Origin of the sequence: Actinomadura sp. K4S16 (genome assembly GCF_008327685.1) — a bacterium.
Classification (GTDB): domain Bacteria; phylum Actinomycetota; class Actinomycetes; order Streptosporangiales; family Streptosporangiaceae; genus Spirillospora.
This window is the reverse complement of record NZ_BDDE01000020.1, coordinates 168,758-252,979: the sequence shown is the minus strand read 5'-3', so window position 1 is coordinate 252,979 and position 84,222 is coordinate 168,758. Positions and strand designations below refer to the sequence as shown.

The 84,222-nt window shown below is 71.8% G+C and carries 92 protein-coding genes, 2 tRNA genes, 1 other RNA gene and 2 pseudogenes (1 of these 97 running past the window's edge); 50 read left to right on the top strand and 47 right to left on the bottom strand.

The genetic code is table 11. From position 1 onward, the window contains the following. On the top strand, positions 1-456 hold a 456-nt coding region (locus K4S16_RS32660; RefSeq protein WP_149262911.1), incomplete at its 5' end, for a transposase. Between the two features lie 132 nt (positions 457-588). Here the strand turns inward: K4S16_RS32660 and K4S16_RS32650 are convergent. Both K4S16_RS32650 and K4S16_RS32645 read right to left on the bottom strand, forming a co-directional pair. Then, complete coding sequence (locus K4S16_RS32650) at positions 589-846, bottom strand: tyrosine-type recombinase/integrase (RefSeq protein ID WP_235037212.1); 258 nt, start codon at positions 844-846, stop codon at positions 589-591. 252 nt (positions 847-1,098) lie between these two features. Further along, positions 1,099-1,932: a leucine-rich repeat domain-containing protein gene (locus K4S16_RS32645; protein ID WP_160161105.1), complete on the bottom strand. Its 834-nt coding sequence runs from the start codon at positions 1,930-1,932 to the stop codon at positions 1,099-1,101. Between the two features lie 135 nt (positions 1,933-2,067). Between K4S16_RS32645 and K4S16_RS32640 the strand changes: the two genes are divergently transcribed. Both K4S16_RS32640 and K4S16_RS47000 read left to right on the top strand, forming a co-directional pair. Beyond that, positions 2,068-2,940 carry a phosphorothioated DNA-binding restriction endonuclease gene (locus tag K4S16_RS32640; protein ID WP_149262909.1) on the top strand — a complete coding sequence of 291 codons (873 nt, stop codon included), beginning with the start codon at positions 2,068-2,070 and terminating at the stop codon, positions 2,938-2,940. 113 nt (positions 2,941-3,053) lie between these two features. Next, a complete protein-coding gene (locus K4S16_RS47000; protein ID WP_149262908.1) occupies positions 3,054-3,296 on the top strand; it encodes a DUF6411 family protein in 243 nt (80 codons plus the stop codon). An 82-nt stretch (positions 3,297-3,378) separates the two neighbouring features. Here K4S16_RS47000 and K4S16_RS32630 read toward each other — a convergent pair whose 3' ends face one another. Continuing rightward, entirely contained in the window at positions 3,379-4,134 is a 756-nt protein-coding gene (locus tag K4S16_RS32630) for an SDR family oxidoreductase (protein WP_149262907.1), read from the bottom strand. A 252-nt stretch (positions 4,135-4,386) separates the two neighbouring features. Here K4S16_RS32630 and K4S16_RS32625 point away from each other — a divergent pair, with 252 nt between their 5' ends. From K4S16_RS32625 to K4S16_RS46595, 5 genes are all read left to right on the top strand, one after another. Next, entirely contained in the window at positions 4,387-7,137 is a 2,751-nt protein-coding gene (locus K4S16_RS32625; protein ID WP_235037211.1) for an AAA family ATPase, read from the top strand. A 119-nt stretch (positions 7,138-7,256) separates the two neighbouring features. After that, positions 7,257-9,401, top strand: a complete 2,145-nt coding sequence (locus K4S16_RS32620; protein WP_200842251.1) for an MMPL family transporter — start codon at positions 7,257-7,259, stop codon at positions 9,399-9,401. Positions 9,402-9,518: 117 nt separating this feature from the next. After that, positions 9,519-10,190 carry a triacylglycerol lipase gene (locus tag K4S16_RS32615; protein ID WP_149262905.1) on the top strand — a complete coding sequence of 224 codons (672 nt, stop codon included), beginning with the start codon at positions 9,519-9,521 and terminating at the stop codon, positions 10,188-10,190. 114 nt (positions 10,191-10,304) lie between these two features. Next, positions 10,305-11,075 (top strand): N-acetylmuramoyl-L-alanine amidase, encoded by a 771-nt coding sequence (locus K4S16_RS32610; RefSeq protein WP_149262904.1) that lies wholly within the window; start codon positions 10,305-10,307, stop codon positions 11,073-11,075. An 82-nt stretch (positions 11,076-11,157) separates the two neighbouring features. Beyond that, positions 11,158-11,289, top strand: a complete 132-nt coding sequence (locus tag K4S16_RS46595) for a hypothetical protein (protein WP_268843290.1) — start codon at positions 11,158-11,160, stop codon at positions 11,287-11,289. A 75-nt stretch (positions 11,290-11,364) separates the two neighbouring features. Here the strand turns inward: K4S16_RS46595 and K4S16_RS32605 are convergent, their stop codons facing one another. Further along, the gene (locus K4S16_RS32605; protein ID WP_149262903.1) at positions 11,365-12,228 is read right to left on the bottom strand and encodes an alpha/beta fold hydrolase; all 864 of its coding nucleotides are present in this window, start codon (positions 12,226-12,228) and stop codon (positions 11,365-11,367) included. Positions 12,229-12,285: 57 nt separating this feature from the next. Between K4S16_RS32605 and K4S16_RS32600 the strand changes: the two genes are divergently transcribed. Together K4S16_RS32600 and K4S16_RS32595 are read left to right on the top strand one after the other, a co-directional pair. Next, complete coding sequence (locus K4S16_RS32600; RefSeq protein ID WP_149262902.1) at positions 12,286-14,235, top strand: AfsR/SARP family transcriptional regulator; 1,950 nt, start codon at positions 12,286-12,288, stop codon at positions 14,233-14,235. A 100-nt stretch (positions 14,236-14,335) separates the two neighbouring features. Continuing rightward, positions 14,336-16,159, top strand: coding sequence for a catalase (locus tag K4S16_RS32595; protein ID WP_308800912.1), 1,824 nt, complete (start codon positions 14,336-14,338; stop codon positions 16,157-16,159). On the opposite strand, the pseudogene K4S16_RS32590 reads toward K4S16_RS32595, so the two are convergent. Both K4S16_RS32590 and K4S16_RS32585 read right to left on the bottom strand, forming a co-directional pair. Then, positions 16,062-16,868, bottom strand: a pseudogene (locus K4S16_RS32590) (quinone oxidoreductase); the annotation flags it as partial. The gene K4S16_RS32595 and the pseudogene K4S16_RS32590 overlap by 98 nt on opposite strands. Before the next feature lie 83 nt (positions 16,869-16,951). Then, positions 16,952-17,878 carry a Gfo/Idh/MocA family protein gene (locus K4S16_RS32585; protein WP_149262900.1) on the bottom strand — a complete coding sequence of 309 codons (927 nt, stop codon included), beginning with the start codon at positions 17,876-17,878 and terminating at the stop codon, positions 16,952-16,954. A gap of 83 nt (positions 17,879-17,961) precedes the next feature. Here K4S16_RS32585 and K4S16_RS32580 point away from each other — a divergent pair, with 83 nt between their 5' ends. Continuing rightward, a complete protein-coding gene (locus tag K4S16_RS32580) occupies positions 17,962-18,912 on the top strand; it encodes a LysR family transcriptional regulator (RefSeq protein ID WP_149262899.1) in 951 nt (316 codons plus the stop codon). Positions 18,913-18,985: 73 nt separating this feature from the next. Here the strand turns inward: K4S16_RS32580 and K4S16_RS32575 are convergent, their stop codons facing one another. Both K4S16_RS32575 and K4S16_RS32570 read right to left on the bottom strand, forming a co-directional pair. After that, positions 18,986-19,438: a hypothetical protein gene (locus tag K4S16_RS32575; RefSeq protein WP_149262898.1), complete on the bottom strand. Its 453-nt coding sequence runs from the start codon at positions 19,436-19,438 to the stop codon at positions 18,986-18,988. 136 nt (positions 19,439-19,574) lie between these two features. Continuing rightward, positions 19,575-20,693 (bottom strand): diaminopropionate ammonia-lyase, encoded by a 1,119-nt coding sequence (locus tag K4S16_RS32570; protein ID WP_200842250.1) that lies wholly within the window; start codon positions 20,691-20,693, stop codon positions 19,575-19,577. A gap of 87 nt (positions 20,694-20,780) precedes the next feature. On the opposite strand from K4S16_RS32570, the gene K4S16_RS32565 reads away from it, so the two are divergent. The 3 genes from K4S16_RS32565 (at position 20,781) to K4S16_RS44605 (ending at position 22,261) form a co-directional block, all read left to right on the top strand. Then, complete coding sequence (locus K4S16_RS32565) at positions 20,781-21,671, top strand: LysR family transcriptional regulator (protein ID WP_149262896.1); 891 nt, start codon at positions 20,781-20,783, stop codon at positions 21,669-21,671. Between the two features lie 159 nt (positions 21,672-21,830). Then, positions 21,831-22,103: a hypothetical protein gene (locus K4S16_RS32560; protein WP_149262895.1), complete on the top strand. Its 273-nt coding sequence runs from the start codon at positions 21,831-21,833 to the stop codon at positions 22,101-22,103. Between the two features lie 14 nt (positions 22,104-22,117). Beyond that, the gene (locus tag K4S16_RS44605; RefSeq protein WP_160161104.1) at positions 22,118-22,261 is read left to right on the top strand and encodes a hypothetical protein; all 144 of its coding nucleotides are present in this window, start codon (positions 22,118-22,120) and stop codon (positions 22,259-22,261) included. A 15-nt stretch (positions 22,262-22,276) separates the two neighbouring features. Here the strand turns inward: K4S16_RS44605 and K4S16_RS32555 are convergent, their stop codons facing one another. Further along, positions 22,277-22,519: a hypothetical protein gene (locus K4S16_RS32555; RefSeq protein WP_149262894.1), complete on the bottom strand. Its 243-nt coding sequence runs from the start codon at positions 22,517-22,519 to the stop codon at positions 22,277-22,279. A 125-nt stretch (positions 22,520-22,644) separates the two neighbouring features. On the opposite strand from K4S16_RS32555, the gene K4S16_RS32550 reads away from it, so the two are divergent. Together K4S16_RS32550 and K4S16_RS32545 are read left to right on the top strand one after the other, a co-directional pair. Then, positions 22,645-23,418: a MerR family transcriptional regulator gene (locus K4S16_RS32550; protein ID WP_235037210.1), complete on the top strand. Its 774-nt coding sequence runs from the start codon at positions 22,645-22,647 to the stop codon at positions 23,416-23,418. 68 nt (positions 23,419-23,486) lie between these two features. After that, positions 23,487-24,368, top strand: a complete 882-nt coding sequence (locus tag K4S16_RS32545; RefSeq protein ID WP_235037209.1) for a serine hydrolase — start codon at positions 23,487-23,489, stop codon at positions 24,366-24,368. A 7-nt stretch (positions 24,369-24,375) separates the two neighbouring features. On the opposite strand, the gene K4S16_RS32540 is transcribed toward K4S16_RS32545, so the two are convergent. Further along, positions 24,376-24,852, bottom strand: coding sequence for a MarR family winged helix-turn-helix transcriptional regulator (locus K4S16_RS32540; RefSeq protein WP_149262892.1), 477 nt, complete (start codon positions 24,850-24,852; stop codon positions 24,376-24,378). Between the two features lie 63 nt (positions 24,853-24,915). Between K4S16_RS32540 and K4S16_RS32535 the strand changes: the two genes are divergently transcribed. The 3 genes from K4S16_RS32535 (at position 24,916) to K4S16_RS45270 (ending at position 27,999) form a co-directional block, all read left to right on the top strand. Beyond that, complete coding sequence (locus K4S16_RS32535; RefSeq protein WP_149262891.1) at positions 24,916-25,296, top strand: hypothetical protein; 381 nt, start codon at positions 24,916-24,918, stop codon at positions 25,294-25,296. Positions 25,297-25,368: 72 nt separating this feature from the next. After that, a complete protein-coding gene (locus K4S16_RS32530) occupies positions 25,369-27,132 on the top strand; it encodes a prolyl oligopeptidase family serine peptidase (RefSeq protein WP_149262890.1) in 1,764 nt (587 codons plus the stop codon). Positions 27,133-27,288: 156 nt separating this feature from the next. Further along, entirely contained in the window at positions 27,289-27,999 is a 711-nt protein-coding gene (locus K4S16_RS45270; protein ID WP_200842249.1) for a hypothetical protein, read from the top strand. Here the strand turns inward: K4S16_RS45270 and K4S16_RS32520 are convergent. Beyond that, a complete protein-coding gene (locus K4S16_RS32520; protein WP_149262889.1) occupies positions 27,977-28,645 on the bottom strand; it encodes a TetR/AcrR family transcriptional regulator in 669 nt (222 codons plus the stop codon). The two genes, K4S16_RS45270 and K4S16_RS32520, sit on opposite strands and share 23 nt — an antisense overlap. Positions 28,646-28,750: 105 nt before the next feature. Between K4S16_RS32520 and K4S16_RS32515 the strand changes: the two genes are divergently transcribed. Beyond that, positions 28,751-29,158 (top strand): nuclear transport factor 2 family protein, encoded by a 408-nt coding sequence (locus tag K4S16_RS32515; RefSeq protein ID WP_235037208.1) that lies wholly within the window; start codon positions 28,751-28,753, stop codon positions 29,156-29,158. Here the strand turns inward: K4S16_RS32515 and K4S16_RS32510 are convergent. Both K4S16_RS32510 and K4S16_RS32505 read right to left on the bottom strand, forming a co-directional pair. After that, positions 29,148-30,236: an aspartate-semialdehyde dehydrogenase gene (locus tag K4S16_RS32510; RefSeq protein WP_235037207.1), complete on the bottom strand. Its 1,089-nt coding sequence runs from the start codon at positions 30,234-30,236 to the stop codon at positions 29,148-29,150. The two genes, K4S16_RS32515 and K4S16_RS32510, sit on opposite strands and share 11 nt — an antisense overlap. A 176-nt stretch (positions 30,237-30,412) precedes the next feature. Then, positions 30,413-31,687 (bottom strand): aspartate kinase, encoded by a 1,275-nt coding sequence (locus tag K4S16_RS32505; protein ID WP_149262887.1) that lies wholly within the window; start codon positions 31,685-31,687, stop codon positions 30,413-30,415. A gap of 212 nt (positions 31,688-31,899) precedes the next feature. Between K4S16_RS32505 and K4S16_RS32500 the strand changes: the two genes are divergently transcribed. From K4S16_RS32500 to K4S16_RS32485, 4 genes are all read left to right on the top strand, one after another. Beyond that, a complete protein-coding gene (locus tag K4S16_RS32500) occupies positions 31,900-32,919 on the top strand; it encodes a hypothetical protein (protein ID WP_149262886.1) in 1,020 nt (339 codons plus the stop codon). Between the two features lie 241 nt (positions 32,920-33,160). Further along, a complete protein-coding gene (locus tag K4S16_RS32495; RefSeq protein ID WP_149262885.1) occupies positions 33,161-34,408 on the top strand; it encodes a hypothetical protein in 1,248 nt (415 codons plus the stop codon). 5 nt (positions 34,409-34,413) lie between these two features. Further along, positions 34,414-34,674: a peptidoglycan-binding protein gene (locus tag K4S16_RS32490; protein ID WP_200842248.1), complete on the top strand. Its 261-nt coding sequence runs from the start codon at positions 34,414-34,416 to the stop codon at positions 34,672-34,674. 207 nt (positions 34,675-34,881) lie between these two features. Then, positions 34,882-35,376 (top strand): helix-turn-helix domain-containing protein, encoded by a 495-nt coding sequence (locus tag K4S16_RS32485; protein ID WP_149262884.1) that lies wholly within the window; start codon positions 34,882-34,884, stop codon positions 35,374-35,376. A 26-nt stretch (positions 35,377-35,402) separates the two neighbouring features. Here the strand turns inward: K4S16_RS32485 and K4S16_RS32480 are convergent, their stop codons facing one another. Together K4S16_RS32480 and K4S16_RS32475 are read right to left on the bottom strand one after the other, a co-directional pair. Further along, complete coding sequence (locus tag K4S16_RS32480) at positions 35,403-36,251, bottom strand: LLM class flavin-dependent oxidoreductase (RefSeq protein WP_149262883.1); 849 nt, start codon at positions 36,249-36,251, stop codon at positions 35,403-35,405. A 103-nt stretch (positions 36,252-36,354) separates the two neighbouring features. Beyond that, the gene (locus K4S16_RS32475; RefSeq protein ID WP_149262882.1) at positions 36,355-37,524 is read right to left on the bottom strand and encodes an FAD-dependent oxidoreductase; all 1,170 of its coding nucleotides are present in this window, start codon (positions 37,522-37,524) and stop codon (positions 36,355-36,357) included. A 111-nt stretch (positions 37,525-37,635) separates the two neighbouring features. Here K4S16_RS32475 and K4S16_RS32470 point away from each other — a divergent pair, with 111 nt between their 5' ends. The 4 genes from K4S16_RS32470 to K4S16_RS32455 all read left to right on the top strand — a co-directional run bounded on the left by K4S16_RS32470 (position 37,636) and on the right by K4S16_RS32455 (position 40,466). Beyond that, positions 37,636-38,202, top strand: coding sequence for a TetR family transcriptional regulator (locus K4S16_RS32470; protein WP_200842247.1), 567 nt, complete (start codon positions 37,636-37,638; stop codon positions 38,200-38,202). Positions 38,203-38,375: 173 nt separating this feature from the next. Continuing rightward, positions 38,376-38,927 carry an RNA polymerase sigma factor gene (locus K4S16_RS32465; protein ID WP_149262880.1) on the top strand — a complete coding sequence of 184 codons (552 nt, stop codon included), beginning with the start codon at positions 38,376-38,378 and terminating at the stop codon, positions 38,925-38,927. After that, a complete protein-coding gene (locus tag K4S16_RS32460; protein ID WP_149262879.1) occupies positions 38,924-39,883 on the top strand; it encodes a CU044_5270 family protein in 960 nt (319 codons plus the stop codon). The genes K4S16_RS32465 and K4S16_RS32460 overlap by 4 nt, the downstream gene beginning before the upstream one ends. Positions 39,884-40,154: 271 nt before the next feature. Then, the gene (locus K4S16_RS32455; RefSeq protein ID WP_149262878.1) at positions 40,155-40,466 is read left to right on the top strand and encodes a hypothetical protein; all 312 of its coding nucleotides are present in this window, start codon (positions 40,155-40,157) and stop codon (positions 40,464-40,466) included. A gap of 61 nt (positions 40,467-40,527) precedes the next feature. Here the strand turns inward: K4S16_RS32455 and K4S16_RS32450 are convergent, their stop codons facing one another. From K4S16_RS32450 to ffs, 5 genes are all read right to left on the bottom strand, one after another. Then, positions 40,528-41,085 (bottom strand): DUF5063 domain-containing protein, encoded by a 558-nt coding sequence (locus tag K4S16_RS32450; RefSeq protein ID WP_149262877.1) that lies wholly within the window; start codon positions 41,083-41,085, stop codon positions 40,528-40,530. Next, positions 41,078-41,677 carry a recombination mediator RecR gene (gene recR / locus K4S16_RS32445; protein WP_141579784.1) on the bottom strand — a complete coding sequence of 200 codons (600 nt, stop codon included), beginning with the start codon at positions 41,675-41,677 and terminating at the stop codon, positions 41,078-41,080. Before recR ends, K4S16_RS32450 begins: the two co-directional genes overlap by 8 nt. Positions 41,678-41,719: 42 nt before the next feature. Further along, positions 41,720-42,088 carry a YbaB/EbfC family nucleoid-associated protein gene (locus tag K4S16_RS32440; RefSeq protein WP_149262876.1) on the bottom strand — a complete coding sequence of 123 codons (369 nt, stop codon included), beginning with the start codon at positions 42,086-42,088 and terminating at the stop codon, positions 41,720-41,722. 162 nt (positions 42,089-42,250) lie between these two features. Then, entirely contained in the window at positions 42,251-44,554 is a 2,304-nt protein-coding gene (locus K4S16_RS32435; RefSeq protein ID WP_149262875.1) for a DNA polymerase III subunit gamma and tau, read from the bottom strand. A gap of 86 nt (positions 44,555-44,640) precedes the next feature. Further along, an RNA gene (gene ffs / locus K4S16_RS32430) (signal recognition particle sRNA small type) lies at positions 44,641-44,736 on the bottom strand. 60 nt (positions 44,737-44,796) lie between these two features. Here ffs and K4S16_RS32425 point away from each other — a divergent pair. Continuing rightward, entirely contained in the window at positions 44,797-45,141 is a 345-nt protein-coding gene (locus K4S16_RS32425; RefSeq protein WP_149262874.1) for a DUF952 domain-containing protein, read from the top strand. A 10-nt stretch (positions 45,142-45,151) separates the two neighbouring features. Further along, positions 45,152-45,239 (top strand) — tRNA-Ser (locus K4S16_RS32420). Between the two features lie 53 nt (positions 45,240-45,292). Here K4S16_RS32420 and K4S16_RS32415 read toward each other — a convergent pair. Beyond that, on the bottom strand, positions 45,293-45,745 hold the full coding sequence (locus K4S16_RS32415) for an Lrp/AsnC family transcriptional regulator (protein ID WP_235037206.1): 453 nt from the start codon (positions 45,743-45,745) through the stop codon (positions 45,293-45,295). Between the two features lie 76 nt (positions 45,746-45,821). Here K4S16_RS32415 and K4S16_RS32410 point away from each other — a divergent pair, with 76 nt between their 5' ends. The 4 genes from K4S16_RS32410 (at position 45,822) to K4S16_RS32395 (ending at position 49,096) form a co-directional block, all read left to right on the top strand. Continuing rightward, positions 45,822-46,760, top strand: a complete 939-nt coding sequence (locus K4S16_RS32410) for an SMP-30/gluconolactonase/LRE family protein (RefSeq protein ID WP_149262873.1) — start codon at positions 45,822-45,824, stop codon at positions 46,758-46,760. Positions 46,761-46,838: 78 nt separating this feature from the next. Beyond that, on the top strand, positions 46,839-48,260 hold the full coding sequence (locus K4S16_RS32405; RefSeq protein ID WP_149262872.1) for an ATP-binding protein: 1,422 nt from the start codon (positions 46,839-46,841) through the stop codon (positions 48,258-48,260). Continuing rightward, positions 48,257-48,646: a cytidine deaminase gene (locus tag K4S16_RS32400; RefSeq protein ID WP_149262871.1), complete on the top strand. Its 390-nt coding sequence runs from the start codon at positions 48,257-48,259 to the stop codon at positions 48,644-48,646. The genes K4S16_RS32405 and K4S16_RS32400 overlap by 4 nt, the downstream gene beginning before the upstream one ends. A 141-nt stretch (positions 48,647-48,787) precedes the next feature. Further along, complete coding sequence (locus tag K4S16_RS32395) at positions 48,788-49,096, top strand: type II toxin-antitoxin system VapB family antitoxin (RefSeq protein WP_149262870.1); 309 nt, start codon at positions 48,788-48,790, stop codon at positions 49,094-49,096. On the opposite strand, the gene K4S16_RS32390 is transcribed toward K4S16_RS32395, so the two are convergent. From K4S16_RS32390 to upp, 7 genes and pseudogenes are all read right to left on the bottom strand, one after another. Continuing rightward, positions 49,097-50,350 (bottom strand): MFS transporter, encoded by a 1,254-nt coding sequence (locus tag K4S16_RS32390; protein WP_149262869.1) that lies wholly within the window; start codon positions 50,348-50,350, stop codon positions 49,097-49,099. A 151-nt stretch (positions 50,351-50,501) separates the two neighbouring features. Further along, positions 50,502-51,200 carry a FadR/GntR family transcriptional regulator gene (locus K4S16_RS32385; protein WP_149262868.1) on the bottom strand — a complete coding sequence of 233 codons (699 nt, stop codon included), beginning with the start codon at positions 51,198-51,200 and terminating at the stop codon, positions 50,502-50,504. 128 nt (positions 51,201-51,328) lie between these two features. Further along, entirely contained in the window at positions 51,329-52,771 is a 1,443-nt protein-coding gene (locus K4S16_RS32380; protein ID WP_149262867.1) for a helix-turn-helix transcriptional regulator, read from the bottom strand. A gap of 607 nt (positions 52,772-53,378) precedes the next feature. Next, positions 53,379-53,888: pseudogene (locus tag K4S16_RS32375) on the bottom strand (PH domain-containing protein); the annotation flags it as partial. Between the two features lie 7 nt (positions 53,889-53,895). After that, positions 53,896-54,054, bottom strand: a complete 159-nt coding sequence (locus tag K4S16_RS45265) for a hypothetical protein (protein WP_200842246.1) — start codon at positions 54,052-54,054, stop codon at positions 53,896-53,898. Between the two features lie 101 nt (positions 54,055-54,155). Then, entirely contained in the window at positions 54,156-54,416 is a 261-nt protein-coding gene (locus tag K4S16_RS32370; RefSeq protein ID WP_149262865.1) for a hypothetical protein, read from the bottom strand. A gap of 176 nt (positions 54,417-54,592) precedes the next feature. Next, complete coding sequence (gene upp / locus K4S16_RS32365; RefSeq protein ID WP_149262864.1) at positions 54,593-55,231, bottom strand: uracil phosphoribosyltransferase; 639 nt, start codon at positions 55,229-55,231, stop codon at positions 54,593-54,595. 194 nt (positions 55,232-55,425) lie between these two features. Here upp and K4S16_RS32360 point away from each other — a divergent pair, with 194 nt between their 5' ends. Continuing rightward, complete coding sequence (locus K4S16_RS32360) at positions 55,426-55,638, top strand: hypothetical protein (protein ID WP_149262863.1); 213 nt, start codon at positions 55,426-55,428, stop codon at positions 55,636-55,638. Between the two features lie 155 nt (positions 55,639-55,793). Further along, a complete protein-coding gene (locus K4S16_RS32355; RefSeq protein WP_149262862.1) occupies positions 55,794-56,279 on the top strand; it encodes a tRNA adenosine deaminase-associated protein in 486 nt (161 codons plus the stop codon). 133 nt (positions 56,280-56,412) lie between these two features. On the opposite strand, the gene K4S16_RS32350 is transcribed toward K4S16_RS32355, so the two are convergent. Beyond that, the gene (locus tag K4S16_RS32350; RefSeq protein ID WP_149262861.1) at positions 56,413-57,732 is read right to left on the bottom strand and encodes an alkaline phosphatase family protein; all 1,320 of its coding nucleotides are present in this window, start codon (positions 57,730-57,732) and stop codon (positions 56,413-56,415) included. Between the two features lie 186 nt (positions 57,733-57,918). Between K4S16_RS32350 and K4S16_RS32345 the strand changes: the two genes are divergently transcribed. The 3 genes from K4S16_RS32345 to K4S16_RS32335 all read left to right on the top strand — a co-directional run bounded on the left by K4S16_RS32345 (position 57,919) and on the right by K4S16_RS32335 (position 58,929). Continuing rightward, positions 57,919-58,356, top strand: a complete 438-nt coding sequence (locus K4S16_RS32345; protein ID WP_149262860.1) for a hypothetical protein — start codon at positions 57,919-57,921, stop codon at positions 58,354-58,356. A 37-nt stretch (positions 58,357-58,393) separates the two neighbouring features. Further along, positions 58,394-58,831: a tRNA adenosine(34) deaminase TadA gene (tadA, locus tag K4S16_RS32340; protein ID WP_200842255.1), complete on the top strand. Its 438-nt coding sequence runs from the start codon at positions 58,394-58,396 to the stop codon at positions 58,829-58,831. Positions 58,832-58,841: 10 nt separating this feature from the next. Next, positions 58,842-58,929 (top strand) — tRNA-Ser (locus K4S16_RS32335). A 138-nt stretch (positions 58,930-59,067) separates the two neighbouring features. Here the strand turns inward: K4S16_RS32335 and K4S16_RS32330 are convergent. The 4 genes from K4S16_RS32330 to K4S16_RS32315 form a co-directional block, all read right to left on the bottom strand. Next, positions 59,068-59,577 (bottom strand): hypothetical protein, encoded by a 510-nt coding sequence (locus tag K4S16_RS32330; protein WP_149262858.1) that lies wholly within the window; start codon positions 59,575-59,577, stop codon positions 59,068-59,070. A 325-nt stretch (positions 59,578-59,902) separates the two neighbouring features. Continuing rightward, positions 59,903-60,781: an EamA family transporter gene (locus K4S16_RS32325; RefSeq protein WP_149262857.1), complete on the bottom strand. Its 879-nt coding sequence runs from the start codon at positions 60,779-60,781 to the stop codon at positions 59,903-59,905. After that, on the bottom strand, positions 60,781-61,446 hold the full coding sequence (locus K4S16_RS32320) for a B3/4 domain-containing protein (protein ID WP_149262856.1): 666 nt from the start codon (positions 61,444-61,446) through the stop codon (positions 60,781-60,783). The genes K4S16_RS32325 and K4S16_RS32320 overlap by 1 nt, the downstream gene beginning before the upstream one ends. Positions 61,447-61,565: 119 nt before the next feature. Next, entirely contained in the window at positions 61,566-62,003 is a 438-nt protein-coding gene (locus K4S16_RS32315; RefSeq protein ID WP_149262855.1) for a MarR family winged helix-turn-helix transcriptional regulator, read from the bottom strand. 86 nt (positions 62,004-62,089) lie between these two features. Between K4S16_RS32315 and K4S16_RS32310 the strand changes: the two genes are divergently transcribed. Both K4S16_RS32310 and K4S16_RS32305 read left to right on the top strand, forming a co-directional pair. Next, positions 62,090-63,292: an alpha/beta hydrolase gene (locus K4S16_RS32310; protein ID WP_149262854.1), complete on the top strand. Its 1,203-nt coding sequence runs from the start codon at positions 62,090-62,092 to the stop codon at positions 63,290-63,292. 145 nt (positions 63,293-63,437) lie between these two features. Then, a complete protein-coding gene (locus K4S16_RS32305; protein WP_149262853.1) occupies positions 63,438-64,022 on the top strand; it encodes a helix-turn-helix domain-containing protein in 585 nt (194 codons plus the stop codon). Between the two features lie 102 nt (positions 64,023-64,124). Here K4S16_RS32305 and K4S16_RS32300 read toward each other — a convergent pair whose 3' ends face one another. Next, positions 64,125-64,583: a helix-turn-helix domain-containing protein gene (locus K4S16_RS32300; protein ID WP_149262852.1), complete on the bottom strand. Its 459-nt coding sequence runs from the start codon at positions 64,581-64,583 to the stop codon at positions 64,125-64,127. 82 nt (positions 64,584-64,665) lie between these two features. Between K4S16_RS32300 and K4S16_RS32295 the strand changes: the two genes are divergently transcribed. Next, complete coding sequence (locus K4S16_RS32295; protein ID WP_149262851.1) at positions 64,666-65,991, top strand: MFS transporter; 1,326 nt, start codon at positions 64,666-64,668, stop codon at positions 65,989-65,991. Positions 65,992-66,260: 269 nt separating this feature from the next. Here K4S16_RS32295 and dnaN read toward each other — a convergent pair whose 3' ends face one another. The 3 genes from dnaN to K4S16_RS32280 all read right to left on the bottom strand — a co-directional run bounded on the left by dnaN (position 66,261) and on the right by K4S16_RS32280 (position 69,482). Further along, positions 66,261-67,415 (bottom strand): DNA polymerase III subunit beta, encoded by a 1,155-nt coding sequence (gene dnaN / locus K4S16_RS32290; RefSeq protein ID WP_149262850.1) that lies wholly within the window; start codon positions 67,413-67,415, stop codon positions 66,261-66,263. A gap of 74 nt (positions 67,416-67,489) precedes the next feature. Then, positions 67,490-67,978 carry a methylated-DNA--[protein]-cysteine S-methyltransferase gene (locus tag K4S16_RS32285; protein ID WP_149262926.1) on the bottom strand — a complete coding sequence of 163 codons (489 nt, stop codon included), beginning with the start codon at positions 67,976-67,978 and terminating at the stop codon, positions 67,490-67,492. Positions 67,979-68,009: 31 nt separating this feature from the next. Then, a complete protein-coding gene (locus K4S16_RS32280) occupies positions 68,010-69,482 on the bottom strand; it encodes an AlkA N-terminal domain-containing protein (protein WP_149262849.1) in 1,473 nt (490 codons plus the stop codon). 178 nt (positions 69,483-69,660) lie between these two features. On the opposite strand from K4S16_RS32280, the gene K4S16_RS32275 reads away from it, so the two are divergent. After that, entirely contained in the window at positions 69,661-70,023 is a 363-nt protein-coding gene (locus tag K4S16_RS32275; protein ID WP_149262848.1) for a nuclear transport factor 2 family protein, read from the top strand. 59 nt (positions 70,024-70,082) lie between these two features. Here the strand turns inward: K4S16_RS32275 and K4S16_RS32270 are convergent, their stop codons facing one another. Together K4S16_RS32270 and K4S16_RS32265 are read right to left on the bottom strand one after the other, a co-directional pair. Next, a complete protein-coding gene (locus K4S16_RS32270) occupies positions 70,083-70,838 on the bottom strand; it encodes an SDR family NAD(P)-dependent oxidoreductase (protein WP_149262847.1) in 756 nt (251 codons plus the stop codon). 9 nt (positions 70,839-70,847) lie between these two features. After that, entirely contained in the window at positions 70,848-72,236 is a 1,389-nt protein-coding gene (locus tag K4S16_RS32265; protein ID WP_149262846.1) for an MFS transporter, read from the bottom strand. Between the two features lie 245 nt (positions 72,237-72,481). On the opposite strand from K4S16_RS32265, the gene K4S16_RS32260 reads away from it, so the two are divergent. After that, positions 72,482-73,132 carry a DUF4097 family beta strand repeat-containing protein gene (locus K4S16_RS32260; protein ID WP_200842245.1) on the top strand — a complete coding sequence of 217 codons (651 nt, stop codon included), beginning with the start codon at positions 72,482-72,484 and terminating at the stop codon, positions 73,130-73,132. A gap of 11 nt (positions 73,133-73,143) precedes the next feature. Here K4S16_RS32260 and K4S16_RS32255 read toward each other — a convergent pair whose 3' ends face one another. Continuing rightward, positions 73,144-74,790: a serine/threonine-protein kinase gene (locus tag K4S16_RS32255; RefSeq protein ID WP_149262844.1), complete on the bottom strand. Its 1,647-nt coding sequence runs from the start codon at positions 74,788-74,790 to the stop codon at positions 73,144-73,146. Between the two features lie 75 nt (positions 74,791-74,865). Between K4S16_RS32255 and K4S16_RS32250 the strand changes: the two genes are divergently transcribed. Continuing rightward, positions 74,866-75,723 (top strand): helix-turn-helix transcriptional regulator, encoded by an 858-nt coding sequence (locus K4S16_RS32250; protein ID WP_200842244.1) that lies wholly within the window; start codon positions 74,866-74,868, stop codon positions 75,721-75,723. A gap of 16 nt (positions 75,724-75,739) precedes the next feature. On the opposite strand, the gene K4S16_RS32245 is transcribed toward K4S16_RS32250, so the two are convergent. After that, positions 75,740-76,111 (bottom strand): YrdB family protein, encoded by a 372-nt coding sequence (locus tag K4S16_RS32245; protein WP_235037205.1) that lies wholly within the window; start codon positions 76,109-76,111, stop codon positions 75,740-75,742. A gap of 17 nt (positions 76,112-76,128) precedes the next feature. Here K4S16_RS32245 and K4S16_RS32240 point away from each other — a divergent pair, with 17 nt between their 5' ends. Continuing rightward, positions 76,129-77,250: a class I SAM-dependent methyltransferase gene (locus K4S16_RS32240; protein ID WP_235037204.1), complete on the top strand. Its 1,122-nt coding sequence runs from the start codon at positions 76,129-76,131 to the stop codon at positions 77,248-77,250. A gap of 7 nt (positions 77,251-77,257) precedes the next feature. Here the strand turns inward: K4S16_RS32240 and K4S16_RS32235 are convergent, their stop codons facing one another. After that, a complete protein-coding gene (locus tag K4S16_RS32235) occupies positions 77,258-78,112 on the bottom strand; it encodes a helix-turn-helix transcriptional regulator (RefSeq protein WP_149262841.1) in 855 nt (284 codons plus the stop codon). Positions 78,113-78,260: 148 nt separating this feature from the next. On the opposite strand from K4S16_RS32235, the gene K4S16_RS32230 reads away from it, so the two are divergent. Continuing rightward, a complete protein-coding gene (locus K4S16_RS32230) occupies positions 78,261-79,037 on the top strand; it encodes an alpha/beta fold hydrolase (protein ID WP_149262840.1) in 777 nt (258 codons plus the stop codon). Positions 79,038-79,131: 94 nt separating this feature from the next. Next, positions 79,132-79,920, top strand: a complete 789-nt coding sequence (locus tag K4S16_RS32225) for an SDR family NAD(P)-dependent oxidoreductase (RefSeq protein ID WP_149262839.1) — start codon at positions 79,132-79,134, stop codon at positions 79,918-79,920. On the opposite strand, the gene K4S16_RS32220 is transcribed toward K4S16_RS32225, so the two are convergent. After that, entirely contained in the window at positions 79,907-81,031 is a 1,125-nt protein-coding gene (locus tag K4S16_RS32220) for an epoxide hydrolase family protein (RefSeq protein WP_149262838.1), read from the bottom strand. The genes K4S16_RS32225 and K4S16_RS32220 overlap by 14 nt on opposite strands. Then, entirely contained in the window at positions 81,024-81,407 is a 384-nt protein-coding gene (locus tag K4S16_RS32215; protein ID WP_149262837.1) for a nuclear transport factor 2 family protein, read from the bottom strand. The genes K4S16_RS32220 and K4S16_RS32215 overlap by 8 nt, the downstream gene beginning before the upstream one ends. Positions 81,408-81,494: 87 nt before the next feature. On the opposite strand from K4S16_RS32215, the gene K4S16_RS32210 reads away from it, so the two are divergent. Continuing rightward, positions 81,495-81,959 carry a MarR family winged helix-turn-helix transcriptional regulator gene (locus K4S16_RS32210; protein WP_149262836.1) on the top strand — a complete coding sequence of 155 codons (465 nt, stop codon included), beginning with the start codon at positions 81,495-81,497 and terminating at the stop codon, positions 81,957-81,959. Positions 81,960-82,021: 62 nt separating this feature from the next. Beyond that, complete coding sequence (locus K4S16_RS32205) at positions 82,022-82,534, top strand: GNAT family N-acetyltransferase (protein ID WP_200842243.1); 513 nt, start codon at positions 82,022-82,024, stop codon at positions 82,532-82,534. Positions 82,535-82,609: 75 nt separating this feature from the next. Here K4S16_RS32205 and K4S16_RS32200 read toward each other — a convergent pair whose 3' ends face one another. The 3 genes from K4S16_RS32200 to K4S16_RS32190 form a co-directional block, all read right to left on the bottom strand. Then, positions 82,610-82,858 carry a hypothetical protein gene (locus tag K4S16_RS32200; protein WP_149262835.1) on the bottom strand — a complete coding sequence of 83 codons (249 nt, stop codon included), beginning with the start codon at positions 82,856-82,858 and terminating at the stop codon, positions 82,610-82,612. Positions 82,859-82,878: 20 nt separating this feature from the next. After that, positions 82,879-83,235, bottom strand: a complete 357-nt coding sequence (locus K4S16_RS32195) for a DUF6247 family protein (RefSeq protein WP_149262834.1) — start codon at positions 83,233-83,235, stop codon at positions 82,879-82,881. A 291-nt stretch (positions 83,236-83,526) separates the two neighbouring features. Further along, positions 83,527-84,222: the 3' portion of a sulfotransferase domain-containing protein gene (locus K4S16_RS32190; RefSeq protein ID WP_149262833.1), read on the bottom strand. 303 nt of this gene lie beyond the right edge of the window; 696 of the gene's 999 nt are visible here — the last part of the coding sequence; its start codon lies off the right edge, out of view; the stop codon is at positions 83,527-83,529.

Sequence of the window (84,222 nt, the reverse complement as noted above, 5' to 3'; positions counted from 1 at the left end):
ACCCTCCAGGGCGAGGTCGAGGCGCATTTTGGTCGGCACCCGGACGCTGAGATCATCCTCTCCCAGCCCGGAGTGGGCGTGATCCTCGGTGCCCGGGTGCTCGCCGAGTTCGGAGACGCCCAAGGCCGCTACGCCTCAGCGAAGGCACGCAAGAACTACGCCGGAACGTCTCCGATCACCCGCCAGTCGGGCAAGATGCGCACCGTCCACGCCCGGTTCGTCCACAACGACCGCCTCGTCGACGCCCTGCACATGCAGGCGTCCTGCGCCCTGCTGCACGACCCGCACGTCCGCGCCTACTACGACCGGCTCAGAGCCCGCGACATCGGCCACAACGCCGCCCTGCGCCAGGTCGGCAACCGCCTGGTCGGCATCCTGCACGGCTGCCTCAAAACCCACACCCTCTACGACCGGGCAACCGCCTGGTCACACCACGACCACGACCTCGCCGCTTGACATCCAACCTCCAGGGATGTCTGACCCTCGAACAGGTCCGGGACGTGGACGGTGTGTCCGGCCCGTCGCAGCTGCTCGGCGAACTCAAGGACGCCGACCGTCAGTCCTTGTCCGTGGTGGAAAACCAGCACCTCAGCCATGTCGCTCCCTCGTGCTTCGGTGCCCGGACGGCGCCGCAGCATGATTATGGCCTGCGTCGACAAGTCGATACGGGGGACGGGTCGCAGGTCGGTTGAGCGGTTGCGGGTTCTGGCGAACGCTTCCAGGGCCGCTCTGTGGGTAGTGCGCGGTTGTGGCGATGGAGGCGTGGCCTAGGCGTTCCTTCACCACTTGGAGGTCGGCGCCGCCGTTCAGGAGCCAGGAGGCGTGGGCGGGGTGTGGGTCGCGCATGGTGGGCTGAAGTTGCGGTCGGCGGCGGCCAGGGCCGAGTGCCAGATCTCTTGCCCCCATCGCTTCCTCGGGAAGTGGCTGAAGCCTCACGGTGGCGCTCTACGGCATCCTCACCCACGACTTCGGTGACAAGCGCGACCCCCGCAGCGCCAGGTTCTCGGCCGAGCCTGTGCCGCTCCACCGGTCGGGATGACACTTGAAATGGTCGGGAGGTGGTTCACCTCCTACGGCGCCCTCCCCGGTTCAGGTGACCTAGCGAGATGACTCTCCGGGCATCGGGAAGCCTGGCTCGCAATCGAAGTAGCCGTACATTCCCCGGAACTTCAGCTCGGTCAGGGCGGGCAGTTCGTCCACCCACTCGGGCAGGTCATCGAGGGGGTTGTCCAGGAGGTTCAGGTCGGTGAGGGCGGTGAGGGCGCTGAGCCGGTCCGGCAGTGCCGCCAGCCGGTTCGAACTCACCGTCAGGTGGGTGAGACCGGTGAGGTTCCCCAGCCATTCGGGCAACTCGGTGAGGTGGTTGCCTCCAAGGTCGAGGTGGGTCAGTGCACTGAGGCCGGCCACCCATTCGGGGACCGCGGTCAACCGGCAGTCGCTGAGATTCAGGTAGGTGAGGGCGGTGAGATCGCCCAGCCGGTCCGGCAGGACGGTCAGGCGGTTGCAACTCAAGCTCAGGCGTCTGAGGGCGGTGAGGTTTCCCAGTGTCTCCGGCAGTCGGGTCAGTTGGTTCTCGTGGAGGTACAGGTGGGTGAGAGCGGTGAGGTCGCCCAGGTTCTCCGGGAGGGCGGTCAACCGATTCCGACCAAGGTGCAATTGGTTGAGGCTGGTGAGGTTGTTCAACGTCTCCGGGAGGGTGCTCAAGCTGTTGCCGGTGAGGTCCAGATGGCGGAGAGCGGTGAGGTATCCGAGCCACTCCGGTAGCAAGGTCAGCCTGTTGGACGCGAGGTTCAGGCGCCTGACGGACGCCAGATCGCCCAATGGCCCCGCGACGGTCTCCAAGCCGAGTCCGGTCAGGTCCAATACGGCCGGATGGCGCTCGGCGGCTTCCTGGACGCGTTGATGCACTCCATGGAAATCCTGAAACGGCACTCCTGCCCCCTCCGTGCGCGGTCGTCGGTTGAGCGGACGTGGCCAGAGAGTCATCCACCCGTTCTATGCCGCCGACCGTAGAACGAGGTTCGCGGCCTTGTCTTCTCTGGCGGTCCGGGCCGTAGGGTGCCGGGCGTGGACTGGGTTGAACGGGTCACGCGCGTCCGGCGGTGGTCGCGGGGTGGAGAGCGGGCGCCGCACAAGCCTCTGCTCTTGCTGTACGCGCTGGGGTACTTCCAGCGGTGCGGTGATGCCCCGATCTTCTACAGCGAGGTCGAGGAGCATCTTGCCGGTCTGCTGCGGGAGTTCGGTCCGCCTCGGGCCACCAGTCCCGCTTACCCGTTCCATCATCTGACCAGCGACGGCCTGTGGGAGGTGGAGACCGCCGATGGAGGAGCCAGTCCGGGCCCTCGGGTCGGTGCCCTGCGCGCTCAGGCCGCGCGGGGCCGGTTGACCGGTGAACTGGCGGCCGATCTGCGCCGTGATCCGCGACTGCTGCCGCAGTTGTGCCGCGCCATCCTGGACGTCAATTTCGAGCCCTCCCTCCACGAGGACATCTGCGCGGCCGCCGGGATCGACCTGGAGACGATCGAGGCCGCGGTCCCGCGGCGCCGCGACCGGGCCTTCCGCGAACAGGTCATGGTCGCCTACGAGTACCAGTGCGCGTTCTGCGGTTATGACGGGTGGCTGAACGGGACCGCGGTCGGGTTGGACGCCGCGCATGTCCGGTGGTGGGCGTTCGACGGGCCCGACGACATCAGCAATGGCATCTGCCTGTGCGCGCTGCACCACAAGCTCTTCGACAAAGGCGCTCTCGGCATAGCGGACGACCGGCGGGTGACCGTGTCGGCGCACTTCGTCGGACGCGGGCCAGCCGCGCGCGACCAGGTCCACGCCCTGGTCGGACGTCCCATCACCGCGCCGCAGAACGCCTTCCCCGACGTGGACGAGCAGCACATCGCCTGGCACGCCCGCGAGGTGTTCCGTTCACCCGCCCGGGCGGCATGAGATCGGGTCCGGCACCGGGGAGCCCGCTACGGGCTTTGCATGGGCGGCTGCATGTCCGGGTCTAGTGCGGGTAAAGCGGCTCCGACCGGTAAGCAGCTGAAAGGGCGGAGTTCATGGTTATCGTCGCGATCGTAGGGGTCTGTGCGGTTCTGCTGGTTCTGGCGTTCCTGCTGCCGAGGCTCTCCCGGCATCCGCAGCGGGGCACCCAACGCGCGCTGGGCGTGGGATCACGTGCGGGCTCTTCGGCCCCTGGCGGCCTCGGGCGGCTGCTGAGCAAGCCGTTCCGCAGCTCCTCGCGTGCCGTGGGACGCAGCGGCGAGGCCGGACGGCGCGCCCGCAGCCGCTCCCCGTTCTAACCCCGAGCCCGTAGAGCCATGACGTCCTTCGCCGCCCGCCCTGCCCCCAGGCGGGCGGCGACGCTTCGCTGGGAGGGTGCGGTTACTTCGGGGACTGAAGGCGGCCGGGCCAGGTGTTGTAGTGGTGCTTGCCCAGGGTGGCTTCGCCCAGGGGGACGAGGCTGTGCTCCTCCAGGGGAGCGCCGAAGTAGTGGGCGTTCGGGTCGGTGACGACTTCGCGGGGGTCGTTCCACGCGGCCAGGGCCTCGCGGAAGAAGTCGTCCATGCGGTAGCGGTCGGGGCCGGCGATCTCGACGCGGCCGTTCACGGGGGAGCCGGTCGCGACGCGGGCGACCTGTTCGGCGACGTCGTCGCCTGCCATGGGCTGGTAGAAGACCGGGGCCATGCGGACCTTGCCGTCGGCGGTGGCCTCGTCGGCGATGGCCCTGGTGAACTCGAAGAACTGCGTCGCGTGGACGATCGAGTACGGGATCGGCGACTTCTCGATCAGGCTCTCCTGGGCGATCTTCGCGGTGAAGTAGCCGCGTGCCGGCGGGCGCTCCGCGCCCACGATCGACAGGGCGACGTGGTGGCCGACGCCCGCCTTCTCCTCGGCGGCGAGCAGGTTTCCGGTCGAGGTCTCGAAGAAGTTCAGGACGGCCTCGTCCTCGAAGGACGGGGAGTTCGACACGTCGACCACGACCGAGGCGCCGGTGAGGACGTCGGCGAGGCCCTCGCCGGTGAGGGTGTTGACGCCGGTGTTCGGCGCGGCGGGGACGGCCTCGTGGCCCTGCGCGGTCAGGTTCGCGATCAGCTTCGACCCGATCAGGCCGGTGCCGCCGATGACGACGATCTTCATGAGGGAGCCCTTCTCGTTGAGTGGCCGCACGGTCAGGCGGCCGGGGCGTGCAGTGCGTGTCCGCTTTTCGCCTTCACCTCTACTGTCACCGGACTAGCCCCGGAGGGAACCAGGGTGTGACCCTGGCCTGGTCACTGGGGGATCCCCGGGAACGGCGGAACGGGGCCCCAGGGGATCGGAACGTCCTCGCACTCCCGTAATGCGGTCCGACCAGGTATTACAGATAGGGACGAACCGATCGGGTGGGTGCCGGTGCTACGAGGTCGACGCGGGGAGTGCGCGGAGCTGGACGCGCTCCTGAACGGGGTCCGCGGTGGTGAGAGCCGGGCCCTGGTGCTCCACGGCGAACCCGGAATCGGGAAGACGGCCCTGCTGGAGTACCTGTCCGAGCGAGCGCCCGGGATGCGGACGGTGCGGGTCACGGGTGTGCCGTCCGAGACGGAGCTGGCCTTCGCGGGCCTGCACCGGCTCTGCGCCCCCCTTTCCGACGGGCTCGCAGCGCTCCCCGCTCCCCAGCAGGAGGCGTTGCACGCCGCGCTCGGGCTGAGCTCCGGACGCGTGCCCGACCGCTTTCTGGTCGGCCTGGCCATCCTGGGCCTTCTCGCCGAGGCCGCCCATAAACGTCCCCTCCTCTGCCTGGTGGACGACGTCCACTGGCTCGACCGGGCGTCGGTGCAGGCGCTGGCGTTCGCGGCCCGGAGGCTGCACACGGAGTCGGTCGGGGTGGTCTTCGCGGCGAGGCAGCCCGAGGACGATCTCGCCGGACTGCCCGAGATGACGGTCACGGGCCTGCCGCACGAGGACGCGCGGGAACTGGTCCGCACCTCCATGCCGGGCACGATGGACGAGCAGGTGCTCGACCGGTTCGTGGCCGAGACGCGGGGCAATCCGCTGGCCCTCCTTGAGCTGCCTAAGGAAGCGACCCTGAAGCATCTCGCGGGCGGATACGGGGTACCGGACATCGGGGCGCTCGCAAGCCTCCTCCAGGTCTCCTACCAGCGGCGGCTGGAGGAGCTGCCGGAGCCGACGCGGCGGCTGCTGCTGGTCGCGGCGGCGGAGCCGGGCGGGCGGCCGGTCCTGCTGTGGCGGGCCGCCGACCGGCTCGGGATCGGGCTCGAGGCGGCGTCGCCGGCCGTCGAGGCGCAGCTCGTCGAGATCGACGACCGGGTGCGGTTCCGGCATCCGCTGGTGCGCTCCGCCGTGTACTGGGCGGCGTCGCCGGAGGACCGGCGCGCCACGCATCGCGTATTGGCCGAGGTCACCGATCCGGAGCACGAGCCCGAGCGCCGCGTGTGGCATGCGGCGCAGGGCGCGGAGGCCCCGGACGAGGAGGTCGCGGCGGAGCTGGAGCGTTCCGCCGGCCGGGCGCAGGCGCGCGGTGGGCTGGCCGCGGCGGCCGCGTTCCTCGCGCGGGCGGTGGAGCTGACGCCCGACCACGTCCGGCGGCAGCAGCGCGCGCTGGCCGCCGCGCGGGTGACGCACCAGGCCGGGTCTCCGGAGACGGCGCTCAGGCTCCTGTCGGTCGCGGAGGCCGTCCCCCTCGATCAGGGGCGGCGCGGCCAGGTCGAACTGCTGCGGGCGCAGATCGCCTTCACGATGGACCGGGGCCGTGAGGCTCCGCGCATGCTGCTCGACGCGGCCCGGCGGCTGGCTCCGCAGGACCCAGCGACGGCGCGCGAGACGTACCTGGAGGCGATCAACGCGGCGCTGTTCGCCGGGCCGCCGCCGGACGGGGCCGCCGGGGAGGTCGAGGCGGCGGCCGCGCGGTCCGCTCCGCCGCCGCCCGAGCCGCCGCGGCCGGCCGATCTCCTGCTGGACGGCTTGGCGCTGCGGATCACCGAGGGCCTCGCCGCCGGGGCGCCGGCCCTGACGGCCGCGATGCGGATCTTCCGCGGCCCCGGCCTGTCGGAGGAGGACGGGCTGCGCTGGCTCTGGCCGGCGGGGATCATGGCCGCGGCGCTGTGGGATCTGGAGACGTGGGACGTGCTCGCCGCCCGGCACGTCCGGCTCGCGAGGGAGTCCGGGCAGACCACGGCGCTGCCTCTCGCGCTGACCCAGCGGATCGCCGTGGACGTGTTCGCGGGCGACCTGGCCGCCGCCGAGGGGCTGGTCGAGGAGGTCGCGGCGCTCTCCGAGGCGATCGGGAGCCCCGCGCCGCCGTACGGCGCGCTGCTGGTGTCGGCCTGGCGGGGCCGCGAGGCCGAGGGCGCGGCGCTGCGGCGGGCCGTCGCGGCGGAGGCGGTGCGCCGGGGAGAGGGGAACGGGCTCACGGTCGGCGCGTGGGCCGAGGCCCTGCTGGCCAACGGCCTCGGCCGGTACGAGGAGGCGCTGGCCGCCGTCCCGGAGGCCGGGGAGGACCGTCCGGCGGACGTGGGGAGCGCACCTTGGGCGCTGGTGGAGTACATCGAGGCGGCGGCCGGGAGCGGTGAGCCCGAACGCGCCGCAGCGGCCCTCCGGCGGCTCACCGAGGTGACGGTCCCGGCCGGGACGGACTGGGCGCTGGGCGTCCACGCGCGCTCGCGGGCCCTCCTCAGCACCGGCACGGCGGCGGAGGACCGGCACCGCGAGGCGATCGACCTGCTCGGGCGGACGGGTGTGCGCGGCGAACTGGCCCGCGCCCACCTCCTGTACGGCGAGTGGCTGCGCCGCGAAGGGCGCAAGGGGGACGCGCGCGAGCAGCTCAGGATCGCCCACGAGTCGTTCACCGTGATGGGGATGGACGCCTTCGCCAAGCGGGCGGCCCGCGAGCTGCAGGCCACGGGGGAGAACGTCCGCAAACGGGCCGGCGAGGCGGCGAGCGAGCTCACGCCGCAGGAGGCGCAGATCGTCCGGCTCGTCCGGGAGGGCCTGACGAATCCGGAGATCGGGGCCCGGCTGTTCATCAGCCCGCGCACCGTGGAATGGCACCTGCGCAAGACGTTCGGCAAGCTCGGGATCACCTCGCGCAAGCAGCTCCAGCGCGGCGGCGCCCCCGCGAGCCTTCTGGTCGATGGTGAGCGCTGACCGGCACCCCGGCGAGGTCATGGGACGTGCAGCGATCGTCCAAGAACGCGCCGGTCGCGACTAGGGCGCAAGGGGGGCGGCATGACTGCGGGTAGGTCTGTCGGCTTTCTGGGGGTCCTGTGGCTTCGGCTGCGCCGCTCGGCTCTGCGATGGCCCGCATCGGGGCGTTCTGCGCGCGCCGCCCGGTCTGGGTGCTCGTGGCCTGGCTCGTGCTGCTGGGCGCGGCGCTGGGCGGGCAGAGGGCCGTCAACGCCACCTACGACGACGAGGTCAGCCTGCCGGAGACGCCGTCGGCCGTCGGGGCGGAACTGCTCAGGACCACCGACCCCGCGGCCGCGTGGCCGACCGGCAAGGTCGTGTTCCATGTCGGCTCCGGCACGATCGCCGACCGCGGGCGGGCGGTCGGGCAGACCATCGCCGCCCTGAAGACGCTGCCCCACGTCATTACCGCGTCCGGCCTGGTGACCAGCGCGGACGGCCGCACGGCCTACACGGTCGTGTCCTTCGACGTGGACCTGATGACCCTCGGCTACCCCTACACCCGCCGGCTCGACCAGGCCACCGAGCCCGCTCGCGCGGACGGCGTCGGGGTCGCGTACGGCGGGGGCCTGGACCAGGTCGTCCGCCCGCCTCCCGTCCAGCCCTTCGGCGAGGCGGTCGCTCTCGGCGCCGCCCTGCTGGTCCTGCTCTTCGCGTTCGGCAGCGTCCTGGCCGCGCTGCTGCCGATCGGCACCGCGCTGGTCGGGGTCGGGACGGGCATCGGCGTCCTGGGCATGATCGCGGGCGTGGTGACGTTCGGCACCTCGGCGACGGGGCTGGCGATCATGATCGGGCTGGGCGTCGGGGTCGACTACGCGCTGTTCCTGATCACGCGGTTCCGGCAGGACCTGATGGACGGCGGGCGCCCCCGGGAGGCGGCCGTGCGGGCCACCGCGACCGCCGGGCACGCGGTGCTGATCGCGGCGATCACCGTGGCGGTGGCCCTGCTCAGCCTGTACGCGGGCGGGCTCGCCTTCGTCGGCAAGCTCGGCTTCGCCGGGGCCGTCGGGGTCGCCGTCGCGTCCGCCGCGGCCCTGACGCTGACGCCGGCGGCGCTGGCGCTGCTCGGGCACCGCGTCGACCGGTTCCGCGTGCGCCGTCCCGTCGCCGAGTCGTCGGGCAAGCGGGACCGCTGGCTCCGCTACGCAAGGCTGGTCTCGCGGCGGCCGTGGCCGTTCCTGATCGCGGGGGCCGGGCTGCTGGCGCTGATGTCGGTGCCGCTCTTCTGGATGCGGCTGGGGCACGTCGACGAGGGGGCCGATCCCGTCGGCAGCACGACCCGCACGGCCTACGACTGGATCGCGGGCGCGAGCGGGCCGGGGTTCGGGCCCGGGGCCAACGGCACCTTCTCCCTCGTGGTCGACGGGCGCCGCGCGACCGCGTCGGCGGACCAGATCACCGGTGGCCTCGACCGCGAACTCCGGGACACGCCGGGGATCGCCTCCTTAACCCCGCCCGCGCCGGGCCTGGAGAAGAAGATCCTGGTCACGACGGTGACGCCGGCCACCGGTCCGCAGACGGCGGCGACCGGCGAGCTGTTCGCCGCGCTGACCGAGCGCACGCTGCCGGACGCCCTCGCCGGCACGGGGGCCAAGGGGTACGTCACCGGCGCCGTCGCGGGCGGGTTCGACTTCCGCGACACCGTCGAGGCGCGGCTGCCGATCATCATCGGGATCGTGCTGGTGGCGGCGTTCCTGCTGCTGATGGTCGTGTTCCGGAGCCTGCTGGTGCCGCTCAAGGCCGTCGTCCTCAACCTGCTCACGACCGCGGCGTCCTACGGCGCGCTGGTCGCGGCCTTCCAGTGGGGCTGGGGGGACGGGCTGCTCGGCCTGCCCGGCCCGGTGCCGATCGAGTCCTACGTGCCGATGATGATGTTCGCGATCGTCTTCGGGCTGTCCATGGACTACGAGATCTTCCTGCTCTCCCGGATCGCGGAGGCGTGGCGGGTCTCCCGTGACAACACCGAGTCCGTGGGCACCGGCCTCGCCATCACCGGACGCGTCATCTCCAGCGCCGCGCTGATCATGACGCTGGTGTTCCTGGGCTTCACCGTGACGCCCACCGTGGCCATCAAGATGCTCGCCGTGGGGCTCGCGTTCAGCGTCATCCTGGACGCGACGGTCGTGCGGCTCGTGCTCGTCCCGTCGCTGATGGTGCTGGTGGGCGAGGCCAACTGGTGGCTCCCCCGCCGCCTGGCGCGGATCCTGCCGAACCTGGGCGCGTGACCCGACCCGAGAGGCCGCCCGCCGCGGCGTCCGCGAAGGCCGGTGATTTCGCCGATGCCCGCGGGGGCGGAGGCGATCAGACTCCGGGCGTTGGCTCGTCCCACCCCTGGAGGTTCCATGAGAAGGCTTCTCGGCTCCCTCGCCGCGTTGATCGCGGCGCTGGCGGCGTTCGGAGTCGGTCTCGCGCCGGCGCAGGCCGCCGGACCGCGGCCGGTCGTGTTCGTGCACGGGTACACCGGCAGCGCGTCCAACTGGATCACCGCCATGTCGGTGTTCCGCGCCGCGGGCTACAGCAGCGACCAGCTGTTCGCGTACGAGTACAACTCCTACGGGGACAACAAGCAGAACGCGGCGGGGCTCGCGTCGTACGTGAGCCAGGTGAAGTCGCGGACCGGCGCGTCCCAGGTCGACATCGTCAACCACTCCATGGGCGGCCTGGTCAGCCAGTACTACCTGAAGGTGCTGAACGGGAACCCGAACGTGGCGCACCTGGCGTCGATCGCGGGCGCCAACCACGGGACGACCTACGCGAGCGCCTGCACGATCTTCGAGACGTGCCGGCAGATGCTCCCCGGGTCGACGTTCATCCAGCAGATCAGCGCGGGGGACGAGACGCCCGGCAGCACGCAGTACGCCACCTGGTACTCGCCCTGCGACGGCATCATCATCCCCTACACCAGCACCCGTCTGGACGGCGCTAACAACCACTACGTGCCCTGCCAGACCCACCTCGGCTACCTGACCGACGCGGTGGTGCTCGGCGCCATCGCGCAGTTCACGAAGAGCTGAGTCCAGGAAACGCAACGGGCGGGAGGGGCGACCTCCCGCCCGTTCCGTTTAGCGTCGGGGAGGCAGGTGCAGAAATCCGGGGTGGAAGGCCGCAGTCGAGGGAGAGGCAGTCCTGTGGAAAAGCGTCCGTGGAAGCTCGTGGGCGCCGGACTGCTCTGCCTGGGATTGGTCGCCTGCCACGGTCCGGCCGTCGCGGGGAGCAAGCCGGCACCGTCCGCGAAGGGCGGTTCAGAACTCCGCGGAAAGGTCATCGTGCTCGATCCCGGGCACAACGGCGGGAACGCCGCCCATCCCGAAGTGATCAACAAGAAGGTCTGGGTGGGGAACGGCTACAAGGCCTGCAACACGACCGGCACCGCCACCGCGAACGGCTACGCCGAGCACGCCTTCACCTGGGACGTGTCGAACCGGCTGGCGAAGGTGCTGCGGGCCAAGGGCGCCACGGTGAGGTTGACGCGCGACAGCGACACCGGGGTCGGGCCCTGCGTCACGGAGCGGGCGGCGATCGGGAACCGCGCGCACGCCGACGCGGCGCTGTCGATCCACGGCGACGGGGTCCCGGCGGGCAAGCACGGGTTCCACGTCATCCTGCCGCTGCCCGTGGGCGGGAACAAAGGGATCGTGGCCCCGTCCGCCCGGCTGGGGAAGGCGGTCCGCGACGCCTACCGAGCCGGGACGGACGTGCCCTACGCCAACTATGTCGGGAAGAACGGACTCGACCGGCGGGACGACCTCGGCGGGCTGAACATGTCCACCGTCCCGGTCGTGTTCATCGAATGCGGGAACATGCAAGACCCGGGTGACGCGGCGAAGATGTCGAATGCCGCGTTCAGGCAGCGGATGGCCGAGTCGCTGGCGCAGGGCTTCGAGCACTATCTGCGGTGAGTTTGCCTTTTACGGGGATTCACCGGGACGCATCCGGCTAGGTCCATCTCATAGAGCACACCGGACGAACGGACGGATCGCCATGAGCCGTAGGCGTGGACGGAGCGAGTCGCCGCCCAACTGGGAACTCCTGCTGGGGCTTGTCGCGACCGGCTTCATCATCTACGTGTGGGTGTGGGCGGCGACGCAGGGCGGCCCGCCCTGGTCCTGGTAGGCGCAAGGCCTTGATCAGGCAGGGCCCTGATCAGGCAGGGGCTTCGCACAGCCGGGCCGCCCCGCACGTCCCGCCCTATCGGGCCAGGAGCGCCCTGAGGTGCTTGGCCACCTGCGCGGGCGCCTCCTCGGCCATGAAGTGGCCGCAGGTGACCGTCTCGTGCTGGAGGTCGGCCGCCCAGGCGCCCCACAGCGCGACGGCGTCGTATCCGAGGGCTGCGCCCCAGTCCTGCTGCAGGACGGTGACCGGCATCCGCAGACGGTTGCCGGCGTCGCGGTCGGCCTGGTCGTGGTCGACGTCGACGCCCGCGGAGGCGCGGTAGTCCGCGACGATCGAGGGGATCGCGGCGCGGCAGGCGTCCAGGTACGCGGCGCGGACGTCGGGCGGGATCGCGGCCGGGTCGTTCGTCCACACGTCGAGGAAGTGGCCGAAGAACGCGTCCGACGCCCCCGCGATCAGCTGCTCGGGCAGGCCGGGCGGCTGCGCCATCAGGTACAGGTGGAAGCCCACGGCGGCCGAGGCGCCGTGCATGACGTCCCACATGTCCAGGGTCGGCAGGACGTCCAGGCAGGCCAGATGGGTGATCGTGTCGGGATGGTCGAGGCCGGCGCGGAAGGCGACGAGCGCGCCGCGGTCGTGGCCGGCGAGGGCGAAGCGGTCGTGGCCGAGGGCGCGGGCGAGGGCGGCGATGTCGGCGGCCATGGTCCGCTTGGAGTAGCCGTCGGACGGTTTGTCGCTCTCGCCGTACCCGCGCAGGTCGGGGACGATGACCGTGTGGTCGGCGGCGAGGTCGCGGGCGACGTGCCGCCACATCAGGTGGGTCTGCGGGAAGCCGTGCAGCAGCACGATCGGGGAGCCCGATCCGCCGACCGCCGCGTTGAGGGACACGCCCTCGGCGACGGGGACGCGCTGGTAGTCGAAATCGCTGATCGTTGGCATGCCGTCCAGGCTGCCGGGCGCGGATGAGCATCCGATGAGCGCTATACCGTGGTGGGCGTGGAGGTCCTGTTCGGGGTGCTCGGGCCGGTGACCGCCTGGGACGGGGCCGGGAACGCGATCGCCCTCAAGGGGCCGCGGCACCGCGCCGTCCTGGCCCGGCTGCTCATCGCGCGCGGGCGCGTGGTCCCGGTGTCCCGGATCGTGGACGATCTGTGGATCGACCCGCCGTCGGACGCGGTGGGGGCCGTCCGCACCTTCGTGGCGGCCCTGCGGCGCGTCCTCGAACCCGGCCGCCCACCGCGCACGCCGCCCCGGCTGCTGGTCACCGAGGGGCCGGGATACGCGCTGCGCGCCGCCCCGGACGCCGTGGACGCCTGGCGGTTCGAGCGGGTCGTGGCCTCCGACCGTCCACCCGCGGAGCTGGCAGAGGCGCTGGACGAGGCGCTCGGCTGGTGGCGCGGCCCCGCCTACGCCGAGTTCGCCGACGAGCCGTGGGCGCGGGCGGAGCACTCCCGGCTGGCCGAACTGCGGCTGCGCGCCATCGAGCGGAGGGCAGAAGCGCGGCTCGCGCAAGGTATGGCCGCCGAGGCCGTACCGGACCTGGACGCGCACGTCGCCGAGCATCCCTGGCGCGAGGACGCCTGGCGCCTACTGGCGCTCGCCCTGTACCGCACGGGCCGCCAAGGTGATGCGCTGGCCGTGCTCCATAGGGCCCGTACGCTTCTGGTCGAGCAACTGGGGTTGGACCCCAGCCCAGCCTTGCGCCGCCTAGAGGAGGACATCCTCCGCCAGGCCGACCACCTGCAACCCTCCCGGGACGCGGCGTCGCGCGTGTGGGCGCAGGCGGCGGAGGCGTATGACCGCACGGTCGCGTCCGGGTCGCGCGCCCGGCTGGAGTCGACGGTCGGGCTCCTGCGGAACCTCGCGGTGACCGGCGCCGGGGGCCTGGAGGCGGCCCGCGAGCAGCGCCTCGCGGCGATCACGGCCGCCGAGGAACTGGGCGACGCGGAGCTGACCGCCCGGGTGATCGGCGCTTTCGACGTCCCGGCGATCTGGACGAGGTCGGACGATCCGCGCCAGGCGGCCGGGGTGGTCGCGGCGGCGGAGCGCGCCCTCGCCGGGCTGCCGCGCGGGCACGAGGCCGCGCGGGCCCGGCTCCTGGCCACGATCGCGCTGGAGTCGCGCGGCGCCCGCGGCGACCGGGGGCGCGAGGCGGCGCGGGAGGCGGAGCGGATCGCCCGCGACCTGGACGATCCGGCCCTCCTGGCGTTCGCGCTGAACGGCGCGTTCATGCAGGCGTTCGACCGGGCGGGGCTGGCGCCGCGCCGGGACGGGATCGGCGCCGAGCTGGTGGACCTGGCGGTGCGGGGCGGCCTGTCGAGCTACGAGGTGCTCGGGCATCTCGTCCGGCTCCAGGCCCGCGGCGCGCTCGGGGACTTCGGCGGGGCGGACCGGCACGCGGCCGCCGCCGACGGCCTGGCCGAGCGGCACGAGCGCCCGCTGGTCGGCGTGTTCACGACCTGGTACCGGGCTCTGCGGCTCGCCGCGTCCGGTGAGGTTTCGTTCGAGGAGGTGGAGGACGCCTACCGTGGCGCCGCCGAGAACATGCGGGGCTGCGGGATGCCTGGGCTTGAGGGCGGTCTGCTGCCGCTCGCCCTCCTGTGCCTGTGCGTCCAGCACCGGCGGCCCGCGCGGACCGAGCCGGCCGACTGGGGACCTTACCTGCCCTGGGCGCGCCCTTTGGTGCTGCTGGCGCGCGGCCGTCCCGGCGAGGCCGCCGCGGCGCTGCGGGACGTCCCCGACCCGCCCCGGGACCTGATGTTCGAGGCGCTGTGGTGCCTCACCGCGCAGGCCGCCATCGCCGTCGGCGACCATGCGGCGATGCGGCGCGCGCATGGCGAGCTCGCCCCGGCCGCGGGCGAGCTGGCGGGCGCGCAGAGCGGGCTGCTCACCCTCGGCCCGGTCTCCCGCCACCTGGACGACCTCGCCGCCGCCCTCGGCGAATGACCCGGTCCCCGGCCTCTTCGCAGGGTTTACCTGGCGCAGACCTTCGCCGTTCCCCCGCCGGGTAGGGCGCCAGCGAGAACTGCGAGAGGAGACAGGCGTCGTGACGGACGTTGCGAGCATGGGGCCACAGCCGGGGGACGACCGTCCGGTGCTGACCAACCGGCAGGGCCACCCGGTCTACGACAACCAGAACCAGCGCACGGTCGGCTCCCGGGGCCCGGCCACCCTGGAGAACTATCAGTTCCTTGAGAAGATCAGCCACTTCGACCGCGAGCGCATCCCGGAGCGGGTCGTCCACGCGCGCGGCGTGACGGCGTATGGGTTCTTCGAGTCGTACGGGAAGTGGGGCGACGAGCCGGTCACGAACTTCACCCGCGCCGCCCTTTTCCAGGGAGAGGGCAAGCGCACGCCGATCGCGCTGCGGTTCTCCACGGTCATCGGCGGGCGCGACTCGGCGGAGACGGCCCGCGACCCGCGCGGGTTCGCCATCAAGTTCTACACCGAGGACGGCAACTGGGACCTCGTGGGCAACAACCTGGCGGTCTTCTTCATCCGGGACGCCATCAAGTTCCCCGACGTCATCCACGCGCTCAAGCCCGACCCGGTGACGTTCCGCCAGGAGCCCGCGCGCATCTTCGACTTCATGTCGCAGACGCCGGAGTCGATGCACATGCTCGTCAACCTGTTCAGCCCGCGCGGCATCCCGGCCGACTACCGGCACATGCAGGGTTTCGGCGTGAACACCTACAAGTGGGTGAACCAGGCGGGCGAGACCAAGCTCGTGAAGTACCACTGGATGCCGAAGCAGGGCGTGCGCAGCATGACGGCCGAGGACGCGGCCGCGGTGCAGGCCGACGACCTCGGGCACGCGACGAGGGATCTGAAGGACGCCATCGAACGCGGGGATTTTCCGGAGTGGGAGCTGGTCGTCCAGATGATGGACGACCACGAGCATCCGGAGCTGGACTTCGATCCCCTCGACGACACGAAGGTGTGGCCGGAGAACGACTTCCCGCCGAAGCCGGTCGGGCGGATCGTCCTCGACCGCAACGTGGAGGACACCTTCGCCGAGAACGAGCAGATCTCGTTCGGCACGGGCGTCCTGGTCGACGGGCTCGACTTCTCCGACGACAAGATGCTCGTCGGACGGACGTTCTCCTACAGCGACACCCAGCGCCACCGGGTCGGCCCGAACTACCTGCAACTGCCCGTCAACCGCGCCAAGGGCGCCCATGTGCGAACGAACCAGCGCGACGGGCAGATGACGTACCACGTGGACGCCGGCGGCTCGAACCCCCACGTGAACTACGAGCCGTCCATCACCGGCGGCCTGCGCGAGGACGAGTACCCGACGCACGACGAGCAGGGCCCGGAGATCACGGGGCGGCTCACCCGCAAGCGCATCGCCCGCGCGAACGACTACAAGCAGGCGGGGCAGCGCTACCTGCTGATGGAGGAGTGGGAGCGCGACGACCTGGTGCGCAACCTCGTCGCGCAGATCTCGCAGTGCGCGCGTCCCGTCCAGGAGCGGATGGTGTGGCACTTCCTCCTCGTCGAGGACGATCTGGGATTGCGCGTCGGCGAGGGGCTCGGCATCTCCTCCGACGACGTCCGGCACCTCGGCCCGCTGCCCGGGCAGGACCTCACCGACGAGGACCAGCAGCGGTTGAAGAACCTCGGCCAGAACGGCTCGCGGGACGTCAACGGCCTGAAGATGACGCACTGCGTCCCCAACGAGAGCCGTCCGGCGGCGCTAGTCAGAGGGCGAGCAGGAGCTTGCCGATGGTGGCACGGTCCGCGAGGTCGCGGTGGGCCCGGGCGGCCTCGGCCAGCGGGTAGGAGGCGTGGAGGCGCGGGCGGAGCCGGCCGGCGGCGACCTGGCGGAGGAGGTAGGCGAACCGGTCCTCCAGTTCCGCCCGGCTGACGACGAAGTCGGCGAGCGTGGGCCGGGCCAGCAGGACCGAACCCGCCCGGGCCAGCCGCTGCGGCTCCACCGGCGGCACCTGGCCGCTGGAGGCACCGAAGAGCACCAGCGTCCCGCGCCGCCGCAGCGCCTCCAGTGAATCGTCGAAAGTGCTCGCGCCGACTCCGTCGTAGACCGCGTGGGCTCCGGCACCGTCCGTGAGCCGCCGTACTTCCGCGGCGAATCCGTCGTAGCCGAGCACGTGGTCAGCGCCCGCGTCTCGGGAGGCCGCCGCCTTGGCGGCGGAGGAGACGGTGGTCAGGACGGTGGCCCCGAGGGCCTTGGCGAGCTGGGTGAGCAGCAGCCCCACCCCGCCGGCGCCGGCGTGGACCAGCACGGTGTCCCCGGGGGCGATGCGGTAGGAGGCGGTCGCCAGGTATTGCGCGGTCATTCCCTGCAAGGGGAGGGCGGAGGCCACCTCGTCGGCGACGGTGTCCGGTATCGGGAGCGCCTTGGCCGCGGGAACGGCGACGTACTCGGCGTATGACCCGGGCACGCCCTCCCAGGCCACCCGGTCCCCGGGCCGTATTCCCGCCACGTCGGCGCCCACGGCCACCACCTGCCCCGCGCCCTCGCCTCCGGGCACGAACGGCACCGGACGGGGATACACGCCTGAGCGCTGGTAGACGTCGATGTAGTTGACCCCGGCATAGGCGACTCGGACCAGCACCTGGTCGCGGGTCGGCCCGGGTTCCTCCACTTCGCTGAACTTCAGGGCCGATGGACCGCCCGGCGAAGAGACGACGATCGCCTTCACCGGTGGAAGCCCTCGATGAGCCGCTGTACCCGCAGGCCGGCGGAGAAGTCGGCCAACGTGGTCGGCTCACCCCGGACCGCTCTGGCGAACTCGGTCAACCGGGTCCGTTCATCACCCCGCGGACCGTCCGGCGTGACCTCCCGCCAGCCGGCCCCGTCGCCTTTGAGAAGCCGCCCCCATTCGGTGATCCGGTAGGAGGCCTTGGATCCGTACAGCGTCCACTCGTAAGTCTCCGGCCCGGCGGCCACCTGCCCGGACACCCGTACCGGCACCCCGTCGGCCGCCGCCAGGAGCCCGCTCGCCGTCGTCTCGGCGGCGGGCCCGTAGTCGATCCGGGTGTGCGACCGGGTCAGCGGGCCCAGCAGGCGGTCGGTAAGGAACAGGTAGTGCGAGGCGACCTCGCGCAAGAAGCCGCCCTGCTCCCGACCGGCCACCCAGGCGGCTTCTCGCTGGAAGGCGCGCGGCCATTCCGGGAACAGCAACCGAACGTCCACGCCCAGCACCGTGCCGACTTCTCCGGCGCGCAGCGCCCGACCGACCTCGACCGAGGCGGCGCGGTCGGAGAGCACGAAGTTGAGCGCGTTCACCGCCTCGAGTTCCGCGGCGACCGAGACCATCTCGGCGCCCTCGTCGAGGTCGACGGCGAGCGGTTTCTCGCAGAAGACGGCCTTGCCCGCCTTCATCGCCTGGACGGCGTAGCCGGCATGGGTCGAGGGCGGCGAGGCGATGTAGACCGCGTCGATGTCCGGATGGTCGATCACACGTTGGGCGTCCCGTGTATGCGCGATGCCAGCGGGCGCCGGCCGGGCCGGGTCGGCGGCCAGCACCACCTTGTACTCGGGATGGTCGACCGCGATACCGAGCATCTCAGAGCCCATGGCGCCCAAGCCGATGACGCCCAGGCCGATTACCTGCCGATTCATGCGCATCAGGCTGCCGCCCAAAGAAGCATCAGCACAAGCGATGATTTGTTAACGACGATGAAGCCGCACTGTAGTGTCGGCTCATGCTCGATGTTCACCGGCTGATCGTGCTCCGCTCCGTCGTGGAGACCGGCTCTATCCAGGCCGCCGCCGCGCACCTGGGCTACTCGCCCTCGGCGATCAGCCAGCACCTGGCCGCTCTCCAGCGTGAAACCGGCACGGTGCTGATGGAGCGGATCGGCCGGGGAGTCCGGCCGACCGCGGCGGGACGGCTGCTGGCCACTCACGCCGAGCGGATCCAGAACCAGATCTCCGAGGCCGAGACCGCCCTCGCCGACCTTCGCGCAGGCAAGACCCGGCGCCTGGTGATCCGCTACTTCGCCACGGCGGGAGCGGCGCTCATACCGCCGGTCATGGTCGACTTCAGCCGCCGCTTCCCGGACGTGCGGGTGGATCTGCGGCTCGGCAAGGGCCTCGGCAACGAGGGCGCCGACGCCGAGATCCTGGTGCTGCCCGGCACCGCCGGGGTGCCGGCCGGGTTCCGCGCGATCCACCTGCTCGACGACCCCTACGGAGTGGTGCTCCCGCCCGGCCATCCGCTCGCCGGGGAGGAGAAGGTGGAGTTGGCCAGGCTCAGCCGTGAGCCGTGGATCGACAACGAGACGCCCAGCACGCTCTGCCGGGAGATCGTCCTCGACGCCTGCGGTGCGGCAGGGTTCAGCCCGCATTTCGCCGTGGAAGCCCACGACTACTCCTCGGCCGTCGCCTTCGTCGCCGCCGGGCTGGGCGTGACCGTCCTCCCCCGACTCGCCCTGAGCGCCACCGCCACCAGCGACCTGACCTGGCGCCCGGTCGTCCGTCCGATCCCGCAGCGCGAGATCTACGTCGTGGTCAAGGAGCACGCCGCGGGCCATCCGGCGCTGGCCGCCTTCGTCGCCCTACTCCAAGCCGAGGCCGCACAAAGGAGCGCCTCGATCACCGCCGCGGCGGGAAGCCGTAGGGGGCAGAACCTGACGAAGGACGATGAACGCTGAATCGGTCTTGAAAGAGAGGGCCGTCCGGCGGCGCTAGTCCACTAACGCGGGCCGTTTGCTGGGGCGTGCGGGGTCAGTTCTCGGAGACGAGGGTGTAGAGGCGGCACACGCCGTCGCGGCGGCCGGCGCGGTGGTGGCCCTCGACGGCGGCCTGGACGATCCGGCCCTCGGCGCTGAACGCCTGCTCCATGACGTCGACGTACTCGGCCGTGGGCGGGTAGAGGCGGGCGGCGGCGCCGGCCGTGCGGCGGATGAGGACGCGGGCGCCGGTGCGCAGTGCGGACTCGAAGTGGCGGACGTCGTGCCCGGCGCGGGCCTCGCTGGCGCCGAGGGCGCGGAAGGCGTCGAGCACGGCGCCGGTCTCGCGGGCGCCGGTGTAGGCGGCGAGGGCGTCCCGGACGAGGAAGAGGATCTCGCGCGGCCGCAGGTGCGTGTAGGCGGGGACGCGCTCGGCGATCTCCCCGGCGACCTCGGCGGTGATCTCGTCGAGGTGGTCGGTGAGGAACTGGTCCAGAGTGGGCTGCATGGCGCGTCCCCTCTCGTTGCTCGTCCCCGGTCGCGACCGGGAGCGTTGGCCGAGAGCACACCGATCCGGGCGGATGCGGTGAGGTTATGTTACCGACGCGTAGGTCGAATTCGCTGCCCTATTCGGCGAAATATCGCTAAGCGGGATTAGCGGCTCGTCCTTCGGTGACCAAGAGGACGATCGTCTCCCCGTGGCCGGACGCTAGGAGCGGGCGACGGTCCGGTGTCAGAGCTGCGCGGACGCCGGCGAGGGAGGCGGCACCGCAGGGTCCCGCCGGAACCCCGAGAGCGGCCAGGTCGCGCGCCGCGCGGGCTGTGGACGCGTCGGTGACCGCTACCGCGGCGTCCAGGCCGGAGCGTAGGACGGGCCAGGCGAGGGTCGACGGAGTTGCGCAGTTCAGGCCCGCCATTGTGGTCGATCCCGTCTCGACGGTCAGCGGCCTGTCCTGGTGGAGGCTCGCCAATACGCAGGGCGCCGCATCGGGTTCGACGGAGAGCAACGTAGGGGCAGACCGTCCGGAGCGGTAGTGAGTCACAGCCGCCTGGGCCAGCGACCCCACTCCGACTGGAATGGCCACAAGACCTGCTGGGGCGGCGCCGGCGTCAGCGAGTTGTTCGTCTATCTCGGTGAAAAGCGTGGAGTAGCCCTCGACGATCCACTGCGGCACGCGTTCGTAGCCGGGCCAGGCCGTGTCCTGGACGAGCAGCGCCGACGGATCGGACGCCGCGGTGTCGGCGGCCGTCCGCACGGCCTCGTCGTAGGGGACCGGTACCTCGGTGACGGCCGCGCCCTCCGCCTTGATCGCGGCCACGGCCTCGGGGTGGACGCCGTACGGGACGAAGACGTCCGCCGGAAGCCCCAGCAGCCGGGCCATCGCCGCGACCGCGCGCCCGTGGTTGCCGTCCGTCGCCGTGACGAGCCGGACGTCCGGCCGCATGGACCGCAGGGCCGCGAGGGAGGTGTCCGCAGGCGCGAGGCCCAGGCGGTCGCAGAGCGCGCGGTGGACGCCCCACGAGGCGCCGAGGATCTTGAAGGCGGGCAGCCCGAGGCGCGCCGACTCGTCCTTGACGAACAGCCGTCGCGTGCCGAGTTCTGCCGCCAGGGACGGCAGTTCCACGAGCGGCGTCGGGGCGTGGCCGGGCAGCGTCCGATGGAAGGCGGCGACGTCGCGCGGCGCGGGCGGGCATGTCCAGTCGCGCGCCGCCGGGCGGGCGTACCAGGACGAACGGGCAAGCGAGGCGGGAGCCGTGGCCATGGCGACCACGGTGCCGTACGGCATCCGATCGGTCCAGCGAATGTTTCCGAGCGATAATCGTCATTCATACCGATGAATGGAGCGTTCATGCTGGACCTGCACCGGCTCCGGCTCCTGCGCGAGCTGAAGCACCGGGGGACGCTCGCCGCCGTCGCCGAGGCCCTGTCCTACAGCCCGTCCTCGATCTCGCAGCAGCTGTCCGTGCTGGAGAGGGAGGCGGGGGTGCCGCTGCTGGAGCCGGTGGGGCGCCGCGTCCGGCTGACCGCGCAGGCCGAGATCCTCGTCGCGCACACCGAGGCGGTGCTGGAGCGCCTCGAACGGGCGGAGGCCGACCTCGCCGCGTCCCTGCACGGCATCACCGGGGTCCTGCGGGTCGCCGCGTTCCAGACGGCCGCGCTGGCGCTCGTCCCCGACGCGCTCAGCGTCCTCCGCGACGCCCATCCGCGGCTCCGGATCGAGGTCACCCAGCGGGAGCCCGAGAGCGCCCTGCCCGCCCTGCCGGCCCGCGACTTCGACCTGGTGATCACCGAGGAGTACCCGGGCGACCCGAGCCCCCGCCCCGCCGGCGTCGACCACGAGGAGTTCGGGACGGATGAGATCCGCCTCGCCCTCCCGCCGCGGACGCCGGACGCCGCCCTGCGCGACCTGGCGGAAAGCCCGTGGGTGATGGAGCCGGAGGGCACGGCGTCGCGGCGGTGGGCGACGCGGCTGTGCCGGGAGGCCGGGTTCGAGCCGGATGTACGGTTCGAGTCGACGGACCTGCTGCTGCACCTGCGGCTGGTCGAGCGCGGCCACGCCGCCGCGCTGCTGCCGGGCCTGGTGTGGCAGGGCCGCCCGCCCGCGGTGCCGGTCGTCCGGCTGCCGGAGGAGCACCGGACGCGGCGCCTGTTCACCGCGTCCCGCCGCGGAGGCGGATCGCACCCGGCCGTGCGCGCCTTCCGCGAAGCGCTCGCGGCCGGATTCTCGGCCCGACCCTGAGGTCGGCCCAGGTCAGAGACGTCCCCCTAGGACCTCCTAAGGATCGGCCGGGGGAGAGAATCGGGGTTTTCCCCTATGGCGGTGAATCCGCGCGGCATGCAGAGTCGTACTCAGAGAGAAGGGTGACGAGGAAGTCTCCTGCAGCAGGAAGGCAGTTCGATGTCGACCACGCCGAGCCCCACGCCGATGACCGCGTCCGACCTCGCCGAGATCCTGTTCACCTCCCCGCTGCAGGAGTCCGACCACCCGTCCGCCGAGCAGGTCCGCACGGCGATCGAAGACCGGTTCGGGGCCTGCGGCGGGGACAGCTCCGCGTGGGTCGCCGCCGTCGCCCAGGAGGCGGGCGACCACCCAGAGACCTTCATGGCCCGGATGCGCTGGGCGCTCACCACCGTGTGCGAGGCCTACCCCGACCTGACCACCGCCGCCTGACCCCGGGAGGGACCATGCGCTCACCGTTCGCCGACCGCCGCGAGGACATCCTCCCGCGCTCGCTCGCCGACCTGCTCGCCGCCGACGCGCCCCGCGCGGCCGACGAGACGCCCCGGCGCCGGCAGCGCCGCACCAGGACCGTGCGGCGCGTCACATAGCCGGCGCGCAGGGGGTCAGTGGCGCGACTTGGTCTTCTTGCTCGTCTTGCTCGTCTTGTGCTTCGTCGAGTGCTTCTTCTTGTGGCCGCCGCCGTCCGACTCCCACTCGTACCCGGGGGTGTTGTTCTTGCAGAAGCGGTCGCTGACCTTCGTGTCGGTCGCGTCGTGCTCGCACCAGCGGTCCTGACCGCAGGCCGTCAGCCCGAACGCGGCGACCAGGCCGACGAGCGCGAGGGCCGCGGAACGGGTTCTCAACATCTTTCGCCTCTCTGTCAGGGGTCGTCGATGACGACGGGGGATCTGACGTGCGCGAACGCGCACGCGTTCCCTCGCCGTGCGAGACGGGACGTGGCCGGGTCCGGCCGCGAACTATGCTGGCCGCCGTGACCGAAGAGCCGACGGAGGAACAGGGCGGCCATGCCGGCGCCGGCGCCCGCGAGTACCGCATCGGCGAACTCGCCAAGGCCGCGGGGGTCCCGGTCCGGACCCTGCGCTACTACCAGGAGCGCAAGCTGCTGCCCCCGCCCCGGCGCGAGGGACGCATCGGCCTGTACTCCGAGGACCACCTCGCCCGCCTCCGCATGATCGGGAACCTGCTGGACCGCGGGCACACCCTGGAGGGCATCCGCGAGCTGCTCGCGGCGTGGGAGCAGGGCCGCGACATCGGCGCCGTCCTCGGCGTCGAGAAGGCGGTCACGACCCCGTGGTCGAACGAGGTCCCGGTGACGATGACGCTGGACGAACTGGCCGCGCTGTTCCCCGGCGAGGTCGGCCCGGAGTCCGTCGCGCGCGCCGTCGAGCTCGGCCACATCGAGGTGGACGGCGACCGCGTCACCCACTGGAGCCGCCGCCAGCTCGACGCGACGGTGACGCTCGTCCGCGCGGGGGTTCCGCTGGACGCCGTGCTGTCGGCGGGCCAGGAGCTCCAGCGCAGCATGGACGACCTCGCCGCGATGTTCGTCCGGCTGATCACGACGCATGTCGTCGGGCGCCTGGACGAGGCCGTCGACGACCGGCACCTCGGGGCCCTCACCGACACCATCGCCCGGCTGCGCCCGGGGGCCCAGGTCACGGTCGAGGCCGGGTTCGCGCGGGCCATGGACCGGCAGGTCCGCGCCGCGATCGACGAGCTGCTCGGCCGGCTGACCACTCCCTGATCCGATCTTTACCGGACCCCGGCCGGCGGACGCCGCGGCCCCGCGCCCCTGATCCTTAGCGTGGCCGTGTGTCACGTTCCATCGCCGCGCTCGCACTCGCGGCCGCCCTGATGCCGGTCGCCGCGCCCGCTCGGGCCGCGGCCCCGGACGGGCCCTGCTCGTCGTCCCGGTCCCCGAAGGCCGCCGACCGGCTCGGCACCCGGATCAGGCAGGCGCTGCGCGGCCGCGCCGGCATCGAGTCGGTCGCCGTGTACGACCGGGTGCGCGGCATCCGCTGCGCGGTCGCGGCCGGACGGCACTACGACTCGGCGAGCGTCGTCAAGGTCACGATCCTGGGCGCGCTGCTGCGCCAGGCCGTCGACGAGGAACGGCCGCTGACGGCGGACGAGAAGTCGCAGGCCCGCAGGATGATCACTCGCTCGGACAACGGCGCGGCCTCCGCCCTGTGGCGCTCGGTGGGACACGCCCGGATGGCCCGCTTCCTCGACCGCGCCGAAATGACGCAGACCGAGCCGGACCCCGGCGGCCGCTGGGGCCTCACCCAGATCACCGCGCACGACGAGATCAAGCTGCTGGAGCGGCTCACCGCACCGAACGCGCTCCTGCCCGCCAAGGCCCGCGCGTACGCGCTGAGGCTGATGCACGAGGTCGTTCCGGCGCAGCGATGGGGCACCCCCGCCGGGCACCCCGCCGACGTGACCTGGCATGTGAAGAACGGCTGGCTGCCACGTCCCGGGGGACACTGGCGCGTCCACAGCATCGGCAGCTTCGACGGGGACGGTGAGGACTACATGATCGCGGTCCTCACCCAGGACACCCCGTCCATGGCCTACGGGATCAGCACGATCGAGCGCGTCGCCCGCGCCGTCCACTGGACCCTGAACTCGTCGAAGCGCCCGGCCTCCCCCAGGCACCACCCGTCCCGGCCATGGAAGAACAAGGCCCGCTGACCAGCCCCTACGACGACTCCCGATCGAGGCTCTGCTCCAAGGCGGCCTCGTAGGCGCGCAGGGCGTTGAGGACCGTGGCCCGTTCGACGGGGGCCAGACCGCGCATGACGCGCTCCCAGGCGGAGGCGCTGCCGGAGAGCCATTCACCGATCGGCACGGCGAAGTCGGGGGCGATGGCGACGATGCGGCGGCGCCGGTCGGCCGGGTCGGCGGTGCGCTCCAGGACGCCCAGCCGCGACATTTCGCTCACCATGAGGCTCACGGTCGTCGGGGCGACCTCCAACCGGGCCGCGAGCTCGTTGACGCCTGCCGGGCCGTCGTACTCCAGATGGGCGAGCAGCGCGAGATGGCGCGGCGCCAGGTCGAGGCCCTGGAGCGCCGGGGGAATGGGCAGGCGCTTGGCGCGTCCGACGATGCGCGGCATGAGCAGCAGCAGGGCGCGGACGGCCTCGTCGACGGCCGGACCGCCCGGTTCGGTGGACATCGGCACCCTCCACAAGTACCTTTGCAATCAAAGCTTTTAGGTTCAAAGAGAACGGGGACCACTGTGCCGCACCTGACCGCCCACCTGCCAGAAGACAAGCTGGCGGGCAGGGAATCCGAGCTCGTCACCGCCCTGACCGAGGCGATCGTCGGCGTCTACGGCGAGTGGGCCCGCGACCTGGCGACCGTCCACCTGTCCGGCGTCCCGGCGGGCCGCCTCGCCCAGGGCGGCAAGGCCGTGGACACGAACGCCTCCCTGGTCATGGGCGTCCGCGCAGCCGCCTTCGACCGCCCCGACGCCCCCGAGATCATGGCCTCCCTCGCCGCCGGCCTCACCGACGCGATCACCACCGTCCTCGGCGAGGACTTCCGCCCCGGCACCACGGTGGAGTTGGTGCCCTCCCCCCAGGAACGCACCTTCGTGGCCGGCATCCCCGCCCCCTGACCCCGTCAACGGCCTGGGGGCTTGGGGATTTATCCCCGTGATCCTGCCGGGGGGCTCCGGGATACTGGGGGGATGGTCGACGACGAGCGCTGGAAGGCGCGTTTCCGGGCCGCCCGGATCAGCCTGCCCCGTTGGGCGCGTGACGCCCCGAGCCGCAGCATCTACCGCTCGAACCTGAGCGGGACCTGGGAGGTCTACTCCTGGGACCGCGAGTCGGGTGAGCAGCGCCAGGTGACCGACCGGCCCAACGGGACGTGGTACGGCACCATCGACCCGACCGGCGAATGGGTGTGGTGGTTCGCCGACACGGACGGGGACGAGTTCGGCGTGTGGAAGCGCGTCCCGTTCGGGGAGACCGAGAGCGCTCCGGCCGTTCCCGAACTGGAGCCGGCGTATCCGTCCGGGCTGGCGCTGGGACGCAGCGGCCTCGCCGTGGTCGGCCGGACGACCGAGGAGGGCAACACCATCTACCTCTGCCGGTCGGGGGCGGCGCCGGAGGTCCTCTACCACCACGCCGAGGACGCCCACGTCGCCGGCCTCTCGCGGGACGAGTCGCTGGTCGCGATCGGGCACAGCGAGCACGGCGACAGCCGTCACATGGCCCTGCGCGTCATGCGGCAGGACGGCTCCCCGGTCGCCGACCTCTGGGACGGACCGGGCAAGGGCGTCTACGGCGCCGGGTTCGCCCCGGTCGACGGTGATTCGCGGCTCCTGGTGAACCACGAGCGGCGCGGCCGGGAAGAGATGCTCATCTGGGACCCGGTCGCCGGCACCGAGCAGGAGATCGTCCTCGACCTGCCCGGCGAGGTCGGCGCGACCTGGTACCCGGACGGGGCGGCGCTGCTGGTCTCCCACTCGTACGAGGCGCGCGACGAGCTCTACCGCTACGACCTGGCCGACGAGTCGCTGACCGGGATCGACACACCGCGCGGGGTGCTCGGCGGGGCGGACGTCCGGCCGGACGGGACGGTCGAGTTCTCCTGGTCGTCCGCCGCCGAGCCGCCGGTGATCCGCTCGACGTCCGGCGCGGTGGTCCTCACCCCGCCCGGGCCCACCGCGCCGCCGTCCGTCCCGGTCGAGGACGTGTGGGTCGACGGTCCGGCCGGACGCATCCACGCGCTGGTCAGCAAGCCGGAAGGCGACCGCCCCTACCCGACCGTGTTCGACGTCCACGGCGGGCCGACCGCGCAGGACGACGACTCGTTCGTCCCCACCGTGGCCGCGTGGGTCGACCACGGGTTCGCGGTCGTCCGGGTCAACTACCGCGGCTCGACCGGTTACGGCTCCGAATGGCGCGACGCGATCGAAGGGCGCGTCGGCCTCACCGAGCTGGAGGACATCAAGGCCGTCCGCGACTGGGCGGTGGAGTCGGGCCTCGCGGACCCGGAGCGGCTCGTCCTGACCGGGGGGTCGTGGGGCGGGTTCCTCACCCTTCTCGGCATTGGCACGCAGCCGGACGATTGGAGCGTCGCGGTCGCGGCCGTCCCCGTGGCCGACTACGTCGCCGCGTACGAGGACGAGATGGAGAGCCTCCAGGCGTTCGACCGGTCCCTGTTCGGCGGTTCGCCGGAGGAGGTCCCGGAGCGGTACCGCGAGTCGTCCCCCATCACCTACGCCGCGCAGGTCAGGGCGCCGGTGCTGGTGCTGGCGGGGGAGAACGACCCGCGCTGCCCCATCCGGCAGATCGACAACTACCTGGGGCTGCTCGCCGAGCTGGGGAGACCGCACGAGGTGTACCGGTACGACGCGGGCCACGGCTCGCTCGTCGTGGAGGAGCGCATCACCCAGATGGCCGCCGAGATCGGCTTCGCTCGGAAACATCTCGGCATGTCGTGATCTATCCCCGGGGCGGGCGGGCCCTTCCGCCCGTCCCGGGTTTACAAGATCGAGACCTCGGGCATCCCTCGATCGGCCGCACCTGACATCGGCACCCCCCGACATCACCTATCGGGGGGACCGCACATGCCACGGCCATGCAGCATCCAGTGCGCCATGCCGGCCGAGTGCCGGCGGGCGCCCGACATAGCCCGCCACCCGGCGTTCCGTCTGGCCGCCATGGCGACCGCGCTGGCCATCACCGCGACGATGCTCGCGCTCGCCTCACCCGGCGCGCACGCCGCGCCCCATGCCCGTTCCGGCTCGCCGCCCGCGGCGGCCGCCGGACCAGCGTCCCCGGCCGAGCGGCTGCTCGCTCCGGCGGCCGCGGCTCCGCGCAGGCGCACGGCCCGGACCGTCTTGCGGGCCTCGCGAAAACGCAGCGTCCCGCCACGGGATGCCCTGCCGGACGCGCCGAACTCGCTGCGCATGGACCAGCAGATGGCCGAGTACGCGCTGCGCGCGAGCGGCATCGGGTGGCGCTCCACCGGAGACTGCTCCGACCGGACGGTCCGGACCTGCACGTCGTTCGAGGGAATGCGGTGGGGGACGATCAGGGCGCTGATCGCGTTCGCGGAGTCGAGCGGCTGCGAGGTCACCGTCACGGGCGGCACCGAGCACGGGCACGCGGGCGGGACGTACAGCCACGCGAACGGCTACAAGGCCGACATCGCGACCGGGGACTGCGTCGACCGCGCGGTGCGGCGCTACCCGTTCACCGGCGTTCGGGGCGACGGCGCGCGGCTCTACCGGTCCGCCGAGGGCGTCGTCTTCGCCCGCGAGAAGGACCACTGGGACATCCTGGTCAGGCGCGGACCTCGCGGATGATGCCCACCAGCTCGCGGGTCACCGACTTGAAGCCGGGGATGCGCGACATCGCGACCATGCGGTTGACCAGCGGGACCGTCCGCTCGACGAGCAGGTAGGTCTTGCGGCAGCCGGGCGAGCTGTCGTGCACCCAGTACAGCACGATGCCCATGGAGTAGATCCACAGCAGCTCGGGGAGCTCCGCCCGGAACTCCTTGTCGATCTTCAGATCGGAGCCCTCGACGACCTCGCGGTAGATCGCCACCGCCGAATCGCGGGCGGGCCCGGACTCGGCGCTGAAGGGGTTGAGCGGGCTGGTCGGCTCGGCGGCGAACTTGAAGAACTTCCCGGCGAACTCGTGGTACGGGACCATCGTGTCGACCCGGGCCTTCAGGACGCCCAGCAGCCGGGGCGCGAACTCGGTCTCGGCCTCCAGGACGGCCCGGCAGGCGGCGACGTGCTCGTCCTGCAGTTCGTCGTAGTAGGCCTGGATCAGCTCTTCCTTGGAGCCGAAGTAGTAGTAGGCGTTGCCGACCGAGACACCCGCCTCCTTGGCGATCGCCCGCATCGTCGTCTGCTCGTATCCCCGCTCCCGGAACAGGCGCAGCGCCGTCTCGACGATCAGGGCGCGCGTCTGCTCGGACTTCACGGCCTTCGTCTCGGTCACGACTGCCACCCTAAAGCCCGAGTGCGGCCGACCGCTCATGCCACGATCCGGCGCGCGCCGCAACCCGGCGCCCCGTACCGGTGTTCACGAGGCATGATCAACACTTTGGAAACCCTCGAATGCTTCTACGCCGCGGAGGCGGACTACCTGGCCGCGGGCGGCCCCGGCAAGGGGGACTTCTCCGTGATGGCCGCCCATCTCGCCCCGGACGTCGCGATGTACCAGGCGCCCAGCCTCCCCTACGGCGGGACATGGCGCGGCCACGACGGCATGGAGCGGTTCATGGCCGCGATGAGCGAGGCGTGGTCGGAGCTGACGTTCCGCGAGCAGCACTGCGCGGTGGACGGCGACACGGTCGCCGTCCGCAACGACTGCGTCTTCCGGGCCCGCGCGACCGGGCGGGAGGTGGAGACCTCCGTGCTGCAGTGGATCACGGTCCGGGACGGGCTGGTCAGCGAGTTCCGCCCGTTCTACCTGGACACCGCCGCCGTCCTCGCGGCGCTCAGGGGGTGAGCTCGGCGGCGACCAGCTCGGCGACCTGGGCCGTGTTGAGCGCGGCGCCGTTGCGGAGGTTGTCGCCGCAGAGGAAGAGGTCGAGCGCCTTCGGGTCGTCCAGCGAGCGCCGCACGCGCCCCACCCAGGCGGGATCGGTGCCGACCACGTCCGCCGGGGTCGGGAACTCCTGCGTCTCCGGGTTGTCGCAGAGGACGACGCCGGGCGACCCGGCGAGGACGGCCTGCGCCTCCCGCTGGTCGACCCGCTCCTCGAACACCGCGTGGACCGACAGCGAGTGACCCGTCACCACCGGGACGCGGACGCACGTCGCCGTCACCCGCAGGTCGCGCAGGCCGAGCACCTTCCGCGACTCGTTCCGGATCTGGAGCTCCTCGGAGCTCCAGCCGCCGTCGCGCACCTCGCCCGCCCACGGGACCACGTTCATCGCGAGCGGCGCCGGGAACGGTCCGAACTCGCCGACCGCGCAGCGCAGGTCGCCCGCGCGGTTGCCGAGCGTCCGGTCGCCGCCGACCTTCTCCATCTGCTCGTACAGCGTGCCGACGCCCTCCAGCCCGGCGCCCGACGCCGCCTGGTAGGACGAGACGACGAGCTCGCGCAGCCCGTACCGGCGGTGCAGCGCCCCGACCACCGTGATCATCGACAGCGTCGTGCAGCTCGGGCTCGCGACGATCCCGCGCGGCCGCCGGCGCACCCGCTCCGGGTTCACCTCCAGGACGACGAGCGGGACGTCCGGTGCCATCCGGAACGCGCCGGAGTTGTCGACCGCCACGGCGCCGCGCTTCGTCGCGATCGGCACCCAGCGGGCGGCCACGTCGTCCGGCACGGCGAACATCGCGATGTCGACGCCGTCGAACACCTCCGGTGCCAGCGGCGCGACCTCGACGTCGGCCCCGCGCAGCGGCAGCGTCCGTCCCGCCGACCGGGGCGAGGCGACCAGCCGGATCTCCCCGTACACGTCGCGGCGGGTGGACAGCAGGTCGAGCATGACGGACCCGACGGCCCCCGTGGCGCCGACGACGGCGAGCGTCGGCCCGCCCGTTCCCCTGGTCATCGCGCCGCGGGCAGTCAGGGCCATGGTCGCACCCACCCTCTCGCCGTCGAGTCGTGTCCGCACGTCCAACTCCCTGGGAATGCGGCCGGTTCCCTAAAAGACCCTGCCACCGCCCACGCGCGGCGTCAGCGTCACGCGCCACAGGACGAACAAGACAAAGCGGGCCGCACGGAGTCCGTGCGGCCCGCTGAGGCGTGCGGTCAGCGGCCGGTGCCGCCGTAGACGACCGCCTCGACCTGCTCGGCGTCCAGGTCGAACGCGCGGTGCGCGGCGGCGACGGCCGTGTCGATGTCGTCCTGGGCGACGACGACCGAGATCCGGATCTCCGAGGTGGAGATCATCTCGATGTTCACGCCGGCCTCGGCGATCGCGCTGAACAGCGACGCGGTGACGCCCGGGTGCGAGCGCATCCCGGCGCCGATCAGCGACACCTTGCCGATGCGGTCGTCGTAGCGCAGCGACTCGAAGCCGATCTTCTCCTTCAGCTTGTTCAGCGCGGTGAGCGCGCTCTGCCCGTCCGTGGACGGCAGCGTGAAGGAGATGTCGGTCCGCCCGGTGGACGCCGCCGACACGTTCTGCACGATCATGTCGATGTTGATCTCGGCCTCGGACAGCACCGTGAAGATCGTGGCGGCCTCACCGACCTTGTCCGGCACCCCCACCACGGTGATCTTGGCCTCGCTCCGGTCGTGCGCGACGCCGGAGATGATCGCCTGCTCCATGTCCTGTCCTTCGATCTCGCTGCTGTCGACGACCCACGTGCCCACCTTCTGACTGAACGAGGACCGCACATGGATCGGGATGTTGTAGCGGCGCGCGTACTCCACGCAGCGCAGATGCAGGATCTTCGCCCCGCTGGCCGCCATCTCCAGCATCTCCTCGTAGGAGATCTTCGGGATCTTGCGGGCGGCGGCCACGATGCGCGGGTCGGCGGTGAAGACGCCGTCGACGTCGGAGTAGATCTCGCAGACGTCGGCGTCCAGCGCCGCCGCGAGCGCGACGGCCGTGGTGTCGGACCCGCCGCGGCCGAGCGTCGTGATGTCCTTGGTCCCCTGCGAAACGCCCTGGAACCCGGCCACGATGCAGATCGAGCCCTCGTCCAGCGCGGTCCGGATCCGTCCCGGCGTCACATCGATGATCTTGGCTTTGCCATGCGAGCCGTCGGTGATCACACCGGCCTGGGAGCCGGTGAACGAGCGGGCCTCGTGGCCCAGGTTCGCGATGGCCATGGCCAGCAGCGCCATCGAGATCCGCTCGCCGGCGGTGAGCAGCATGTCCAGCTCACGGGCGGGCGGCAGGGGGCTGACCTGCTTGGCCATGTCGATGAGGTCATCCGTCGTGTCGCCCATGGCGGAGACCACGACGACCACGTCGTTGCCCGCCTTCTTCGTCGCGACGATGCGCTGGGCGACCCGCTTGACGCCTTCGGCGTCGGCGACGGAGGAGCCACCGTACTTCTGCACGACAAGAGCCACGGGTGGGCGCTCCTCGGATCGGGGTCAGGCGTTCTGCTGGTCGAGTCTACAGAGCCGGACACACCGGATCACGACCAGGTAACCGTCCGCCCAACCCCCGCGCGCACCCCGCCCCCCGTCCTCCTCGTCCCGGCCCGACCGCTTATTACGAGTGTCTGACGTGCGGCTTCCTGACCTGGCGGTCGGCAGTCCGTGATCATTGGATGGGGCTCATGGCAAACCTCTCCAAGGCGGCCGTGGGCCGTCGCGTCGCCGTGCTGACCGCCGCGCCGCTCCTGTTCGGCCTCGCGACACCCCTCGCGGCGCAGGCGGCCACCACCGGCGTCGAGTCGACGAGCGTCTCACCGTCCACCATCAGCGCCGGCGAGGAGGCGCTCCAGAAGGTCACGTTGACCGAGCCCGCGCCCGCCGGAGGCACCGTCGTCGCGCTACGCGACCTGAACGAGTTCGAGGACCCCAACTACGCCAGGTCGACCGGGCGCAAGGTCACCGTGCCGGAGGGGCAGCGGTCCGTCACCTTCCCGATCCGGGTGCAGTCGGAGGACACGACGACCGTCACGTCCCTGGAGGCGTCCGCCAACGGGACCGCGGCGCGGACCGCGATCACCGTCGAGCCGCCGGACTGGCGCGAGCAGGTGGTGACGGGCTTCTGGGTGAAGCAGCAGTACGGGCAGGCGATCGCCTTGACCGGCACGACGGTGACCGGCACCGTGCAGATCAAGTCCCCCGCGCCCGTGGGCGGGCTCGCCGTCGACATCCGCAACAACCCTGTCTGGAACGACACCGCCTACTCCGCGCCGTACGTCGTCGTGCCCGCCGGCGCCACCGGCGCCACCTTCCCGATCAGCGTCTCGACCGACCAGAACCCGCGGTACGTCCAGATGACGGCGGACCTCGGCAACGACAAGGCGACCTCCAGCCTGATCGGGACCCCCAAGAAGTTCTCCGTGGGCACTGTGAGGGAGATCCGCAACAAGTCCGGCTACTGGCCGAACTACGGCGTGGTGGGGCTCGGCGACATCTGGCACCCCTTCGGCGCCGTGATCAAGCTGACTAGCGACACGCCGGGCGTCACCGTCCCGCCGGAACTGCAGCTGTCGTCCTCCGAACTCGGCCGGACCTTCCCCATCCAGGTGGACCCGTCGACCCCGATCGGAACGAAGGTCAAGATCACCGCCACCTGGGTCCTCGGCCCCGCCCCGGTGACCACCGAGATCACCATCCAGGACTGACGCCGACGACCACCGGAAACCACCCCAGAAGACGGCCGGGCCCTGCACGAAGCACGCGGAACAGAGCCCGGCCAGGCGGGGCGAGGCAGGCACGCTCGACGTGCACGCTTGCCGCTTCGGGCGATTTGAACGGCCATGGGCCAATATGTAAACGCCATGGATCGCGATGCCCGATGCCCGCGAATAGCCTGATCCTCAGGGCGGTGTGAGAGGGATTGCCGTACCGAGGAGAAGAATAAGGATGTGGCACGCCAGGCTAAAAGAGAAGTACAAATTTCGACTAATAAAGAGAATGCGCGAAAAATCCAACTGGGTGCTCTGTGAGGGAGTGAAGGCGAACATCCTGGAATTGGATGCCCAGTTGCCCTCCAAGGCTTCACCTTCGCAAACTTCCGAGAAGTGGCGACTAATCTCGAATGCAAGTTTGGCCTTGACCAATGCGCGTCGCGTAATCAACGCCGACGAGAATCCCTGCGGCCGCACGGCGGCACAGGTGGACGCGGCGCAGATGCACGTCAATTCCGCACGCACCATGTGGCTGCGGACACTTCCTCCTGAGGACATCGCATCCCACCTGCCGGACCTGCTTGCCATCATCAAGCAGCATCTCCCTGCGGACGACACCCGCCGGATCGGCGCCGAGAAGGCCGCATGGGAACTGGAGCAAGCGTGTTCGGTGAACCATGCTGCCGTCAACGGGCCAGCTCACCACCATTGGTGGACGGCGACACGCAACAACAACCATTCCATGCAAATGGTTCCGAAACTGTCGACCGTGCTGGACGCGGTAGATGCCGCTCGCGAGGCCTCCCTCAAGGAGAGGTTGCGCGCCGTGAACTTTGCTCGGATCGTTTGGATGACGGCGCTCGGCCTGTCCTGCCTGGCGATCGCTATCGCCGTGGCCGGGGCCATCTGGAAGTCGGCCGTCCCCCTTTGCTTTACGCCTTTCAACAAGGTCGCTTGCCCTAGCCAAACCGTCAGCCCGCCACCTGCGACGTTCCCCGGCTCAGCGGCCTCGCGAGGGGACTACGCCATCGTCGAGATCGCCGGGATCACGGCGGCCTGTATCGCGGCGGCCTCCGCTCTGAGGAAGGTCCGGGGATCCGCGACCTCCTACGGCATCCCCGTGGCGCTGGCCTGTCTGAAGCTCCCCACCGGGGCGCTCGTGGCCGTGCTGGGGGTCCTCCTCCTGCGCGGGGAGATCGTCCCGGGGCTGAGTGCTCTCGACACATCGGGCCAGATCATCGCGTGGGCGGTGCTGTTCGGCTACTCGCAGGAACTGTTCACCAACTTCGTGGACAAGCAGGGCCGCCAAGTGCTGGAGAGCGTGCACGGGACCGCCGATCCGGAGACACCACGGGAGGCCGCCGTCCCGCAGGCGATGGCAACGACACCCGTATCGACGCCGATGCCGACACCGAGCAGCAACGGTTCCCGGCCGCCCACCGACGCGGACAAACGGTTGTTCACACAATCCACGATGAGGTGATCAACGTGACTGATCAGAGTGTTCAGGCAGCCGTGCAGGCTCCGCCGTGGCCAGGGCGGTTCCTCGCCCTGATGAAGGGTGACGACGTCCGCACCTGGCAGGACAAGATGCGCCAGCGCGGCTGGACGAGCCTTGCGGTCGACGGCATCTACGGCACCCACTCGGAGGAGGTCTGCATAGCCTTCCAGAAGGAGAAGGGGCTGAACGCCGACGGCATCGTCGGACCCCAGACCTGGGAGGCGACCTGGAAGGCGCCGATCACATAGCATCCTTCCGCTCACACAACGGGCGTACCGACCACGGCACGCCCGTTGCCACGAGGACTGATCCCAGGCCCGGCGGGCCCTGATCGAGGTCCATGCGGGGCGCGGATGTGGGCGTGAACCGGGTCCTCTCAGCCGAGGCGCCGGTTCTCCTGGTGGGTGTCGGTTATCTCTTGTTACCGGCTGGAGCGTCCGACACCATGAGTGAGCATGGAAGACGGAACTTTCGCGTCCCCGGGTTGCTGCGGGGTCACCGCCGCCGACGAGGACGTTCTGCAGTGGGACACCCGCAACGACTGCGAGGTCCGGCAGATCCTCGACCGCATCGCCGACAAGTGGTCCCTGCTCGTCATCGCTCTGCTGGACCAGCGGTCCCTGCGCTTCACCGAGTTGCGCCGCCGGATCGACGGCATCAGCCAGCGGATGCTCGCGCGGACGCTCCGGCACCTCGAACGGGACGGGCTCGTCAGCCGCACCGTCCATCCGACCGTCCCGCCGCGCGTCGACTACGCGCTCACGCCGATGGGCGCGACCCTGCACGACACGATCCGGTCGCTCGTGGTGTGGACGGAGCAGCACCAGAGCGCGATCGCCGCAGCTCGGACCGCCTATGACGCCCGGATCGAAGCCGAACGGCAGGCGGCGGAGCAGGAGGCGGCCGAACGGGACGCCGTCGCCCATGACGTCCTCGCCTACCGGCGCTGACCTCACTTCTCCGTGGAGCGGGGACGCTAGAGCTTCGGCGGGCCCTGTTCGATGCGGCGGAGGACGGGGGCGAGGCGTTCGTTGTCCTCGGTGCCGATGAGCCGGCGCTCGTCCCACCAGGTGGCGCCGGCGTCGCGCAGGGGGCCGACCACGTCGCGGGCGTCGGCGGGGCTGGCTCCGCCGACGACGATCTCGAAGGGGCCTTCGCCCTCCCGGTGCCGCCGGACGTAGTCGACCAGGTCGCGGACGTCCTCGACGGCGGGTGCGCGGCCGTGCGAGCCGGGGCCGAACAGCGGGACGGCGCCGTCCCAGCGGGCGGCCCGCCGCATCGGCCGCCGGTTCGGCCAGAAGCCGGCGATCCAGACCGGCGGCCGCGGCCGCTGGGCCGTGGCGGGGAGCAGCGCCACGTCCTCCACTTGGTAGTGGCGCCCGTGGTGGGTGACGGGTTCGCCGGACCAGTAGCGTTCGAGAAGGCCGAGCCCCTCGTCCAGGCGCTCGGCCAACACGGCGGGGTCGGTGGGTTCGCCGAACGCGCCGTACTCGTCGGCGACCGGCCCGCCGAGCCCCGCCGCGAAGACCACCCGTCCGCCGCTGAGGACGTCCAGCGTGGCGACCTGGCGGGCCAGCTGCTGCGGACGCCGCCGCGGGACGGGCGTGACCAGCGTGCCGAGCCTGATCCGGCTGGTCGCCAGCGCCGCCGCGGTCAGCAGCATCCACGGGTCGCCGAAGGACTTGCGATCGCTCCTCACGTGGACGACGTGGTCCCACACGAAGAGCCCGTCCCACCCGGCCTGCTCCGCCGCCTCCGCGGCCCGCGCGACGGTCCGCGGGTCGGCGAAGTCGCCGAAGTTCGGAATGTTGATCGAGTACCGCATCCCCGCATGCTGCGCCGCCCCGGACGGCCGCGGCAAACGATTTAGCCGGGGGCTTCATCCTCGGCCGCGTCGAGGCGGCGCATCCGTCCCAGCTTCGCCCTGGTCAGCGGCGAGCGGGGTCCGTGGACAGCTCGGAGAGGTTCATCGCCATCGCGCGGTGGACGGCGGGGATCCAGTCGAGGGTGCGCAGCAGGGTGTTGCGCATCCCGCGCAGCACCGGGCTGCCCACGGTCGCGACGTGGGTCATCCTGTCGGTGAACGCGACGACCTGCTCGGCGACGGGACGGCGCTCCGCCTCGTACTCGTCGAGCACGGAGTCGGGGGCGCCGTCGCCCAGGACGGCGGCGAGCTTGCCGGCGAGGTTGAGGGCGTCCTGGATGCCGGTGTTCATGCCCTGCCCGCCCGCCGGGCTGTGGACGTGGGCGGAGTCGCCGGCCAGGAAGACGCGGCCCGCGCGGTAGTGCGCCGCCAGCCTGTGGTGGACGCGGAATCGGGAACTCCACACGACGTCCTTGACGCGCGCCGGGTGCTGCTTGGGGCCGCGCGCGTCCAGGAGCGTCTGGACGTCGGCGGCGGTCGGGGCCGGGGGCGCCTCGTCGACGGTCGCGACGATGCGGTGCCGTCCGCCGGGGAGCGGCGCGACGACCGTGACGCCCTCCGCCGAGAAGAACAGCATGACCTCCTCGCTGCCGCCGGCCCAGTCCAGGTGCACGTCGGCGAGGACGAACGACTGCGGGTAGGCGTCGCCCTCGAAGGCGATCCCGGCGTGCTCGCGGACGATGCTGTGCATGCCGTCCGTCCCGACCGCGTAGGCGGCGCGGATCTGCTCGCCGCCGGCCAGGGTCGCGGTGACCCCTTCCCCGTCCTGCTCCAGGCCCGTCACCTCGAACGGCCGGGTGACGAGGCCGCCCTCCTGCTGCAGCCGTGCGAGCAGGATCTCCTCGGTGACGTTCTGGGGGACGAGCAGCGTGTAGGGGAACTCGGTCGGCAGGTCGCCGAACTCGACGGTGAGCAGCACGCGGTCCCGCTCCCGGACGGTGAAGCGCGGCACGATGATCCCGCGCTCGACAAGCTCGTCGGTCACCTTGAGTTCGCGCAGCGCCTCCAGCGTGCGGGCATGGACCACGGCCGCCCGGGAGGTGTTCGCGCCCTCCGCCGCCTTGTCCAGCAGGACGGCGTCCACTCCCTTCTGCCGCAGGGAGGCGGCGAGGGACAGCCCCACGGGCCCCGCGCCGATCACGAGCACGTCGGTGGACTTCGGAACAGCGTTCATGGTCACTCCAGGTGCCAATGGCCGTTTGCCAACAGTTGATGGCCAACTGGTGTTGGACTCTAGACCCGGACCGCCGTGTTTGCCAACGCTTGATGGCATATGTTGGCGGGCATGGCTTTCACCGAGCGTTCAGCGGCGACCCGGACGGCCATCCTCGGCGCGGCCCGGCGCCGGTTCGCCGAGGACGGCTACGAGCGCACGACGATCCGGGCGATCGCGGCGGACGCGGACATCGACCCGTCCATGGTCATCCGGTACTTCGGCAGCAAGGCCGAGCTCTACGCCGCCGCCTCGGCCATCGACCTCGCCGTACCCGACCTCAGCGGCGCCGACGACGTGGCGGCCGCCTACATCCAGGCCTTCCTGGCCCGATGGGAGGCCGGCGAGAACACCGCCGAGGCCGTCCTGCTGCGCACCGCCCCCACCCACCCCGATGCCGCGGCCCGCGTCCAGGCGATCTTCGACAAGGAGATCGTCCCCGCTCTGGAGAAGGTCCTGCCGGACGACCCCGCCGTCCGCGAGCGCGCCGCCCTGCTGCTGAGCCAGACCCTCGGCATGGCCTACGGCCGCTACCTGCTGGGCATCGAACCCCTGGCGTCGATGGACGTCCGCGAGATCGCCGCGATGGCCGCGCAGGCCGCCAAGGTCCCTCTCCACGCTCCGCGCAACTCGTCCTGAGGCGCCCCCGCGCCGCTGTTCAGAACTCGCCGCCCTGATCGTGCTCGTCTTCAGCGTCTGGACGGGCGGCCCCTCGGGCGCGCGTCGTCTTCCGGTGGTCTCGATCAAGGTGTAGGCGGAGCGGCCCTGCCGGACATCTCTGGGCGACACCGACCCGAGAGAAGGGAGCCGGCGTGCCGGATCCAGACGGGGAGTTCACCCGGTTGTGGGACGCGCACTACGACGACGTGCTCAGGTACGCGGCGCGTCGGATCGACCCCGACACGGCCCGGGACGTCGCCGCGGAGACGTTCCTGGTCGCCTGGCGGCGGCGCGGCGACATCCCGCCCGACCGCCCGTTCCCATGGCTGCTGAACGTCGCCCGCAACGTCCTCGCCAACGAGATGCGCGGCCACCGCAGGCGCACGCGGCTGTGGAGCCGGCTGCGCGGCGACCGCCCGCACGCCCCCGCCCCGGCCGCCGACGTGGCGTCCGGTCTGGCCGAAGGCGGGCGCATAGCCGCCGCGCTCGGGCGCCTGTCCGCCCGCGACCGCGAGGTCCTCCAGCTCGTCGGCTGGGACGGCCTCGACGCGCGGGCCGCGGCGACCGCGGCGGGCTGCTCGGTCAAGACGTTCTCCGTGCGCCTGCACCGCGCCCGGCGCCGCCTGACCGCCGCCCTCGCCGAGATCGACGCCGCCGACCGTCCCGCACCCGCCGCCCCGCTGCAGAGGAGCCACCAGGCATGAACGACCTCGACGAAGTCCGCCGCATCATGGCCCCGGCCGACCCGTGCCCGCCGGGCGCCTTCGACGGCGCCGCCCACGACCCGGCCGGACGCGCCGCCTACGAGCGGATCACGGCGTCGGAGGCCCGCCGCTCCGGCCCGTCCCGCCGGACGACGTTCCGCCTCGTCGCCGCGGGCGGCGTCGCCGGGGCGCTCATCGCCGGCGCCGCCGTCGCCACGGGCGGCAGCGGCGAGCAGCCGGCACCCGTGGCGGCGACGGAGACGCAGCGGGTGCTGAACGTCGCCGCGACGTTCGCGCTGAAGCAGCCGTTCACCGCGCCGCGTCCCGGCCAGTGGGTCTACACCGAGACCCGTTACCGGCGCAGCGGCGCACCCGGCCGCGGCCAGGTCGTCAGGCCGGGGTCGCCGCTGAAGACGCAGGTCGACCGGAACTGGGTCCGGGCGGACGGCAGGCGCATGGCGTTGTACGACCACGGCAAGCTCGTCACCTCCGCCACTGGCGGGGGGATGCCGCCGATCGACTACGCCACCGTCGCCAAGCTGCCCATCGACCCGGACGGCATGCTGGCCTGGGCCCGCGCCCAGGAGACCCCGAACGAACCGAACGGGGGCGCGTTCCAGCTGCTCGGGTCGCTGCTGCTGAACAACGGCGCGCTGCCGCCGGCGCAGACGGCCGCCGCCTACCGCGCGATGGCGAAGATCCCCGGCGTCACCGTGGACCGGGCCGCCAAGGACGGGGCGGGACACAAGGCGATCTCGGTTTCGTTCCTCATCGAGGGCTGGGCGAAGGACGAGATCCTCTTGCACCCGTCCACCTACGCCTACCAGGGCCACCGCACCACCGTCGCCAAGGATCACACCATGCCGGACGGGGGGCGCTTCCTGACGGGCGCCGTCGAGAGCTACTCCGTCCGCCTGGCGGCGGGCGTCGTGGACCGTCCAGGCCAGCGTCCCTGACGTTCCATCGTTGCGCCGAGGGTCGTCCGGTCAACCCGACCGGGCGGCCCTCGGCACGTCCCGGCTCGCTGAGGCGCTGGTGACGCAAGGGTTGCTCCGCCGTAAGCGGTATGAGGCGTTCCCGGCCACCGTCAAGATCTTCTCGACGGACCACCCTTGGGTGGGGCCAAGCGTCTATGTAAAGGCAGGCGTCTGCGGGGTGCCGTGGTTCATCCCGGCCATCGGGGATCCGCTGCGTCCAGGCCATGACCCGGCGGGGGCGGGTGCGGCGATGATCGAGCTGATGGGAGAGCTGATGAGCGGGTTCGACGAGTTGCCGAGGGTTCGCCGGGGACCGGTGCCGTCCCTGTACGCGGCGCTGCGGCGGAGGGCCCCGCAGGTCGCGGCGGCGCGGCCGGACGACGAGGCGTTACTGCACGTCTCCTACCGCGGGCAGGAGGCGCAGGTCGCCTGGGACGACGACCTCGAACAGTACGCGTGGCGCCGCGGGGGGAGCGGGCAGATCGGCTCGGATGCCGAGAAGGCGGCCGAGCTGATCGCGTGGGCGCTGGGCGCGCGGACCGGCCCCGCCACGTCCGGCTAGGCCGGCGCACGGCCGGTCGGGCCAGGCGGAGGCGCGGTCAGGTAGGCGGCGGACGGTCGGATCAGGCGGGGGCGGCTTCCGTGGCCACTTCCGTGGCGACGCTCAGGCGGGCGTTGGCGACGAAGGCGTGCAGAGCGCGGAGCGCGGCGCCGGCGTGGTTGCCCCAGTGGTTGAAGTAGGAGTACTGCCACCACCAGAGGGCTTCCAGCGGACGGTCCTGGTTGTAGTGGCGGAGGCCGTGGACGAGGTCGCTGGCCACGTCGACCAGGTCGTCCGACAGGCGGTAGGGGGTCGGCTCGGTGTCCTTGTAGGGATCGAAGACCTCGATGTAGTCGTCCATGGACTGGAGGCGCTCGGCCAGGCCCTGCCGGATCGAGTCGAGGTCGGGGTCGTCGCCCACCTCGGGCTCCCAGTTGTCCGGGAGGATCACGTCGGCGCTGGCGCCGAGCTGCGCGCCGGCCAGGATGACCTGCGACACCTCCAGCAGGAGCAGCGGGATGGTGTGCACCCCTCCGTCACCGCGGGCGACCGCCTCCAGGCCGTTCAGGTAGTTGTCGACGTGGCACGCCACGCGCTCGGCGAGGGCGTTCCAGTCCTGCGGGCTGTTGGTGTCAGACATCGAGCAGCCTCCGTCCTTCGAATGCGCGGCCCAGCGTGACCTCGTCGGCGTACTCGAGGTCGCCACCCACCGGCAGGCCGCTGGCCAGTCGGGTGACCGTGATGCCCATGGGCTTGACCAGCCGGGCGAGATACGTCGCGGTCGCCTCGCCTTCCAGGTTGGGGTCGGTGGCGAGGATGAGCTCGGTCACCGTCCCGTCCGCGAGCCGCTGCATCAGCTCGCGGATGCGCAGGTCGTCCGGCCCGACGCCCTCGATCGGGCTGATCGCGCCGCCGAGCACGTGGTAGCGGCCCCGGAACTCGCGGGTCTTCTCGATCGCGACGACGTCCTTCGACTCCTCCACCACGCAGATGATGTGGGGGTCGCGGCGCGCGTCACGGCAGATCCGGCACTCCTCTTCCTCCGCGACGTTCCCGCACGTCTTGCAGAAGCGGACCTTGTCCTTGACCTCCTTGAGCGCCTTGCCGAGGCGCTCGACGTCGGCCGGATCGGCGGCGAGGAGGTGGAAGGCGATCCGCTGCGCGCTCTTGGGGCCGACGCCGGGCAGCCTGCCCAGCTCGTCGATGAGGTTCTGAACCACCCCTTCGTACAACGGGCCCCTCCTTTACTGGTCGTGTGCCGCTCGCGTTCCGGTTCAGGCGCCGCCGAGGCCGGGGAAGCCGCCGGGGATGCCCCCGCCGCCGCCGAGGCCCTGGGCGAGCGGGCCCATCTTCTCCTGCTGGAGCTCCTGCGCCTCGCGGGCGGCGTCGCGGATCGCGGCCAGCACCAGGTCGGCCACAGTCTCCGCCGTGTCGGCCGGGTCGTCGGTGTCGATCGCCTTCGGGTCGATCGACAGGCCCGTGACCTCGCCCTGCCCGTTGACCTTCGCGGTGACGAGCCCGCCGCCGGCGGTCCCCGTCACCTCGGTCTCCGCGAGCTCGCGCTGGGCGTTGAAGAGCTGCTCCTGCATGGCCTGTGCCTGCTGGAGGAGTTCCTGCATGTTCAGCTGACCACCGGGTTCCACGGTGCACTCCCCATTCCGGCCCCCGAGGGCCTGCTCTCTGGCGCTCCGCCAGCCACCGGACGTCCGTCCCACGAGACTACGGGTTCCCAGGCCGTTTCGGTAAGCGAGGACCTCGGCACGCCATTTCGGAAGCACGTCCGGGATGCGGCCCCCTCCGGCGGGCTACGGGGCGGAGTTGTCGATCTCGCGGATGATCTGGCCGCCGAGCTCCCGCTGGATGAGCGCCATCCCGCTCATCTCGGCCTCGGTGCCGTCGGCGTCGGCGTCGCCTTCCGGGTCGACCTCGTCGCTCTCGTCCACGGGAGAGGGCTCGGGCGGCGGCGGAGGCTCGTCCGGCGGCGGGGGCGGGGGCTCCGGCGCCCGGTCGGCCCTCGGCGCGGACGGCTGAGCAGACGGCTGGAAGGGCGGCCGCGGCTGTGGTGCCGGGTTCGGTGTGGCCGCCCCACCGAACCCTGCGCTAGGGCCCGGCCGTCCTCCTGGGGGGGACCCGCCGGGCGCCCCGCCGACGACGGTCTCTATCCGCCAGTCGACGCCCATCCGCTCCTTGAAGACCTCGCGCAGGACGGCGTCGCGGCCGCCGTTGACGAAGCCGAGGCGCCGCCCCTCCGCGTCGAAGCCGAGCGTGAGGACCTTGCCGTCCAGGGACACCGGCTGGACCCCGGACATGATGACCATCCAGGTGGCGCGGCTCTTCTGCTTGACGGCCTCGACGACGTCGGGCCAGAGGCGCTGGATGGTGGAGAAGTCCGTTCCTCCGGCCCCTCCGCTGGGCGCGGGTGGTGGGCTGGAGGGCGCGGACGGTGCGCTGGGCGCGGGTCGCGCGGCGGCCGCAGGGCGTGCGGTGGCCGGCGAACCTGTGGTCGGTGCACCCGTGGCTGGTCCGCCTGGGGCCGGTCCGCCCGTGGTGGGGGCGGCCGTGGTGGGGGCGGATCCGTGGTTATCCACAGAACCGGGTTCTGCGGGTGCCGTACCGGGGCTGGGGTTGACACTGGAAGTGGGGTCGGCCCCCCGGGCGGGAGGGGACTGGGTTCCGTGCGTTGCGGAACCGCCATTCTGGGACGGTGTCGCCCCCGCCTGGCCGGGCGTCCCCTGCGCCGCGCCGCCTTGTCCATGGGCCCCTGGCGCCGCACCGGCCGAGCCGGACGTCCCTTCGGCAGCCCCACCGTGCCCGGACGCTCCCTGTGCCCCGCCGGTCTGCCCCGGAGCCGCCCCGGGAGCCGGTGCCGCGGACGCGAAGGCCTGCGCAAGAGGATCACCGCCCTGGCCGCCGAACCCGCCCTGGCCAGCACCGCCACCGAAACCGCCCTGGGAGGCCTGACGCTCCAGACGGTCGAGCCGGGCGAACATGGACGCCTCGTCCTCGTACGCGGCCGGCAGCAGGATCCGCGCGCAGATCAGTTCCAGCAGCAGCCGCGGGGACGTGGCACCGCGCATCTCGGTGAGGCCGGTGTGCAGCAGGTCGGCCGCGCGGGTCAGCTCTCCCGGCCCCATCGAGGAGGCCTGGCGCCGCATCTGCTCCAGCTCGTCAGGCGGGACGTTCAGCAGCCCCGTCCCCCCGGCCTCCGGCACGTTCGACAGGATCACTAGGTCGCGGACGCGTTCCAGCAGGTCGGCCGTGAAGCGGCGCGGGTCCTGGCCGCTCTCGATCACGCGGTCGATCGCGGCGAACACGGCGGCGCCGTCCCGGGCCGCGAAGGCCGCGATGACCTCGTCCAGCAGCGCGGAGTCGGTGTAGCCGAGCAGCGACACGGCCCGCGCGTACGTGATGCCCTTCTCGTCCGATCCGGCGAGGAGCTGGTCCAGGATCGACAGCGTGTCGCGGGCGGAACCCGCCCCGGCCCGCACGGCCAGCGGCAGCGCGGACGCCTCGTACGGGACGTCCTCGCTCTGCAGGATCTCCTCGACGAGGTCTTGCAGGACGCCCGGAGGGATCAGCCGGAAGGGGTAGTGGTGGGTCCGGGACCGGATCGTCCCGATGACCTTCTCGGGCTCGGTCGTCGCGAACACGAACTTCAGGTGCGGCGGCGGCTCCTCGACGAGCTTCAGCAGCGCGTTGAAGCCCTCGCGGGTGACCATGTGCGCCTCGTCGATGATGTACACCTTGAAGCGCGCCGACACCGGGGCGAAGAAGGCCCGTTCCCGCAGGTCGCGGGCGTCGTCCACACCACCGTGGGACGCGGCGTCGATCTCGATCACATCGATGTGCCCGTTGCCGGACGGCCCGAGCGCGACGCACGAGTCGCACTTGCCGCACGGGTCGGGGGTCGGCCCCTCCTCGCAGTTCAGCGAGCGGGCGAGGATCCGGGCGCTGGACGTCTTGCCGCAGCCGCGCGGCCCGCTGAACAGGTACGCGTGGTTGATCCGGCCGTTGCGCAGCGCCTGCTGGAGGGGCTCGGCGACGTGTTCCTGCCCCTTCAGCTCGGCGAACGTCGCTGGCCGGTACTTGCGGTACAGAGCCAGACTCATCGGGGGTCCGCCCTCCCTCGAGAAGCAGAGCGTCAGAAAGCGCCGTGTCGCCGTGGACCGGTCATCGCGGACCGGTCGCCGTCAAACCAAGGGACCCCCCGCACACCCGCCAGAGCCTGCTTATCCTTGCTGCCTTCCGGCCCTGGGGAGGTTCACAGGGTGACGCCGTGCGAGGGGTCTGCCCAAAGTCTATGGCATCCCCGGCCCAGGATCGCCACGCTTTCCGGCGTAGTCTCCGCCCCATGCCCGCCTCTCCCCAGGACACGCTCCTGCACATCGCCGAACGAACCCGCTGGGAATCCGCCCGGACCACGGGCGTGGCGTACGCCATGTCCACCCTGGGCCGGACGCTGGACGAGGAGGGCTTCATCCACTGCTCGTCCGACATCGCCCAAGTGGAGGGCGTCCTCGGCCGCTTCTACGGCGACGTCCCCCGCGAAGACCTGGTCCTGCTGGTCATCGACGTGTCCCGCCTGGACGCGCCCGTCCGCTACGAGCCGGCCGGAGACGAGCTGTTCCCCCACGTCTACGGACCGATCCCCGTCGACGCGGTAATTGAGGTCAGGTCACTGCCCGAGAACCGGTAGGCTACCCCGTGGAGGATTCGCCTAGTGGCCTAGGGCGCACGCTTGGAAAGCGTGTTGCGTGCAAGCGCTCGCGAGTTCGAATCTCGCATCCTCCGCCACACCGAGGCCGGTGCCCGACGCGGGCACCGGCCTTTCGCGTGCCGGGGCGCGTTCACTGGCCCAGCGGGGAGATCGGGCGTTCGAAGAAGGTCTCCAGGACGACGGTCGCCTTCGTCCCGCTGACGCCCTGGATCTCGTACAGCCGCCGCAGCACGTCCTGGAGCCGCCCGGTCGTCGACGTCCGCACCTTGACCAGGACGGACGCGCTGCCCGCGACGACGTGGGCCTCCTGAACCTCCGGTATGGCGGCGAACTCCGCCGCGCGGTCGCCCATCCACACCGACGAGTCGATCAGGGCGAAGGCCAGCACGCCCTGCCCGAGCGCGGCCGGCTCCACGTCCACGCTCGTCCGCCGGATGACGCCCCGCTCGCGCATCTTCCGTACCCGTTCGTGGACGGCCCCGGCCGACAGGCCGACCGCCGTACCGAGTGCCGCGTAGGACCGGGTGGCGTCCTCCTGGAGGAGCTCCAGCAGGCGACGATCGATGTCATCCACGTTCTTCACAAGATGACTGTATCGCGTACGATCATCCCGAAGTTGTTCTGAACGACATTCAGTCATGGCGGATCAAGGGAGAACCATGCCCAAGGAAGCGGTCAACGGGATATACGAGGTTCTGGACGAGCGCTTCCGTACTGGACGGTGCTGCCACGGCGACCAGCACCTCGAAAACCTTCACTCCGGCTCCCGCTGGGCCGAGGGCCCGCTGTACCTCCCCGCCTGGCGGCAGCTGGTCTGGAGCGACATCCCCAACGACCGCATGCTGCGCTGGGACGAGGCGACCGGCGCCGTCTCCCTCTTCCGCGCGCCGGCCGGGCACAGCAACGGCAACACCCTCGACGCGCAGGGCCGGCTGATCACCTGCGAGCAGGGGAACCGGCGGGTGACCAGGACCGAGCCGGACGGCACCGTCACCGTCATCGCCGACCGCTACCGGGGCAGGCGCCTCAACAGTCCGAACGACGCGGTCGTCCGCTCGGACGGGTCGGTCTGGTTCTCCGACCCCGACTTCGGCATCACCAGCGACTACGAGGGCCACCGCGCCGAGAGCGAGATCGGGTCCTGCGACGTCTACCGCGCCGATCCGGTGACCGGCGAGGTCCGCCGCGTCGCGGACGGCTTCGGCGGACCGAACGGCCTCGTGTTCTCCCCGGACGAGCGCCGCCTCTTCGTGTCCGACACCCGCGCCGCCCACATCCGCGTCTTCGACGTCCGCGACGACGGCACGCTCTCGGACGGCGAGGTCTTCACCGCGGCCCGCGACGGCGTCGGCCGCTTCGACAACATCCGGTTCGACCGGGACGGACGGCTGTGGGCGGCGGCCCTGGAGGGCGGCGTGCACTGCTACGCCCCCGACGCCACCCTCATCGGGCGCATCCGCGTCCCCGAGCCCGTCTCCAACATCACCTTCGGCGGCCCCAAGAACAACCGCCTGTTCATCACCGCGACGACGGGCCTGTACTCAACGGTGACCTCGGTGACCGGCCTACCCCGAGTCCCCCAAGCAATCAAGAACTGACGCGGTCGCGCATCACCGAACGGAAGACTCCCATTAGCGATACTATCGCTGTTGATACTATCGCTGGCGGGAGTATTGATGCGTCGCTTCATTGGTCGGAGCCGTGAGCTGGCCGTGCTCGCCCGTGCGCTCGAACAGGTACGGGCGGCCAGCGGCTCGGTGAAACCCGGCCGCTGCATCCTCATGCGCGGACGGCGACGGGTCGGCAAGTCCAGCCTTGTCGAGGAGTTCGTGCGCCGCGCCGGTGTGCCGTCGCTCTTCTTCACCGCGGCCGGGGGCCCCGCGGAGGACGAGCTGGCAGAACTGCACGACGCCGTCGCGAACTCCACCCTCGCGGACCGGGCCTTGTTCACCGAAGAGGCGCCGGCGCAGTGGAACGCGGCGTTCAGGCTTCTCGCGGAGATCCTCCCCGACGACGTGCCGAGCGTCGTCGTCCTCGACGAGGTCCCATACCTGATGAACCGCGTCGACGCCTTCGAGGGGATGCTCCAGCGGGCATGGGACCGCCTGCTCTCGCACAAGCCGGTCCTCCTGCTGCTCATCGGGTCGGACATCTCGATGATGGAGGCGCTGAACGAGTACGACCGGCCCTTCCACCAGCGCGGGACCGAGATGGTGGTCGGCCCGCTGAACCCGGCCGACATCGCCGAGATGCTCGACCTGGAACCGGCGACGGCGTTCGACGCCGCCCTGGTCACGGGCGGGCTGCCGCTCATCTGCGCCGATTGGCGGCCCGGCGCGTCCCTGTGGGAGTTCCTCCGCGAGTCGCTCGACGACCCGATCTCCGCGCTGCTGGTCTCCGCCGAACGCTCGCTGGCCGCGGAGTTCCCGCCGCAGGCGATGAGCCGGGAGGTCCTGCGGGCCATTGGCGCGGGCGAGCGGACCTTCACCAACATCGCCCGCGCCGCCGGGGGCATCTCGCACACCACCCTCACCCGCGCCACGGACGTCCTGACCCGCAAGCGGGTGGTGGCGGCCGAACTGCCGATCTCGACGCGCCCCTCCAAGGAGCGGCGTTACCGGGTCGCTGATCCCTACTTGCGGTTCTGGCTGACGTTCCTCGACCCGCACATGGCCGAGATCGAACGCATGCGCGGCGACCTGACACTCGGCCGCATCAGGCAGGGCTGGACGAGCTGGCGGGGCAGGGCGATCGAACCGCTGGTCCGCGAGTCGCTGGCGCGCCTCCTCCCGGACGGTGACCTCCCCGCGGCCCCCGCCATCGGCGGCTACTGGACGCGGGGCAACGAGGTGGAGATCGATCTCGTCGGTGCGGACCGGGAGCCCGTCGCCCGGCACCTGCTCTTCCTCGGCTCGATCAAGTGGGTGGAGAACTCGTCGTTCGACTCCCACGACCTCGCCGCGCTCCAGCGGCACAGAGCGGCGATCACCGACGAGCCCGTGCCACTGGTCGCGGTGACACGGAACGGCGTCGCGTGTGATGGGCTTCGGGCTGGTTACAACGCGGAGGACCTTTTGAGCGCTTGGGCGGGGACATGACGGTCGATCATGAGTTGATCCGGGCCGCTGAGCGGGTCGCGGCCGGGTGCAGTCGGGGGGACGAGCACACGGTGGCCGCGGCCGCCCGTGCCCGCGACGGGCGGATCGTCACCGCGATGAACGTCCACCACTTCACCGGCGGGCCGTGCGCGGAGCTGGCCGTGATCGGCGCCGCGGCCGCCCAGGGGGCCCACCGGCTCGACATGATCGTGGCGGTCGGGGACGGCGGCCGCGGGGTGATGTCGCCTTGCGGGCGGTGTCGGCAGGTCCTTCTGGACTACTTCCCGTCCATCCTCGTCATCGTCGACATGGGCGGTGTTCTGCGCGCCGAGCCCGTGGCCGAACTGCTGCCCGCCGCCTACATATGGTCCGACCATCAGGCCTGATCCATGACGTTCCAGCGGACCGGTATTTAGTCACGGGCCGGTTGACCTGCGCCGTAACTGGTTTACCGAATCCGGCAAGTGGAGTGACGGATGTTGTTGCGCTGCCTTCTCCGCGCCCTTGCCAGCCCTTAGACTCGAAGGGTGATCTTCAAGTCGGTGGGTGAAGGAAGGCCCTATCCCGAGCACGGTCTATCGTCCCGGGACTGGGCCAAGATCCCTCCTCGCCAGGTCCGCCTCGACCAGCTCGTCAGCACCAAGCGGGAGATGGACCTCCAGTCCCTGCTGTCGAAGGACTCCACCTTCTACGGCGACCTGTTCCCCCACGTCGTCCAGTGGCAGGGCGAGCTCTACCTGGAGGACGGCCTGCACCGGGCGCTCCGGGCGGCCCTCCACCAGCGGCAGGTCCTGCACGCCCGGGTCCTCGACCTGGACGCCGTCGACATGGGCTGATCAGCGGGTGCGGGCGGGCTCGGGCGCCGGGAGGGACTTCGGCTCGACCAGCCGCGCCGGCTCCGCCGGGTGGACGAACCCGGGCCGCGCGGCCAGCAGGCCGACCACCACCTCGGGCACCACCAGCACGAGCAGCAGGGCCACCGGAACGTTCCAGCCGCCCGTGGCCTCGTGCAGGATGCCGACCGCGAACGGGCCGGCTGCGGCGAGGAGGTAACCGCCCGTCTGCGCCATCCCGGACAGGCCCGCGGCCACCGAGGGGCTCGGCGAGCGGAGGCTGAGCAGCGTGAAGGCCAGCGGGAACGCGCTGCCGGTGCCGATGCCGAGGATCACGACCCACGCCCAGCCGGCGGACGGGGCGAGCAGCAGGCCGACCAGGCCGACGACCATCGTGGCCGCGACGGCGAGGACGAGGGGGCGCTGGTCGCGGAGGCGGGCGGCGAACACCGGCACGACGAAGCCCAGCGGGATCCCGACGATCAGCATGGTCGAGACCATCATCCCGGCGGTCGCGGCCGGGTGGCCGGCGTCCTGCATGACCTCCGGCAGCCACGACATGAGCACGTAGAACATCAGTGAGGCCAGGCCCATGAACGCGGCGACGGACCAGGCCGTCAGGGAGCGCAGCAGCGATCCCCCGGCGCGCGGGGCGGTGACCGGGGCGGTCGGGGCGCGGCGGCCCCGCACGGCGAGCGGGCCCCACACGAGCGCGGCGATCAGCGACGGGACGGCCCAGACCGCGAGGGCGAGGCGCCAGCCGCCCGCCTCCGCCAGCGGCACCGCGAGCCCGGCGGCGATCGCGCCGCTGGCCGCCATCAGCATCATCGCGAGCCCGGTCAGCGAGCCCAGGCGGGTCGGGAACGCGCGCTTGATCACGGCTGGCATGAGGACATTGCCCATCGCGATGCCTGCGCCGGCGACGATCGTGCCGAAGAACAGCGAGACCGGGGACTGCACCACCCGCAGCACGATCCCCGCGGTGATCATGACGAGGGAACCGGCGATCACGGTCTCGGCGCCGAACCGCCGCGCGGCGACCGGCGCGACGGCCGCGAAGACGCCCAGGCACAGCACCGGCAGCGTGGTGAGGACGCCGGTCTGCGCACCGGACAGCCCGAACGCGTCCCGCAGGTCGCCGAGCACGGGCGAGATCCCCGTGATCGCGGCGCGCAGGTTGATCGTCAGCAGCACCAGGCCGATGAGCGACCACACGGCCGCGGCCCGGGTCACCGGAGTCGTCGTCGAGCTGTTCATGTCACCTTCGTCGTTCGGCCGCCACGAGCGCGGGATCGCCGCGCCGAGCGGTGGTTCTGCTGCGTCCGGTGCCATGCGTTGACGGCCGCCGGGCACCACGACGACCGCCCGTGAGGTGGGCGAGACCCGATACGGGCTTGCGCTTACCGCGTCAGGACTCCTGCGGAGCTTTTGCAGGAGCGGTGAGGGCGGAGGCGAGGATCTGGTCGAGACACGCATGGGTCGCATGGGTCGCGGCGTCCGCGTCCCCCGCCTCGATGGCCGCGGCGATGGGGCCGTGCGGCACGTCGGCGTGTTCGAGCAGGCTCCCGGCCGCGCCGATGCTGGCCCGGAGCGCGGCGCTGAAGTCGCGGTACAGGTCGGTCAGGACGCGGTTGTGGGTGGCCTCGACGACGGCGGTGTGGAATTCGAGGTCGGCCTCGACGAACGCCGAGTGCTCGCCCGCCGCCCATGCCGCGTCCCTGCGCGCGAGGGCGACCGCGATGGCGGCGATGTCGGCCTCCGTGCGCCGGGTCGCGGCGAGCCTGGCCGCCTCGACCTCGAACCCCCGCCGGACCTCCAGGATCTCGACGAGTTCCGCCCGCTCCAGCCGCCGCCGGACGGCCCCGGACAGCTCGCTCGTCGCGCGCACGTACGTCCCGTCGCCCTGGCGGCTCTCCAGAAGCCCCGCGTGGGTCAGCGCCCGCACGGCCTCCCGGACGGTGTTGCGCCCGACGCCGAGCGTCTCCGACAGCACCGGCTCCGGCGGGATCTTGGCGCCCACCGGCCAGCCGCCCCCGGTGATCTCGCCCCTGAGCTGCTCGATCACCTGGTCGACCAGCGAGGACCGCCGTGCCGTCCGCAGAGTCACCCGAACCTCCAGTCAACCAGTCATCCCATGTCTGGATGATACGACATCCGCGCTCCGCGCTTTATTCCGCCCCGACACAGGACGAGGCGGCACGCGCTGTCGCGGCCGCCTCTCCTACCCCTCGGGTCTTAGCGCTGGGCGCTCACAGGGACGAGGTTGAAGACCGACAGGCCCGCCGCTTCCAATGCCTGGCGGTAGGCGGTGGCGGCGTTGTCGGAAGACCCGGTCAGTTCGTAGAGCTCGCCGAGTTCCCGGTAGAGGTGCGCCGCCGGACGGCCCTTGGGAAGGGTCGCCAGCTGCTCGGAGGCGGCGCGAAGGACGACCTCCGCGGCCGTGGTGTTCCCCTGGGCGACCCGTGCACGGGCAAGGACAAGGCGGGCCAGAACGGTCTTCTGGGTGCGGACGCCCATCTCGTCCGCGGGCTGAGGCGCCAGCGAGGAGTCGCTCGCGGGGGCGGCGAGGGCCATGCCGGTGTCGAGGAACTGTTCGAGCGCGGCGATGGCCTCGTCCAACTCGCCGATGAGGACGAGCGCGCGGGCCTTGGCGATGGTGCTCTCGGTGGACTCGGCGTCGTCGAGGCCGGTCGCGGTCTGGAGGAGGGTGAGCGCCTCCTGGGCCGCCTCGCGGGTGCCTTCCTGGCGCGGACGCTCGAACCCGTACTCACCGGGCGGCGCGGCGTCGGGCGGCGCGGCGACGGAGAACGGCTCGACGCCCCTGAGTAGCGCTTTGGCTCCGGCGAGGGCGAGGCGCGCCTCCGCCTGCCTGGGGGGCGTGTCCGTGCGCGCGGCGAGGGCCTGGTCGGCGAAGTAGAGGGAGTCGCCGACCGCAGCCTCGTCCAGGGCGCGCATGCTGGCCCGCTGGTAGTGGACGCTCAGCGGCTCGGCGTCCTCGCCCCCCTGGGGATGGAGGAGGCGGCGTCCCAGCTCGTGGGCGCGGGCGGGATCGGAGCGATCCACATAGGCGAGCAGCAGGATGCGTCCGGCCTCGGTGTACTCGTGGCCGGCATGGAGGCCGAGCCGCTCCAGCCGTTCGAGGGCGCGCTCGCCGAGCGCGATGGCCTGCCCCAGGTCGCCGACGGCGTGGTACGTCCGGGCCAGCGCGATCACCGGCGGCAGCCAGCTGGCCCGGCCCGGGTCGCGCTCGGCCTGCTCGCGCAGCTCCTCGAACAGCGCGATCGCGCGGTCGGTGCGGCCCAGCTCCTCGAGGGCGCGGGCGCGGCCCCAGCGGGCGCGGGCCGTGAGGTCCGGGTCGTCGCTGCGGGCGATCACCTCGTCGAACCCGGCCTCGGCCGTGGCGGCGTCCCCGCGCAGCAGGGCCAGGTGGGCGTGGCGTTCCCGCACCTCCAGGTGGGCGCGCTGCTCAGGCTCGACGCCCTCGGCGAGGTACTCGGGGGTGCAGCCGAGACGCTCGGCCAGCATGCGCAGGACGGTCGGCGTCGGCGTGCGCTTGCCCGACTCGATCAAGGAGATGTAGCTGTCGGAAAGGTCGTGACCGGCGAGTTGTGCCTGCGACAAGCGTCTGGTCAGCCGCAGGTTGCGGACACGTTCGCCGACGTTGCCTGGACCCGGCATGTGGACTCACTTAGCGGAAGTAAACAGGCGGCTGGGGTGCCGACATGATTGCACATTGCGAGTTATCGCACATCGAGAGCAAGGAAGCGGCAGAAGACGAGACCGGCCGCGGGGCCCGCGCGCACGGGCCGCGAGGTTCGCCGGTTCGCGCCGGCGGCCCCTCCCGTCGATCGCGACGTCTGTCACCGGGCCGACGGTATCCGACCATCTGCCCAAGATCGCATAGACCGCCGATATTGATCAGTCCGCCGCGTTTTCCGGCCAGTTCCGGCCGCCCGGTTGCGCCGTCCCCGGAGGTGGGACCGCTCCCGCGGAAGCGCCCCGACCCCGGGCCGGGCGAGCGGGCGGCGTGCGCGGGACAAGACGGGCATGATCCGGACCGTCCCGCATGGTCTCGGCCTCACTCCGGAGACCTTCGCCTCACCGGCGACCGGCCCGGGCAGGCACAGCGCTCCCGCGGCTCGCGGGCGGCGTCACCGGGAGCGGCGCGGAGCTAGACCTCCCCGTCGGCGCCGTCGTCCTTGGGCATCGACGAGGTGGGGGCGTCCTCCCGCGGGCGGGGCCGCGGCGGCGGGGGCGGGGGCAGCTTCTCCTCGGGCGCCGGGTTCTTGTTCGGGAAGATCATTTCGCAGACTTCGAGGTAGAGCTGCTCGGGATAGGGCAGGAAGGGCACGTTGGTGAGCGCCTGGTCCTGACCGGCGGACTCCAGGACGAACTCCCCGTAGCCGAGCATGCGGCCCGTGATCGTCCGCTTGAAGCTCATGTCGGTGACCTTGGCCAGCGGCATCATCGCGACCTTGCGGGTGATGAGGCCGGTGGTGAGCAGCATCCGCTGGTTGGTGATGACGAAGTAGTCGACGGACCACTCCGCGACCCGCCACACGAACCAGGCGAGCAGGATCAGCCAGCCCCACCAGACCCAGCTGAAGACCGCGCCGCCGCTCTCGGCGAGCGTCTGGCTCAGCATGCCGGCGAGGATGAGGCCGCCGAGCAGGAGCCCGACCGGGACCATCAGCACGGCGGGGTGCCGCCGTACAGTGATCACCTGGTTCTCGTGGGGGAGCAGGTACTTGTTGACGGATGCCGGCGCGGAGTCGCCGGGGGTCACGAGCCTCATGCCGGCCTCAGGCGAGCGAGTTGACGAAGGTGGCGAGGGAGTCGGCGGCCGACGAGATGCCGGACGCCGCGGTATCCACCGATCGGGCCGCGCTGTCCGGCTGCGTGATGACGTAGAACGCCACGAAAGCCGCGGCGGCCCACGTGATGTACTTCTTGGCCGGCACGGCTGCCTCCCGGAGCGTTGACCCACGGACCCCGGGTTCAGTTTCGCACAGCCCGCACCGGCGGCAAAGCAGCGCGTCGTCGCGCGGCACGGGCCCCTCGGCTAGGGCGCGTTGTCGAGCGACGAGCGGCGCGCCTTGCGCCGCTTCTCGGCCGCGACCGTCGCCAGCACCTCCAGGTGCCGGCGCGCGATCCGCTCGACGAGGGCGGGCGGCGCCGATCCGGTGACCTCCTCGGCGCCGTACCGCGCGGCGGAGACGCACCGCTCCACCGTGTCGGCGCCGTGGACCTCGCGGAACTCCTCGGTGAGCCTTTCCCCGATCTCGGTGTAGCGCGGCAGGTCGCCATCCCCTGGGTGAGCCATCATGTGTCCCCGAAGCTCGCTCGCGCCGCCCGGTCCGTAACGGTCCCCTGTGCCGGGACGGCGGAGGGGAACGCGCGCTCGCGTTCCGTAAGGGTGGTGGTACCCCCGCGCCGTCCGGAACGAACATCGCAGGTCACGTCGGGTCTCGGCGGGGCCGAGAGGCTCCGGCGGGCGGGTCAGACGACGCCGTAGAGCCGGTCCCCCGCGTCGCCCAGGCCCGGCATGATGAAGCCCTGCTCGTTGAGGTGGGAGTCGATCGCGGCCGTGACCACCTTGATGGGCGCCGAGATGTCGGAGAACGCCTGCTCCAGGTACTTCAGCCCCTCAGGGGCGGCGAGGAGGCAGAGCGCCGTCACGTCGTCGGCGCCGCGCTCGATCAGCAGCCGGATGGCGGCGGCGAGCGTCCCGCCGGTCGCGAGCATCGGGTCGAGGACGTAGCACTGCCGCCCGGACAGGTCGTCCGGCAGCCGCGTCGCGTAGGTCTCGGCCTGCAGGGTGCCCTCGTCGCGGACCATGCCGAGGAAGCCGACCTCGGCGGTGGGCAGCAGCCGCGTCATGCCGTCCAGCATCCCGAGGCCCGCGCGCAGGATCGGTACCACGAGCGGCTTCGGGCTCGCGAGCTGGACGCCCTGCGCCTGGACGAGCGGCGTCTGCACGGTGACCTCGGCGACCCTGACGTCGCGGGTCGCCTCGTAGGCGAGCAGGGTGACCAGTTCGTCGGCCAGCCGGCGGAACGTGGGGGAGTCGGTGCGGGCGTCCCGCAGCGTGGTGAGCTTGTGCGCGACGAGCGGGTGGTCGACGGCGAGGGTCTGCATGCGCTCACCGTAGCCCACCGGCCGGGGCGGTCCGGGGCCGCAGGATAGGACGCCGCTGAGCTGGGCAGGATGGCCATATGAACAGCGAGAGCGATCAGCAGCCGAGCGGCCGCTCTTGGGTCCGGGGCTCAGCCCCCGATCCGCCCGCGCCCACCTCGGCTCCCGGCTCAGAGCCCCCGTCCGCCGACCCCGCGGTGACCGAAGTCACAGGTGAGGACTCCCCGACGCGCCCCGGACCCCAGGGCGACATCTCCCCCGAGCAGGTGCGCGAGCACCTCCGCCGCAGGGCGGTCTTCCTGCGCGAACTGGCCGAGGCGCGCGAGCTGCGCCGCCGGGTGACCCCTCACCGCTCCCGGCGCGCGCGGATCCACGCGGCACTTCGCCGCCGCACGTTCCGCATCAATTGATCCAGATCGGTTAGGTTCATGCCGCCGGGCACCGGAATCCGGCGCTGACTCCCGGCATCACGGCCGGGTGCGGCGGCGAGTTTGGTGGTGGGGCACGCGAGTGCGCGCCGCATCTGCGACCATGCCCTGGCAGGAGACGTGCCGGTGGGGTGGAAATGACGGATGTGGACGCGACGGACTTCGCCGTCGTGGTGTACCGGGAAGACGAGGGCTGGGAGGCCGAGATCCTTCCGGTGGCGCTGACCGAGGACCTCGCGGGGCTGATCCATGCCCTGCGCCAGCAGCCGAGCCTCGGCGGCACGGTCGGCCTGGTCTCGGTCGGCGACGACTTCTTCGTCGCGATCCGCCTGCTCGGCGACGAGGTCATGGTGTTCCTGTCGGACGTCACCGCCTCGGTCGACTGGCCGCTCGCCGGCCAGGTGCTCGACTACCTGGACATCCCGATCCCCGACGAGGAGGAGCTCGACCAGGTCCTCCCGGTCGGCGACATGTCGATCTTCGCCGACCTCGGGCTGGACGAGATGGAGCTCGGCGCGATCTCCGGCGACCTGGAGCTCTACCCGGACGAGATGCTGCTCAGCATCGCCGGCCGCATCGGTTTCGCCCCCGCCTTCGAACGCGCCCTCGACACCATCTCCTAGCCGACCCGACTCCGGGCGGGCAGATCAGAGGGCCACTCCGGCCAGGTGGGCGTCGCCGTCGCCGGTGGGCTCGACGCCGTCCATGGCCCGTTGACCGCCGCCATCAGCCGGTTCGGCGTCGATCGCTGAGCGGTCAGCGGGGGAAGCCCTTGCGGCGGGCGTAGTCGTACAGGCCCGCCCAGTCGTCCCCGGTGTGGCTGTGCTGCGGGTCGAGGCAGCCGAGGCTGATCGGCCGCCTGGCGTCGTAGCGGGGCGCGTGCAGGTCGGGCGGGTCGGTGAAGTTCAGGACCTCGGCGATGTTGCGGGCCTCGGCGTCCCGCACGGTCAGCGGCTCCAGGCCCCAGCGCCACTCGATCGCCTTCAGGACGGACGTGTGGTCGTACACCTCGTGCGCGACGGCCCCGCGCCGCGCCCGCGGGGAGATCAGCAGGCACGGGACGCGGAAGCCGCGCAGCGCGGTGCCGAGGTCGGGCCGCGGGTCGGGGCCCTCCGGCGGCGGGACGTGGTCGAAGAACCCGCCCCACTCGTCGTAGTTGATCACGAAGAGGGTGCGGGGCCAGTTCGGCGAGGTGACGAGCGCCCTGTAGACCTCGTTGAGGAAGGCCTGCCCGAAGCGGATGTCGGCGAGCGGGTGCTCGTCCTCGGACATGCCGGGCAGGAAGAGCTCGCCGAGGAAGGCGGGCTCGACGAAGCTGACCGCGGGCAGCCGCCCGTTGCGGGCGTCGTTCCGGAACTCCGCGATGTTCCGGCTGATGTCGAGGTGCCGCAGGCCCCACAGCGCGGTGAACGGGACGTCGCTGAAGTAGTACCGGCAGGAGACGCCCTTGGCCTTGAGGCGGTCCCAGACGGTGGTGGTCTCGGAGATCGTCAGCGCGTTGGAGATCCGGTCGGTCTGCCCGGCGTGCTGGAAGATCCGGTTGGGGAACGTGGACGACATGATCGCCGGGAAGTAGCGGTCGCAGACCGTCCAGTCGAGGGCGGCGTGCCCGTGGAAGCCGAGGTCGGGGCCCTCGTAGTAGCCGATGGAGAACACGTCGTTGTCGCCGGCGCGCAGCCATCCGTCGCACTCGCCGCCGTTGTACTCGGTCCTGCCGCCCTGGTAGGAGTGGTCGGGATCGTTGAAGCCGCAGCCCCACGGCACCTTCAGGTGGTGGGTGTCGTGCGCGTTGCCGTCGGCGTCGGTGAAGGTGAGCCCGGCCTGGCGGCCGTCCGCGCCGGGCAGCCAGCCCATGTAGTGGTCGAAGGACCGGTTCTCCATCATCACGACGACGATGTGGTCGATGCCGGACTCCTCCGGATCGGGAAGCTCGGCGATCGGGGCGCGCTTGGCGGCGGCCAGCTCCGCCGCGTGGGCCTGGGTGGACGAGCCCCCGGCGGCGCCCGCCGCGATGATCGCCGCGGCGCCCGCCGTCCCCGCCAGAAAACCGCGCCTGGTCAGTTCGTCCGCACCCATGGCACTCCTCCCGGGATGGCGATCGCTGAGCAGTATGCGGATTCGGGTGACGCGGGGGAAGAACGCCGGACGTCCGCCACCGGACGAGAACGCGAAGTTTATTCACAACCGTTTCCGGGCACCCGGCCGCCGATTCCCGTGCGCGGGGGGTGTGACCGGGTCGGCCGCCTGGGCCACAATGAGCACGTGTCCTACTTCGCCGCCGTGTTCGCGCAGACCCCCCAGGGCTGGGTCGGGACGGAGGCCGTGCTCGCAGAGGCGGAGAACGTCGACGACGTCGCCGACCTGATGCGGGAGGCCGCCTTCGAGTCCTCCGGAGATCCGGTCCTGCTGCTGGTCGAGCAGGACGACGACTGGTTCGCGATCGTCCGGCTCGACCGCGACGACGAGCCGCGCGCCTACATCTCCGCCGTCCGCGAGGACGGGCTCGGCTCCCTGTTCCAGCAGCTCGTCGGCGAGGTGCCGGAAGGCGACGCCGCCGGCGACGCCGACCTGCTGGAGGACTTCGACCTCGACGCCAAGCGGCTCGGCGAACTCGGCGAGCGCGCCCTCCCCGGCGACGCGCTCCTCACCGTCGCCGAGCATGCCGGCTTCGGCGAGGAGTTCGACCGCCTCCGTGACTGACGCGCGCGATCCGGTCGTCGAGCGGTTCCGTCCGGCGATGCTCCGGGCCCTGGAAGCGGCCCGGGAGGCCGCCGAGGACGGGGAGATCCCGGTCGGCGCCGTCGTCCTGGACGCGTCCGGCGAGATCATCGGAACGGGCCGCAACGAGCGCGAGCGGACCGCCGACCCCACCGGCCACGCGGAGATCGTCGCGATGCGGCGCGCGGCGGCGGCGCTCGGCGGGTGGCGGCTGTCCGGCTGCACGCTCGTCGTGACGCTGGAGCCGTGCACGATGTGCGCCGGGGCGTCCGTCCAGGCGCGGCTGGACCGCGTCGTCTACGGCGCGGTCGACCCGAAGGCAGGCGCGGTCGGGTCGCTGTGGGACGTCGTCCGCGACCGCCGGCTCAACCACCGCCCCGAGGTGATCGCCGAAGTCATGGCGGAGGAGTGCGCCGCCCCGCTAATCGAGTTCTTCGCGCGCCGCAGAGTCGGGTAGGCTCTCCCGCGGTGGTGTCGCCTAGTGGACGAGGGCGCACGCCTCGAAAGCGTGTGAAGGGCAACCTTCCGTGGGTTCGAATCCCACCACCACCGCCACGTTGGACTGGCAGGACGTCAGGGGCGGCACCCTCCCGGGGGTGCCGCCCCTGACGCGTCGGGCCCTGGACGCCGCGCCGCCGCTCGCGCGACCGCGACCCCGAGAGATCTGGAACCCCGGGTGTCCGCTTCGGCCGCTCAGGGGTTGTCCACCCAGGCCTGCAGCCTTATCTCGCTGGTGTAGTTGGTCATGTAGTTGTACAGATGACCGTTATTTGCGTTGCACCAGACGGTCGCCGTTTCGAGGTACCCGGTGCGGGGAAGCGAGACGGAGCACTGCGCGAGCAGCCATTTGAGGTGGCTCGATTTGACGTAGAAGATGACGGCCGCCCCTCCTTCGCCGCCGTAGTTCCGAAACGTTCCGGCGACATTGCATCCGGAGTACTTGTCGCACGACCCACGGAATTCGATCGAAACGGTTCTGAACTTCGGCCGGTCCGGGATTGAAGGCCGCGGGGGGCGGGCGCCCGAGTTCCCGTTGGGAACGCCACCCGCCTCAGGGGGTGTTCCAGAGGACCCGGGAGCGGGCTTCTTCGTGATCCCTTCGAGCAGGTTCACGCCGGTGAGCTCATTGAAGCCGATGAGGGTGGTGATGATCGCGGCGACGATGCCCGTCCACGTGGCGATGCTGCGCTGGGGCTCGTCCAAACCATACCCCCGGAAGGAAAGAGAGCCATCCGTCGAGACGCACAACTCGAGCCGGTCCCCGGAGTATATTGTACCAAAAATTACGGCCTGGCCATATCGACCGCGGGATTTGTCCGAAAAGAAGATGTGCGCCCTTGCGGGCAGCGGCCAGGAAATTAGTACCTTGAGGATTAGTCGCCCTGGCGCGTTATTCGGCGAACTAAGACGCCCCAGCCGTGCATGCCATGCCGGGGAATTCCGATCCAATACCACCGCCACCGCAAAGGCCGCCGTCCCGCATTCGGGAGGGCGGCCTTTCTCCTTGCGGACGTGCCGGTGAACGACCTCAGCCGACCGTGACGAGGGCGACGCCCGCGACGGCGACGGCCATGCCGACGCGTTGGACGGCGCGCAGGCGTTCGCTGTAGGCGACTCTCGCCAGCAGGACGGTGATCGCCGGGTAGAGGGACGTCAGGACGGCCGCGAGGCTGAGCATGCCGCTGTGGACCGCGAGGAAGTACAGGACGTTCGCCCCCGCGTCCAGGCTGCCGGACAGCAGCGCCAGCACGATCAGCGTCCGCCCGGTCAGCCTCGGACCCGCGTTGGCGCCGCGGGCCGCCAGGAACAGCAGCGCCACGGCCACGATCGCGAGGTTGCCGAGGCGGGCGCCGACGATCGGCCAGAGCCCGGTGCCGTCCCCCGCCTCCTTCAACAGGACGAAGAACACGCCGAAGCAGGTACCGGACAGACCGGCCATGACGGGGCCGGAGTCCAGCAGGCGGCGGCGCCCGCCCGTGCCCGCCGCTGCCGCCTCCTCGCCGTTCGCCTCCATGCTGACGAGGCCGATCGCGACGAGGCAGAGCAGGACGCCGAGCAGGACGGACGGGTCGAGCCGCTCGCCCTGGGCGACGCCCACCGCGACCGGGAGCACCGCCGCGGCCAGCGCCGACACGGGCGCCACCACGCTCATCGGGCCGCGCGCGAGGGCGCGGTAGAAGGCGATCAGCCCGCCGCCGCCGCTGAGCCCGGCCACGAAGCCCCAGGCCATCGGGCCCGGGCTCGGGTGCCCGCCGGTGAGCAGCGCCGACACCAGCACGACGCCGAGCCCGATCGGGACGCACCAGGTCAGCGCCCTGATCGCGGTCGAGCCGCGGGTCACGGTGCCGCCGAGGAAGTCGGCGACCCCGTAGGCGAGGGCGGCGGCCAGCGCGAGAACCGTGACCATCACCGTCCGCCGATCAGCCTGGTCTGGATCCGCACCCCGGGCGAGATCGCCCGCAGCCGCTCCGCGAGCCGGTCGCCGGCCTCGGCCAGCCTGTCCAGCGGGTACGGCTCAAGGCGTTCGAGCAGGAAGAGGCCGTTCTTGGTGTCCTCGGTCAGGCGCGTCCGGACGCACTGGCGCCAGTTCCAGCGCCGGCAGGTGACGCCTTGGTCGTCCCGCCAGACGACCTCGCCGGGGGTCGGGTGCTCGACCGCGGGCTCGCCCCCGGCGATCACGTCGAACGGCTCGTCGCCGGTGGCCCTGACCAGGCGCGCCGGGCCCTGGTAGGCGTCCAGGTCCTCGCCGCCGATGGGCAGCGCGTACTCGACGCTCACCGCGTTGTAGGCGTCCACGACCCGGTTGATGGACGGGAGGGCGTCGGCGCGGCGCAGCAGCGCGTCCACCGAGGGCCGGGTCCGCTGCGGTTTGGCGCCGAACGCCCGGTACGCCTCGCGCCACGCCTCGACGTGCGGGTCCCCCGCGTCCGCCGCTTGCGCGGCCTCGGCGAGCCACCCCTCACCGACCTCGTCGCTCGGACCGTTTCCGAGCCCCTCGGCGGTCATGACGAGCACGGCGAAGTCGGGACGCAGCTCCCGCACGGCCTCGTCCACCACGATCCGCTCCAGCATCCCGTTACTCCCCTCCGGCGGTCATTTGAGTGAACTCAAAAGTTCATCATACCGACCGAGGAGCGTCCCGGGGGACCCTCCCCCAACACGCGGACGCCGCCGGTTGTTCTCCTGGGCGCTCACTCGGGTTCGGGAAGCGCACGGACCAGGTCGAGCAGGCGCCGGACGTCCGGCAGGACGTCGTCGAGGCCGGCCTCGACGAGCGCGGCGGCCGCCCGGTCGAAGTAGGGCTGCCGGGCGGCGATGACGCGCTGGACGAGGTCCTCGCCATCCGGCGTGAGGGTGAGGTCGGTCCGGCGCCCGTCGTGGGGCGAGGGGCGGCGCTCGATCCACCCGGCGGCGGCGAGCCGGTCGGTGAGCCGGCTGGGATGGCCGGGGTCGGCGGCCATCCGGGCGCCGAGGTCGGCGATGGAGACCGGCTGCCCGTCGGCGATGATCAGCAGCGCCTCGGCCTGGACGGCGGTGACGCCGAGGGGGCGCAGCAGGTGGTTGAACCGCCGCTCGACCTCTCGCTGCGCGGTCTTCAGGGCCATGAGCAGTTCGAGTACGGGCTCCACGAGGGGAAGTCTATTGCTTTATGTGTCATGACATGCATAAGCTCGGCACCGACAAATATGTGTCATGACACAGAAATGGGTCTCGGATGCGCAGGATCAGGTTCTCCCGGACGCCGGCGTTCGACTTCGAGGCGCTGCGCGGGCTGTGGACCGCGGCCTACGACGGCGGCGAGGTCGGCGAGGTCGCCGCCGTCATGGCGCGGGTCCGCCGAGGCGACTTCGAGTCGTGGTACCGCGAGTGGTCGGCGATGGCGGACCGCGTCGCGGCGCGAGGACGGGCGTACGGCGAGCCCGTGTCCCGGGGCACCGCGATGCTCCGGGCCGCCAACTACTGGCGGCAGGCCGAGTTCTTCCTGGACGCGACGGACCCGCGCCGCGCCGCGGCCGCCACAGCCGGCAGCGACCTGTTCGACGCGGGGCTGGAGGCCCTCGGCACGGACGTGACCCGCGCCCGCATCCCCTACGACGGCGCCGACCTGGAGGCGCTGTTCATGGCCCCCGCCGACCCGGACGCCCGCACGGTGCTGGTCGTGCAGGGCGGTTTCGACTCCACGCTCGAGGAGTTGTACTTCATGATCGGCGCCGCGGCGGTGCGCCGCGGCCACTGCGTGCTGATGTTCACCGGCCCGGGACAAGGGTCGGCGCTGCGCGAGCACGGCATGCCGTTCACCGCCGAGTGGGAGCACCCCACCCGGGCCGTGCTCGACTGGCTGGGCGGGTTCGTAGAGGCCCGGCTCCTGGTCGGCGTCGGCATCAGCTTCGGCGGCCACCTCCTCGCCCGGGCCGCCGCGTTCGAACCGCGCTATGACGGTGTCGTCCTGTACGACTACTTCCCCGGCATGCTCACCGCGTTCCTGCACAACGTGCCCCGGCCGGTGCGCGGCGCGTTCCAGCGCATGCCTTGGTGGATGCGGCGCGCCGTCCCCCTGTACGGCAAATTCGACGCCCAGGCCCGCTGGGGGATCGGCAACGCGCTCTGGACGTTCGGAGCCGCGACGCTGCCCGGCCTGATCGACGCGATGCGCCCCTTCGACGACCGCGACTGGGCCGGCGACATCACCGCGGACGGCCTCGTCCTGCTGGCCGAGCGCGAGCACTTCTACGACCCCGCGCTCGGCCACGACTTCGCGGCCCGGCTCACCGGCGCCCGCTCGGTACGGGTGCACACCTTCGCCGAGGCCGACGGCGGGCACCTGCACTGCCAGAACGGCGCCCTCCAGCAGGCCCACGAGGTGATCTTCGACTGGGTCCACGGCCTGGCCACCGGCGCGGTCCCCCGGCGCGCATGACCGCGCGAACCGGTACCGGTCCCTCTCCGCGGGTGCACATTCAGTGGTGAGCACCGAGACGGCGCATGTCCCCACCTGTGATGGTGGGATCGTTGGAGACGTCGGATCACGGGCCGTGCGCGGCCGTGCGGGCGGGAGGCCGGGGTTGAGTGGGCAGGAGACCGGGTCGGTCGGGCAGGAGGCGATCGGCGAGGCCGTGGCGCGGACGGTGCGCGCGCTGCGGGCCGGGCACGGATGGAGCCTGGACGAACTCGCCGGGCGCGCCGGGGTGAGCAAGGGCGTGCTGGTCGGCCTGGAGCAGGGCCGCGGCAACCCGAACCTGGGCACGCTCATCCGGATCTCCGACGCGCTCGGGGTGGCGCTGACCCGGCTCGTGCAGGTGGAGGAGGAGCCGCCGGTGCGGCTGTTCCGGCCGGAGCGGCACGTCGTCCTGTGGGAGGGCGAGCACGGCGGGACGGGGACGCTGCTGGCAGGCAGCGATCCGCGGCCGTCGCTGGAGCTGTGGAACTGGGCGCTCCAGCCCGGCGAGACGCGCGAGAGCGACGCCCATGTGCCGGGCACCAAGGAGATCGCGTACGTCCAGGAGGGCACGCTGACGCTGGGCGTGGACGGCCGCACGGACCTCGTCGAGGCGGGCAGCGCCGCCGTGTTCGCAGGCGACCGCCCCCACTCCTACGGCAACGCGGGAGAGAAGGAAGTCCGCTTCGTCCTGGCCGTCCTCGACCTCTGACCCCACCGCGACACGGCCGAGCGGGGTTCCGCTCCGTCTCGGCCGCCCTCGACCTCCCGTTCCCACCCCAACGTCGGCGAATGCGAACCACCGGCTCGGGGGTCAGGTGGGACGTTGGACCGACGTCGTGTCGCTTGTCAGGGGTGAGCCGTCCGCCGCCACGGGCAGGAGTTCGGGGACGCGGGCGCCGTCGCCGTCGACCAGGACCGAGTGCGCTTCGCCCGCCTTGAAGGCGTGGCGCTCGCCCCACTGCCGCAGGGTGACGATCACGGGGAAGAGGTCCTTGCCGGCGTCGGTGAGCGCATAGAGCCTGCGCCTGCCAGAAGGGGCGTCCACCTGGGCGAGCAGGCCGTGCGCGGTGAGCTTGCGGAGCCGGTCGGTGAGGATGTTGCGCGCGATGCCGGTGCGCTGCTGGAAGTCGGTGAACGAGCGGGCGCCGTCCATCGCGTCGCGGATGATCAGCAGGCTCCAGCGGTCGCCGACCAGGTCGACCGTGCGGGCGACGGGGCAGTTCGGGTCCGTCCACGCGTGGTCCTGCCCGTCGGCGGTGTCGCGCGCCATCACCCCTCCAATGAGTTGCGTATTGAAACCATACTGACCTACGCTCCGGTTAGTTTCAAAATGAAACCAATTGGAGGTTTTCATGCCCTGGAGGACGAGGCTGCTGCTGGCGTCTGTGTGCGGTGTCGCCGTCGCGAGCGTCTACGCCGGACAGCCGGTGCTCGGGCCGATGGGGCAAGACTTGGGCGTTCCGGTCGGCACGGTCGGCCGGCTCGTGGCCACCGGCCAGCTCGGCTACCTGGTGGGGCTGGTGCTGCTGGTGCCGTTGGGCGACGTGTTCGACCGCAGACGCCTGATCGCCGCCCACCTCGCGTTGGTGGCCGCCGGGACGGCGATCACCGCGGCCGCCCCGTCCGCTTGGGCGGCGTACTCCGGTCTGGCCGCGGCGGGCGTGTTCGCGGTGGTGGTGCAGACCGCCGTCGCGTACACGGCGTCCGTCTCGCCGCCCGCAGAGCGCGGCCGCAACCTCGGCATCGTGACGTCGGGCGTGGTGATCGGCATCCTGGGCGCGCGCGTCGTCGCGGGCTTCCTCGCAGACCTGTGGGGATGGCGGAGCATCTACCTGGCCCTGGCGCTCCTCGCCGCCGTCCTCGCACTGCTCGCCCTCGCGCTGCTGCCTGCGGACGTCCGCCCGGACGCGGCCCGTTACGGGCAGGTCCTCCGGTCCTTCGGGGGGCTCTTCGGGCAGCCGGTGTTCCTCAGCCGCGGGCTGATCGCGTTCTTCCTGTTCGCCTCGTTCGGCACCCTGTGGAGCGGCATGGCCCTGCCGCTGACCGGTGCGCCGTGGCACCTCGGCGAAGCGCAGATCGGCCTTTTCGGCGTCGCCGGGCTCACCGGGGCGCTCGGTGCCGCCCGGTCGGGACGCTGGGGCGACGCCGGGCACGCACACCGTGTCACCGGCATCGCGCTCGCCCTCCTGATCGCCTCCTGGGCGGCGATCGGACAGCTCCCGTGGTCGCTGCCGCTGCTGGTCCTCGGCGTGATCCTGCTCGACTTCGCCGTCCAGGTCGTGCACGTGAGCAACCAGCACACGCTCGCCGCCGCCTACCCCGACCGCACCAGCACCACGATCGGGGCCTACATGGTCTTCTACTCGCTCGGCTCCGCCCTGGGAGCGGCCGCGACCACCGCCCTGTACGGCGCCACCGGCTGGACCGGCCCCACCGCCCTAGGCGCGGCACTCGCCCTCTGCGCCCTCGCCACCTGGGCAGCGTCCACCACCCTCAAGCCACGCCACACGCCCCCTCACCCCCAGCCCAGCCGTCCAGAAAGCAAAGAGGGCTCCCTACGGCCGGAGCGTGCATTTAGCCGCGACGTGCGCGCAGGCGAGGCGCGCGGAGAGACCGAACGCGCCTGCAGGCGCAACCCGTCGCGAAGGCGGAGCACGCATGGAGGCAGGCGCGCGTGAAGGCTGGGCGCGCGTGAAGGCAGGCGCGACGGGAACCCGCAGGTACTGGGGCTAAGGCCTGACTCGAAGTGGCCTCGGCCACGCGCGCGAACGCGTGACCTGCCCGGTGGAGCGAAGCCGGAGGCGAGCGGAACCGGGCAGATCGCGAAGCGATGCCGCGTTCGCCCAGGCCCGGTCACGTAGCGAGCCGCCAGGCGAGCGGAGTGGGCCGGGACTGTGTAAACACAGCCGCCAGGCGAGCGAAGTGGGCCGGGACTGTGTAAACACAGCTAGCTGGTCAGGCGGACGGGCATGGCCAGGTAGCGGTAGCCGGTGTCGGCGCCTTCGGCGGCGGCGTCGGACTCGTCGTCGTCCTTCTTGTCGGGGATGGCGGTGAGGAGGGCGGCCTTGGTCGGACCCGAGCATTCGAGGCGGGCGTACTCGGTGTCGATGCCCGCGAGGCCGTCCAGCAGGTACTGGGGGGCGAACGCGATGTCGATGTCCTCGCCGTCGAGGCGGACGCCGAGGCTCTCGTTGGCGCGGGCGGAGTCGCCGGTGGCGGCGCGGACGCGGACCTCGTCGGCGGTGAAGGCCAGCCGGACCGGGGTGCCGCGCTCGGTGACGAGGGCGGCCCGCTTGATCGCCTCGACGAACGGGGCGACCGGGATCTCGGCGACCGAGGTCCAGGTGCCGGTGAGCCGCGACCGGTAGTTGATGTACTGGTCGTCGAGGAGGCGGCTGGTCATGCTGCGGCCGCCGCCGGAGATGCCGATGAGGGTGTCGGCGGTGCCGCCGAGGCCGATGGAGACGTCGGCGCCGCGCCTGATCGCCTTGGCGGTGTCGGCGAGGGTGCGGGCGGGGACGACGACACCGGCGGTGAAGTCGGGGTCTTCGGGGGACCAGGTCAGCTCGCGGGCGGCGATGCGGTAGCGGTCGGTGCAGGCGAGCCACATCGTGTCGCCCTCGATGTCGATCCGGACGCCGGTGAGCATGGGCAGGGTGTCGTCGCGCCCGGCGGCGGGGGTGACCTGCGCGACGGCGGCGGCGAACAGCTCGCCGGGGACGGTGCCGGCGACGGCGGGCGGCTCGGGGAGGGTGGGGTAGTCCTCGACGGGGAGCGTGAGGAGGCCGAACTCGGCGGGGCCGCAGCGGACGACGACCTCGGAGCCCTTGGTGAAGACGTCGACGGGCTCGCTCGGGAGGTTGCGGACGATGTCGGACAGCAGCCGCCCGGGGACGAGGACGCGGCCCGGCTCCGCGACGGCCGCCTCGTCGGTGGCGTGGGCGGACACCTCGTAGTCGAACGCGGCGAGGGTGAGCTCGCCCCCGTCGGTGACCTCGATGAGCATCCCCGCGAGGATGGGGAGCGCGGGACGTGCCGGCAGCGTCCGCGCGGCCCACGCCACGGCGTCGGCGAACGTCTGGCGGTCGACTCGGAACTCCACTCGATCAGCCCTTCTCAGGTTGGACGGCCTTCACGAGCACGCTAACCCCCGCCTCGGACATTCCTCCGCGAGGGTCAGAACAGCGCGTTCTCGGAGGTCCTGGTCTTGCGTTCGAAGTCGAGGAGGTAGCGCTTGCGGTCGAGGCCGCCGCCGTAGCCGGTGAGAGACCCGGTGGACCCGACGACGCGGTGGCAGGGGACGATCACGCCGACCGGGTTGCGCCCGTTGGCGAGGCCGACCGCGCGGGACGCGGACGGGCTGCCGATCTCGACGGCGAGTTCGCCATAGGTGACGGTCTGGCCGTAGGGGATCTCCTGGAGCGCCGCCCAGACGCGTTGCTGGAAGGGCGTTCCGTGGAGGCGGAGCGGCAGGTCGAACTCGGTCAGTTCGCCCGCGAAGTACGCGGCGAGTTGCTCGGCGACGGTCGCGAAGGGCTCGTCCCCGGGGTCGCCGGGTGCGCCGAAGGTCTCCTCGGACGGGCGGTGCCGCTGCATGTCCATGTAGAGCCCGGACAGGGCACCGTCGGTCGCGACCAAGGTGAGCGGCCCTACGGGGCTTTCCATGACGACGTGCGTTGTTTCCACGGCGGTTCCTTCAGTTCGCGGGGAGCAGGTTGATGGGGTGGTCGAGGGTGGCCCACAGGTACTGGACGGCGTAGGCGCGCCATGGCCGCCATTGTGCGGCGCGCCGGGTGAGGGCCGCAGGAGTCGCGGGGAGGCCGAGCGTCGCGGCGGCGGCCCGGATGCCCAGGTCGCCTGGGATGAACGCGTCCGGGTCACCGAGGGCACGCATGGCGATGCTCTCGACGGTCCACGGACCGAAGCCCGGGAGGGCCGACAAGCGCGCGCGGGCCTCGTCCCAGTCGCTCCCTACGCCGAGGTCGACCTCCCCCTTGGCGAGGGCGTCGACAAGGGTCGTGAGGGTGGTGCGGCGGGTCTTGGGGAAGGCGAGGGTCTTCGGGTCGAGTTCGGCAAGGGCGGCAGGGGTCGGGAACAGGTGCGTCAGCCCGCCGCCCGGGTCGTCTATGGGGTCGCCGTAGGCGGTGACCAGGCGCGCCGCATGGGTGCGGGCCGCGGCCGTCGACACCTGCTGGCCGAGGACGGCGCGGACGGCGAACTCGGGGGCGTCCACGGTGCGGGGCACGCGCCGCCCAGGGGCCTTGTCGATGAGAGGGGCGAGGACGGGGTCGGTGCGGAGCAGGTCGTCCACGGCGACGGGATCGGCGTCGAGGTCGAGCATCCAGCGGCAGCGGCTGATGGCGATCGGGAGGTCGCGCAGGTCGCTGAGGCCGAGCGTGCAGGCGACGTGGTCGGGCTGGGGACGCAGGGTGGCGATGCCGTGTCCGTGGGGCAGCCGCATGGCGCGGCGGAACGAGCCGTCCCGCCATTCCTCGACGCCTGGGACGGCGGTGGCCGCGAGGTGCCCGAACAGGTTGTCCGGGCACAATGGGGCCCGGAACGGCAGCCGCAGCGACAGCGCACCGGGCCCGGCCGGCGGGTGCCCCTTGGCGACGCGGTCGCGCAGCGCGGACGGGGTGAGGGCGAACACCTCTCGGACGGTGTCGTTGAAGGCGCGGATGCTGGCGAACCCCGCCGCGAACGCCACGTCGCCCATGGGAAGGGCCGTCGTCTCGATGAGCAGCCGAGCCGTCTGCGCGCGCTGGGCCCGTGCCAGGGCGAGTGGACCAGCGCCCAGTTCGGCGCTGAGCTGACGCTCGATCTGGCGCGTGCTGTAGCCGAGCCGTGCGGCGAGCCCGGGAACGCCATCCCGGTCGACGACGCCGTCCGCGATGAGGCGCATCGCCCTGGCCACGACGTCCGCGCGGTGGTTCCACTCGGGGGAGCCTGGGGACGTGTCGGGGCGGCACCGCTTGCAGGCACGGAACCCCGCCTGCTGGGCGGCGGCGGCGCTCGGGTAGAAGCGCATGTTCTCCGGCTTGGGCGGCACCACGGGGCAGCTTGGACGGCAGTAGATCCCCGTGGTCACGACCCCGGTGAAGAACCATCCGTCGAAGCGGGCGTCCTTCGACTGGACGGCCCGCACGCACCTTTCCACGTCCTCGTGCATGCCTCCAGCATCACCGATGGTCAGGGGGATCCACTGGCGGGAATCCGACATCATCGTCGCGGTCCGGGCCGCCGGAGGCGCGGGCATGACCTCCCAGGTAATCGATCTTCCGTCGCGGACCCGGCAGCGTAGGGGTCATCGGGGCGACGAACCCGAACGATCAGACGGGAGTCATGACATGAGCGATGTGCAGCAGCGGGTCGAGCGCTACCTGGCCGTGTGGAACGAGACCGACCCGGCCGCCCGGCGCGCCGCGATCGACGAGCTGTGGACGGAGAACCCGGTCTACGTCGACCCGCTCGGCGTCGCCGAGGGGCGGGACGCGATCGACGCGTTCGTCGGCGCCGCGCAGCAGCAGTTCCCCGGCCTGGTGTTCCGCGGCGCGGGGACGGTGGACGCCCACCACAACGTGGCCCGCTTCACCTGGGAGCTCGGCCCCGAAGGCGGCGAGGCGATCGTGGTCGGCTTCGACGTGGCGACGTTCGACGACGAGGGCCGGTTCGACCGGGTGACCGGGTTCCTCGACAAGGTCCCGTCCTGACCTCTGCCTGCGATGGGGGGCCGGCGTGCCGGACGCCCGCGACGTCCGGCACGCCTCGTTCAGAGTTGCCGCAGCGCTCCCCCGTCCACGGCCCATTCGGCGCCCGTGACCTGGGCGGCCAGCGGTGACAGCAGGAAAGCGATGACCCGTGCGACGTCCTGGGGCGTGCCAAGGCGTCCGGTGGGGAGGCGCCGTTCGTCCTGGACGAATCGCTGGATCGCCTCCTCCACCGGTAGGCCGTACTGGTCGGCCAGCTGGTCGGCGAACCCTCCGGGCTCGTCCCAGAGGCGCGTACGGGTGGGGCCGGGCGCGACGACGTTGGAGCGGATGCCGCACCGGCCGAACTCCCCCGCAAGCGTCTTGGACACCGACAGCAGCGCCGTCTTGGACGCCGCATAGTCGACCAGAGGCGTATCGGGAAACCGTGCGGCTTCGCTGGAGACGTGCACGATGCTTCCCGCACCCTGGTCGATCAGCGCGGGCAGCGCGGCTCGGGCCATGCGCACGGCCGCGTGCAGGTTCAGTTCGAACGTCGCGTGCCATTGGGCGTCGGTGACGTCGAGGAACCCGATCCGGGATTCGAGGGCGCCGGCGTTGTTGACCAGGCCGTCCAGGCGCCCGTGCCGTTCCAGGGCGATGTCCACGACGCGTTGGGCCGCCTCAGGCCGGGTGAGGTCGGCGGCCACGTCGACGGGGGAGCGCGCCACCCGGACGGCGTGGGCGCCCTCGCGGGTGAGGAGGTCGGCGGTCGCCTCACCGATCCCGGCGGACGCGCCGGTCACGATGTAGACCCTGCCTTCGAGTTCGAGATCCATGGCGTCCCCCTAGGACCGGCGCAGGAATGCCCCGGCGAGGGCCGCGCCTGCAAGGACGATCGCGACGTTCACCGCCGTCGCCGTGTGGACGCCGCCCAGGACGGACGCGTTCGCGGTGGCAACGGCGCTCATCACGGGGATGCCGAGGGTGATGGCGACCTGCTGTGTCATCGTCGCGAGCCCTGTCGCGAGGCCCTGCTCACCGTCCGGCAGCCCCGACGTCGCGATCCCCATGAACGCGACGATGGCGACGAGGTTCCCGAATCCCCCGATCGCGGTGGCGACGAGCAGCAGGCCCAGGCCGCCGCGCGTCTCTCCCAGGCCCAGCAGCGCGGCGGTCGCGGCGGCCTGCAGGACGAGCCCGGACACGAGCGTCCCCCGGCCGCCGAGCCGCCCCATGACGCGGGGCGCGGCGACGCCTCCGGCGAACGTCCCGGCGCCGAGGACGCCGAGCGCCAGCCCGGTCGCCAGCGGCGAGAAGTCCAGGACCTTCTGGAGGTAGATCGTCATCAGGAACACCAGCGACGTCTCCGTGGCGAACGCGACGAACCCGCCCACGTTGCCCCAGGTGACGGTGCGCCGGGTGAGGACGTTCAGCGGCGCGAGCGGAGCCGGCGAGCGCCGCTCGACCAGCACGAACGCGACGAGAAGCAATGCGGCGGCGGCCAGCGTGCCGAGCGCGGCGGGGGACCCCCACCCGGCCGACCCGGCGGAGGTGATCCCGTAGACGAGGGCGAGGAGGCCGCCGGTCACGGTCACCGCGCCCGGAACGTCCAGCCTCGCCCTGTCCCTGGAACGGCTCTCCGCGACCACGGCGGGCGTGACCGCGAAGATCAGCACCGCCACCGGGACGTTGACCAGGAACGCCCAGCGCCAGCTCAGCAGGTCGGTCAGCAGCCCGCCGAGGATCGCGCCGACGGTGAACCCGGCCGACATCAGCGCGCCGCTGAGCCCGAGCGCCCGCGTCCGCATCGGCCCCTCCGGGAACGACGTGGTGAGCAGCGAGAGGGCGGCAGGCGTGGCGATCGCCGTGGCCAGGCCCTGGAGGACGCGTCCGGTGAGCAGCACCGCCGGGGACGTGGCCAGCCCGCCGATCAGCGAGCCTCCGGCCAGGAGCGCCATGCCCAGGAGCAGCATCCGGCGCCGCCCGGCCAGGTCGGCCACACGGCCGAACAGCAGCGTGAACCCGGCGGCGGGCAGGGCGAACGCCGTGGCGATCCATTGGAGTTCGTCCAGTCCGAAGCCCAGTCCGCGACCGACTACGGGCAGCGCGACGTTCAGGATGGAGAAGTCGATGGCGAGCATGAACTGCGCGCCGAGCAAGAGGGTCAGAACCAGCTTGTGCCGTGACGACATCCGCTCTGGAGGAGCGGACACGGCGGTAGTGAGTGCGGTCATGGCAGAGACCCTCGTCGCGTTGGCCCCGCCTACCCAGTCCCCGCCAGTTCGTACCACTCCCAGTAGCAGGCTCAGCGACCTCGGAGGGAGAACCAACCTGGCTCCCTGGCGTGACGGCCGTCCGGCACCCGTTTCCTTAGGCTCAGCAGCGTCCAGCCAGACCGACCAGGAGGATTCCCTTGCGTGGCAAGCTTTCTGCCCTCGCCCTAGCCGCGGTCGGCGTGACCGCACTCAGCGCATGCGACGTGGCATTCGCTTCCACCTACGAGGACGACGCCACGCTGAAGGGCAAAATCACCGCTGTGCGCCTGGACGACATCGGATCGGGCGGTGTGACGCTGCACGGTGGCTCGTCCAAGACGTCCCTGCACCGCACCATCAAATATCGCGGTGACAAGCCCGATGGGCCAACGCACCGCATCGAGAACGGCGTCCTGACGCTGCACGGCTGCGGCTCCCGCTGCTCGGTGAGCTACACCCTCGAACTCCCGGCCGGCCTCCCGGTGTCGGGCAGCACCTCGAACGGCTCCATCACCCTGTCCAAGGTGGGCGCGGTGGACGTGTCCACCCACTCGGGCTCGGTCCACCTGGACGGCGTCGCGGGGCCGGTCAAGGCCAGGACGTCCAACGGCAAGATCCGGGGGAGCGGCCTCAAGGGCGGCATCGAGGTCGAGACGTCCAACGGCTCGATCACCCTGACGCCCGGTTCGCCGCAGAACGTCCGCGCGAAGACGTCCAACGGCGACATCACGCTCACCATGCCGCAAGGGCGCTACCGCGTCAGCGCCGACACCAACAACGGCGACAAGAAGCTCGGCGTCCCGAACGACTCCTCCGCCCGGTACCTGCTCGACCTGAGCACCAGCAACGGCGACATCACCACCAAGACCGCCTGACGCACGGGCGGTCAGGTCAGCGCGTTCAGGCGGGTGACGGCGTACTGCCGCATCTTCTCGTCGTGCAAGGAGTCGGCGACGTCACGCGCCTGCTCGTACCTGGCGATGGCCTCGCTCTTTGCGCCGGTGTCGCGGAGGCACCCGGCGAGCTTGCACAGCGTCCATCCCTCCATGAGCCGATCCCCCGTCCGGGTGGCGACGCCCAGCGCGGCTTCCAGGGCGTCCTTGGCGCGGTCGTGCTTCCCGCGCCCTCGGGCGGACTCGCCGAGGTCGTACCAGACCCAGCCCGCGCGGCGGAGGTCACCGGCCGCCTCCGCGGCATGGGCGGCGTCCAGGAACAGGGACTCGGCCATCTCAGGATCATTCAGCTTCAACAGGGCGCGCGCCTGCCCCACCAGGGCCTCAACATGGATCTCCGGGTGGTCGACGGAGGCGATCACGGCCTCGTTGTAGAGGTCATTGGCGGCCTCGGCGTCGCCACGTGCCAGAGCGAGTCCGCCGAGATTGCACAGATTCCACGCCTGGAGCACGGTGTCGCCGACCTCCTCGGCAGCGGCGAGCGCCGCGGCGAAGGCCTCTCCGGCCGGCCCGTCCTCCCCGCGTTGGCGCAGGCAGACGCCGAGTCCGTCCAGCGCCCAGCCCTCGTCCTGGCGGGCCCCGACGGCGGCGGACGCGTCCCGGGCCTGCTCGAACAGGCCCTCGGCGCGGTCGAGCCTGCCCGAGGAGCGGGCGGCGTGCGCCTGGTCCAGCAGGCTGCTCGCCGCCAGGACGCGGTCTCCGGCCGCGACGGCGATCGCGTGGAGGCCGAACGCGATGCCCTCCGCGCGGGCGTGCTCGTGCGCGGCGCGGGCGTCCGCGTAGGCGGCCTGGAGCTGCTCCACCTGCGGGCGGCGGGTCATGGCCTCGCGGAGCGACCGGACGGACGGCCGGTCCGCCGGGTCCTTCGCGAGCGCCCGGCGGACGATGTCGCGCAGCCAGCCGGGAACCCCCGTCAGGTCGGGCTCCAGGTTGTAGATCTGGCTGATGATCGCCGGTGCCGAGTCCGCCGGGAAGCAGGGCCGTCCGGTCGCGGCGTAGGCCATCACGGCGCCCCAGCCGAAGACGTCCGCCGCCCCGGTCGGCTTCCTGTTCTCCAGGACCTCGGGCGCGATGTAGCGCAGGGTGCCGACCGGCCTGGTCGTGATGCGGGTGCTGTCGACGTGGTGGGCCACGCCGAGGTCGATGAGCACCGGCTCCCCGCCCGCGATGACGATGTTGGCCGGTTTGACGTCCCGGTGGACGAGCCCGGCCCCGTGGACGGCGTCGAGGGCCTGCGCAAGCCCGAGCCCCAGTCGGAAGAGGTCCTCCGACCCGAGCGGGCCGCCCGCCATGACCGCGTCCAGGGATCGCCCCTGGACGTACTCGGTGACCAGGTAAGGGGTCGGGCCCGCGAGGTCCGCGTCCACGAACGCGGCGACGTTGGGGGCCGCGACCTTGCGGAGCGCGGCGACCTCGCGCTCGAACCTGCGGCGCCCGTCCTCGCTCTGGTCGGCGAGCCCGTTCATCGTCTTCACCGCGACGATCCGCCCGTCCGGCGCGCGTCCCAGATGGACGGCCCCCATGCCGCCCTCGCCCAGTTCGCACAGCAGCTCGTACGGCCCGAACCGTCGTGGGTACATCCGGCCCCCCGCCACATGCCAGGACAAGTGGGGACAACGGTAACGCGCGCGGCGGCCCCGGATAGCCTCGGCGGCATGGCGCGCAATGGCGAACTCGGCGAGTTCCTCAAGTCGCGGCGGGCGCGGCTGCGTCCCGAGGACGCCGGCCTCCCCACGTACGGGACGCGGCGGCGCGTGCCCGGGCTGCGGCGCGAGGAACTGGCGCAGCTGGCCGGGGTCAGCGTCGCGTACTACATCAGACTGGAGCAGGGCACCGCCGACGGCGTGTCCACCGAGGTCCTGGACGCGATCTCGCGGGCGCTGCGGCTGGACGGCGACGAGCACGCCCACCTGCACCGGCTCGCGCACCCGCCGCGCCGCGCGCCCATCACCGCGCCTCCCCGCCTGCGCGCCCCGCTCCAGCACCTGCTCGACTCGTTCACCCACGCGCCCGCCTACGTGGTCGGGCACTACACGAACGTGGTCGCGTGGAACCGGCTCACCGCGGCCGTGTTCGTCGACCTGGCGAGCGTCCCGCCGGACGAGCGGACCTGGTCCCACCAGATCCACCTGAACGCCGACTACAAGGCCCGGCTCGGCGGCAACTGGCCGACGGTGGCCCGGCGCAACGCCGCCTACCTGCGTTTCCGCTCCGGCCAGGACCCGGACGACCCGCACCTGCGCGCGGTCATCGACTGCCTGCGCGAGCGGAGCCCGGAGTTCGGCCGCCTGTGGTCGGCCCACCACGTCACGGACCTGACGCACGGCGAGGCCCGCATCGACCACCCCGAGGTGGGACGGCTCGTCCTGCCGTTCGAGACCCTGCACCTGCCCGGTGACCCCGACCTCAGCCGCCTCATGCTCTACGCGGCCGAACCGGGCTCCCCCTCAGAGAGGGCCCTGCGCAAGCTGGCCGAGACCTCCACCCACCTCTCCAGCGCCGACCTCACCTAACGCGGCCGGTACTGGCTCATTGGGCGGCTGCGTGGAAGTGGGCGTCTCGGTCGGCGGTGGCTAGGGCCGTGTTGAGGAAAGCCACCACCGCGAAGGCGATGCCCGCCGTCGGGTGGCCGACGCCGTAGAGGGCTAGGGCGCCGGCGCCGAACACGACCGCCTTCACCAGGAGGACGAGCGGAAGCGCGATTTTGAAGCGGGCCCGTGGCGCGGCGAACATCCCCCACAGGATGATCGCGGCTGCCGGTGCCGCGAGGCCGAGGACGATGTTGACCAGGACGTTTCCGGTCGCTGTGAAGCCCCACCACGCGAGCGCGGCGATGGCGACGAGTTCCAGCAGGAAGGCGAGGCCTTCGTTAAGGGCATGCAATGGCCCGGGTAGACGCACGCCGATACGGTACCCCTGTGGACGAGATCTCCTGGCAGGAGGACGGCCGGGACCATCGCGTCCGCTGGCGGTCGGAGAGCGGGGCGCCGCCGCCGCGCCGCGTGGTGGTCGCCGACGACGAGACGCGCGCGGACTACGCCTACCGCCTGGCCTGCGAAGGCACGGCGCTGCTGTGGCGCGGCGACTTCCAGAACGCGCGGCAGCTCCTCAAGGCCATGGCACGCCGTATCGACCGTCCACCACGGCGACGTAAAAACAAGCCCGAACCGGAGCGGGCGCAAGCGTTCCACCTCTACCGCCAGGCACGCGCCCAGCGCGCGCGGACGCTCGGCATGCTGCTCATACCGTTCGACCCCGGCCATGTGATTCCGCTGCGGCGCGCACCGGACGTCCAGGACGCCTGCACGGAGGCCTACGGTCCGGACGACCAGCCCTACGTCGCATCACTGCGTGAACTGCTCGGCCTGATCGGCGCCCACGAATGGCATGAGAAGGGCGTTCCGATCCCCGCGCTGGGCGGCGACCGCATCCATCCGCACTACGGCGTCTTCTCGCCCATCAGGGGCGAGTACGTGGACCTGGTGGGCGAGGCACCGCTGCCGTCCACGCAAACGGCGTTCGACGTAGGAACCGGTACGGGTGTCCTAGCTGCGGTCCTGGCTCGTCGGGGCGTCGAGCACGTTGTCGCTACTGACCAGGACCCACGCGCGCTGGCCTGCGCCCAAGAGAACGTCGACCGGCTCGGTGTGAACGTCGAGGTCGTCCAAGCCGACCTCTTCCCGGAAGGGCGCGCCGGTCTCGCCGTCTGCAATCCGCCCTGGGTCCCGGCCAAGCCGAGCACGCCGCTGGAGCACGCCGTCTACGACCCGGGCAGCCGGATGCTGCGCGGTTTCCTGGCCGGCCTCGCCGACCATCTGGAACCGGGCGGGGAAGGCTGGCTGATCCTGTCCGATCTGGCCGAGCACCTGGGGCTCCGCACGCGCGACGACCTCCTGGAGATGATCGCCTCGTCCGGCCTGCGGGTCGCGGGCAGGCTCGACACCGCGCCGCGCCATCCGCGCGCCGCCGACCCGGGCGACCCGCTCCACGCGGCCCGCGCCGCCGAGACCACGTCGCTGTGGCGGCTCACCGCGGGGTGAACGCGGGTCAGACGTGGCTGCGGTGCGCGGTCTCGGGGCCGATGACGCGCAGCAGGTCGAGGGCCTCGATGCTGTCGGTGCCGGGCGGCGGCGTGAAGACGAAGAGCCGCTGGTCCTCGGCGGGGGTCAGCAGCGCCTCGGTGTCGAACTCGATGGGGCCGATCTCCGGGTGCACGACCTTCATCCGGCTGGTGCGCGGAACGGCGACCTCGTGCCGCTCCCAGAGCCGGGTGAACTCGGCGCTGGCCGCGTGCAGCCGTCCGACCAGCGCTGACGCGGCGGCGTCGTTGCCCCGGCGCGCGACGGCAGCGCGCAGGTTGGCGACGTGCCGGCGGCCGTGCTGCTCGTGCTCCTCCTCCGGGTACGCCTCCCGGACGAACGGGTCGGTGAACCACCGCAACACGATGTTCCGATCGGGCTCCTCCACCGTGCAGACGCACCCGAAGAGGGCCTCGGACAGGGCGTTCTGCGCCAGCAGGTCGCCGAGGTCGCCGATGATCTGCGCCGGCGTCTCGTGCAGCCGGTCCAGCAGGTAGAGCATGCTCGGCCGGACGTACTCGCCCGCGAACGGCCCGGCGGGCGGGCGGTGCCCGGCGAGGACGTGGAGATGGTCGCGCTCGTCGATCGTCAGCCGCAGCGCGCGGGCCAGCGCGCCGAGCAGTTGGGTGGACGGCTGCGGGCTGCGGGCCTGCTCGAGGCGCATGTAGTAGTCCGCCGACATCCCGGCGAGCTGGGAGACCTCCTCCCGGCGCAGCCCCGGCGTGCGTCGCCTGGGACCCGCCGTCAGGCCGACCTCCTGCGGGCGGAGCCGCTCGCGGGAGCGGCGGAGGAAGTCGGCGAGCTCCTTGCGGTCCATCTCCATGCACCCATGATTCCGCGCCGTCCCGGATGTCCGTAGAGCTGAGACTGGGACCGGTTGTCCTAGCCAGAGTGGTCCGCTCCTCATCGCGGCCGGGCGCTGGCAGCGTCGATGACGTCCGGAAACGACAGCGACCGAAGGACGGCCGACCATGCCGAAGCTCACCGTTGGAAACACCACCGTCCCCTACCGCGTCGAGGGCTCGGGACCCGCCCTCGTCCTCGTGCACGGCGTCGGGCCCGGCTCCTCCATGTGGGACCTCATGCTCGACCGGTTCACCGATCATCGCACCGTCCTGCTGCCCGACCTCGGCGGCAGCGACCCCGCCGAGGACGACGGCTCCCCGCTGACCATGGAGGCGCTCGCCGGGCAGGTCAACGCCGTGATCGAGGACGCTGGGGCGGGCCCCGCCGACGTGGTCGGGTTCTCGCTCGGCGCGCCGACCGCAGCGGCGGCCGCGGCGCTGCGCCCGGACCTCGTCCGGCGCCTGGTGACCGTTGCGGGGCTTTCCCACTCGGGGGACGAGTACATCCAGCAGCACATGTCCCTCTGGCTCGGGCTGGCCCGCGACCCGGAAAGTTTCGGACGTTTCGCGACCCTCACCGCGCTCAGCGGCACGTTCCTCAACCAGATCGGCCACGACGCGGTGGAGCAGCAGCACGCGTTCATGGGCCGGCCGGACGACCGGCTGCGGCAGATCGAACTCGTCAAGCGGCTCGACATCCGGCCGCTGCTGCCCCGGATCACGGCGCCCACGCTGGTGATCGGGGCGACCCGCGACCAGACCGTCCCCGTAGGGAACCACCGGGAGCTGTTCGCGAGCATCCCCGGCAGCGAGTACACCGAGCTCGACACCGGCCACGTCGTCATGGCGGAGCGGCCCGACGAGTTCGTCAAGCTCGTCCGGGACTTCCTCGACCGCGCCTGACCCCCGCGCGCCGGGGCCGCTCAGCCGGGTGCCCCGGATACCGGGCTGGGCGGTCCCTGGTTACCGTGCGCGCGCCCCGAGCAGTATGGAGAGCATGCGTCCCATCGACCAGCAGACCATCCTCATCACGGGCGCGACCGACGGGCTCGGCCGCGCGCTCGCCGCCGAACTGGCCGCCGAAGGCGCCACGGTCCTCGTCCACGGGCGGGACGACCGCCGCGGCGAGGCGACCCTCAAGGAGATCGGCGGCAGCGCCTCCTGGTACCGCGCCGACCTGTCGTCGCTCGCCGAGACCCGCGCGCTCGCAGCGGCCGTCCGCGCCGACCACCCGCGGCTGGACGTGCTCGTCAACAACGCGGGCATCGGCACCGACGGCCCGCGGGAGGAGAGCGCGGACGGCCACGAGCTGACGTTCCAGGTGAACTACCTGTCCGGCTACCTGCTGACCCGGCTGCTGCTGCCCACCCTGGCCGCCTCGGCGCCGGCGCGGATCGTCAACGTCAGCAGCCTCGGCCAGCAGGCCATCGACTTCGACGACGTGATGATCACCCGCGGGTACAGCGGGACGCGGGCGTACTGCCAGAGCAAGCTCGCCCAGATCCTGTTCACGATCGACCTCGCCGCCGAGCTGGCCGGGACGGGCGTCACCGCGAACGCCCTGCACCCGGCCACCTACATGCCGACCAAGATGGTGTCCTCGCCGATCAGCACCCTCGAGGAAGGCGTCCGGGCGACCCACCGCCTCGTCACCGATCCCGCCCTGGACGACGTGTCCGGCCGCTTCTTCAACGGGCTCCGGGAAGCGCGCGCGGACGCCCAGGCCTACGACCCCGACGCCCGCGCCCGCCTGAAGGCGATCTCCGACGAGCTCACCTCCCCCTGAACCGGCGAAAGAACTCCTGGACATCGGCAGTGAGCAGCTCCGGCGCCTCGACGGCCGGGAAATGCCCGCCGCGCTCGAACTCCGTCCAGTGGACGACGTCGTAGACGCCCTCCACGCGCCGCCTCACGGGCCGGACGAGATCGTGCGGGAACACCGCGAGCCCGATCGGAACGGGGCACGGAACCGGCGGGCCGCCCCGAGCGGCGTTCGCCTTGTGCAGCCTGGCGGAGGACCCGGCCGTGCCGGTGATCCAGTAGAGCATCACCGTCGTCAGCAGGCGGTCGTCGTCGATGCCGCTCGCGGGGTCCGTCCACTCGGTCACCTTGTCGGCGATCCAGGCGAGCTGGCCGACGGGGGAGTCGGTCAACCCGTACGCGACGGTCTGGGGACGGGTCACCTGCATCTGCCAGTAGCCGGCCGGGTTCGCCAGATACTCCCTCTGGCTCGCCAACCGCTCCTTGTCGTCCGGCGACAGATCGTCGTCGTCGCCTGGGGGCGACCCCATGTAGTTGAAGTGGACGCCCACGACCCGGTCACGCGCCACCGCTCCGAGCGCGTTCGAGATGGGCCAGCCCCAGTCGCCGCCCTGCGCGCCGTAACGCTCGTAGCCGAGCCGTTCCATGAGCGTGGCCCACGCTCGCGCGATGCGGTGCACGTCCCATCCGGCCTCGCGGGTCGGACCCGAGAGGGTGAACCCCGGAAGGGACGGGATCACGAGGTGGAACGCGTCGGCGGGATCGCCGCCGTGCGCGCGCGGGTCGGTGAGCGGCTCGATCACGTCCAGGAAGTCCGCGACCGTGCTGGGCCAGCCGTGCGTGATGATCAGCGGCAGCGCGTCCGGCTCCGGTGACCGGATGTGCAGGAAATGGATGTTCGTCCCGTCGATCTCGGTCGTGAACTGCGGGAACGCGTTGAGCTTCGCCTCCTGCGCCCGCCAGTCGAAGGCCGTCCGCCAGCGCTCGGCCAACTCCTTCACGCGGCCGAGCGGGATGCCGTGGTCCCATCCGATGCCGGGCAGCTCGTCCGGCCACCGCGTCCGGTCCAGCCGCGCGGCGAGGTCGTCGAGGTCGGCCTGCGGAACCGCCACGCGGAACGGCGTGATCTCAGACATTCGCGGCCTCCCAGATCGGACGGGCCTCGACCCGCGTGAGGCGCCAGCCGTCCGCCGTCCGGGCGGCGCGCAGTTCGTAGCGCTCACCGAGCATGCGCAGGCCCTCCTCGCGGGCGAAGACGACCAGGAGGTTCGCGCTGATCGCGGCCTGGTCGCCGTCCACGTCGACGAGCGGGCCGGTGATGAAGTGCTGGGTCGGCACGGTGTGGTTCTTGCGCGCCTGCGCGACGAGGGCGTCGACCCCCTTCGCGACGCCGCCCAGGGTGTGCGCCTCGGCGTCCTCGGCGAAGATGCCCCGCCCGTCGTCGGGGCACTTGTCGTCCAGCCACCGGCCCAGACGGCTGGCGAGCGCGGACAGTTCTGCACGGTCGTCCATGACTCCTCTTTCGTTGGTTGCGCCAACGTTGGCGCAACCAACAGTAGACGATTGTTGGCCCCACCAACAACCCCTAGACTGATCCGCATGACGACGTCCGACGCCCGGACGCCCGCGCGGCTCCGGCGCACCCCGAGCTGGCTGATCAATCTCGTCTCGGCGCACAGCCACCGCCTGGTCGCCGACGGGTTCGCCGCGGCCGGCGCCCGCGGCTACCACTTCCGGCTGCTCACCGCCCTGCACGAGTACGGCCCGTCCAGCCAGGCCGACCTCGGCCGCCGCTCGGGCATCGACCGCAGCGACGTGGTCGCCGCCGTGAACGAGCTGGCCGCGAAGGGCATGGTGGACCGCTCCCCCGACCCGTCCGACCGGCGCCGCAACGTCATCACGCTCACCCCGGAGGGCACCCGCCATCTGGCCGAACTGGACGAGGTCCTGACCCGCATCCAGGACGACCTGCTCGCCCCGCTCTCGCCGGACGAACGCACCCGGCTCACGGAACTGCTGGCCCGCGTCGCCGACCACCACGCGGACAACCGCCGCTCCGGATAATCGTTGGCGGTCGTTGGGCGAACCAACATAGAGTGGCCGTCCCCCACCCGAGGAGCCGCCCCATGCCGCCCGCGATCCGCCTTGCCGAACTGCCGCCCGCCGCGATGAAGGCCCTACTGGAAGACGACCTGGAGGGCGCCGGCGCGGTGGCCGGGGTGCCGCTCACCGACTACTTCACCACCGACGAGGCGAAGTACCTGTGGCGCTTCCGCCTCGCCCAGCTCGACCGCGACCCGTCCCACGCGCCCTGGACCGCCCGGGCCGCCGTCGCCGAACCGGAGGGCGTGGTCGTCGGCCACGCGGGCTTCCACGGCGCCCCTGACGAGAACGGAACCGTCGAGATCGGCTACTCCGTCGACCCGGCGCACCGCCGCAAGGGCTACGCCCGCGCGATGCTCGCCGCCCTCCTGGACCGCGCCGACGCCGACCCGTCCGTCAAGACCGTCCGCGCCACGATCAGCCCCGACAACAAGGCCTCCCTGGCGACCATCGCAGGCCAGGGCTTCACCCACGTAGGCGAACAATGGGACGAAGAAGACGGCCGCGAACTCATCTACGACCGCCCCGCCCACTGACTCGGCAACGCGTCCGCACGGGAGGAATACGGCGCCATACTCCGCACAGACCAACGCGGGCAAGGTAGAGCTGGGTCAGCCACCCCAGACGAGGTCGACCGCGACCACGACGAGCAGCTCGTCCCAGATCAAGTAATCAACGAGCCCCACACCACCGAAGACGGCCTGCCTGATTCGCGGGTTCGGTGTCGGTTCGCTGGTGGTCGGGTCGTAAGGGTCGACGACGATGACACCAAGGGCCTCAGCAAGCGCGAACTGTACCTGCTCTGGCATGCCGGCGAGCTGCCGTAACACTTGGGGGGAGAGCTCGGCCCGGTAGGTCATGGGCCGTAGTCTGCCGCCCTTCAGCGCCCTTCGGCGGCTTGTTCGACTTTCTGTTGCCACCAGGCGGCGGCCTCAGCGCGGGACATGCCGAGGTGTTGGACAAGCACGTCTTCGATCGGGATCGTGGGGGCGCCGTCGCGGATCTCCTGGATGCGGGCTTCGAGCTCCTCGCTTGAAGGACGTCGCGTCCGTGCGCGGATACTCCACACGTTCAAGAACCGCTGGAGGGCCTTGTAGCCGGTGAGATCGTCGGCTGCGGCGTGGGCGCGCTCCCTGTACTGGGCAAGGAAGAAATCCCGCTCCTGTTCGGGGAGCCGCTCCATGATGACCTGCGGGTCCTGCGGGTCCGGCTCCTGGTGGAGCGGCTGGACGCTCATCGGGCCCACCCCCTAGTCAGGTACTTAGCTACACGTTGACAGTACCCACATCACTTGAGGTTTGTAGACGGATCGTAGGCAGCGGTGTGCAGCACACGGCCTCCCCCTATAGCTGTGCGTCCGCGCCAGGACGGTCACCTGCTCTCCTTCAGCAAGGCCGCGGCTTGGCGTGCCGCCTTCGGGTCAGGCTGTCGACGGCGGGCATGTACGCCGGGTCGCGGACATAGACGTCCACGTGGAGCCAGTGCAGCGGGCGTCACTTCTCGGCGGCAGGTCTGGGTTCGCGGGGTTTTACCGGTGCGCACGGATGGCCGCGTGCACGACCTCCGCGACGTTGTAGCCGAGGAGGCTCGCCACGTCGGTCAGCCCTGGAGTGCTGAGGACCGCGTTGGCCTCGCCGGCCTCGAGGCTATGCCGCCAGCGGGCGTCCTCCCGGGGCTTCTCGTCGTTCCAGTACGCCCGCGCGTGCTTCACGAAGTCCTCCGCCTCCGCACGCCCGGGACCGTCGAGGCGCTGGATGTAGTCCTCCAGCTGCTGCCTCCCCACGTACGGGACGAAGGAGCTCCAGTTGCCGCCGGTGTCGTGGATCCTCGTGTTGTCGGGCTCCGCGTCCAGCGAAAGGTGCAGGAAGTCGGCCAGCCGCTCCAGCGACCGTTCCGGACGCGCCATGTAGTCCTCGTAGCGGACGACCATGTGCGGCAGACCGTACGTGTTGACGGTGCGCAGGGCGTCGACGTAGGTGTCCCGCCAGAGGCCCGCGCCCCGCCACAGCGGCTCCCCCGTCCGGTTCCGGTAGCTGATCGCGAAGGCGATCGGGTTCCGCGCCGTGACGATCACGTTCACCGGTGCCCGGTTCGCCGGGTCGGCGAGCTGCTGCTCGACGGCCTGCCGGAGCCAGGCGACGTACTTGCTCCCGTCGACGACCACCGAGGCGCCCAGCGACCGGGCGAACCGCCGGTGCATGCCGAGGATGTCGTCGTACGACAC

Coding starts and splice junctions, on each gene's coding strand:
- K4S16_RS32225 (WP_149262839.1), top strand. CDS start 79,132: ATGCGTCCCATCGACCAGCAGACCATCCTCATCACGGGCGCGACCGAC.
- K4S16_RS32565 (WP_149262896.1), top strand. CDS start 20,781: ATGCTGGACCTGCACCGGCTCCGGCTCCTGCGCGAGCTGAAGCACCGG.
- K4S16_RS32400 (WP_149262871.1), top strand. CDS start 48,257: ATGACGGTCGATCATGAGTTGATCCGGGCCGCTGAGCGGGTCGCGGCC.
- K4S16_RS32470 (WP_200842247.1), top strand. CDS start 37,636: ATGGCTTTCACCGAGCGTTCAGCGGCGACCCGGACGGCCATCCTCGGC.
- tadA (WP_200842255.1), top strand. CDS start 58,394: ATGCTCCGGGCCCTGGAAGCGGCCCGGGAGGCCGCCGAGGACGGGGAG.
- K4S16_RS32410 (WP_149262873.1), top strand. CDS start 45,822: ATGCCCAAGGAAGCGGTCAACGGGATATACGAGGTTCTGGACGAGCGC.
- K4S16_RS32580 (WP_149262899.1), top strand. CDS start 17,962: ATGCTCGATGTTCACCGGCTGATCGTGCTCCGCTCCGTCGTGGAGACC.
- K4S16_RS32435 (WP_149262875.1), bottom strand. CDS start 44,554: ATGAGTCTGGCTCTGTACCGCAAGTACCGGCCAGCGACGTTCGCCGAG.
- upp (WP_149262864.1), bottom strand. CDS start 55,231: ATGCAGACCCTCGCCGTCGACCACCCGCTCGTCGCGCACAAGCTCACC.
- K4S16_RS32380 (WP_149262867.1), bottom strand. CDS start 52,771: ATGCCGGGTCCAGGCAACGTCGGCGAACGTGTCCGCAACCTGCGGCTG.
- K4S16_RS32250 (WP_200842244.1), top strand. CDS start 74,866: ATGGCGCGCAATGGCGAACTCGGCGAGTTCCTCAAGTCGCGGCGGGCG.
- K4S16_RS32235 (WP_149262841.1), bottom strand. CDS start 78,112: ATGGAGATGGACCGCAAGGAGCTCGCCGACTTCCTCCGCCGCTCCCGC.
- K4S16_RS32510 (WP_235037207.1), bottom strand. CDS start 30,236: ATGGCCCTGACTGCCCGCGGCGCGATGACCAGGGGAACGGGCGGGCCG.
- K4S16_RS32570 (WP_200842250.1), bottom strand. CDS start 20,693: ATGGCCACGGCTCCCGCCTCGCTTGCCCGTTCGTCCTGGTACGCCCGC.
- K4S16_RS32370 (WP_149262865.1), bottom strand. CDS start 54,416: ATGGCTCACCCAGGGGATGGCGACCTGCCGCGCTACACCGAGATCGGG.
- K4S16_RS32460 (WP_149262879.1), top strand. CDS start 38,924: ATGAACGACCTCGACGAAGTCCGCCGCATCATGGCCCCGGCCGACCCG.
- K4S16_RS46595 (WP_268843290.1), top strand. CDS start 11,158: ATGAGCCGTAGGCGTGGACGGAGCGAGTCGCCGCCCAACTGGGAACTC.
- K4S16_RS32390 (WP_149262869.1), bottom strand. CDS start 50,350: ATGAACAGCTCGACGACGACTCCGGTGACCCGGGCCGCGGCCGTGTGG.
- K4S16_RS32230 (WP_149262840.1), top strand. CDS start 78,261: ATGCCGAAGCTCACCGTTGGAAACACCACCGTCCCCTACCGCGTCGAG.
- K4S16_RS32295 (WP_149262851.1), top strand. CDS start 64,666: ATGCCCTGGAGGACGAGGCTGCTGCTGGCGTCTGTGTGCGGTGTCGCC.
- K4S16_RS32220 (WP_149262838.1), bottom strand. CDS start 81,031: ATGTCTGAGATCACGCCGTTCCGCGTGGCGGTTCCGCAGGCCGACCTC.
- K4S16_RS32560 (WP_149262895.1), top strand. CDS start 21,831: ATGTCGACCACGCCGAGCCCCACGCCGATGACCGCGTCCGACCTCGCC.
- K4S16_RS32615 (WP_149262905.1), top strand. CDS start 9,519: ATGAGAAGGCTTCTCGGCTCCCTCGCCGCGTTGATCGCGGCGCTGGCG.
- K4S16_RS32195 (WP_149262834.1), bottom strand. CDS start 83,235: ATGAGCGTCCAGCCGCTCCACCAGGAGCCGGACCCGCAGGACCCGCAG.
- K4S16_RS44605 (WP_160161104.1), top strand. CDS start 22,118: ATGCGCTCACCGTTCGCCGACCGCCGCGAGGACATCCTCCCGCGCTCG.
- K4S16_RS32275 (WP_149262848.1), top strand. CDS start 69,661: ATGAGCGATGTGCAGCAGCGGGTCGAGCGCTACCTGGCCGTGTGGAAC.
- K4S16_RS32280 (WP_149262849.1), bottom strand. CDS start 69,482: ATGCACGAGGACGTGGAAAGGTGCGTGCGGGCCGTCCAGTCGAAGGAC.
- K4S16_RS32480 (WP_149262883.1), bottom strand. CDS start 36,251: ATGCGGTACTCGATCAACATTCCGAACTTCGGCGACTTCGCCGACCCG.
- K4S16_RS32495 (WP_149262885.1), top strand. CDS start 33,161: ATGTGGCACGCCAGGCTAAAAGAGAAGTACAAATTTCGACTAATAAAG.
- K4S16_RS32355 (WP_149262862.1), top strand. CDS start 55,794: ATGACGGATGTGGACGCGACGGACTTCGCCGTCGTGGTGTACCGGGAA.
- K4S16_RS32530 (WP_149262890.1), top strand. CDS start 25,369: ATGGTCGACGACGAGCGCTGGAAGGCGCGTTTCCGGGCCGCCCGGATC.
- K4S16_RS45270 (WP_200842249.1), top strand. CDS start 27,289: ATGCCGGCCGAGTGCCGGCGGGCGCCCGACATAGCCCGCCACCCGGCG.
- K4S16_RS47000 (WP_149262908.1), top strand. CDS start 3,054: ATGGTTATCGTCGCGATCGTAGGGGTCTGTGCGGTTCTGCTGGTTCTG.
- K4S16_RS32500 (WP_149262886.1), top strand. CDS start 31,900: ATGGCAAACCTCTCCAAGGCGGCCGTGGGCCGTCGCGTCGCCGTGCTG.
- K4S16_RS32310 (WP_149262854.1), top strand. CDS start 62,090: ATGCGCAGGATCAGGTTCTCCCGGACGCCGGCGTTCGACTTCGAGGCG.
- K4S16_RS32270 (WP_149262847.1), bottom strand. CDS start 70,838: ATGGATCTCGAACTCGAAGGCAGGGTCTACATCGTGACCGGCGCGTCC.
- K4S16_RS32350 (WP_149262861.1), bottom strand. CDS start 57,732: ATGGGTGCGGACGAACTGACCAGGCGCGGTTTTCTGGCGGGGACGGCG.
- K4S16_RS32300 (WP_149262852.1), bottom strand. CDS start 64,583: ATGGCGCGCGACACCGCCGACGGGCAGGACCACGCGTGGACGGACCCG.
- K4S16_RS32255 (WP_149262844.1), bottom strand. CDS start 74,790: ATGTACCCACGACGGTTCGGGCCGTACGAGCTGCTGTGCGAACTGGGC.
- K4S16_RS32455 (WP_149262878.1), top strand. CDS start 40,155: ATGATCGAGCTGATGGGAGAGCTGATGAGCGGGTTCGACGAGTTGCCG.
- K4S16_RS32285 (WP_149262926.1), bottom strand. CDS start 67,978: ATGGAAAGCCCCGTAGGGCCGCTCACCTTGGTCGCGACCGACGGTGCC.
- K4S16_RS32205 (WP_200842243.1), top strand. CDS start 82,022: ATGCCGCCCGCGATCCGCCTTGCCGAACTGCCGCCCGCCGCGATGAAG.
- K4S16_RS32210 (WP_149262836.1), top strand. CDS start 81,495: ATGACGACGTCCGACGCCCGGACGCCCGCGCGGCTCCGGCGCACCCCG.
- K4S16_RS32325 (WP_149262857.1), bottom strand. CDS start 60,781: ATGGTCACGGTTCTCGCGCTGGCCGCCGCCCTCGCCTACGGGGTCGCC.
- K4S16_RS32485 (WP_149262884.1), top strand. CDS start 34,882: ATGGAAGACGGAACTTTCGCGTCCCCGGGTTGCTGCGGGGTCACCGCC.
- K4S16_RS32265 (WP_149262846.1), bottom strand. CDS start 72,236: ATGACCGCACTCACTACCGCCGTGTCCGCTCCTCCAGAGCGGATGTCG.
- K4S16_RS32540 (WP_149262892.1), bottom strand. CDS start 24,852: ATGTCCACCGAACCGGGCGGTCCGGCCGTCGACGAGGCCGTCCGCGCC.
- K4S16_RS32555 (WP_149262894.1), bottom strand. CDS start 22,519: ATGTTGAGAACCCGTTCCGCGGCCCTCGCGCTCGTCGGCCTGGTCGCC.
- K4S16_RS32450 (WP_149262877.1), bottom strand. CDS start 41,085: ATGTCTGACACCAACAGCCCGCAGGACTGGAACGCCCTCGCCGAGCGC.
- K4S16_RS32650 (WP_235037212.1), bottom strand. CDS start 846: ATGCGCGACCCACACCCCGCCCACGCCTCCTGGCTCCTGAACGGCGGC.
- K4S16_RS32605 (WP_149262903.1), bottom strand. CDS start 12,228: ATGCCAACGATCAGCGATTTCGACTACCAGCGCGTCCCCGTCGCCGAG.
- K4S16_RS32215 (WP_149262837.1), bottom strand. CDS start 81,407: ATGGACGACCGTGCAGAACTGTCCGCGCTCGCCAGCCGTCTGGGCCGG.
- K4S16_RS32320 (WP_149262856.1), bottom strand. CDS start 61,446: ATGCTGGAGCGGATCGTGGTGGACGAGGCCGTGCGGGAGCTGCGTCCC.
- K4S16_RS32575 (WP_149262898.1), bottom strand. CDS start 19,438: ATGCAGCCCACTCTGGACCAGTTCCTCACCGACCACCTCGACGAGATC.
- K4S16_RS32475 (WP_149262882.1), bottom strand. CDS start 37,524: ATGAACGCTGTTCCGAAGTCCACCGACGTGCTCGTGATCGGCGCGGGG.
- K4S16_RS32425 (WP_149262874.1), top strand. CDS start 44,797: ATGCCCGCCTCTCCCCAGGACACGCTCCTGCACATCGCCGAACGAACC.
- K4S16_RS32405 (WP_149262872.1), top strand. CDS start 46,839: ATGCGTCGCTTCATTGGTCGGAGCCGTGAGCTGGCCGTGCTCGCCCGT.
- K4S16_RS32585 (WP_149262900.1), bottom strand. CDS start 17,878: ATGAATCGGCAGGTAATCGGCCTGGGCGTCATCGGCTTGGGCGCCATG.
- K4S16_RS32630 (WP_149262907.1), bottom strand. CDS start 4,134: ATGAAGATCGTCGTCATCGGCGGCACCGGCCTGATCGGGTCGAAGCTG.
- K4S16_RS32200 (WP_149262835.1), bottom strand. CDS start 82,858: ATGACCTACCGGGCCGAGCTCTCCCCCCAAGTGTTACGGCAGCTCGCC.